The sequence below is a fragment of the Duganella sp. Dugasp56 genome (genome assembly GCF_047304105.1).
Taxonomy (GTDB): Bacteria; Pseudomonadota; Gammaproteobacteria; order Burkholderiales; family Burkholderiaceae_D; genus Rugamonas; species Rugamonas hordei.
The window spans coordinates 55,618-137,473 of the sequence record NZ_JBGLYQ010000019.1 but is presented as its reverse complement, the minus strand read 5'-3'; the positions used below and the strand labels follow the sequence as shown (position 1 = coordinate 137,473).

The window sequence follows — 81,856 nt, the reverse complement described above, 5'->3', positions numbered from 1 at the left end:
AAACCCCCCCCCCCCGCCCCCCCCCCGCGGGGGGTTCCACGGGGGGGGCGCGGGGGGGGCCAACGGCCCGGGCCGCGCGGGCGCGGTGGGGGGGGCGCCCGCGCCCGCGCCACCTGGCCCGGCTGCTGCGCTATCCGAGCCAGTGGAGGACCTGGCTCGGCCTGTTTCCCTTCGTGCTGTGGCATTACCTGCGCCACGGCAGCCAGCAGCTGCAGCCGGTCGCGCTGACGCGGCTGGACCAGCGGCCGCACGCCGGCCCGCTGTACTACGAACAGCGGCGCTTCTACACCTACGAGGAAATGCGCCGCAACATGGCTGACTGGCTGGCGCGGCCGCGCAGCGGATAGAATTGGTGAGTTTACGTCGCGCGTAAACTGTTAGGATGGCGCCCTTCTGTAACCAATAGCAAGTACACCTGCATGACCGACAATAAAAACAGCCTGAACTGGGTGCAATTGCTGCGCGGCGTAGCCGCCCTGCTGGTGGTGCTGACCCACGCCCGCTATGCGCTGCAGAACACCGCCGGCTATCCGATAGTGGACCAGATGCTGGCGCCGGGCGCGCTGGGCGTCGACCTGTTCTTCATCATCAGCGGCTTCATCATGTGCTACTCCACCGCCGACGCCGACGGCAGCCCGGCCTACGTGGCGCGCTTCGTCATCAAGCGCTTCGCGCGCGTGTGGCCGGCCTACGCGGCGGCGGTGCTGCTGGCGGTGTACGTCATCCACGACGGCGTCGGCTACTTCCATGCGGCCGACAACCGCCGCGCCTTCTGGCATACGCTGGGCATGCTGCCCTTCGATCCGCGCCACGCGCCGTATTTCGGGCTGACGCTGGTGATCGCCTGGACGCTGGAATTCGAAATGTATTTCTACCTGGTCTTTGCCGCCAGCCTGCTGTTCAGGCGCCTGCGCTGGCTGGCGCTGGCCGCGTGGGTGCTGCTGACGGTGATCGTGCTGCCGCTGGGCCGGCGCGGCTTCGACATGGACATCACGCGCGACCTCGGCTATTCGACCGGCTACCTGAGCATCGTCACCAGCCCGTTCGTGCTGGAGTTCGCCGCCGGCGTGCTGATCGGCTGGATCTATCAGCAGAAATGGGCCCGCATCCGCAGCGCGCCGGTGGCGCGGCATGTGATGTGGCTGGGCGCGGCCTTCGCGCTGTGGGCGATCTACAGCCACTTGATCGCCGACCATGGCCCGACCCGCTACGGCTGGCCGCTGGCCCTGATGATGCTGTGCGTGGCGCTGGGCAGCAAGACCGTCGAGCTCAGGGTGCCGGCGCTGTGCATGTGGCTGGGGTCGATTTCGTATTCGCTGTACCTGACCCATCTGATCACGCAAAACTTCATCATGAAGACGCTGGTGCGCGTGGGGCTGGAACCGCTGTTCGCGACTTGGAGCTATGTGTTCCTGTCGACCGCCTGCGCGCTGTCGTTCGCCGCGCTGTTCCACCACTATCTGGAGCGGGGCTTGTCCGATATCGTCCGCCACCGGCTGCTGGGCCTGGTGACCGCACGGCCGGCGGCGCCCGCGCTGCCGGCCGCCGGACAAATTGTCCGCAAGACCGGCTAATGCGTTGGCCGTCCGCCGGATATTGTTATATATTCAACCCTATTCCAACTGAGTGAACAGGGCGTTAAATGAATTGTCTCGTCTGCGCGCAGCAAACGATGCCGGGCCTGTCGGCCTGGCATCGCGTCTGCCCGGCCTGCCGCTATGAGAGCGCGGCGCTGGAACCCACCATCAATGACGCCCAAGTCCACGTGCAGGTGGACGAGGCGCAGCGCGAGGCGGGCCTGAAGGCCATCCGCCAGGAAAATTTCAAGACCATCATCGGGTATGCGACCGCGCAGGCGGCGCCGGGCGCGCGCCGCCTGCTGGACGTCGGCGCCGCGCACGGCTGGTTCCTCGAGGCGGCCAGCGGCCATTTCCAGGTGCTGGGCATGGAGCCGGACACGGCGGTGGCGCAACAGACGGCCGCCCGCGGCCTGCCCGTGCGCCAGGGCTTCTTTCCCGACGCGCTGGAGGCGGACGAACGCTTCGACGTGATCGTCTTCAACGACGTGATCGAGCACATCCCGGATATCCGCTCGGCGCTGGCCGCCTGCCATGAGCGCCTGACGCCCGGCGGCATCCTGGTGCTCAACCTGCCCAACAGCCGCGGCTTCTTTTACCGGCTGTCGAAGCTGTTTGCCCGCGCAGGCTGGCGCGCGCCGTTCGAGCGGCTATGGCAGAAAGGCTTGCCGTCGCCGCATGTGCATTATTTCCAGGCAGAGAACTTGAGCCGGCTGGTCGGCATGCAGGGATTGGAACTGAAGATGACGGCCGAGCTGCCGGCCGTGCGCGCGGCTGGCATGCTCGAACGGCTGCGCTGCGCCAGCCAGGGCAAGATGCTCGGCGTCTACGCGCAATATGCCGCCGTCATGCTGGCGCTGCCGCTGCTGCGGATGTTCCCCAGCGATATAGTGGTGTGCATCTACCGCAAGCCGTAGCAGCGCACCTGCCCGCCGCTCAGGGCTTGGGCGCGCCGCCCAGCAGGAAGGCGATCTTCTGCTTGGGCTTGGAGGCGGCCGCGCCGCCCAGCGTGGCCGACGGCGCCGGCGTGGCGGCCTTGGCCGGTTCGTAAGGCTTGAGGAACCACGGGTCGACCTTCTCGCGGCGCGAGCCGTACGAGGAGGCGCCGGCGGTGCGCGGCGCGGGACGATCGCCCCGGTCACCCCGGTCGGATGGACGACCGGCCGACGACGAGGCGCCGCGCGGCGCTTCGTCGCGGCGCGGGCGGCGTTCGCCGCGCTCGTCGCCGCCGTACGACGGCGCCGGGTTGAAGCCGTCCAGCTCGCCGCGGCGGATGGACTGCTTGATCAGTTTCTCGATGTCGGTCAGCAGGCGCTCGTCCTTGTCCGAATAGATCGAGATGGCGTCGCCGGAGGCGCCGGCGCGGCCGGTGCGGCCGATGCGGTGCACATAGTCTTCGGCGTTGTACGGCAGGTCGTAGTTGATCACGCACGGCAGGTCGGTGATGTCGAGGCCGCGCGCGGCGACGTCGGTGGCGACCAGGATGTCGATCTCGCCCTTCTTGAACGATTCCAGCGCGGCCATGCGCTCCTGCTGCGTCTTGTCGCCGTGGATGGCGACGGCCTTCATGCCTTCCTGCTCCAGTCCCTTGGCCAGGCGCGAGGCGCCGATCTTGGTGTTGGAGAAGATGATCACCTGCTTCAGCTCGCGCTGGCGCAGCAGGTGGGCGGTCAAGGCGTGCTTCTGGTTTTCCGGCACCTTGTACACCACCTGGGTGACCTTGTCGGCGGTCTGGTTGCTGCGCGCCACTTCGATCGTCACCGGGTTGCTGAGGAAGGTGTTGGCCAGCTTCTTGATCTCGGGCGAGAACGTGGCCGAGAACATCAGGTTCTGGCGCTTGGCCGGCAGCAGGTTGATGATGCGCTGCAGGTCCGGCAGGAAGCCCATGTCGAGCATGCGGTCGGCTTCGTCCATGACCAGCATCTGCACCTGGCCCAGGCTGATGTTCTTTTGTTCGACGTGGTCCAGCAGGCGGCCCGGGGTGGCGATGACGATCTCGACGCCGGCCTTCAGGATCACGGTCTGGCCCTTCATGTCCATGCCGCCGAACACCACGGTCGAGCGCAGCGGCGTGTGCTGGGCGTAGGCCTTGACGTTCTCGGCCACCTGCACCGCCAGTTCGCGGGTCGGGGTCAGGATCAGCGCGCGCACCGGGTGGCGCGCCGGCGAGGTGCTGCTGCTGGCGTGGGCCAGCAGCATCTGGATGATGGGCAGCGCGAAGCCGGCGGTCTTGCCGGTGCCGGTCTGGGCCGCGCCCATGACGTCGCGCCCCTGCAGCAGCACGGGAATCGCCTGCGCCTGGATCGGCGTCGGGTGCACATAGCCCTGGCCGGTCAGCGCGCGCAGGATGTCCGGCGACAGGCCGAAATCGGCAAAGCGGACTTGGGCGACGACTGGTTCGGCAGGCGCGGCGGCCACGGCAGGTTCGGCGGCAGGTTCGGCCACGGCTGGGGCTTCGGCGGCTGGCGCGGGAACGGACGGGGTGATGATCTCGGTTTCGGACATAATGTGTGCGGCGGCCCGCAGCGGACAGCCAAGCTTTCTTCAATTAACGACGTATTGTGCGCTGCCCGCCCGGACGGAGTTACAACTTGGAGGAAGTGCGGAAGGACTGACGGGGCGGCAGCGCGGCCACAGCAGGATACAATGAGCGCCGTAAACTATACCCTAAATCGGGGCAACTGCGCTAAAAACCAGCACTTATATACGGAATCAATTGCATCAATGGCATGTATAATAGCCATTCTGTACAGAAACTGCACGCCATCGGAAATCCCCACATGCCCCCGCTCTTGCCGGTTCTACGCCGCTTCCTGCCGCTATTCCTGTTGCTGATTTCGCTGTTCTCCCAGGCCACGCCGGCGCCGTCGCTGCGCTTCAAGAAGCTGGGACCGCTGGGCGGCGACGAGCCGTCGATGCTGTCGCTGATGCAGGACCGCAAAGGCTTCGTGTGGGTCGGCACCCACACCAACGGCCTGTACCGCTACAACGGCTACCAGGCGGTCAAGTACATCAACAATCCCAACGACCCGGCCAGCCTGCCGCACGACCGCGTGTCGGCCATCTACGAGGACAAGCAGGGCCGCATCTGGGCCGGCACCCAGAACGGCCTGGCCCGCTTCAACCCGGAGAGCAACAACTTCACGCTGTTCGCGCCGCCGGGCAAGGCGCCGAAGAACCACCGCATCATCAAGAACATCATTTCCGACGGCAAGGACGGCATGTGGGTCGGCAGCTGGGGCGGCCTGCAGCACTTCAATCCCAACACCGGCAAGTTCACCGTCTACGCCCACGACGAGGCCGATCCGGGCAGCCTGGCCAGCAACGACCTGAACGCGCTGGCGCTGGACGCCAGGGGCGGCGTCTGGATCGGCACCTGGCCCGGCGGGCTGGACTACCTGGCGCCCGGCGCCACCACATTCCAGCACCACCAGGTCGACCCGGCCACCAAGCCGGACGCGCGCGTCAACATCGTCCGCGCGCTGCAGTTCGACAACACCGGCGCGCTGTGGATAGGCACCGAGTCCGGCGTCATCCGCTGGGACGGCAAGAGCGACTGGGACGCGCGCAAGGCCGTGGCCTCGCCGTACAGCCGCATCACCAACTTCAACATCGACAACAAGGGCACCCTGTGGTGCACCACCCTGTCGGCCGGCCTGCTGCGCTGGAACGAATCGACCGGCGAGTTCGACCAGTTCGTGCACGCCGCAGACGACCCCTACAGCCTGCCCGGCGACAACCTGCGCGCCGTCATGCAGGACCGCGGCGGCATGCTGTGGATCGCCTCCTTCACCGACGGCATCAGCCTGGCCAACCTGTCGAGCGAAGGCTTCACCCGCCACGTGCCGTTCCGCATCGACAGCCGCTCGGCGCCGGCCAGCAACGCACTGCTGAGCCTGGCCCGCGCGCCGGGCGGCCGCGTCTGGCTCGGCGGCAACGTCGGCATGAGCTTGTACGACCCGGCCACCAGCACCGTGGTGCGCAGCTACCACGCCGACGACAAGACGCCCGGCAAGCTGAGCCATTCCATCGTCTACAGCATGTACCAGGACGACGAGGGCAAGGGCCCGCTGTGGCTGGGCACGTCGAACGGCCTGAACCGCCTGGACACGCCGGACAGCCCGTTCCAGGTGATCCACTTCGGCAATACCGCCAGCGACTATATCAACGCCATCGCGCCCGGCGCCGGCGGCGTGCTGTGGCTGGCCACCGGCAACAGCCTGATCCGCTACGAGATCAAGACCGACGCCCGCAAGATCTATTACAACGACGCCCAGGACCCGACCACGCGCAGCGTCAACGGCACCTCGGCCGTGCTGGAGGACCGCGCCGGCCGCGTCTGGGCCGGCTCGGAATGGAACGGCGGCGGCCTCGACCTGCTGGACCCGGCCAGCGGCAAGTTCCGCCATTTCCGCCACGCCGGCGACGATACGGCCAGCCTCAGCGACGACAACATCGCCAGCCTGCACGAGGATGGCCAGGGCCGGGTCTGGGTCGGCACCAGCAAGGGCCTGAACCTGGTGGTGTTCAAGCCGGACGGCACGGTCAGTTTCAAATCCTACGCGGCGGCCATGCGCGCGCCCAAGATCCTCGCCATCGAGCACGACCTCGACGGCAAGATCTGGTGCAGCACCATCGCCGGCCTGTACCGCCTCGACCCGGCCACCGGCCAGGTCAGCCATTTCTCCGCGTCGGACGGCCTGACCGAGGGCTTCACCGTCAACTCCTCGTCGATGGACGCCAAGGGCACCCTGTATTTCGGCGGCGTGCACGGCATGACGGCGGTGACGCCGGGCGCCGTGCGCTCGAGCTCGGTCGCGCCGCAGGTGGCGATCACCGACATCACCGTGTTCAACCACTCGCTGCAGGACGGCAAGCCGGGCGAGAACGTCAAGGCCGAGGGGCCGGTGACGTCGCCGACGGCGCTGACCTTGTCGTCGCAGGCGTCGGTGTTCTCGCTGGAATTCGCCGCGCTGCACTACACCGAGCCGGCCGAGAACCGCTATGCCTACCAGCTGCAGGGCTTCGACCGCGACTGGGTCGAGACCGACGCCGCGCACCGCAGCGCCAGCTACACCAACCTCAATCCCGGCCACTACGTGTTCCGGGTCAAGGCCGCCAACCACCTGGGCGTGTGGAATCCCGAGCCGGCCACCCTGCGCATCACGATCACGCCGCCGTTCTGGCAGCGCTGGTGGTTCCGCGCCGGCGCGGCCGCGCTGGTGCTCGGCTCGCTGCTGCTGGCCTACAAGATCCGCATCGCCCGCCTGACGCGCACCCAGGCCAAGCTGGAGCAGCTGGTGGCCGCGCGCACCGGCGAGCTGGAGGAATCGAACCGCAAGCTGGCCGCGCTGAGCACCACCGACGGCCTGACCGGCGTCAGCAACCGCCGCGGTTTCGACCTGGCGCTGGAAGCCGAATGGCGCCGCGCCGCGCGCACCGGCCAGGCGGTGGCGCTGCTGATGCTGGACGTCGACTACTTCAAGAAGTACAACGACCATTACGGCCACCAGGCCGGCGACGCGGCGCTGCGCACGGTGGCCGAACTGATCACCGCGCACGGCCGCCGCACCAGCGACCTGGTGGCGCGCTACGGCGGCGAGGAATTCGCGCTGCTGGCGGCGGCCACCGACACGGCCGACGCCTTCGGCATCGCCGAGGAAATCTGCGCCGAGCTGGCGCGCCGCAAGATGCCGCACCTGCAGTCGCCGTTCGGGCATCTGACGATCAGCGTCGGCGTGGCGGTGATGGTGCCGACCGAGGACAGCTCGCCGGAACTGCTGGTGCAGGCGGCCGACCGCGCCCTGTACCGCGCCAAGGAAAAGGGCCGCAACATGGCGCTGCTGGCCATCGCGGAGGAGTAGGCGGGAATGGACGGGCAGAGCACGCCGGCGGCCGACGATCCGATGCCGGTGCCGCCGCAGCCGCCGCAACCGGGCGACTGCTGCCACAGCGGCTGCACCTTCTGCGTCGAGGACATGTACCAGGATGAGCTGGAGCGCTACCACGCGGCGCTCAAGGCCTGGCGGGAGCGCCAGCCGGGCGGCGCCTAGAAGGTTTCCCAATCGTCGCCGGCCACGCTTTGCTTGACCGGGTTCTTCAGCGCGGGCCTGACCACGGCCGTCGCGGCGCGCGTGACAGCCTTCGCTGGCACAGCCGCCGGCTTGCGGCGCGGCGCGGATGGCGGCTGCGCCGTGCTGCTCGCCAGCAGCTTGAACACGCTGACCACCTCGCTCAGCCTGGCCGCCTGCTCCTGCATCGACTCGGCAGCCGCCGCGGCCTGCTCCACCAGCGCCGCGTTTTGCTGCGTCACCTGGTCCATCTGCACGATCGCGGTGTTGACCTGCTCGATGCCATGGCTCTGCTCCGTGCTGGCCGCCGTGATCTCGCTCATGATGTCGGTCACCCGGGTGATGCTGCTGACGATCTCGCCCATCGTCGCGCCCGCCTGGCCGACCAGCTGCGAGCCTGCATCCACCTTCTCGACCGAATCGCCGATCAGCTGCTTGATGTCCTTGGCCGCCGCCGCCGAGCGCTGGGCCAGGTTGCGCACCTCGCTGGCGACCACGGCGAATCCCCTGCCCTGCTCGCCCGCGCGCGCCGCCTCGACCGCCGCATTCAGCGCCAGGATATTGGTCTGGAACGCGATGCCGTCGATGACGGAAATGATGTCGACGATCTTGCGCGACGATTCGTTGATGGATGCCATCGTCACCACCACCCGCTCCACCACGTCGCCGCCCTTGACCGCGATGCCGGAGGCCGACTGCGCCAGCTGGTTGGCCTGGCGCGCGTTGTCGGCGTTTTGCTTGACGGTGCTGGTCAGCTCTTCCATCGACGACGCCGTTTCTTCAAGCGAACTGGCCTGTTCCTCGGTGCGCGACGACAGATCCTGGTTGCCGCTGGCGATCTGCGACGACGCCGTGGCGATGGTATCCGTGCCGCTGCGCACCTGGCTGACCAGGCCCTGCAGGTTGCTGGTCATGTCCTTCAGCGCCTGCATCAACTGCCCCGTTTCGCAGGCGGACCTGACGTCGATGCTGCGGGTCAGGTCGCCGTCGGCCACGCCGCGCGCCAGCGACACCGCCTCCCGCAACGGCGCCGAGACGATGCGCGCCACCCACATCGCCAGCGCCATGCCGATGCCGATGCTCAGCACAAGGAACACTATGGCCGTCGTGCGGGCGCTGTTGTAGGTGGTGGTGGCAAGCTCGCTGGCGGCGTTGCCGCCGTCGGTATTGAGTTTGACCAGCTTGTTGACGGCAGCCGTCATGTCGCTGAGGAACTTGGCCGACTGGCCGCTGGCCACGGCGCGCGCCTCGACTTTCTGGTTGGCGCGCGACAGCGTCATCATCTTGGCGTGCTCGGCCATGAACGAGGTCCAGCCGGCATCGAATTCGCCGGCCAGCGCTTTTTCCTGCGGGCTGGAGATCAGCTTTTCGTAGCCGGCGCGATGGGCCTTCAGCGTGGCCATGGTGTCGTCCATGCGCTTCTCGTAGCCGGCCATGCCTTTTTCATCGTCGTTGAGCAGGTGGGCCAGCTCCCAGCGGCGGTAGTCGCCGACGTCCGCGCGCAGCTCCAGCACGGCGCGCACGCTGGGCATCCAGTTTTCCGCCAGGTCGGTGGAGGACTGGTTGACGCGCGCCATCGAGACGATGCCGCTGATGCCCATCGCCAGCGTCAGCGCCAGGACCGCGCCAAAGGAAACGATCAGCTTGGTGGCGATTTTCAGGTCATAAAACCATTTCATGGCGATCTCCTCAACGCGGCACTGAGTCAATCAGTATGCAGCGTTGTGGAGCGCGGGGCAACAGTGTCAGCGACGGGCGTTGGAAAAGTCAAACAAATTCATCAAATCGCCGATGGCCGGACGGTTGACCGGCACGTACGGGTCGGCCTTGCCGTGCACCGGGTTGGGCAGGTTATCGCGGCTGCGCGGCGAGATCGGCGGCAGCGACCAGTTGCGCTCGATGAACTTGGCGATCGACGCGTGATCGTAGTAGGTGTGGTCGACCGCGCCTTTTTTGGCCCACGGCGAAATGGCGATCAGCGGGATGCGCGTGCCGTCGCCGAAGAAATCGATCGCCTGCACATAGCCGGAATCGTAGTAGCCGCCGCCCTCGTCGAAGGTGACCAGGATCGCCGTGCTCTTCCACAGCGCCGGATTGGCCTTGACCCGCTCCATCACGCCGGCCACCAGTTCGTCGAAGCTGGTTTCCATCGCATAGCCGGGATGGCCGGAGATGCTGTCGTACGGGGCGATCACCGCCACCGACGGGAAGCTGGCGGCGTCCTTGACGTCGACATAGAACTGCATCAGGTCGACCAGCTTGTCCTTGTCCGGTCCGTTCATCGTCGAGCTGAAGAAAGTCGGCGTGTCGCACATGCCGCAGTATTCCTTGTCGAGCTTCTTACCGTCGTTGCGGCCGCCGCTATACCACTTCCACGACACGCCGCCGGCCGTCATCGCGTCGCCGATGTGCGGCATCGACTGCGGCGGCAGCAGGAACTTGTCCGGGCCCAGCGGCAGCGGTTCGCCCGACGGCGCGTACGCCGGATCGAGGTTGTTGACCATGTAGTAGTGGCCGGGCGCGCAGTTGCCGTCGTTGAAGGCGCGGTAAGGCAGGCCGGCCAGCAGGGCGCGGATGCCGGCCACGCCGGGCTGTTCCGGGTCGGCGCAGTTGACGTAGGTGCCGCCGCGATAGCCGTCCTCGGTGTACCAGTTGTTGGTGCCGGGCTGGGCGTCGGGATTCTCGATCAGCTTGGCCGGCGGCACGGCGGCCTGGCCGTTTTCCGTGTAGTAGCCGACGTCGGCCGTCGCCAGCGCGAAGTAGTTGGCGGTGGTGCCGCCCATGATGGGCTGGTGGTAGTTGTCGGCGATCGCGTACTGGTCGGCCAGGCGCTTGAACAGCGGCGCGTCGCCGGTGGACATATTGTAGAAGCCCATCGCCACGCCGCCCTGCAGCGTCCTGCCCGGCGTCATCGGCGTCGGATAGGGATTGCTGGGGCCGGGACCGGTCTGGTCGGCCACCCAGACGAAGTAATCGTTCTTGCCGCCGTCGACCTGCTGCCACATCTGGAAGAAGCGGTGCGTCGGGTCGCCCGTGTGGGCGCCGTAGCTGACGTGGTGGGTGATCTGGAACGGACCATTGGGCAGGTTGGACGGGAAGCGCGCGTCCGGCACATCCTGGCGCTGGCCGAAGGCGCCGCCGGCCCACGGCTGCGGCAGGATGCCGTAGACGCCGTTGAATTCCGGCGTCGGCGTGTAGGCGCCGGCGGACAGGCCCAGCTTCTGGGCCGCGTCGGCAAAGCGCGGACCCGGCGTGCCGTCCTTGTTGACGATTTTCTTCGACAACAGGTTGGACACCGTCTGTCCCTTGCGCGGCTGGTACACGCCGTACAGGTTGTCAAACGTGCGGTTCTCGCCCACCAGCACGATGACGTGCTCGATAGGCGTTGTGCTCAGAGCGGAACTCGCACCGGCCGCTGCGGCGGCCGAGGATATCAGGGCACCGCAGCAGGCCAGCGCGAGGCGGCGCATTACAGCTTGCCGTTCAAGGTGACGAACAGCTGGCGCGGCGCGCCGGTCAGCAGCGTTTGCGCGGTGCCGGTCGGGTCGCTGGCCTGGAAGCCATTGGAACCGATGGTGCTGATGTACTGCTTGTCGAACAGGTTGGTGACGTTCACTTGCAGCGACAGGTCCTTCAGCGCGCCCAGGTTCTTCATCTTGTAGCCGGCCGACAGGTTGGCCAGCCAGAACGATGGCACGCCGCCGTCGTTCAGGTAGGTGTAGTAGCGCTTGCCGGTGTACTTGCCGCCGACGCGGGCGAACCAGGTGCCGCTTTCATACGACGCCTCGGTGTTGAACAGGTTGCGCGGCGCATCGACCACGGTCTTGCCGCTGACGGCCACCAGGGTGCTGCCGTCCATGTAGTTCGACTTGTACTTGGAATCGTTGAAGGTGTACGAGTTGAACCAGCTGATTTCGCGGTTGAACTTCCACACGGCGATCGCCTCGACGCCCTTGGTGTCGACCTTGCCGACGTTGACAAAGGTCGACGGGCAGCCGACGATGCCGGCGCAGGTGGCCACGCTCAGCTGGCGGTCGTCGAAGTTGGCGCTGTAGACGGCCAGCGAACCCTGGATGTCGGCGCGCTTGAAGCGGTAACCGAGGTCGACGTTGACCGAGGTTTCCGGCTTCAGGTTGGCCTTGCCGGCGTTGTAGGCGACCTGGGTCTGCGAGAACGGACCGGACACGCCCGGCTGGTGCGCGCGCATGTTTTTCGATGCGGAAGCGAACACTTCGTCGTCGGCGCTGATGGCGTAGTTGACGCCGGCCTGCGGCAGGAATTTCTTCTGCGCGTCCAGGTCGCCGGCGGCGCGGGTGCCGACGATGTTGGTGGCCTTGATGTCGACGTCCATCGCCTTGAAGCCGGCGTTGAACTTCAGCTTGCCGTCCATGGCGCTGACGGTGTCGGCCAGGTAGTACTGCGAGGTGGTGGTGATGAAGTTCTGCTTGAAGTCGGTGCGGAACGGATTGGCCAGGAAATACATGGTGTCGGCCGGACCGGTCACGCCGTAGTAGTTGCGGCTGACGGTGTGGTTGCTGCGCTCGCCCCAGACGCCGGCGGTGATGGTGTGGTTGCCCAGTTCCCAGCTCAGGTCGCTGGTGACGCCGTCGCGGCCGATCGAGTATTCGGTGGTGCGCAGCGAGATCGGATTGGCGGCGTCGGTCGCCACGTACGGGGTGTACCAGTGGCCCTGGCCGTCGTTGTCGTGGTGGTAGAGCGTGGTCTTCAGGTCGAGCGCCGGGGTCAGGTGCAGGTCCAGCGTCAGGCCGCCGATGGTGTCCTTGCGCAGGCCGCCGGCCGAGTAGTAGGCGTCGTCCAGGCTGTTGACGCCGCCGGTGTAGATGCCCTTGGCGGCATTGACCGCGCGCTGCCAGTCCGGCTGGTAGTTGTCCCAGCCGTAGCCCAGGCGGCGCACCATTTCCAGCGACACGTCCTGGTAGTCGACTTCGCGGCGGTCGGAGTAGTTGACGAAGCCGGTCAGGCTGTTTTCGCCGAAGTTGAACACGAAGCGCGAGTTCAGCTGGTCCTGGTCCTGGCCGCCGGCGCCCTTGGTCTTGTCGGTGCGCTGGCGGGTGCCGCTGATGAAGGCCTTGACCGCGCCGTTGATCAGGCCGGTATCGACGCGGGCGAAGGTGCGCGAGGTCGAATCGCTGCCGAAGGTTTGCGCGAAGGTCAGGCCGCGCTCGTCGGTCGGCGCCAGCGTGAAGAATTGCACGGTGCCGCCCAGGTTGCTGGTCGACGCGGTGCCGACCGAGCCGGCGCCCTGCGACACCGACACGCTGCCGATGTTTTCCGACGAGACGGCGCGGCTGATGTGCAGGCCGTTGTTGTTACCGTAGCTCATGTCGCCGAGCGGGATGCCGTCCAGTGTGAAGCCCAGCTGGTTCTGGTTGAAGCCGCGGATGCTGAAGCGGGTCGACCATTCATAGGCGCCGAACGGGTCGGAGGACTGGAAGTTCACGCCTGGCAGTTTTTCCAGCACCTTCAACGGGCTGGTGCCCGGCAGCGCTTCGGCCAGATCGGCCTTGTTGATGTTCTGCACCTGGCGCGACTGGCCGCGGCCGGTGATTTCCACCGTTTGCACCGGACCGACGATGGCGCCGGCGACCGAGCTGTCGTCGGCCGAGTCCGTTGCATAAGCGTGGAAAGCCAAGGTTTGCAGTACCACCAGGCACAAAGGTTTCAAAGGGAAGCGCTGTTGCATGATTGTTTTTCTTTCTTGCTGGTTAGTGGAAACTAGTCTGGAACTAAACTGGCAAGATTGTAGGAAGCGCATATGACGTTGCGATGACGGCGCTGTGACATATTGGTGACATGGCAACATGTGTTCATCCAGCGTACGCCAACGTACGGACTCTCCCATGGCGCCGACCTAGCATGGAACAAAGGAGAGCACTATGGATATGAGCACACCGTCACCGGCGCCGGCGGCAAAAGCGGGCTGGCTGAGCAAACTGGGCCCGGGCCTGATCACCGGCGCCGCCGACGACGACCCCAGCGGCATCGCCACCTATTCGCAGGCCGGCGCGCAGTTCGGCTACGGCATGCTGTGGACGGTGCTGCTGACGTATCCGCTGATGGTCGGCATCCAGGCGATCAGCGCGCACATCGGCCGGGTCAGCGGACACGGCCTGGCGACCAATATCCGCCGCCACTTTCCGGCGCCGCTGCTGTACGCCATCGTCGGCCTGCTGCTGGTGGCCAACACCATCAACATCGCCGCCGACATCGCCGCCATGGGCCAGGCGGTGCAGCTGCTGGCCGGCGGCGGCGCGCACTGGTATGCGGCGGGAGCCGGCCTGCTGTCGCTGGTGCTGCAGGTGACCTTGCCGTACAGCCGCTATGTGCGCGTGCTGAAGTGGCTGACGCTGAGCCTGCTGGCCTACGTCGGCACCGCGCTGCTGCTCAAGCTGCCGTGGCTGACGGTGCTGCACGATGCGCTGCTGCCCAAGCTGTCGTGGCAGCCGGTGTACATCACCATGGTGGTGGCGATCTTCGGCACCACCATCAGCCCGTATCTGTTCTTCTGGCAAGCCTCGCAGGAAGTGGAGGACTTGCGTGCCGATCCCAAGGCCAAGGCGCTCAAGCATGCGAGCGAACAGGCGCCGGCTCAACTCCGCCGCATCAAGATCGACACCGTGGTCGGCATGGGCTTTTCCAACCTGGTGGCGATGTTCATCATGCTGACCACCGCCGCCACGCTGGGCGCGCATGGCGTGACGCAGATCGAGTCGTCGGCACAGGCGGCGTCGGCGCTGCGGCCGATCGCCGGCGACTTTGCGTTCGCGCTGTTCAGCATGGGCATCATCGGCACCGGCCTGCTGGCGGTGCCGGTGTTGGCGGGCTCGGCCGCCTACGCCATCGCCGGCGCGATGAGCTGGAAGAACAGCCTGGAGCTGGAGATGTCGGGGGCGAAAAAATTCTACGGCATCATCATCGCCTCGACGGTGATCGGCACCGCGCTGTGCTTCACCCATGTCGATCCGATCAAGGCGCTGTACTGGAGCGCGGTGGTCAACGGCGTGATCTCGGTGCCCATCATGGCGGTGGTGATGCTGCTGGCGGCGCGGCCGTCGGTGATGGGCAAGCTGGTGATCTCGCGCCGCCTGACCGTGCTGGGCTGGCTGTGCACCGGCGTCATGGCGGCGGCCGTGCTGGCGATGTTCGCCACGATGGGAAAATAATCGGGTAAGCTTGGATTTTTCCCTCGGAGCTGTTCATGGCGCGACCTATTGCATCGATTGCATCGATTGCCTTGCTGCTGTCTGGCCTGCTGAGCCTGTCCGCGCTGGCCTTTGAACGTCCCTTCCCCGCCAACGCGCTGCGCGGCAAAATGACGCCCGGCTATTTTCCCGACGTGACCATCGACGGCAAGGTGCGCCAGCTGTCGCCGGCCGCGCGCATCTTCAACCAGGACAACATGATAGAAATGCCGGCCTCGCTGCGCGGCAGCGATATCGTGGTCAACTACACGGTGGACGGCAACGGCAATATCGACCGCATCTGGATACTGACGCGTGACGAGGCGGCGCAAAAGCTGCCGGACGCGGCAGCGGTGGCCGCAGGCGTCAAATAACGAAATTGTCGACCAGCGGCTGTGCCGGCAGCTTGTCGGCAAACACTTGCAACTCGTCCGGCGGGATCGGGCGCGAGATGTGATAGCCCTGCAGGTAGTGGCAGCCCATCTTTTCCAGGATCGCCGCCTGGCCGGCCGTTTCCACGCCTTCCGCCACCAGTTGCAGGCCCAGGCTGTGTCCCATGGCGATGATCGCGTGCACCAGATTGTTGCTGCGCTCGCTATGTTCGATGTCCATGACAAAGGCGCGGTCGATTTTCAGCGTGTTGAGCTGGAATTGCGTCAGGTAGCTGAGCGAGGAATAGCCAGTGCCGAAATCGTCCAGCGAAATACCGACGCCCAGCGTCCGCAGCTGCGCCAGCACCTCGCGCACCGTGCCGCCGTCGTCGATCAGCACGCGCTCGGTCAACTCCAATTCCAGCTGGCGGGCCGGCAAGTCATGGCGCTCCAGCGCCTGATGCACCAGGCCGACGAAGGCGGGATCGGCCAGCTGCCAGGCCGAGACATTGATGCTGAGTGTGATGTCGCCCAGCTCCCCCGGTTGCCAGCAGGCCACCTGCCTGCATGCTTCTTCCAGCACCCAGGTGCCAATTTCCACGATCATGCCGCTATCTTCCGCGACCGGGATAAAACGGTCCGGGGCCACGCGGCCCAATAAAGCGCTGTCCCAGCGCAGCAGCGCCTCCACCTTGGTCAGCTTGCCGGTGCGGGCATTGGTGATGGCCTGGTAGACCAGATGGAATTCTCCGGCCTCGATGGCGCCGCGCAGGGCGCCGTCGATCACCAGCGCGTCCTTGGCGGAGGCGTTCATCGCGTCGTTAAAGAAGCGCAGTTCGCCGCGTCCGCTCTTCTTGGCCTCGTACATGGCGATGTCGGCGTTGCGTACCAGCGTGTTGCTATCGCCGCCGTGCATTGGATAGCAGGCAACGCCGACGCTGGCCGATACGCCGATCATGTGGTGCGATACATTGAAGCAGGTGGCCATCGCCGCGATGACCTGGCCGGCGCAATCGGCCGCCATCTGCTCGGCAGCGCCGCGCGGCAGGCCGGGGATCAGAACAATGAATTCGTCGCCGCCAAAGCGGGCCATCACGTCCTGCGGCCGCAGCACGTCATGCAGGCGGCCGGCCGCCTGGCGCAGCAGCTCGTCGCCAGCCGCATGGCCGAAGGAATCGTTGACGCGCTTGAACTTGTCCAGGTCGATGAACAGCAGCGCGCATTCGCCCTCTGTGGCGGCGGCATTTTCCACCGCCTCCGCCAGCCGCTGCGACATCGCGTGGCGGTTGAAAAAGCCGGTGACCGGATCGATGCGGGCCGCCCGGTACAGCAGGTCGTCCTTTTTCTTGCGCTCGCTGATGTCCAGCAGTTGTACCAGGCAGTACAGCCGGCCGCGCTCCACGTACGGCGACGCCAGCATTTCGACGGGCAACTTGTGGCCGTTATGCAGCGTAAACATTGCCGTTTCCACCACGGGGTACTCGGCGCCTGGCGCCTCGAAACGGCGGAAATAATCGTCCGCCATTTGACGGGTCAGGCCGGGCAGCAACTCGCTGACATGGCGGCCGATCAGATCGGAAGGTTTATTACATCCCAATAAGCGGGCGCAGCGCTCGTTGGCCACGATGACATATCCACGGCGGTCGCGTATCAGGAAACCATTGCTCAGGCTATCGATGGTGCGCGCGTAACGCTGCTGGATTTCCTCTTGAACCGCATAAATCAAACCCAGCATGCTGAGGGTTTTCAATATGGTGGTGCCGACGAACCAGATTAAATACAATTCCGGCCCCAGCGTGACGGCGCTGAGCAGATTAAACCCACCACGCAAGACCAGCGTTAATCCCAGCAGCCGATAGCGATTTTTCCCGCTCATTAATCTCTGACCACACCACAGCATCACGGTGCCGAGTGCAAAGGCGCTGCCGGGTGCCAATATGGCGGGATTATTATGCCAGATTAGATAGAATATTCCGGTGATCAATACGCCTGCGGGAAATATCCAGCGTATTTGAGTTGGAGACAATTCACCAAGAAAGAATTTTGTGCCGCTCCAATAACCCAGCATGCCGACAGTAAGAAGGAATGCGCACAATGGGATACGCAGTGATTCGGATAATATGGTGTCGCCAATGAACCAGACGATGATTCCGCTCATCACGGATAGTTGGCCAATACCCCAGAACAGCGCATGTTTTTCCTTGCGCTGCATAAGCCAGAGAAAAACCAGCAATGAGCTCAGAATAGCGTCTGCCGCGAATGCGGCTGCTACTGCGGAGAGGTGGGCGTAATTACTGAGGTCCGTGCTCATATATATCTGCCGTTTCGGGACCAGGATCCTGGAGAGCGTATCAAAGTGACTATCTGTATTGTATGCCGAACGACAGCGGCAGCGGTATTCCATCCCGATTCCAGTGTTGCCTATTGGCACAATCAAGGCTTTGCCCCGGCTCCAGTGCTGCAAGCATGCTTTTTATGCTAAAAATTGGCACGTACTTGCCAGTTTTAAGCTTGGAGTGCTTGGGTGCCGGGCTGCGCACTGCGCCACGCAGCGAAGACAAACGCACTGCCATCATTAATGCCGCGCTTGTCGAATTTGCCGCACGCGGCGTTTGGTCGACACGTCCATTGGGGTGCGCAAAGCCCGGTGAAAATGAAAGTGCCGGGGAATTACGCCTGTCCGATCAGATTACCGAAGAAAGCCGGGCCGCCGGGTCGCCTCCTTTTCGGCTTTAATTGAATTAATGCAGAACAGCATCAACGATGAATTAATCCGGGATTATCCTGTAAATTTCATCGACGCCATGTTTAGCGTATTGGCTGAAACCACGATGGCTTATATAGAAAGTAGCAAAAAAGACGGCACAGATTATTGTGCCGCCGGCTTTGAAACTCTATGGCAAGGGTTGACGCTTTAACTGTTTTTCAGTCCCAGCACTTCTATCGCCTCTATCGTCGGCGCGCGCACGAACAATTCGTCCGCTTTCGCCATCAAGGCTTGAGCAATAGGCCCTTTCAAATGTGCCTGGCGGCCCGCTTCATTCTCGAACGCATCGAATACGCCAAATACGCTGTCGGACAACTGCAGGGCAAACCAGATCGGAGTTTGCGCCTCCTGGTTGGCCAGCGACAGGCCCAGTTCCAGGAATTGTTTAACGTCGGCTTCCTTGCCCGGCTTCGCTTCAAAACGGGCAAACAGTGCGTGCTTGATCATGCTGATCTCCTTAATGTTGCAATAAATCGCGGCTGCGATGGGATCCACTTTACAGAGGCCTCCACCGCTGCGATACTGGCACGATTGACATCTTTAGTATTGATCTTGCCGAAATCATGAACATCACCGTCCTGGCCCTGGAAGGCGTGTTTGACACCGGCCTGGCGACCGTCCTTGACGCTTTCGGCACCGCCAACGAGCTCGTCGCGCTGCAAAACGGGCCCTCGGTGCAGTTCAACGTGACGATAGTCGGCGTCCGCCCGACGGTACGCAGCGCGCTGGGATTCGGCGTGCCGGTGGTGGCTGCCGCCGGCATGCCGGTGCCGGACCTGGTGGTCGTGCCCGCGCTGGGCTACAAAATGCCTGCCACGCTACAGCCGGCACTGGCCCGCGACGACGTCACGGAAGCCATCGGTTTGCTGAAAAATTGGGCAAGCAGCGGAACACGCATCGCCGCTGCCTGCATCGGCACCTTCGTGCTGGCGGAAAGCGGACTGCTCGATGGACAGGAGGCCACCACCACCTGGTGGCTGACCGCCTACTTCCGCCAGCGCTATCCGAAAGTCAGACTGGACACCAGCCGCATGGTGGTCGGCTCCGGCCAGTTTGTGACCGGCGGCGCCGCGCTCAGCCATCTGGACATGACGCTGTGGCTGATACGCCAGGCCAGCCCCGAGCTGGCGGCGCTGGTGGCGAGCTATCTGGTGATCGACTCCCGGCCATCGCAATCGGCCTATGTGATTTCCGACCATCTGGCCAATGCCGATCCGCTTATCCAGCGCTTCGACCGCTGGATACGCGACCACATGGATCAAGGATTCAGCCTCGACGAGGCCGCCACCGAACTGGCCACCAGCAAACGCACGCTGGCGCGCCGGTTACAGGAGGTGCTGGGCAAAACACCGGTCAGCTATGTGCAGGACTTGCGCATCGAACAGGCGGTGCACCTGATTAAGACCAGCAGCCACAATATCGACCGTATCGCGGCCATGGTCGGCTATGCGGACGGCGTGACATTGCGCACGCTGCTGCGCCGCCGGCTCGGCAAGGGCATACGCGAAATCCGGGAAAGTTAGCGTCAAATGAACAAAGATACAGCCAGGATCCACATCACTAGCGCGATGATAGCGTCCAGTATCTGCCACGACCTCGGCCGGGCGAAGACCGGCGTCAAATACCTCGCTCCCAATCCCAGGCCGCTGAACCATATGATGGAAGCGAGCATGGCGCCCAGCGCGAAATACATCCGGCCATTACCTGGCTGCTGCCCGCCTATCGAGCCAAGCAGAACTACCGTGTCCAGATAAACATGCGGATTTAGCAGGCTGAAGGCCAGCATTGCCGCAATGACTGTGCCGCGGTCGCCGGCCGGCGCCCCATCGCCGGCCAGCATCGCGCCGGGATTCAGTGCGGATCGCGCCGCTCGCAGGCCGTACCAGAACAGGAAACCGGCGCCGGCAATCTTAATCCAGAACAGCAGTGCCGGCGCCTCGACGATCAACTGGCCCATGCCCGCGACGCCGGCGCCGATCAGCACGACGTCACAGGCGATGCAAATCGCGATGCAGGTCAGCACGAATTCGCGCTTGAGCGCCTGCCTCAACAGATAGGCGTTTTGCGACCCGATCGCGACGATCAGACTGCCGCCGAGTCCGATACCTTTCAAAAAAGCTGTGGCTTCCATTTTTTCTCTCCTGAACAATGGCGCCAGCTTAAATCCCGTGCGAAGATAAGTATAATTAATATTATTGAGTAAGTATTAGAGACTCTAATGAGACAAGTCGATTACCGGGGGCTGGCGGCACTGGATGCAGTGATCGATTACGGCAGCTTCGACAAGGCCGCCGCCGCGCTGTCGATTACGCAGTCCGCCGTCTCGCAACGGATACGGATGCTGGAAAACAGCGCCGGAGAGCTGCTGATCGTGCGCAGCCAGCCGCCCTCGCCTACCGAGGCTGGCCAACGCCTGATTGCCCACTATCGCCAGGTGCGTTTGCTGGAGGCGGCGCTGTTCGAACGGCCCGAGGTGGGCGAGGCAAAGCCGGAAATTGCCATCGCGGTCAATGCAGATAGCGCCGCGACATGGCTACAGGAGGCCGTCACGCCGTTGATGAGCAGCGGCGACTGCATGCTGCACATCCGCCTCGACGACCAGGACCATACTTTGACGATGTTGCGGGAAGGCCGTGTTTTCGGCTGCGTTACGAGCGAAACGGCGCAAGTTGCGGGAACTACGTCCACTCCGCTCGGCGTCATGCGCTACCTGTGCGTCGCCAGTCCGGCGTTTGCCGCGCGCTGGTTCCCGGACGGCATGACGTCAATGGCGGTGCAGCAGGCGCCGGTCCTGGAATTCGACCGCAAGGACATGCTGCAGGAACGCTTTATCGCCCAACGCACCGGCTACACCGCCCACTATCCGCATCACGCGTTTGCCAGCTCCGATGGATTTGTACGCTTCGTCGAAGCGGGCTTCGGCTACGGCATGCTGCCGATACTGCAGTGCGAACCGGCATTGAAGGCCGGAACCCTGGTCGACCTGACTCCCGGCGACTACCTGGACGTGCCGCTGATCTGGCATATGTGGGATATCCAGACGCCGTTTACCCGCCTATTGTCCGACAACGTGATCTCTACTGCACGTAAATGGCTGCTTTAAGCCTTGCCGTCCAAGGCTACCATATCCTGCCGGGCACGCTCTTCCCATGCGGCTGGGTCCGGCTCGTACGCGCCGCCGGTTTCCGCCAGCGGCGATGACTGCAACGGCCCAGTACGCTGGTAAAGCATGACGTTGGTCCACGCCACGGTACCGGCGGGGAAATAATGCAGCAGCTTGAATGCCGGATGTTTCAGCGGATAGGTGGTCGTACTCACCAGCGCGCCCTCCTGCATTTCGCGCGCCAGCTTGTCGCCCAAGGCATCCATCAGCGGGCCGAAGCATGTGCTGTACAGGAACACCAGGCTGGCGCCGCGCACATCCACCTTGAACATGTCCGCTTCGATGAAAGCGATGCGCGACTCCAGTTCAAGCAGATGGCGGCCGCTGGCCTGGGCGCCGAACGGCAGCTGCAGCGGTGCGTCCGGCAACAACGGCGCCGGCAAGGAGGCCAATCCCTGGCGCGCCAGGCCCAGCATGGTCTGCAGCCGCTGCACAGCCAGGCGATGACGGTAGCCCAGCAACTCCACGCCGATGCAGCGCTGAAAGGGAAACGCCAGCGCTGCGGACATCACCACCTTACCCAGCCCGCTGCCCAGATCGACCATGACGCCGCCGGGACGGATCAGCGGAGCGATCATGTCGAAATAATTTTCCAGTTCGTAGCGCTGCAGTTCGCCGTAGATAAGTCCCGCATCTTCGACCAGCCAGGCCCGCACTTCGGCATCGCTGATCTGCTCCAGCGAGCGGAAGCCGGCCGGAGCCGCGGTCCTCGGCAGCATGCCATGCGGCAGTATGCCGGCCGGCAGAGTCCCGACGATGACGCTTACATGGGGACGCAAGCGCTGCAGCAGATAGTCGCGGCGCGACCGGTCTTCCAGGCAGGCGCGCAGCGCGTAGCCCACTTCCATAAACTTGAGAAAAGGCGAATCCGGCACCAGTTCCAGCGGCGGCCGCGCATGCTTCTCGCCGCCCTGTATGCTTTGAAACAAGGCCTCGAACACATCGCCAGTCTGCTGGAAACTGACGACGGGCTGGGTTGGTCTGTCCCCGGTCCGCATGTCGCCAGCCTAGGCCTGCAAGGTCGCCAGCATTTGTTCGACGCCGTCGTGCGCGGCTTGCCAGCCGGAGGTGGCCAGCGCCGGCGCGCAGACCGGGCAGGCTTCGAAAGGATTGCAGTCATGCGGCAGTTCCATGTAGAACTTGCCGACGACCGATTTGCCGATGTACGAATCCACCGACAGCGGCTTGGCCTTGGGCGCCACCGACGCCTTGGCCGGCACGAAATCCGCGCCGCCCGGCGCCAGCCAGCGCTCGAACGGTTCGGTCGGCTTGCCGTCCGGGACATACCAGGCCTTGCGCTCGCCGTTCCAGCGCGCGCCCAGCGCCTTGGCTTCGTCTTTTTCCGCAAACGGAACTTTTAGAAACATCATCTTCGCTACTCCGCTAATGGAAGGCGCCATTTTACATGCGCGGCCGTTGACTGTACCGTACACCGTGGATATAGTTGCCAAATGTCCCAGTCCTCCCCCGTGATCCGCGCCACAGCCGCCCAGCTCGACGATGCACGGCATCTGCTGTACGAATATTTCGACGTCATCGGTGTGGTATTGCGCGATGACGACGACGCCATCCGCGCCTTCCTCAACGACGCCAGCTCGGCCATGTGGATCGCCTATGTCGACGGCGCGCCGGCAGCCTGCGTGGCCATGCGTCCGCTGGCGGAGGTGACCAACGCGACCGAATGCAAGCGCCTGTACGTGGCCGACAAATACCGTCGCCGAGGCCTGGCGGAAACATTGATGCAAGCGCTGGAAACCCACGCCTTGCAAGTCGGCTACAACGCCGTCTATCTCGACACCAAGGACGACCTGCACGCCGCCATCACGCTCTACGGACGGCTGGGCTACGAACGCTGCGAGCGCTACAACGACAACCCGCAGGCCACCATCTTCATGCGCAAATTCCTGCGCTGATCAAGCGGACAATAATGCCCACCATAGAACCTATCACCCTGACGCTGGCCGAACTGGCTGAGCGCTGGAACAAGACACCCAAGCAAGTACTGGAATCCGGACTGCCGATGTATTTTTATTTCGACGGCCTGGTATTCGATTTCAACGATAAATGGCACCGCGCCAACGGCGATGCCAACGAAGCGCAGGATCTGGAAGCGCATCAAGCGCGCCTCGCCACGATCGAGATCGACCTGCAGCGCCAAAGCCTGCACAAGCGCGGACTGCTGAAGCTGACGCAGTGGGAAGAAGCGCTGGGCGACGACGAACTGCGTCAGCTGCAGGCCGAGGTCGACCGCTTGAACGGTGAAATAGTCCGGCTGTCGGCGCGGCTCAAGCAGCGCATCGAAGATCGCCAGCGCCACGTGCGCAACGGCCTGCTGCGCGCGGCGCCGCGCACCTTGCGCGACATCGCCCAGCACGGCAACGCCATCTTCCCGCATTTCGCCTTCATGCCGCACACGCCGACAGGCAGTGTCGCCGACGCGCTGATCGCAGACGGCGCGGTGGTCGCGCTGGAAGACGGCTTCCCGTTGAAAGCCCTGCTGGAGCAGGCCGACCTGGTGATCTCGATGTTCGACGTCAAGATCGCCGAAGCGGCCGGCACGCACTAAGCCTTGAGAGCGATCCGCTTCTGCTCCCGCGCGGAGCGGTAGATCGCCTCGATGATGCGCATGTCGCGCAAGCCCTCTTCGCCGGCGACGATGGGTTCGCGATTGTCGATCACGCACCGCGCCATATGGTCCAGCTGGCCGGCCCATTGCGTTGCGCCGGGTCCCGGTGGCGGAGTGATTTCTTCGCTACGTCCGTTACCCACCCACAGCCGGTTGCCGTGATAGCCGGTGCCGGGTTCCAGCTCGATCCGCCCCTTGTCGCCCATCAGCAGGATGTGGTTCTGGTTGGCGCTGTACATCGACATGCAGGACGCGATCACGCCGGACGGGAATTCCAGTTCGAACTCGATCATGTCCTCGACCTCGCGGAAGCGCGGATCGGAACGGTCGGTGCGTTCATGCGCGTAGACGGCGATAGGTTCCTCGTTCGTCATGTAGCGCGCCGCCTGCAGCGCGTAGATGCCCATGTCCATCAGCGAGCCGCCGCCCGACATCGCCTTCTTGAGCCGCCATGCCGACGGATTGCCTTGGACGAAACCGTGCTCGGAACGGAAGTAGCGCAGCTTGCCGATCTCGCCGGCGCGCGCGCGTCGCCGGGCTTCCAGGTTGGTCGGCTCGAAGTGGCAGCGATAGCCGATCATCAGCTTCTTGCCGGCCTGTTTGCAGGCGGCGATCATGGACTCGCACTCCGTGCTCGACAGCGCCATCGGCTTCTCGCACAACACGTGCTTGCCGGCCTTCGCCGCGCGGATCGTGTATTCCGCATGCATGGACACCGGCAGGCAGACGTAGACGATATCGATGTCCGGGTTGTCCTTGATGCTGTCGTAGTTGTCGTAGTTATAGATGCTGCGCTCGGGGACGCCGTATTCGGAAGCCACGCGCTTCGCCTTCACCGGATCGCCGCTGACCAGCGCGACCAGCTTGCTGTGTTCGCAGTTTTTAAATTGCGGGATGATGACGCCCAAACCGTAGCCGCCAAGGCCGACAATCGCGTAGCCCAGTTTGCGTTGGGGAGTCGCGGCCCAGACAGGAGCGCCAACGGCATTTGCAGCGATGGCGCCACCAGCAGCGAGAACAAGACCACGTCGGTTCATATCTATCATTGCCAGTTCCTGTCGTTGAGATTGGAGCGGCAATTGTAGTATGAATACCAAGCGCGGGTTTGTCAGCTCGGCAATTTAGGGAAGCTCACTATCGGCATAAACAGCGTCAATGGATTGGAGACCAACGGAACGAACCCGTAACGCGCATACGCGGCAACCTGCGCGCAACCTCGACAGGTAGTTCGTCACGAGGCGTCATGGGCCGGATCGCCAGAGCGTGGTGCGGGGAAAAAGATAAATCCAGGCCGATATCGAGAGAGATCACGATGCGGGAAATTCGGCGGTCATAGCGGGCAGCCACAACGCTCGGGTAAGCAGCTTTTTTTGCCGCCCCACGGCGATTGGCGGCTTCAACGGTTTGGTCGTTAATAATGTCCATGAACTTCCTCCCACATCTTGCAGAGCAACTCGATGTTGACAGTCAGCTCGCTCGCGATGTGCTCCAAGGCTTTGTCCGCTTTAGCAGGACGACGATCGTCAGATAAATGACGACAACGGGCGAAAAAAAGGGCTGGCGCGAGGCCAACCCTCTGATTTCAAAGCTGAATAAATTGGTGGGCCTCCCGTGAGTCGAACACGGCACCAACGGATTATGAGACACATGCCTTACACGCACTACAACAAACCTCCGTATAGCCTCATTTGGCTTAACTGCATGACATCCACCTTCCATTAAATACCAAGAAACCCAAATTCAAGCTATCCAAAAGCAGCAACAAAATTCCCCATTCCGCTTACATGATTCGTGTCCTCAAATCTTTTTCGCACATGAAAAAAGAATCTTGCATGAGCAACATATCGAGGATCCGACTTATTATAAAAACTCCCTTTTTCCTTGCAGCATTCAGACAAATATTTAAACGCAAACTGCGCTTTATTGTAAATATCATCATCAATGCTAGGCATCTTCGAAGGATCCTCTCCTACCACATCATAAAATCTCAAATATTCGTTTAACAACTTGCTTTGCGGGTTTCTAGAAACATTTTTTCTATTACCCAAACACCAAGACTCAAAACAACACTCTTGCACTATGATCGAATAAGGCTTAAGCATACCAGCATCAAGAATTATATTCTCTATCTCAATATATTTCTCATCATAGCTCATATCTTCAGAATCAACGGAAATAACCAATCGATCAAAAACATCCATCATATTCACGTCAGCTACAGCGCGAATTATTTTTTCCTTATATTGAGGATAACCACGGCCGCTAACCATATAATACTTATTAGCATCAACCTCAGCCATACTAAAAGCCTGCTCTAAATTCGGATTAATTTCCTTTATCCACGCTGGGTAAACCTTAGGTTCTACAGAAACACCTTCCACGACCCAATAAATATTCATGGACGTCCTTCAAGATAAAAAGGATCATTAATAAGCTGCGTAAATACTTCCTGCTTAGATAAACCATAGCGCTCTTTTAACTCAGAGCCATACTTTACTGTAACGTTACCACCATGGCGGCCAAAAACAAACCAATCTTTAAGAGGTATATTATTAATCAAATAAGGATGATGTGAAGTAACAAAAAACTGAGTCCGCTCAAGATTTTCAAGCAGCAAATCAGGTAAAAAATCAATCGCATTTACACCTAACGAATTTTCATATTCATCAATCATATAAATTGAATCCGAAGGCAAACAAAGAATATCCGTTAATATTAGCAACACCTTTAACATCCCAGATGAGACATTTTTTAAAGGTATCCAATGCTCAACATTATTTTCCTTAATAGCCATGACAAGAGAGTCAAAACCAACGTTCAAGTTTTCGGGGATGTCTTTCGCCTTCTTACTCGATATAGATTTGACATTTGGAAAAATACCAATATACCTAGAAACAATTTCATCAAACTTATTTTTAAAGCATCTCTCAAGAAGAAGCAAGGAAAGATTAAGCGGGAGAGTAAAAAAATCCCAATCTATCTTATTTAACTTCTTATAATGTTGAATAAGCTCGACAGGAAGCTCCCCCAAAATTGGAGCTTTAAGCAATTCATCACCGTGAAAACTCCTGCGCGCAATAGATCTAAATCCAGCTATGATTGAAGACATAACCGGGTCCTCTCTAAAAACGCTAATGACTGAAGAAATTTTTGTCACTTTCGGCATTACCGCGCCTTTAAACACAGTAGAAATTTCGTCACGAAAAAAAATCTTCTCAATCGTGCTTCCATCTATGAGCTCCAGCGACTCCTCACTAATAAATCCAGTAGGATGATCAACGTCACATAAATTAGAAAAAATAAACCTGTATTTTTTTCCTGCATGTTCAAATAAAACATCCCAGCGGCCTGAAGTACCACAAGTTCCCTGAATAATATGACTCGCCAGATTAAAAATCGTATTAAGTAATCGCGTCTTACCAGAACCACTGGCACCAACAAATAAATTCAACCTTTTAAAACTCAAAGAGTTATAAGAATATAAATGCTCTGAATATTGATACGAAATGATTTTCATGATATCCCACTAAGCAACAATTTTATTAATGAAAAAAATCGCATAGAAATTAATAATAAGAAAAAATGGCAATAAAATTCAAGTATAACGCAATATAAGGAAATGGCTAATCATCAGCGGACAAAATCAATAGTGGTAATTTTGACACGTATGCCGCAAGATGCCCAGCAGAAAAATGAGCGTATCGACGAACCATCTGCGGACTTTCCCATCCGCCCAATTCCTGCAATACGTTAAGCGGAGTGCCATTCTGCACATGCCAACTTGCCCAGGTATGTCTAAGATCATGCCAACGGAAATCCTCAATACCGGCACGTTTTAGCGCCTTCTTCCAAGCAGCCGTACTGACCTTGACTATCGTCTCACCTTTAAAGGCAAACACATGGGTAGGATGTCTACCAACCTGCAAGGATAGAACGCGCATAGCATCCTGATTTAGCGGCACGGCGATAGCCTGCCTACTTTTCGATTGATCCGGATGGACCCATGCCATAGAACGCGAAAGATCTATTTGCGACCACTGCAAGCCTGTCACGTTTGACTTACGCAGACCTGTAGCCAAAGAGAAGGCCGCCATTCCGGCCAAGTGAGAAGGCAATTGTTCCAAGAGTCGCTGCGCCTGTGGCGCTGTCAGATAACGAACCCTTCGGGTTGGCTCCTTCAGAAGGCGAACCCTTGGAACGGAACTCATCCACTCCCAGTCAAACGCCGCCCGCCGCAGAACGGACCGCAACAGGGCAAGCATGCGATTCACCGTACCGTTTGCGACCCCGGTCCTTACCTTTTTCAACGTAATCATGTCTACTACGCGGCGGTCGATATCGGCCAAAGGGACTCCGGAGAGATACGGTTCAAGCCAACGCAAAATACATTTATCAGAATGCAAAGATGCCTTATCTGCCTTCTCTAACAACCAGCGGTCGATGGCATCATCCCATGTCTTCAGTACAACTGCCTCCGCAGCCAAGGCCAACTGCGCAAAACTGCTCATTCCCATAGCTAGATCTTTCAATATTTCTTCAAGTCAACTATATAACAAATCACAACAAACAGTTTATACAGGCAACTTTAGTTGAATGTCTCAAAAATCCTCACGTCACTCCGGAAACAGTCATAGCTGCGCAAAAGAAAATTCTTCTAGCTACGGCTAGAACGGACAATAATCGGGATCGACAAGCCCCGGCGCCGACGCTAAATAGACGATGCCGAGAGCGTTATTGCACCACGTATCCAAGCCTTCCATGCAATGCCCTTCAATCAGCCTAAAAGCCTCGTGGACGGCGCACAGCATGCATGTGCAGTTAGGCAACCGCCAATATTGAACCTCAGGTAAAACGATGCCTCGTGATCGAAAATAACGCTTGCCATTCAGCTCGCGACAATCCACATCCTTGCCACAGTACTTGGCGATGTAAGCGGCCAGCTTATGCCCCCCCTTAACGCCGAACCCCAGCCTGTGAGGATCGCGTACGTTGACTTGACCCATTTGCTCACCGCTTGAACCAAGGCCAACCACGCGCTGCCAGATCGAGCGCAGCAGCACATAGCTTTGCTTACCACGCACAGCCACATGAAAATGAAGCGCACCACGCTCTTGCTCTTCAATCACGGCCACGTAATGGAACTTCTTGACCTTGCCCAAGCGGCGGCAAAATGCCTTCCAATCCTTAAGCGCTTTGTCTCGATCTGTCATGTTGTCGCGGTACGTCAGCGTGACCATGCGGTCAGCGGAAATGGCTTTGCAGCAATCGCGGACCTTTTGCTTAGCGCGCTGGCCAGCATCCTCTTCGTTACGCTCACGTTCCTCAGATTCACCGCGCTTAGCCCTCAATTTAGTCTGCGCAGGTCCAAGGTAGTTTTTATCCTTCGTGACCGTCACAACACACTGGCCATCCGGGAAAACGCGCTTACGGGCGGTATAGTTATCCTGAAACGTCCCTTTGGTACCATCGTCATTCCACCAATCTGGCCTTGTGTAATCAGGATCGGCACCGACAGGGCCTAAATCATTTGACGAGACGACATTTTCATTATCTAATTCGTTCATTGGTAATCCTGTAACGGCAGGTTTATCAAGGGCCTCGTTCAGTTCCTAGCTGATCGAGGCCTTTTCTTTTGTGCTTCAAATTTCTTAAATTCACTATGACAACTAAGTGTTTTGGGTGTCTGTGTTCTTAAGTGTCCTCAATACAAGTTTAGGCGCTCGCTTCGCTCGCGTCGTCCTCGTTCCTGCGGGCGGCGCGCACTCATCGAACGCCAAGCACTGCAACCCCATCAGAACCGCCTACACGCCTCAAACGTCGCAAAGCGGTCTGTCAGTGGGGGCCGGTTGCCGACGTGCAGCAGCGAGGCGCAAAACAAGCTGACGGACTACCCGCTAAAACTTTGGAACCTAGTCGCTCCCGCTTCGTTGCGCACTGGCCCCAGCTAGAGCTACTTCAACATCAACCACCGGCACCAACTGGCCTCCAAAGATTTTGCCCTTCGGGCCGCTTGTGCCGCCAAACCGAAAATTCCGGCGATCACGAATTGGCCGAATATTGTTTCAACCAGGTTGCGCGAAAATCGCCTGCAGGAGCAAAAACTCTGCTGCGATCGCCAAACATTCCACGGTCAGCGCTTGCGCAAAAGAGTGCCTCGCAATATACGGTCGACCACATCGCCCTTCTTCACATCCTTGAACTTCACGAAGGCATCGAGAGCAGCGATCACATCGAGCGACACTTCTACCGTCAGCACTCCTTTCCCCTCGTCCTTCAACCGAAGCCGACGAGCAGCCTGACGTTCAGCATCAGTTGCAGCACCATCGACAGAATCAGGGCGGCCACGACGACGACGCCCAACAACTTCAAGCTCCAACTGCCGAGGATCATCACCATGCCGCATATTCGCCTCCACATTTTCCGTGACAAGTCACGAAAATAATTTATACCGTTTAGCTTTATCAGGGACCATTCCCGAATCATATTCTTGTGAGCTGCAAAATCAGCAGGATTTCAGAGCGGCTCGACTCGTTCGATTTGGCATGCAGGAAGGAAGGCAAGAAGGACAGGCCATTGCGCCCTGCACTGCTTTTATTTTCAGCCAGCCCACCCAATACGACGATATCGCCATCAGCCATACTGAGAGCCGTTTTAACCTCGCGCTTGATCAATGTCGGAGAACCATTGACGCCGGTGTCAGTCGCCACGAAGCTACTCACCTGCTGCATCACGGTCAGATCAACAACCGCCTCGCGCACCACTGGTTGAAGATCGAATATCACGCCGCTGGACCGATACTCAACCGACTGGACCGGCGCCTGTCCATTGCCCACGAACGTCAACGCACCGAGCACCGGCACCTCTTGACCGACAGAGAAGCGACCAGAGCCGCCAGAGCGAACCCGCAACGACGGAGAGCTAACCACCTTAAACCTGCTATCGAGCGACAAAGCCGACGCGACGGCATCGATAGTCACGTTCTTAAACCGTACAGAGTTTTCAAGGACAGTGGACGCGCCGCCAGTGAGTGAGAATTTACCGCCCAACAGATTCAGCGCCAATGAAAACGCCGAGCCGTCTTTGTCGCTGGAGCCAACCTCGTACACAACCCCACGCACCATCACCTCACCCTGTCTATCGTCCAGTTGCGTCAGCAGTTTTTCCAACTGGCGCACTTCGGCGGTCTGGCCATGAAACACGAGAGCGTCGCTATTCCTGTCGATTAATGCGGCCGCACTACCAGCAGGAGCCGCATCGGCATTTTTTGGCGGCACAGCCGATGCGGACGAAATCGTGCGGGTGATCGTAAAACGCCCCTTGAACAGCGGCCCGACCAACTCCGCCAGATACGACGCATCCCGATATCGCGGCCGATAGACAAACACGTCACTCGGTGCTTCCGCCTCAGATTTTTTGATCGAGACCACCGACAGCCCATTGCGTTTTATGACCGACAAGCCCAACGAGTCAAGTAGGTCTGCTGCATCAGCATCGAGGTGCTTCGAGAACTGAAACCTAAGCGAAATTTCGCGGTCATCCTTGAGCACTTCCGCGTCGATCAGGTAGGGCCGTTTAAGAACATCCCGGTAGACCACCTGCACCAGTTCTGCGACCCGCACGCGCGACAAATCGAAAGCCGCAGGGCTGGTCTCCAGTTCAGCGCCGCGAACGTCAGCCAGCATGCCCACGTACAGCCACAGCAACCATAGAGCGGCACAAACATACAATATCAACTTCCTCATTTCGCAAGACCTCCCTGTAACACTGGTCGCCGCGACGATCCAGAGTAGTACGTCACGCGACCACCGTCGATAGTCCCAACCAACTGCACACCGGCCAACGCAAACATACTCGGCGACTCATACCGCAAGCGGCCAGCATCATCTGAAATAACGATGTAGCGATCACCGCCTACAGTTGCCAGGCCCACGACGCGCCAAACATCCGAGAAGGCCGCAGGTGAATTTTTTCCCGCATTGCTAGGCAAGGAGGCAGACGACGAGCCGTTCGCCGCCCTATCGCCCTGCTGAGAAGCCTGTGGCGTATCCGACGCACCATTGGTCTTGGCATGCCGCCCACCACCGAAGAAAAAACGAATCCCATACGCCCCGCCGCAAAACATCACGATCACGGCTAGGACCAGCAGCCACAAGGCTTTGCTCCTCAAAATATTCTGACGTGAATCGACCTGCAATTCAGTTCCCTTGCCGCCGTCATAGGACGAATAGAGCGGAAATACCTCCGCGTCATACTTCTTATTCGCCACGGAAGAACGAAGGCGCGCTGTGAGCTTGTAGCCCTCCCACATCTCCACGCGATAAACCTTGGAGAGACCGAGCGACTTGATTTTGGTGGTGCGGAAGGTCAGCTCGACAACCACTTTCAATGTGCGATGCAAATCGCTGATGTCCTGCACCATCAGCACCAAGTCACAAGACACTTTGGTTTCAGGATCCACGTAATGCCGATGCTCGCGGAAGAACACCTTATGCTCAGCCAGCAGCTTGCAGTCCGTTCCCCAAAAGCGCCAAGCCTCGTCAATGCACACCAGATCCCCAGGACGACAGAAGGTATCGATGTCGATCCCATGCGGCAGAAAATTCGCCTTGCTGACATCATCGTTTTTGCAGTGGCGGACGGTCCCCAATTGATCGAGCGGCACATTGAATTTCTCATGGCAGTAGGCGCGGATCGCATCGCCGTCGATACCGTCAACATTGGTGACCACCATACGGCCAGCGGCGACAGCAGGCACTATCACCGACGACACGCACTCAAAGCTTTTACCTGACCCCATCAGACCAGTGTAGGCATTGATTGGCATGGTCAGCCTATCACCGGTATGCGACGGATCATGAAGCGCAGCACCCACGCCGACAGGATGGCCGGAAGGCCAATACTGAAGCCGAACAAATCGAAGAAGTACCAAATGCCCGGGCTGAGCGTACCCAGCGCCGGCGAGATCGAAGAGGCGTCAGGCAGGCGTGCCGCCAGATATTCAATAAAGCCGTTGGCGATAAAGAACAGCGCGAAGAAGGCGGCAAACTTGACCAATGCCGAACGCAGCAGGTACGCAAGTATCGACCCGGCTGCGGACATCAGAATTCCGAACATGACACCTCCTAAGCGGAAAGAGTGATACGCAATGCGACGAACGCCCACACGAAGGACATGACCGTCAACAAGATCGACCTCACGCCTTCCAGCAGATCGCAATGCGCGCTAAATGACTGTGTGTGACCGAACAGGTTCAATGTGCCAGTGGGACAGGTAGAAGAATGCTGCGGCACGGTGAAGGACCTCAACGACGGGAACAGGCTAAAAATCGGATCAAGAATCTGCGCCACCGTCGGCACGGCCTCCAACGTCGGCAAACCGATACCGGGATCAGGGCCAAGGTTAGTCAAAGGCTCGGTTGAAGGGTTAGTTGGGGTCGACGGTGCGGCATCGCCCCCAGTCCCGCTGTTCGGAAGCGAGAACGGAGCACCAACTCCACCACCTGAAGGAGCAACCTGCGGCGCGACAAAGTCAGCGACAGTCGGATACGAAGCCTGACTCTGCGCCTGATACGCGCTGACATCGGCCTGAGTCACAGGGTCCGCAGCATCGTAAGGAAGCCCCGCATAGCCGGGAGCAGCCGCAGCCTTCTGCCAAGCGGTATTTGCCAAACTCGCCAACAGCGCCGGATTCACAGGCTTACTAGGTTCATCCGCCGGTAACGACGCGACAGCGGCACTAACGTTGTTATATACGCTGTCTGCCTGCTTAGGAAAATTGGATGCAGGGCATAGCCCATTAACTGCACTCAAGCCGATTCCAGCACACCCCGTAGTTTGCGTGCTTCCAATATTACCGAAGTCGGATTCAAATGGTCCCTGCCCAGCGAACTGGCCCGAGACGTAGGAAAATCGATTGATGTAATGACACTCGCCATTGACCATCCGCGACAGTCGCTGACACGACATATCAGCGCTACCGCAGCCGCCTTGACCGCCGCCCCATGCTCCGCAAGCTGCATCCAGCGTAGGCGCAAGCACGTTTGAAACCTGAAACATCTTCATCGGCGCATATCCGCCGTTCACGTTGTAAGGACTATCAGCACCGGGCTTAGAAACCTTACCGTCACTGCCGAAGATCCACTTCACAACGCCATCAACCGCAAGCTGTACGGCGACACCCATACCAATGGCAATGCCTGTCGTAATCCACGCGGGGGCCGTAGCAGCTCCGACCGAAACCGTCACTGCGACGGCAGCAGCAGTGCCGAATGCCGCCCCCGAACTATTGAGCGTAGAGCCCCAGCGAGGATCATTCGCTGCAAACCCACGTGCAGCCATTTTCTTCTGAATGAGGCTGCTAATAGCCTGCTGCATACGCGATACCGCAGCAACCTGCGCAAACGATAACGAGCAAGCAACCAGCAGTACAACCATCATAGAAAATTTGCGCATGATCACCCCTTCAAACCTTGAACGACAGCCCAGCCGCAAACAATTCCCCAACCGAATACAAACAAATCCCAAAATTGTGCGGCACTCATAGCACCTCCCAAACGACTGAAAAAAAGGGGCGAAGTGTTAGCCCCGCCCCTCCCATACCTCACCGGCTGTTACCCCGATCAACCACCGCGGAGCATGCCCAGCGCGATCTTCGCCGCTTTGATCGTCGCGTAGATCGTTGCCAGCACAGCACCGATAGCCAGCACGCCGACCGTCACGTCAGCGGCAGTCACAGCACCGGTAATCGACGTCAGATCGATAGCTGCCTGCGCTGGCAGGATTGCGGCAAAAGCGACAGCACCACCGACAGCGCCAACCACACGTTTCATGATTTGTTTCATCAACTTCCCCTTAAAAATTCACCGGGAAACCGCCCGGCCGGATCACCCTCTACGGATTAATTCGATACATACACCTACAGCACGCGCAACCATGTAGCAGACCACCACCAGCGAGAAACCAGCGCCCCACACTTGCGCAACTTCTCCAGCGGACGGTAAAACTGACTGCACATCCGACGCAGGCAACGCGGCACCGCCAATTACGACTTGGTCATACATGGAAACCTCGACGAAAGTCACATAGCCTGTCGTCACGCCGTCAGCCAACAAACACGCATTCGCCGGACCGGTCATCTCAGTCTTGCCAAGAGGACCCGGTTGAACGGTGCACGTCGCGACGCGCATTAGTACCGGCTCCACGATCAAGCCTTGTCACTGATCGCCGGTAGCGCGTGGCTCGATTGCGTAGGGCCAGCAGCCTTAGATTCCGCTGCCTTTGCCCCCATAGCCTTGCCGCCAGCAACGCCGGGTTCCATGCCCACAGCAGGGCCAGCGACACCAGCAGGCTTAGCGCCTACAGCCTTCTTAGGAATCATCTGAGCGACGCGGCCACCGATACGCTTGTCTTGACCGATGGCGATTTCGAACTCAACGTCATAGAGTCCTGGCGCAATGTCTTTGAAGCGATCCGGCACCAGCAGTTCGCCAACAAGCAAGGCGAGTTCGCCCGTTTCGCGGTCCACCTTATGTACGAGGCAGTCGGCGAAACGCATGTCGTAATCCTTGAGCGACTTTTTGGAGAAGCCCGAGCGCGGAGTAACGCTCAACACTTCAACGGTGACGGTACGCGCAGGACCGTCCACAACGGAGCCATCCCACTGCTTGACGTCGGCGACCTCGGAAACGATGCGGCTGTTTTGACCAACGGCGGCGTCGAACTCGACCATATAAACCCCCTTTGGCAAATCCTTGTAGCGCGCCGGAAGCGACAGCACGCCGATCTTCGGTTTCACATCGCCGGTCGCTGGATCTACGTCCCGGACGACGCACTGTGCATTGCGGATGTCGTAATCGTTACCGGTCTTGCGGGACGTGCCGGCGACTTGAACAATGTGGACGATCTCGATTTTGGCTTGCATATGCTTCCTCTCAATGTTTGCCCTCTAGGGCGGATAAACGCTTATTTGCGTGACAATTGTTGAAAATTGTTAAAACACTTACGGGGTAAAATTTCCTAATGACAACGACCGGACAAACCCATGTACAAACTTGTATTCATAGCCCTAGTAATTGCAGCCGTAGCCGCCGTTCTTTCAAAGCTTCAGGCAAACAAAAAATCATTCACTCCGCCCAAGGCAAAGAGACTGCTAACAAAGAACGAACAGCCCATGTACTTCCGCTTAGCGGAGACATTCCCCGGACATGTGGTCTTAGCTCAGGTCTCACTCGGCGCGCTACTGCAAAGCCCAAACCGAGCAACAAGAAATCGATACGACCGGAAGATGGCCGACTTCGTGTTGTGCACAAAAGCCTTCGACGTAATTGCAATAGTCGAACTAGACGACTCCAGCCATAACGGCAAAGAAAATCGCGACGAAGCAAGGGACAAACTACTCAATGCGGCCGGGTATAAAACGCTGAGATACAAACGCGTCCCCGACATCGCAACGCTAAAAACAGACATCAGCCTTCCAACTGCTTGTTAGCTTTGTCTGACAGTGCAGTGAGCACGCGACGAGCAGCATTCAGAGAGGGTTGCCAGATCTCAGGCTGCGCATCCACACGTACACATCCTTCAAGCGACGCGATTTCAACCAGAAGCGCGGCTTTCAACACACGGATTTCGGCCGCATTTAAGGAGAGAGGCAATCGAAATTCAGACATCAAGGCACCTCGAATTAGCGTTACTTGTCACGTTAATTGGTACACACTGCGTACCACCTGTGCTATCGTTTACGGTATCCATACGGAGACAAAATATCTCCAAACGGATAAACGAAAGATATCTCCATTCGGAGACATTGACTAATTGAAAGTTGCTATGGATTACGCAGAATTGATAGATAAGGCATTGAGGGGGCGTTCAGTGCGCAAGACGGCACTGATGTGGGAAGTGCCGCCACCGACGCTGGATCGCTATATGCGGGGCGAACGAATCCCCGATGTGACAACCATCTTGAAAATCATCGAGGATTCAGGAGTAGCGGCCGAAGAGGCCTTGAAGGCGATAGCTGCGCAGGAGCAGCTAAAGAAAGATGGTGGGCCTCCCGTGAGTCGAACACGGCACCAACGGATTATGAGTCCGCTGCTCTAACCAAGCATGAGCTAGAGGCCCAGGGTATTGCTATGCGCTGGAAGCCTTGCCTGCCCCTCCTACGCGCGTCCGTTTATAAAACGAACTCGCGAGGATAAGGGCTAGCACAGCCACTAGTCAAGTCTTAGTTGCCTTCCAAGAAGCTTTTCAGCTTGTCGGAACGGCTAGGATGGCGCAGCTTGCGCAGGGCCTTGGCTTCGATCTGGCGTATGCGCTCGCGGGTGACGTCGAACTGCTTGCCGACCTCCTCCAGCGTGTGGTCGGTCGACATCTCGATACCGAAACGCATGCGCAGCACCTTGGCTTCGCGCGGCGTCAGCGAGTCGAGCACATCCTTGACCACGCCGCGCATCGACGCGTGCAGCGCCGCGTCGGACGGCGCCAAGGTGTTGTTGTCCTCGATGAAGTCACCCAGATGCGAATCGTCGTCGTCGCCGATCGGCGTCTCCATCGAAATCGGCTCCTTGGCGATCTTCATGATCTTGCGGATCTTGTCCTCGGGCATCTCCATCTTGATGGCCAGCGTGGCCGGGTCCGGCTCGGCGCCGGTTTCCTGCAGAATCTGGCGGGAAATCCGGTTCATCTTGTTGATGGTCTCGATCATGTGCACCGGAATACGGATGGTGCGCGCCTGGTCGGCGATCGAGCGCGTGATGGCCTGGCGGATCCACCACGTCGCGTAGGTCGAGAACTTGTAGCCGCGGCGGTATTCGAACTTGTCGACCGCCTTCATCAGGCCGATATTGCCTTCCTGGATCAGGTCGAGGAATTGCAGGCCGCGGTTGGTGTACTTCTTGGCGATCGAAATCACCAGGCGCAAGTTGGCCTCGGTCATTTCGCGCTTGGCCTTGCGCGCCTTCATTTCGCCGGCCGCCATCTGACGGTTGATGTTGCGCAGGTCCGGCAGCGGCAGCACGACGCGCGCCTGCAGGTCGATCAGGCGCTGCTGCAGTTCCTTGATGGTCGGAATGTTGCGGCCCAGGATGGCGCTGTACGCGTGGCCCGCGGCCACTTCGCCGTCCACCCATTCCAGGTTGGTTTCGTTGCCAGGGAAGACCTTGATGAAGTGGGCGCGCGGCATGCCGCACTTGTTCACGGCCACGTCGAGGATCTGCTTCTCGATGTGACGCACTTCATCGACCTGGCCGCGCAAGGTGTCGCACAGCTTCTCGACCACCTTGGCGGTGAAGCGGATGCCCAGCAGTTCGTACGAGATCGCTTCCTGCGCCTTGATGTAGGCCTTGGAATTGTAGCCTTCCTTCTCGAAGGCGCGGCGCATCTTGTCGAACTGCAGGGAGATGGTGTCGAATTTTTCCAGCGCGGCGTTTTTCAACGCTTCCAGCTGTTCGGCCGAGAAACCGGCGGCGCCCGAAGCGCTCGCTTCTTCCTCTTCCTCTTCTTCCTCTTCTTCCTCTTCCTCTTCTTCCTCGTCCTCTTCGGCCGGCGCGGCCGCTACCGGCGCGGCGACTTCTTCGCTGTCGTCGACCAGGCCGTCGACGATCTCGTCGATCTTGATTTCATCGGCGCGGATGCGGTCGGAGGCGGCGATGATCTCGGCGATCGTCACCGGGCAGGCGGAAATCGCCTGGATCATGTCTTTCAGGCCGTCTTCGATGCGCTTGGCGATTTCGATCTCGCCTTCGCGGGTCAGCAGCTCGACCGAGCCCATCTCGCGCATGTACATGCGCACCGGATCGGTGGTGCGGCCGAAATCGGAGTCGACGGTCGACAGCGCCGCTTCGGCGGCCGCTTCGGCTTCGTCGTCGCTGGTTACGGTGGCGACGTTGTCCGACAGCAGCAGGGTCTCGGCGTCCGGCGCGTGCTCGTAGACGGCGATGCCCATGTCGTTGAAGGTGCCGATGATGCCCTCGATCGCTTCCGGATCGACGATATTCTCGGGCAGGTGATCGTTGATCTCGGCGTACGTGAGGAAACCGCGTTCCTTGCCGAACTTGATCAGGGTCTTGAGTTTCTGGCGGCGGCGCTCGAGTTCCTCCTCGGTGGCTTCCGTGTCCGACGAGAAAGCGTCCTTCAGCAGCGCCTTTTCCTTGGCCTTGCGGTCCTTGGCCTTGGCCTTGTCGACGGCCTTCAGTTCGGCGCGTTCGACCGCATTCAGCGCGGCGACTTCATCGTTTTCGGGCTGGAATTCTTTTGGTTTGCGCCCGCGCCGGCCCGGCACTTTGACCGACGGCAGCACGTAGCCAGAGGTATCGATGGCGGCAAGCGTCGCCGCGTCCGTGGTCTGGCTGACCACAGGCGGGTTGCTGGCGACACGCGTTTCCGGCTTGTCCGCCGTTTTCGCGGATTTTGCGGTCACTTTGCTCGGCTTTGCAGCCGCTTTGGATTCAGGTTTCTTGATTGGCACAGGCGCTTTCGATTACACAACGACTTGCTTATTTAGGATAAAGTTTCTTGCGGCTCTTGCGAACCTACGTCTTCGAACTTGCCGACTGCACAAGTTCGACAATACTACGACTTACTTACACCCGGTCAGGCCGACCGATCTCAACAGAACTCCACCGCGATTGGCAGAAATTCTACTGCATCAGACACGTGCGTGGGGGCAAGAAACCATGACTAGGTTAGAAAGCAAACAGAACGTTTGCTAAACAGCGCAGCGCGCTGAACTAAACCAAAGCTGGCCCTGGCCGCCGACACCTGTCTTTCCGCGTCGATCAAGAGCCTAACTTACTGAAAACAAACACACTCTGAACTGGAAAACGATGCCAAAACATACAACACTTAGCGTTTTATTATAGCACGTCACTTTTCAATTTCCAGAGGCGGAAACCCCACTTCCCGCCCCGGAAGAATGACAGAAACATTACATCACAAAACGCCCGACAACTATTGCCACAACCTACCTGCTAGCCAACTCCGCCTGCGCCTCGCGCAGCAACTGGTCCTGCTGCGACGTCAGCTCGCGGTAGCGCACGCCGATCTCGTCGGACGACAGCCCCGCCGCAAACAGCTGGCTCAGCTCCTGCTTCAGCGCGTCGTTCTTGACCTGGCGGATCGCGCCGCGCAGGAACAACCGCACCGCATCGAAGTCCGACTCAGGCTCCTTGACGATCTCGGAGATGATGCCGTCGTACTCCTCGCCCTGCGACTTCAGATGTTGCGCAAAGGCCGCAAAACTGCCGTTCGGCCCCAGCGCCTGCGCCGCCCCGACCAGCTGCGCCAGCCGCTCGGCCGGTTCGGCGCCGAAATACTGGAACGCCGCCAATGCCGCCGCGTCGATGTCCAGCGCCAGCGGCGGATGCGCCACCAGCAGCCGCACGATCTGCAGCTCCAGCCCGACCGGCACCGGACGCCCGGTGCGGGGCGGCGCCTGGCGCGCCACGGCGACCGGCTTGGCCAGCTCGAACAGCACCTCGATCTCGGACGGCGTGCTCTGCGTCAACTGCGCCAGGCCGCGCACGATCTGCAGGCGCAGCGACGTCGGCGTCATCGACTGCAGCATCGGCTTGGCGTCGAACTGGGCACGGGCCCGGCCCTCCGGACTTTGCAAATCGTGCTCGCCGACCGCTTCCTTGATCAGGAACTGCGACAGCGGCATCGCCTCATGTATCTCCTGTTCGAACGCCTCGTTGCCGTAGGTGCGGACATAGCTGTCCGGGTCGTGCTCGGTCGGCAGGAACAGGAACTTGATGGTCTTGTTGTCCGTCACGTGCGGCAGACAGGCTTCCAGCGCGCGGCGCGCGGCGCGGCGGCCGGCCTTGTCGCCGTCGAAACTGAAAATCACCGTGTCGGTTTGACGCAACAATTTCTGTACGTGGTTGGTGGTGCAGGCCGTGCCCAGGGTTGCCACCGCTTGCGGGAAACCCATTTGCGCCAGCGCCACCACATCCATATAGCCTTCCGTCACCAGCACATAACCCGCATCGCGGATCGCCTGGCGCGCTTCGAACAAGCCATACAGCTCGAATCCCTTAGAAAATAAAGGCGTTTCGGGAGAATTCAAGTACTTCGGTTCACCGTGGTCGAGGACCCGGCCGCCAAAGGCGATGACCTGGCCCTTGGTGTTTTTAATCGGAAACATCACGCGCTCGCGGAAGCGGTCGTAACGTTTGCGGTTGCCGCCGTCCTCGTCCACCTTGTCGATCACCAGGCCGGCCTCGGCCAGCGCCACCGCCTCGTAGTCGGAGAAGATGGAGCGCAGGTTGTCCCAGCCGGCCGGCGCGTAGCCGAGGCCGAAACGGGCGGCGATTTCGCCGGTCAGGCCGCGGTTCTTCAAATAGGCGATGGCGTCGGTGGCGCCGCGCAACTGCGAGCGGTAAAAATCGCTGGCGCGCGTCATCGCCTCGGTCAGCGCCAGGCTTTGCGCGGCCATTTGCGCGCGCTGGGCCGGCGGTATCTTGTCATCCTGCTCGGGCACGACCATGCCGACGTTCTGCGCCAGGTCCTTGACGGCATCGACAAAACCCATGCCGGAATACTCGATCAGGAAACCGATCGAGGTGCCGTGGGCGCCGCAGCCGAAGCAATGGTAGAACTGCTTGGTCGGGCTCACCGTGAAACTGGGCGATTTTTCGCTGTGAAACGGGCACAGGCCCATGAAATTCGCGCCGCCTTTTTTCAGCTGCACATAACGACCGACAACGTCGACGATGTCGACGCGGTTCAGCAGATCGGAAATAAAGGATTGTGGTATCACTTGGCTATGCGGTCTTGTTATTGATCAGACTATACCGCCGCGCCGATCCGGCTTTGATGCGGATCAAGTCGCGGCAGAGCTAACGACAGAGCTGGGGCATTATGCCGGGGTCAGCGCTTTCTTGACCAGGGCCGACACGACGGTCATGTCGGCGCGGCCGGCCAGCTTGGGCTTGACGATGGCCATGACCTTGCCCATGTCCTGCGGACCGGCGGCGCCCGAGGCGGCGACGGCGGCGGCCACTTCGGCGGCCACTTCCTCGTCCGACAGGCCGGCAGGCATGTAGGCGGTCAGCACGGCCAGTTCGGCTTTTTCGATGTCGGCCAGGTCGGCGCGGCCACCGGCTTCGAACTGGGTGATCGAGTCCTTGCGCTGCTTGATCATTTTTTCAACGATGGCGACGGTCTGCGCGTCGTTGACTTCGATGCGCTCGTCGACTTCCTTGCGCTTGATTTCAGCGATGATCAGACGGATGGTGCTCAGTTTGCCCGCTTCCTTGGCGCGCATCGCGGCTTTCATGTCTTCGGTGATTTGTTCTCTCAAGCCCATGGCGTTTCTCTCAGAAAATTAGTGGAGTAAAAATGCGAAAACCCGCCGTGGCGAACCAGAGCGGGTATCTTCCAGATGCAACAAGATACAACCCGAGGCGTAAGCGCCGTACTGCCGGGTTGAATCTGCAAGAGCAGTCTTAGAACAGTTTTTTCGGCAGTTGCTGGCTGCGGATGCGCTTGTAGTGACGCTTCACGGCAGCTGCCAGCTTGCGCTTGCGCTCAGCCGTTGGTTTTTCGTAGAACTCGCGAGCGCGCAGTTCGGTCAGCAGGCCGGTTTTTTCGATGGTGCGTTTGAAGCGACGCATTGCGACTTCGAACGGCTCGTTTTCTTTAAGGCGAATAGTGGTCATGTAAAAATTCAAACCGTTTGAGGTTATAGGGAGAAAGAGACTATAGCAGGTTTTGCAGCAAAATGGAAGACGCTTGGCCATCTGGACGGCCATCGATGCGGCTTTCACTGCAAAAACAACGCGGCGTACTAGACAATCTTTCTACGCCGCTAACTTCCGGGAATCGAATTATATCAGACCGCCTGCCCGGCCGCCACACCCGATGCCCACGCCCACTGGAAGTTGTAGCCGCCCAGCCAGCCGGTCACGTCCACCGCCTCGCCGATGAAGTACAGGCCCGGCACCTTGTTGGCCATCATGCTCTGCTGCGACAGTTCGCGGGTGTCGATGCCGCCGCGCGTGACTTCGGCCTTCTTGTAGCCTTCCGAGCCGTTCGGCGTGATGGTCCACTGGTTGACCGCCGCGCCCAGCTTGCGCAGCTGCGCGTCCGGCAGGTCGGCCAGGCGCGCGTCCAGCGCGAAGCCGTGCGCCAGCAGCAGGCCCTCGGCCAGGCGCGCCGGCAGCCACTGCGACAGCACATTGCCCAGCTGCTTCTTGATCGCGCCCTTGCCCTCGATCAAGGTCGCCGCCAGGTCCAGCTCGGGTATCAGGTTGATGACGATGGGCGTGCCGGGCGTCCAGTACGAGGAGATCTGCAGGATCGCCGGGCCGGACAGGCCGCGGTGGGTGAACAGCAGGTCCTCGCGGAAGCGGCCGCCGGTCGGGTTGCGGCCCTTGAGGGAGCCGGTTTCCACGTCCACCTCCAGCGCGATGCCGGCCATTTCGACGAACGGCGCCCACTGCTGCGGGTCGAAGGTCAGCGGCACCAATGCCGGACGCGGCTCGACCATGCGCAACTCGAACTGCTGGGCGACGCGGTAGCCGAAGTCGCTGGCGCCGATCTTGGGTATCGACAGGCCGCCGCTGGCGATCACCACGCTGTCGGCCTCGATGTCGCCGCCGTCGGTCTGCAGCAGGAAACCACCTTCGGCCGCCTGTTGCAGGCTGGTGACCTTGCACGGCATGCGCCAATGCACGTCGCCGCCGGCGCATTCGTCTTTCAGCATGTCGATGATCTGCTCGGCGGAGTCGTCGCAGAACAGCTGGCCGCGATGCTTCTCGTGGTAGCCGATGCGGTGCTTCTTGACCAGCGCGACGAAGTCGGCCGGCGTGTAGCGCGACAACGCGCTCTTGCAGAAGTGCGGATTCTCGGACAGGAAGTTGGCCGGACCGGCGTTGATGTTGGTGAAGTTGCAGCGTCCGCCACCGGAGATGCGGATTTTCTCGGCCAGCTTGGTGGCGTGGTCGATCAGCACCACGCGCTTGCCGCGCTGGGCCGCCGTCGCCGCACACATCATGCCGGCCGCGCCGGCGCCGATTACCGCTACATCAAACTTTGCCATGTCAAATCCAATCGTCCAAAGGCGTATTGTACTTGACTGGTCGGCCTTACTCGATGGGCTCGCTGACCCGCTGGCGCGACTGCAGGGTGCGCGACACCAGCAGACACTGCGCCACCTGCTCGGCGATCGATGGCGGCACCGGCACCTCGCCCTTCAGCACGGACGCGATCCACGCCGCCGTGGTGGCCGCATCCTTGCCCTCGGGCAGCAGCGGCAGTTCGCCGACCTGCGTCTGCTTCGGCACCAAGGTCGTGCGCAGGCCGCCGTGGAACCAGTCGATCTGCTGCGCCTTGTTGGCGTTGGCCACCGTTTCGCCCTCGGTGCCGCGCATCAGGAAGGCGTCGCCGCGCTCGTGCAGGGCCGCGGTGGTGAAGTATTCGCCCAGCATTTCCAGATACTCGGGGTGCGTGTACGACACCAGCCGCAGCGCCGGCCCGGCGAACGGCTGCATGATCTTGACCAGCGTATGGGTGGAGTTGCGCACGCCCAGCCGGCGCCGCAGCGACAGCAGATACGCCAGCTTGGGCGCCAGCGCATCGATGGTGATGAAGGCCACATGGCCCTGCGCCATCGCCTCCTCCGCCTCGGCGCGGTGGCGCGCGGCCGGCACGCCCAGCGCCTCCAGCACCTCGGCGGTGGCGATGCGGCCCAGGTCGTGCGCGACGCCGTGCACCAGCACCGGCACGCCCTCGCGCGCCAGCAGCATCGCCAGCAGCGCGGTCAGGTTGGCCATCTTGCGGGCGCCGTTGTAGGTCGGGATGATGACCGGCGCGAACTGCCCCGGCGGCGCGGCCAGCGGTTCGAACGAGCCTTCGGCCGCGTCGAGGAAGCCGGCGATCTCCTCCACCGATTCGCCCTTGATGCGCATGGACAGCAAAATGCCGCCCAGCTCCAGGTCGGAAACGCGGCCGTCCAGCATGGCCTGGTAGAGGTCGTGGGCGTCGTCGCGGTTCATGCTGCGGGCGCCGTTTTTGCCGCGACCTATTTCTTTGATGAAACGTGCGGCGAGGAAGGGTTCGTGAGTTGATGTGGTCATGGCATCAGCTTAAACCACTACGCCACATTTCGGCTACACTATCCCTCCCCCGCAATAAATATACGTAGAGAATCATGATCTCCCCATATATCGAAAACATCAACGTCACCTCGTTCGGCCCGATGCCGTCGCCGGAAGCCTTGCACAGCAAGCTGCCGCTGACCGACAGCGCCTCGGACACGGTGATGAAGGGCCGCGAAGCCCTGCGCAACATCATCGACCGCCAGGACAAGCGCCTGTTCGTGGTCGTCGGTCCATGCTCGATCCACGATCCCGTGGCCGGCCTGGATTACGCCCGCCGCCTGAAAGCCCTGCAAGCCGAAGTGGCCGACACCATGCTGCTGGTGATGCGCGTGTATTTCGAAAAGCCGCGCACCACCACCGGCTGGAAGGGCTATATCAACGATCCGGACATGGACGATTCCTTCCGCGTCGACGCCGGCATGGAGAAGGCGCGCCAGTTCCTGCTGGACGTGTGCGAACTGGGCCTGCCGACCGCGACCGAGGCGCTGGATCCGATCTCGCCGCAATACCTGGGCGACCTGATCGCCTGGACCGCCATCGGCGCCCGCACCACCGAATCGCAGACCCACCGCGAGATGTCGTCCGGCCTGTCCACGCCGGTGGGCTTCAAGAACGGCACCGACGGCGACATCAGCATCGCCATCAACGCCATCCTGTCGTCGGCGCATCCGCACTCCTTCCTGGGGATTAATTCGCAGGGCAATGTGTCGATCGTGCGCACCCGCGGCAACGCCTACGGCCACGTGGTGCTGCGCGGCGGCGACGGCCGTCCGAACTACGATTCGGTGTCGATCGCGATTGCCGAGCAGGCGCTGGCCAAGGCCAAGCTGCCGGCCAACCTGGTGGTCGACTGCTCGCACGCCAACAGCTACAAGAAGCCGGAACTGCAACCGCTGGTGATGGCCGACGTCATCCACCAGATCGTGCAGGGCAACAAGTCGCTGGTGGGCGTGATGATCGAGTCCAACATCGTCGGCGGCAACCAGAAGATCCCGGCCGACCTGAGCCAGCTGAAGTACGGCTGCTCGGTGACCGACGGCTGCATCGACTGGGAAACCACCGAACAGATGCTGCGCGAGGCGCACAAGCAGCTGAAGAACCGGCCCTAAGCCACGTCATTCCCGCTTTCGCGGGAATGACGGTTGGTTCGCTAGCCGAACGCCATCACCCTGGTGGCGACACCAAACGACCCCGCCAGCGCCGCCTCGGCCTTGCTGGCAGGGGCGCTCAGCTCAGCGAGGTCCAGGTAGACCTTGCAATCCTCGACCTTGACCGAATAGCGGCGCGTCGTGCTCTCGCGCGGGTCGATGTCGCCGCACTCGAGCACCGCATGTACGTGCTCTTCGTCGGTACGGAACAGCGCCACGCCCGGCAATTCCTGCCAAGCCAGTCCGCGCGGCACAAGGCGCGCGCCGCTCATGGGCACATCCCTCACTTTGCAAATCAGCTTCCATTGTCCGGACATCGCCCGTCTCCCTAGTCAACTTCCTGCAGTTGTCTAAGCAAAACCGATGCCATAAAAAAGGCTGAAAATTCTGACCATTTGGCAAAATTTCGCACTGCGCGGGTGCGGGCCGGGGCCGCCGTGGTGCATGCTTGCACGCACTTTCCATTACAATGGCGGATTCCCCTTTTGATTTGTGCATTCTTCATGATCGTACTCGGCGTCGAATCCTCCTGTGACGAAACCGGCCTTGCGCTGTATGACACGCAACACGGCCTGCTGTCCCACGCCCTGTATTCGCAAGTGGCGATGCATGAAGAGTACGGCGGCGTGGTGCCGGAACTGGCCTCGCGCGACCATATCCGCCGCGCCATTCCGCTGCTGACGCAGACGCTGGAAGGTGCCGGCAAGTCGCTGGCCGACATCGACGCCATCGCCTACACCCAGGGTCCCGGCCTGGCCGGCGCGCTGCTGGTCGGCTCGTCGGTGGCCTGCAGCCTCGGCCTGGCGCTGGACAAGCCGGTGCTGGGCGTGCACCACCTGGAAGGCCACCTGCTGTCGCCGCTGCTGGCCTCGCAGCCGCCGGAATTCCCCTTCATCGCGCTGCTGGTGTCGGGCGGCCACACCCAGCTGATGCGGGTGGATGGCGTCGGCCAGTACACGCTGCTGGGCGAAACGCTGGACGACGCCGCCGGCGAAGCCTTCGACAAGTCGGCCAAGCTGCTGGGCCTGGGCTATCCGGGCGGACCGGCGATTTCGCGCCTGGCCGAATTCGGCGACCCGGCCGCCTACAAGCTGCCGCGCCCCATGCTGCACACCAAGGATTTCAATTTCAGCTTCTCCGGCCTGAAAACGGCGGTGCTGACGGTGGTGAAGAACCACAAAGAGAAGGTCATCGCCAATATCTGCGAGCAGGACAAGGCCAACATCGCGCGCGGCTTCGTTGACGCCATCGTCGACGTGCTGACCGCCAAATGCGTGTCGGCGCTGAAGCATACGGGCTTGAAACGGCTGGTGATTGCCGGCGGCGTGGGCGCCAACTCGCAGCTGCGGGCGTCGCTGAACGCGGCGGCAGCCAAGAAGAAGTTCAAGGTCTACTACCCTGAACTGGAATTTTGCACGGACAACGGCGCGATGATCGCCTTCGCCGGCGCCATGCGCCTGATGGTCAATCCCGACGCCGCGAAGAAGGACTACTCGTTCAACGTCCGGCCACGCTGGCCGCTGGACGACATCAAGGTCGTGTAATTAGCCTTGGGCGAAAGCCATCGAGGCCAGCACCGCCAGTCCGACCAGCGGTATCAGGTACTTGGCCTTGCCGGCGCCCAGGCGCACGCCGCGGGCGGCAATGCGCTCGCTGCGCAGACGGTGTTCATCGGCCGACGATTCGTGGGCCACGGTGCTTGCTTTTTGCTCAGTTGCGGTATTCATAACAGCCTCCATATCCGTTGATGATCTTCCTTTCTGGAAAGTAACGCAATTGTCGTGCCAACAAAATAGGCACAGATTGGCCTATACAGCTTGATTTCAGGCCCTTTTGTGGTGCACGCGCGACACGACGCCCTGTTGCGTGCCCAGCTTCTGCGCAGCCCGCTCCGAGATGAAATCAATGAAGTGACGCACCCGCAGCGGCATCTGGGTACGTTGCTGATAGTACATGAAGACCCCGTTATTGCACGTTACGGTTCCGGGAAGCAAAGGAATCAGCAGTCCCTCAGCCAGTTCGCGCTCGATCATGAAGACCGGCATCTGGCCGATGCCGGTGTCGTTCAGCACCGCCGTCAGCTCCCCCTCCACCGTATTGAAACTGGCCACCGCCGGCACGTCCTGGTAGACGGTGGCGCCGTCCACGTGCAGCTCCCACGGCAGCAGCCGGCCGGTATTCGGATGGCGGAAGCCGGTGCAGCGGTGGTTCGCCAGCTCCGCCACCGTCGTCGGCGTGCCATATTTCTGCAGATAGCCGGGGGTGGCGCAGACCAGCAGCAGCATCTCGCCCAGCTTGCGTGAAATCAGGTTGCGCTCGGGCGGGCTGCCGGCGCGGAAGCCGACGTCGATCTTGCTTTCCACCAGGTCGGTAAAGTGGTCGTCGAGCTGCATGTCGAAATGCGCGCCCGGATAGCGCTCCTGGAACTCGCGCAGCAGCGGCACGATGATGCCGTTGCCGATCGATAGGGGCGCCGCCACGCGGATCAGGCCGTCCACTTCCAGCCGGCTGTTCTGGATCTGGTCCAGCGCCTCGTCCAGCAGGCGCAGGCCGGGGTTGGCCAGCTCGAACAGGCGCGTGCCCTCTTCCGTCAGGCTCAGGCTGCGCGTGGTGCGGTGGAACAGCCGCACGCCCAGGTGATCCTCCAGCTGGCGTACCGCCTTGCTGACGGCCTGCGGCGTCAGGCCGGCCTCCACCGCCGCCTGGCTGAAACTCTTGGCGCGCACCACGCCGATGAACAGACTGATAACCCGGGCTTTATCCATATTAACAACCAGAAGATGATAATCAAACAGCTTTCCTATGGCTAGTGTAGCAGGTAACGACGGCCTACACTTGCCTCTACCAACTCACCCAACCTGAAGGAAACGATCATGACTGCCACTGCACAAAAAGTATGGTTCATCACCGGCGCATCCCGCGGCTTCGGCCTGCTGACGGCGAAAAAGGCGCTGGAACGGGGCGATTTCGTGGTCGCCACCGCTCGCGATCCGCAAACCGTCATCGCCGCCCTGGGCGAGCATCCGAATCTGCTGGCCGTGCGCCTGGATGTGAAGCTGGAAGCCCAGGCCATCACCGCCGCCCAGCAGGCGGTGGCGCGCTTCGGCCGCATCGACGTACTGGTCAACAACGCCGGCTACGGCCTGCTGGGCGCGGTGGAGGAAGCCAACGGCGAGGAAATCCGCGCGCTGTATGAGACCAACGTCTTCGGCCTGCTCAACGTCACCCGCGCGGTGCTGCCGGTGATGCGCAAGCAAGGCAGCGGCCATGTCATGAACATCTCGTCGGTCGGCGGCTACTCGGCCTACGCCGGCTGGGGCGTGTACAGCTCGACCAAGTTCGCCGTCGAAGGCCTGAGCGAAGCGATGTCGATGGAACTGGCGCCGCTGGGCATCAGCGTCACGGTGGTCGAGCCGGGATTCTTCCGCACCGACTTCCTTGACGCGTCGTCGCTGGTGGCCACCCGCGACCGCATCGCCGACTACGCCGCCACCGTCGGCGCGATGCGCGACTTTGCCGAAGGCGCCAACCACCAGCAGCCGGGCGATCCGCTCAAGCTGGCCGGCGCCCTGCTGCAACTGGCCGACAGCGAAAAGCCGCCGGTGCGCCTGCAACTGGGTTCCGACACGGTGGAACGCGTGCGCGCCAAGAACCTGTTCGTCGAAACCGAGATGGCGCAATGGCTGGAGCTCGCGGTATCGACCGACCACGCGGCTCCGCTCAAGCAAGCCGCTTAAGGCGACAGCAGGTCCGCTCGCGGATAGCCCCAGCCGGGCACGCCGTCGGGACATTTCAAGGCCTGCGAAAAATGCAGCGTCGTGAAATTCCCGCGCGGCGTGGCGGCGAAGCGGTAATCCGACAATTCGCCGGAGGCCAATGCCAGCAAGGGCGCGCGGCCAAACCGCAGCCACGCGTCGACCTGGCAGTTGGATTGCTTCAGCAGGCGCAGCGCCTGCAAGCCCGCCGACGCTGTGGCGAATTGCAGTACGCCGGGCGACAACGCTTGCGACGGCAGCTGTTCCACCAGCCCGGCCGGACAAGCCAGCGGTTCCAGCCACGTCGGCGCGATGCTGGCCACGCCGCGCCGCAAGCGGTAATTGCCCTGCGCCTCATTGCTCTCCACGCTGACAAAGGACCAGCACAGAGGCTGCGACGGAAACGCCGTCATCGCCACATCGAGCACGCGCGATGCAGGATCGATGCCCTGCAACGCCGCCGTGATCTGCTGCCGTCCCGCTTGCGAAGCCACGCCCTGCACCGCGATGAACCCAAGACCGACGCCCAGCGCCAGCAGCAATCCCGCGCGGCCGCGCGTGCCTGCACGCCACTGCGCCGCGCCGCACAGCGCGCCAATCAACAGCAGCGCAGCAAACGACGTCCACCCCAGGTAGCCCTTGACGGCAAACGCCACCAGCACCGCCAGCAAACCCGCCGGTCCCGCCATGCGCGCGAAACGCCAGCGCATGACGAGCGCCATCGGCACGCCGAACGCCACCCAGAACAGCGGTTCGACAATGAACACCATGTCGCCGTAGAGCCATCTTCCGTCGAACGGATACCACGGATGGACGCCGTAGGAATTGGTAAAGTCCAGCAGCAGGTGCAGCGCCAGGCCGGCGGCTATGCTGGCCGTCAGTCCCCAGCGCGCCGGCATGCTGGCCCTGAGCAGCGCCCGCGCGGAGGGCCAGCATAACCACAACAAGGCCGCCAGCAGCAAGGCCTGCGGCAACGCCATCAAGGCCGTATGCGTGTGGCCGCGATGATAAAGCAGATAGCCCAGCGGATCGGGCAAGCGCTTACCAAGGAACAGATCGAGATCGGGAAAATTACTGGCCAGCGCACACGACACCAGCAGAAGCCGATGCCGCACCCGCTGCGACTGAGTGTCCGCCTCGTCGGGCAGACTGCGATGCACTACTTCTCCAACGCCGAAACCGATGATGCTGTGGGTGATATTGTCCATGTACCTATTCAGGTTTGAGCAGCTGCTCCAGCCGCCGCGGGTAGTGATTCAGGAAGTCGCGCGTGACGGAGTAGTGTTCGGTGTCTTCGTAGGCCACTTCGGAGATGCCGGTGCCGTCGAACAGCAGGATCTTCGCGTTGGGATAAGCCAGCAGGATCGGCGAGTGCGTGGCGATGATGAATTGCGACTCTTCCTCCACCAGCTGATGGATCGCCGTCAGCGCAGCCAGTTGCCGGTTGGGCGACAGCGCGGCTTCCGGTTCGTCCAGCAGGTACAGGCCCCTGCCTTTGAACTTGTTCAACAGCACCGCCATGAAAGCCTCGCCATGGGAACGCGCGTGCAGCGACTCCGCGCTGGCGGAATCTCGCTCCCACAACTCATCCATGTGGGTGCTGACGTTGTGGAAGCTCTCGGCACGGAAGAAGTAGCCGTCGCGAGGCGTCCTGAAACTCCTGGAGAGCCGCAACGCATGCTGCAGCGGGGCTCTCTCGCTTGCGGTATTCAGGCTGATGTTCTTGTTGCCGCCGTCGATACCGAAGCCCAGCGCCAGCGCGATCGATTCGAGCACGGTCGATTTGCCGGCGCCGTTTTCGCCGATGAAGAACGTCACATCCGGATGAAAGCTGATCGACTCCAGGTTGCGCACTGCCGGCACGCTATACGGATGGCGCTCCCAGTCGACATCGTCGCCGAACAGCGCCGTGATCCTTTGCAGATACGGCTTGGCCTGTAAGCCCATCGCCTGGCGGCTAGCGCTGCACGTCCACGCCGCGCCAGAAGGCCACGTGATCCTTGATCTGGCTGGCCTTCTCGGACGGTTCCGGGTAGTACCAGGCGGCGTTCTCGTTGACCTTGCCGTTGACGTTCAGGCTGTAATAGCTGGCCAGGCCCTTCCACGGGCAGCGCGACGTGTGCGCGCTGGGCCGCAGGTACTCCGTCTTGACGCTGGCCGGCGGGAAGTACACATTGTTCTCGACGATCTCGACTTCGTCATCGCCGGCCTGCGCGATGACGACGCCGTTCCAGGTTGCTGTAGGCATCAGGTACTCCCTCTCTTGGTCAGACGGGGCCGCACTCCACGCGATTGCGGCCGGCATGCTTGGCGCGGTACAGCGCGGCGTCGGCCTGGCGCAGCAGGCTTTCGGCGTCCGCGATTTCCATATGGTCGAACGCGCCCACGCCGATGCTGGCCGTGACCGGCAGCAGGCGCGGGCCGGCATAATGCAGTTGCGCCTCGATCTTGCCGCGCAGGGTCTCGGCAAACTTGACGGCGCCTTCGAGCGGCGTATTCGGCAGGATCACGCACAGCTCCTCGCCGCCGTAGCGGCCCGGCACGTCGATCACGCGCACGCTCTCGCGCAGCAGGCGGCCGACGTTGGCCAGCACCTGGTCGCCGACCGCGTGGCCGTATTCGTCGTTGATGCGCTTGAAGTGATCGAGGTCGATCATCACCGCCGACAGCGGCGAGCGGAAACGCCTGGAGCGTGCCGTCTCGAACTTCAGCTTGTGCAGCAGCGAGCGGCGGTTGTGCAGGCCGGTCAGCTCGTCGGTGGTGGCCAGCTGCTCCAGCTCGCGCACCGTCGACTCCAGCGCTTTTTCATTCGAGCGCAATTCGATCAGCGCCATCACCTGGCGCGCCAGCTTGACCAGCATGACCCGCTGCGCCTCGCTCAAGCCGCCCGGCTTGGTGTCCATCACGCACAAGGTGCCGATGGCATGGCCATCCGACGAGGTCAGCGCCACGCTGCTGTACATGCGCATGTGCGGCTCGCCGACAGTCATCGCCATGTGGGCGGTGCGGTGGTCCTGCGTCAGGTCGGGAATTTCGGTGACGGCCTGGCCCAGCACGGCCAGCGAACAGTAGCTGTCGCCGCGCGGCAGCTCGCCCAGCTGCATGCCGGTGCAGGACTTGATCCACACCCGCTCGGCGTCGACCAGCGAAATGAAAGCGTAGGGAACTTCGCACACCTTGGCGGCCAGCTCGGTGAGGAAGCTGAAGTCTTCGCAGGCGGGGGTGTCGAGGATATGGTAACGGTGCAGCGCGGCCAGCCGGAACTGGTCGGCCTGCGGCCGGGCGGTGGAAAGTGTATGTACTTTTTCTGCGGCCAGCATAGGCCTCCCTGTGTAGCGACGGCGATCTTTTTTAGGGTCCCCGCGATGCGGCGGGTCCGAACTGTGGTGCTACCCGGTCAGTTTATCGCAAAACAGGGATGGCGGGAGCACTTGCCCCCGCCCGCGACCGCATTTTTTAAGCCTGCGCCATAATCTCGCGCAGCGCTTTTTCGAACACGGCGGCCGGCTGGCCGCCTGAGATCAGGTGGCGCTCGTTGATGATCACGGCCGGCACCGAGTTGATGCCGTGGCGCTGGAAGAATTGCTCGCGCTCGCGCACCTCGTCGGCGTACTGGTTCGACTGCAGCACCTCGCCGGCCACGCCGGTGTCCAGGCCGACCTGGCCGGCCACGCGCAGCAGCACGTCGTGCGAACTGGGATCCTCGCCCTGCGTGAAGTAGGCGGAGAACAGCGCCTCCTTCAACTCCCTCTGCTTGCCCTCCAGGTCCGCCCAATGCAGCAGCCGGTGCGCGTCGAAGGTGTTGTAGATGCGGTCGCGCTTACCCATCGCGAAATCGAAGCCGACTTCGGCGCCGCGGGCCCGTATCATCTCGCGCGCCTGTTCCTGCTGCGCCGCGGAAGAGCCGTATTTTTCGGTCAGGTGCTCGCCGATGTCCTGGCCCTCGGGGCCCATGTTGGGATTCAGTTCGAAAGGCTGGAAGTGCAAGCTCACCGCCGCGTCGTCGCCGATATTGTCCAGCGCTTTTTCCAGCGACTTGAGGCCGATGGCGCACCACGGGCAGGAAACGTCGGAGACGAAATCGATTTTCAGGGGAGTGGTCATGGCGCGCCTTTGCTAAAGTAATTTCCAGCATATGGCGACACCCGGCGCAAAATCAAGCGCCGGGCGCAGGGGACGAAACTACTTTTTTTTGCTTTTCGGCGCAGCCTGGGCGGCGTCCTTGCTCTTGCTGCCGATGCGGCTTTCCTTGCCGGCGATCAGGTTCGAAATGTTCTTGCTGTGACGGAAAGCCAACAGTGCGCTCATGACGAACACGGCCAGCAGCTGCGGCTCGAGGCCGAACAGCAGGCCATAGTAAAACGGCGCGAACAGCGCCGCCACCAGCGCCGCCAGCGACGAGTAGCGGAAGGCGAACGCCACCACCAGCCAGGTCACCAGGGTCGCCAGACCCAGCCAGGGATTCAGGCCCAGCAGCACGCCCAGCGCCGTCGCCACGCCCTTGCCGCCGACAAAGCGGAAGAACACCGGCCACAGATGGCCCAGGAACACGGCGATCGCCACCAGCGCGATGGTGGCGTCGCCGATCTGCAGCTGCTGCTGGTAGCGTATCGCCAGCCACACCGCCAGCCAGCCCTTGGCGCCGTCGCCGATCAGGGTCATGACGGCCGCGCCCTTATTTCCACTGCGCAACACATTGGTGGCGCCGGGGTTTTTCGAGCCGTACGTGCGCGGATCGGCGATGCCGAACACCTTGCTCATGACGACGGCAAATGAGATCGAGCCGATCAGGTAGGCGGCGACGGTCATCCAAACTGTATTCATTATTTCCTCAAAGTCGTATCAATTCCCCTGCGGGAGGGTGAATATACACTGCCGGCGCTCAGTCGGCCAGAGCGCAGTGCACCGGCTTGGCCTGCAATAAATCGACCAGCACCCGCGGCGCGATGCCGACCAGGTAGCCGCGCCTGCCACCATTGATATAAATCGTTTCCAGCGCAAGGATGCTATCCTCGACATACACCGGCATGGCTTTCTTGGTGCCGAACGGCGAGGTGCCGCCTATCATGTAGCCGCTGTGGCGCTGCGCCACCTCCGGCTTGCACGGTTCGACGGCCTTGCAGCCGATGCCGCGCGCCAGGTTCTTGGTGGAGACCTTGCAATCGCCGTGCATCAGCACAATTAAAGGTTTGGCGGCGTCGTCCTGCATCACCAGGGTCTTGACCACGTGATGTTCGTCGACGCCCAGTTCGCGTGCGGACACCGTGGTGCCGCCGTGTTCCTCGTAGTCGTAGGGGTGCTCCGTAAAGGCCACCTTGTGCTTGCGCAGCATTTGCGTTGCGGGGGTTTCGGAGATGTGCTCTTTTTTGGCCATGCGTGATACGCTGTTGATGAAGTCTGTTGATTCCGGGAGTTGCCCATTATGCAGCAGGAAATTCGCTTTGCCACTTTCAATGTTTGCAATCTTTCCCAACCTGGGGCGAAATTGTACGACAATCTGCCGCCGCTGACCCCGGCGGAATACGAAGCGAAAGTCGCCTGGACCGCGCAGCAGCTGGACCAGCTCGACGCCGACGTGATCGGCCTGCAGGAAATCTTCTCGATGGACGCGCTGCGCGACGTGCTGGCGCGCAGCCGCCGCTACCGCGAGGCCGCGCTGGCCGGCTTCGATGCCGCCCCTGATCCGGACACCGGCGCGCCGCGCCTGATGCCGCAGGTGGCGCTGATCTCGCGCCTGCCGCTGGCCGTGCCGGCCGCCGTCTACACCGACTTCCCCGACGGCGTGGCGCTGCCCGCCGGCAGCCGCGACGCCGGCCGCTTCGCCCGCGCTCCGCTGCATGCGCAGGTGGTGCTGCCGGACCGGCGCATCGCCGACGTCATCGTCATCCACCTCAAATCCAAGCGCCCCGACTACCGCAGCGGCGACGACTTCGCCGATCCGATGCAGTACGCGCAAGCCAACCTGCGCTCGCTGATACGGCGCGGCACCGAGGCGGTGGCGCTGCGCGCGCTGCTGAGCAGACTGGAGGACCAGGCCCGCCGCCCGCGCATCGTGCTCGGCGACTTCAACGACACGGCCGATGCCGTCACCACCGCCATCGTCATGGGCTCCGGCGCGGCCGGCCTGCCGGGCGAGGAACTGAGCGGCCGCATGTTCGACTGCAACCAGATCCAGCAGGGCCGCGACACCTTGCGCCACATCGGCTACACCAACATCCACGAGGGCCACTACATGACCATCGACCACGTGCTGGTGTCGGAGGAATTCAATCCGGCCTCGCGCTACGCGGTGGGCGAAGTGCTGGACGTGACCTATCTGAACGACCACCTGCTGCAGCACAAGCCGGAAGCGTCGGACCACGGCCAGGTGCTGGTGCGCCTGCGCCTGTACGGCGCGCGCGACCTGGCGGCGGCGATGTAATCCTCATGCGCCGTCCAGCAGGCCGTTGAGGCCGTCGAGCTGGCCGTCCTGCCGCGCATAGTGCCCCTGGTACTGGTCGCAGCCGTGCCGCCGCAGGAAATGCAGCTGCGCCTGCGTCTCCACGCCCTCGGCCAGCACCGTCAGACCCAGGCTGCGCGCCATCGCGATGATGGTCGTGACGGCCGGCGCCACGCCGTCGCCCTCGGGGATGCCATCGATGAAGGTCTGGTCTATCTTCAGCTTGTCGAACGGGTATTCGCGCAGATGGCCGACGCGCGTGTAGCCGGTGCCGAAATCGTCGATCGCCAGCCGCACGCCCAGCTCCCGCAAGGCCTGCAAGGTGGCCGGCGCGCTGGCGCTGTGCTTCATGATGACGGCCTCGGTCAGCTCCAGCTCCAGCCACTGCGGCGCCAGCCCGGACAATTCCAGCGCCTCGCGCACGCTATCGGCCAGGTTCTTTTGCAGGAACTGCGTCTGCGACAGGTTGACCGCCACCGTCAGCGCATGGCCGGCGTCGTGCCAGCGCCGGGCCTGCAGGCAGGCCTGCTCCAGCACCCAGCGCCCGATCGGCACCATCAGGCCGCAATCCTCGGCCACGCCGATGAAGCGCTCGGGGCGCAGCAGGCCCAGGGTCGGGTGGCGCCAGCGTATCAGCGCCTCGGCCGCCAGCGGGCGCGCGCTGGCGATGTCGATCTGCGCCTCGTATTCCAGCACGAACTGCTGCTCGCGCAGCGCGCGCCGCAGATCGTTCTCGAAGGCCACCCGCTCGACGATCTGCGCGTTCATCTCGGGACTGAAGAACTGGAAGCCGTTGCGGCCGCTTTCCTTGGCGTGGTACATCGCCAGGTCGGCGTTGCGTATCAGCGTGTCGATGTCGGCGCCGTCGTCCGGATAGATGCTGATGCCGATCGAGGTGCTGACGTGCAGCCGGTGCGGCTCCAGCACGAACTCCTGGCTGATCGCGTTGAGCACCGAGGCCGCCACGTGGGCCGCCTGGTCGACGCCGCCCAGCTCGGACAGGATGATGACGAATTCGTCGCCCCCCTGGCGGCTGACGGTGTCGACGCTGCGCACGCAGCGCACCAGCCGCGCCGCCACCTCCTGCAGCAGCATGTCGCCCACGTGGTGGCCCAGCGTGTCGTTGATGTTCTTGAAGCGGTCGAGATCGAGGAACAGGATCGCCAGCCGGGTGCGCTTGCGGCGCGCCGTCGCCAGCGCCAGGCTGAGCCGGTCAAGCAGCAGCACGCGGTTGGGCAGGTCGGTGAGGAAATCGTGCTCGGCCAGGTGGCGGGTGCGCTCCTCGGAACGGCGGCGCTCGCCCACGTCGCTCAGCAGGGCCAGCGACAGCGCCAGCTGGTCCTGCTTGCGGGCGGAAATATCGTGCATGGTCGCCACCACCAGGTCCGGCGCGAGGGCCGTCAGCAGCACCTCGGCCCAGAACGGGCTGCCGTTACAGCCGACGCAGCACCATTCGAAGCGGCAGTTGCCGTCGCGCCGGGCGGCGGCCATCAACTCGGCCAGCGCCCGCTCCGACAGCACGCCCTCGGCCTGCTGCAATGGTGACAAATCGGCAAGCCCAAGGCCGAACAGCCGCGCCACCCGGTCGCACTCGAACAGCGCCAGCGCCGCCGGGTTGGCCCCGCCTATGCGCCCGTTTTGCAACAGCAGCATCGCATCGCCGGTCTTTTCGTACCATGCGCGGAAATCGATCGCAGCGCCCTCATCCGCCCCCTCTTCCGCACCGTCATCCTGTTCGTCCACTTGGCCCTCTCTGGCGTACGCCTTTTCAGGCCTCCTTCATTCTTGCCGCCCTCAGGAATCGACCATTGACCTTGCGCAAACGCGCTTGATCCCGTTTTTCTGCAGTTCAGCCGTGTTTTCTGACCGCCCGTCGCATTCCGGTGGCCGCCGGCCTTGCATTTTCATAAAGTGCCAACATGCGCAATCCCCGCTGCGGCAACCCTAGACCAGAAGAACGATATGAAACTTGAAACCTTGCCCATGTCCCCACAGCCCGTCGTCCGCAGCAAGCGCTGGCGCAAGCCGGCCGCGGCCCTGATCGTCATCGCCCTCGCCGGCGGCGGCTGGACCGTGATGCAGGCGAAGAAGGCCGCGCCGCCGGCCGCCGCGCAGGCCGGCAAGGACGACAAGAAGAAACAGGAAGTCTTCGAACTGGCCAGCGGCGACGTCGCGGCCATCGATGCCCGGTCATTGGCGGTCAGCTTGCCCTTATCCGGCTCGCTGGCGCCCCTGAGTTCGGCCACCATCAAGTCCAAGATCTCGGGCGTGGTGGAGGTCACCACGGTGCAGGAAGGCATGGCCGTCAGCGCCGGCCAGGTGCTGGCCCGCATCGACCAGGCCGACCTGCGCGCGCGCCTGCAGCAACAGCAGGCCATGCTGGACGAGGCGCAGGCCAAGCTGTCGCTGGCGCTGAAGAACGAAGCCAACAGCCAGGCCCTGCTCAAGCAGAAATTCATCGCGCAGACCGCCTACGACACCACGCAGAACGCCGTCGACCTGGCGCGCGCCAACGTCAAGTCCACCGCCGCGATGGTGGAGATCGCCCGCCTGGCGCTGAACGACGGCATCATCAAGGCGCCGATCAGCGGCGTGGTCAGCAAGCGCCACGTGCAGGCCGGCGAGAAGCTGGCGCCGGACATGCCGGTCTACAGCATCGTCAACCTGTCCGAGCTGACCCTGGAGGCACAGGTGCCGGCGTCGGAAATCCCCCGCGTCAAGGTGGGCCAGGACGTCAAGTTCAAGGTCGACGGCTTCCAGCAGCGCGATTTCCACGGCAAGGTGGCGCGCATCAATCCGGCCACCGAAGCGGGCTCGCGCGCGATGCTGGTCTACATCTCGGTCAGGAACGAGGACAGCGCGCTGCGTGCCGGCATGTTCGCCAAGGGCAGCATCGTCACCGACCGGTCGGCCGTCGCGCCCATCGTGCCGCTGGCCGCCGTGCACGCCAACAAGAACCAGCAGATCGTCTACAAGGTCGAACAGGGCAAGCTGATCGCGCAGCCGGTCAAGCTGGGCCTGCGCAACGAGGACGAAGGCTATGCCGAAGTGGTGGAAGGCCTGCAGGCCGGCGCCAACGTCATCGTCTCGCGGCTGGACAGCCTCAAGCCCGGCGCCTCCGTCAAGCTGCCTGCCGGCGCGGGCGGCGCGCCCGCGGCCGAACAGGCCAAAGCAGCTGAACCAGCGAAAGGCTGATCATGTGGATTACCAAAATCAGTATCCGTAATCCGGTCTTCGCCACCATGGTGATGGTGGCGCTGATGGTGCTGGGCCTGTTCTCGTACAAGGGGTTGGGCCTGGAAGCCATGCCCAACATCGACATCCCCGGCGCGGCCATCGAGGTGCAGTATCCGGGCGCCTCGCCGGAAGCGGTGGAGAACGACATCACCCGCCCGATCGAGGAAGCGGTCAACACCGTCAGCGGCATCAAGAACCTGCGCGCCAATTCGTGGGAAGGCCGCGCCGGCGTCTACATCGAGTTCGAGCTGACCACCAATATGGACCGCGCGATGCAGGACATCCGCGACAAGGTGGCGCAGGTGCGGCCGCGCTTCCCGCGCGAGGCCAAGGACCCGTTCATCGTCCGCTTCGAGGGCGAGAACGCGCGCCCGATGGCGCAGATCGGCATCACCGCCACCAACACCTCGGTGCGCGACATGTCGACACTGGCCGACCAGGTCATCGCCAAGCGCTTCCAGGGCGTGGCCGGCGTCGGCCAGGTGCGCATCAACGGCATGACGGCGCGCCAGATCCTGATCAACCTGCGTCCCAACGACCTGAACGCGCAGGCGGTCGGCGTCGACGAAGTGCTGGCCGCGATCCAGAACACCAACGCCAACCTGCCGGCCGGCTCCATCAGCTACGGCGCCAGCGAGCGCCTGGTGCGGGTCGAAGGCAAGATGAAGGACCCGCGCGACTTCAACAAGATCATCGTGGCGCGCCGCGCCAACGGCCCGGTCTATCTGGAGCAGGTCGCCACGGTGGAGGACGGCGCGCAGGAAGAGCTGTCGATCTCGCGCATCAACGGCCAGCGCTCGGTCACGCTGGACATCATCAAGGTGCAGGACGCCAACGTGGTCGAAGTGGGCAAGCGCATCCAGAAAGTGGCGGCGGACCTGCAGAAGACGCTGTCCTCCGACATCAAGGTCGAAGTGCTGAACGACGAATCGCTGAAGGTGCAAAGCCAGCTCGACAACGTCAAGGAGACCATCATCGAAGGCGCGGTGCTGACCATGATCATCGTGTTCTTCTTCCTGCACTCGTGGCGCTCGACCATCATCACCGGCCTGACCCTGCCGATCGCGGTGATGGCCAGCTTCATCGCCATGAAGGCCTTCGGCTTCACGCTCAACTTCATGACCCTGATGGCGCTGTCGCTGTGCATCGGCCTGCTGATCGACGACGCCATCGTGGTGCGCGAGAACATCGTGCGCCACCTGGGCATGGGCAAGAATCACCACAAGGCGGCCGAGGACGGCACCAACGAAATCGGCCTGGCCGTCATGGCCACCACCTTCGCCATCGTCGCCGTGTTCGTGCCGGTGGCCTTCATGCAGGGCATCATCGGCCGCTTCTTCCTGCAGTTCGGCGTGACGGTGGCGGTGGCGGTGCTGGTGTCGCTGTTCGTCAGCTTCACGCTCGACCCGATGCTGTCGTCGGTGTGGCCGGATCCGGTGCAGGACCGCTTCAAGTACGTGCCGTGGCTGGGCCGCTTCATGCACTGGCTGGAAGGCGGCGTCGAAGCACTGCACAAGGTGTACGGCAAGGTGCTGGCGCTGGCGCTGCGCTGGAAGAAGCTGACGCTGGCCCTGGCCTTCTCGCTGTTCGCCGGTTCGCTGCTGCTGGTGCCGATGATAGGCGGCGAGATGATGCCCGACCAGGACAGCGGCTGGGTCAACCTGCTGATCAAGACCCCGGTCGGCTCCAGCCTGGAATACACCGACAACAAGGTGCACCAGGTCGAGGACGCGCTCAAGGCCTTCCCGGAAATCGCCAACGTCATCGCGGTGGTGGGCACGCAGGACGGCCGCAACACCGCGCAGATCGACATGAAACTGCTGGACCGCAAGCTGCACAAGCGCCGCTCGCAGAAGGAAATGGAAACGGCCATCCGCGCGCGCCTGGGCAAGATCGCCGGCATCACGCTGACGGTGGGCTGGAAGCCCATCTTCATCGCCATCCTGGGCACCGACGAGGCCAAGCTGGACGACGTGGCCCACCGCCTGATGGACAAGATGCGCAAGATCAAAGGCATCGCCGACATGGAATACAGCCAGGAGGGCGCCAACCCGTCCACCAACATCAAGATCAACAACGAGCTGGCCAGCGACCTGGGCCTGACCACGCAGCAGATCGGCGCCGCGCTGCGTCCGTTCGTGGCGGGCGACACGACCTCGCACTTCCTGGCGGCGGACGGCCAGAACTACGACGTCAACGTGCAGCTGCCGAAATCCGGCCGGCAGAAGGTGGCCGACCTGGCCGACCTGTCGCTGGCGTCGAGCAAGCTGGGGCCGGACGGCCGTCCGGTCATGGTGCCGCTGCGCCAGGTGGTCGAGTTCGTGCCGGCGTTCAGCCCGCAGGTGCTCAAGCGCCAGGCCCTGCAGCGCCGCGTGGCCGTGTATGCGGGCGTCGAAGGCCGTCCCGGCGGCGACGTCGACAGCGACGTCAAGAAGGCCATGAAGGAGATCGAGCTGCCGGCCGGCGTGCGCTTCGACGTCGGCGGCAACGCGCAGGACATGGAAGAGAGCATGGGCTCGGCCATGATCGCGCTGGGCATCGCCGTGATCTTCATCTACCTGGTGCTGGCGTCGCAGTTCGGCAGCTTCCTGCAGCCGGTGGCGATCATGATGTCGCTGCCGCTGTCGCTGATCGGCGTGCTGGTGGCGCTGCTGGTCACGGGCACCACCTTGAACATCTTCTCGGTGATCGGCTTCATCATGCTGATGGGCCTGGTGACCAAGAACGCGATCCTGCTGGTGGACTTCACCAACCACGCGCAGAAGGAAGGCATGAGCCAGCTGGAGGCGCTGATGTGCGCCGGCCAGGTACGGCTGCGCCCCATCCTGATGACCACGCTGGCCATGGTGTTCGGCATGCTGCCGATGGCGATCGGCATGGGCGACGGTGGCGAGACGCAGGCGCCGATGGGCCGCGCGGTGATCGGCGGCGTGCTGACCTCAACCCTGCTGACCTTAGTGGTGGTGCCGGTGGCCTACACCTACCTGGACAGCCTGGGCAAACGCTGCGCGCGCTTCTTCAAGGGCAAGCACGAAGAGGAACACAAGGATGACAGCGAGCACCTGCATCAGGTAAAGCAGGAAGCCGAAGTGGCTTAAGTTAACGACACAAACAAACACAAACCGGGCTGGCAGCCCGGTTTTTTTATTCCTCGGCAGGAGCGGCGTCGCCGGCTTCCTCGCCGTCGTCGTCCAGCTCACCAGGCTCAGCCAGCCCGGGATTCTGCTTCAGCTCGGCCTTGCGCCGGGCTTTCTCTTCCGCTTTTTTCTTCTTTTCCAACTCACGCTGCCGTTTTTCGTACGCGAAGTTTGTCTTTGCCATTTGCTACCTCTTTCAGAATTGCACTACGTAAGTCACATTATGACCGAAGTTGGTCATCCACGAGGATGATGTTGCGCATGCAAATGCTTCAGGCGCTCACGGGCGACGTGCGTGTAGATCTGGGTGGTGGAAATATCGGAGTGCCCTAACAGCAACTGTACCACCCGCAGGTCGGCGCCGTGATTCAATAAATGGGTGGCGAAGGCGTGGCGCAAGGTGTGCGGCGACAGCGGCGCCGTGATGCCGGCCTTCAAGGCATGTTTTTTAATCAACACCCAGAACATCTGCCGCGTCATCGCCCCGCCGCGTCCGGTGACAAACAGCGCGTCGTCGACCTGGCCGTTGAGGATCACGCCGCGCGCCTCCTTCAGGTAGCGCTCGATCCACACCCGCGCCTGCTGGCCGAACGGCACCAGCCGCGTCTTGGCGCCCTTGCCGGTGATGCGCAGCACGCCGTCGTTCAGACTCAGCTCCAGCATCTTCAGCGCCACCAGCTCCGACACGCGCAGGCCGCTGGCGTACATCAGCTCCAGCATGGTGCGCTCGCGCAGGCCCAGCGGCGTGGCCACGTCGGGCGCCGCCAGCAGCGCCTCCACTTGAATTTCGCTCAAGGTGTGGACGAAGCGCTGGGGCTGTTTGGCAGATACCAATTTCAGGCTGGGGTCGTCCGTGATGCGGCGCTGGCGCAGCAGCATCTGGTAGAAGCGCTTGATCACCGACAGCCGCCGGTTGGACGACGTGGCCTTCTTGCTGTCCTCGTGGCGGGCCGCGATGTAGCCCTCGATGTCGTGTGCGCCGGCGGCCGCCAGCCCGGCCACGCCGGGCCGCATCTTTTCCAGCCAGCGGGCGAACAGGCGCATGTCGCGGCGGTAGGCCTCCAGCGTGTTCTTCGACAGGCCGTCCTCCAGCCACAGGCTGTCGCAGAACTCGTCGATCAGAGCAAGGTTGTCTGTTGCCATGCGTATTCTTTGGAACCTTCGTGCGCCAGCAGCCAGCGCTTGATGCCCAGCAGGTAGCCGTTGGGGTCGTCGCTGTTGGCAAAGCCGCCCAGGCCGGAGGCCGAGGTCACCCGGTGGCAGGGCACGACCACCGGAAACCAGTTAGCGCCGCAGGCCTGGCCGACCGCGCGCGGCGCCGAACCGATGTACCGGGCCAGTTCGCCATAGGTGCGCACGCCGCCGCGCGGGATCGAGCTGATGGCGTCCCACACGGATTGCTGGAAGGCGGTGCCGGCGCGCTTGAGCGGCAGGTCGAACTTGAAATCGGCGTCGGCGCAGTAGCGCCCGATCTGCTCCATCGCCAGCTCGGCGGTGGCGTCCTGTGGCGATTTCGCATCAAAATGGGGCGGCAGGTAACACAGCTCAGTTATCAGACCACTTTCCGTACGAACACCGAGTTTCCCGAATGGGAACGCTACCACGGCGGAAAAAATTTCATGCAGCTGTTGTATTTTCATCACAGGGATTTGCACCAAAAGAGAGCTAAAGTTGTCGAAATGCACCACACCGTCGCATTCCCGCTACAGCATAAAAACCACAACATTCCGTGCCTTGGCCAGCATTGTAGAACGCCGGCCAAAAAAAAACGCACCTCGCGGTGCGTTTTCAAATCCTGCTTCACGTTCCCGGTCGTTTGCCTGTCCTCGTAGCGCGCTTGTGGCGGCTTGCAAGGGCTATAGCAACGACATTCTGTAAAACGTGTGTCTCCTCGATCTCGCCGGTATTCATTACCGTTTCTCTACACACTCCCCACCTACAATTCTTTGCTCTTGCTACCGGGCTGCATATCGATATGCATGGATCCCTGAGAGCGACGCAATCATAACGTATCTTTTTGGCTTTTTCCGCATTTTTTTCCGTACCGAGCCGCGCATGTTTTAAACATCAAACAAATTTGACGCGTATCAAGAAAGTTGTGGTATTAGCCTCGCTGTTGGCAACACTCTTGGCAAAACACCTAGTAGTACCCCTCATTGCCACGATGCCGGCAAAAATATAATTTATGGGCAAATGTCAGATTTCCTGGCATCAATAAAACCCATGAGACAACCTATGTTTACAAAAATACTGGATCATCTGGAGGAGTGGATCATCACCCTGCTGATGGCGGGGGCGACCCTGATCATCTTCCTGTCGGTGGCGCACCGCTACGGCACCGGCCTGCCCATCCCCGGCGTGCAGGACTACCTGCTGTCGCTGCACTTCGAATGGGCGCAGGAACTGGCCATCATCATGTTCGTGTGGATGGCCAAGTTCGGCGCCGCCTACGGCGTGCGCATGGGCGTGCACGTCGGCGTCGACGTGCTGGTGAGCCGGCTGCCGACCGCCTGGCGCCGCCGCGCCACCTATGTCGCGCTGATGTGCGGCATGCTGTTTACCGGCATCATCGGCACCCTGGGCCTGACCTTCGTCTGGGAAAACGGCATGCACTACGCCATCTTCAACAAGCTGGGCATGGACATGACCGACCTGACCGAAGGGCCGACCACGCCCGACCTGGAATGGCCGACCTGGTTCATCTACTCGGTGGTGCCGATGGGGTCCTACCTGATGTGCTTCCGCTTCATCCAGGTCTCGCTGATCTACTGGCGCACCGGCGAAATGCCGCACCATGACGAATCGCACGTCGAAGGACTCGACGATGCCGAAGACGACGACATGTTTGCCTCGGTCGCCCCAACCCCAGCCCACGGAGGTGCCAAATGAGCACATCGGCTATCGAACCAGGCAATGTCATGTCCAAGAAACGCGCCGCCACCTGGCTGATCGGCATCGCCGCCATCCTGCTGGCCGTGTGCGTCATCGGCGGCAAGGTCGGCATCGTGTTCGCGCTGCTGCTGGCGCTGATGCTGACCGGGATTCCCGTCTCCATCGCGCTCGGCCTGACGGTGCTGATGTTCATGTACCTGCTGACTCATGTGCCGGTCGAGGCGGTGGCGCTGAAGCTGTTCAGCGGCATCGAGAAGTTCGAGATCATGGCCATCCCGCTGTTCATTTTGGCGGGTAACTTCCTGACCCACGGCGGCGTGGCCAAGCGCATGATCAAGTTCGCCACCAGCCTGATCGGCCACTGGCACGGCGGCCTGGCGCTGGCCGGCATCATCGCCTGCGCCATGTTCGCGCTGGTGTGCGGCTCGTCCGTGGCCACCGTGGTGGCGATCGGCTCCATCATCCTGCCGGCCATGGTCAAGCAGGGCTATCCGAAGAAATTCGGCGCCGGCGTCATCATCACCGCAGGCTCGCTCGGCATCCTGATGCTGCCGTCGATCCCGAAAGTGATCTACGCGATCTCGACCAACACGTCGATCGGCGCGCTGTTCCTGGCCGGCCTGTTCCCCGGCATCCTGCTGACGGTGATGCTGTGCACCACCACCTGGGTGCTGGCCAAGAAAAACGGCTACCCGCGCATGCGCAAGGCCACCTGGGGCGAGCGCATCAAGGCGTTCAAGGACAGCGTATGGGGCCTGATGCTGGTCGTGATCATCATCGGCGGCATCACCAAGGGCATCTTCACGCCGACCGAAGCGGCGGCGATGAGCGCGGTGTACGCCTTCATCATCTCGGTGTTCGTCTACAAGGACATGCCGCTGAAGAAGACACCAGAAGTGCTGAAGAAATCGGCCAGCCTGAGCGCGATGCTGCTGTACATCATCACCAACGCCGTGCTGTTCTCCTTCCTGATGGCGCACGAGAACATCCCGCAGGCGATGGCGGACTGGATCCTGGCCAAGGACCTGGGCCAGGCCGGCTTCCTGTTCTTCACCAACATCCTGCTGCTGCTGGCCGGTAACGTGATGGAACCGTCGTCGATCATCCTGGTGATGGCGCCTATCCTGCACCCCGCCGCGATCCGCCTGGGCATCGACGCCGTCCACTTCGGCATCATGATCGACGCCAACATGGAAGTGGGCCTGTGCCACCCTCCGGTCGGCCTGAACCTGTACGTGGCCAGCGGCATCTCGAAGATGAGCATCTCCGAGCTGACCGTGGCGGTGATGCCGTGGCTGCTGACGATGCTGGTGTTCCTGGTGATCGTGACCTACTGGCCCGGGCTGTCGTTGTGGCTGCCGAAGGCGATGGGACTGATGTAGCAACGTCACGCGCCGCAAGTAGCACGGAAGGGCAGGCCATCGCGGCCTGCCCTTTTTTATTCGCCGTCCGGCGGCACGATGCGGATCGGGCGGGTGCCTATCTTCGCGCCGGTCGCCTCGTCGATCGCCACCGCCCTGATCTCCGTGCCGGCTTCCTCGTCGAAGAAGCGTATCAGCTTGCCGCCGCCGCGGTGCCGGCGCCCCCACTCCCCCATCACGAACAGCACCGGCAGGAAATCCTGCCCGGCCGCCGTCAGCACGTATTCCTCGCGCGGGGGGCGTTCCGAATACTGCCGTTTCTCCAGCATGCCCTCCTCCGTCAACGTCGCCAGCCGCCGCGTCAGGATGGTCGGCGCGATGCCCAGGCTTTTGCGGAACTGGTCGAAGCGCGTCAGGCCGGCATGGGCGTCGCGCAGGATCAGCATGCTCCACGCATCGCCCAGGAAAGCCACGCTGCGCGCGATCGGACAAGGATTTTCGTTGTTCATATCGTTTCGATAGTGATTTATTTTCAAATGAGTGGTACAGTCACTACGCAATCGATACTAACACCGATTACGTTGTCGCACAATCAACCACACGTGGAGAACCAACTATGAGCAAGAACGATATGGGCGTCGCCCTGGTGACGGGCGCCTCCTCCGGCATCGGGCGGGTCACGGCGCAGGCGTTGCAGGCGGCCGGCTACCGCGTCTTCGGCACCAGCCGCAAGGCGGCGCAAGCGGGCGACGGCATCACCATGCTGGTCTGCGACGTGACCGACGACGCCTCGGTGCGGAACGCGGTCGCCCAGGTGCTGGCGCAAGCGGGCCGCATCGACCTGCTGGTCAACAACGCCGGCATAGGCCTGCTGGGCGGCGCGGAAGAGTCCTCCGCCGCGCAGGCCCAGGCTTTGTTCGACGTGAACGTCTTCGGCCTGCTGCGCGTCACCAACGCCGTGCTGCCAGCGATGCGCCGCCAGCGCAAAGGCCGCATCGTCAACATGAGTTCCATCTTGGGACTGATCCCCTCCCCCTACAACGCGCTGTACGCCTCGACCAAGCACGCGGTGGAAGGCTATTCGGAATCGCTGGACCATGAATTGCGCGCGGCCGGCATCCGGGTCGTGCTGGTCGAGCCGGGCGTGACCCGCACGGCTTTCGAGGAAAACCTGACGCGGCCGGACCGGCAGCTGCCGCTCTACGATGCGGAGCGCAAGCGGATGGAGGAATTGATGCGCAGCTGGATAGAGGCGGGAGACGCGCCCGAAGTGGTCGCCTCGGCGGTGGTGAAGGCTGCGGCCGCGCGCACGCCGAGACTGCGCTATGCCGCCGGCAAGCAGGCCAGCCAGGTGAGTTGGCTGCGCCGTTTCATGCCCGAGTTCCTGGTGGATCGCAGCCTGAGGAAGTTCAACGGATTCCCCGCCTGAACGGCAGGGAATCCGGGATGGAGCCGACGCGTGATTACTTCGCCGCTTCCTTGTTGATCGCGGAGATCAGGTCCTTGCCGATACGGCCTTCCATATCCTTCTGCACCGGCAGCAGCGCCTTGCGCCACTCGGCCTGTTCTTTCACGCTAGGCGTATAGACCTCGGTCTTGCCGGTCTTCTTGATCGCTTCCAGCGCCAGGTCGTTGTCGCGCTGGGCGATGGCTTTTTCAAACGTCGTGGCCTCCTTCATCGCCTTGTCCAGCGCGGTGCGGATGTCCGGCGGCAGGCCGTCCCAGAACTTCTTGTTGACGATGACCGCATAGCCCAGGTAACCGTGGTTCGATACCGTCACGTGCTTCTGCACCTCGTGCATCTTCTGCGTGTACATATTCGACGGCGGGTTCTCGGTGCCGTCGACCACGCCGGTCTGCAGCGCCTGATACACCTCGGAGAAGGCCAGCACCTGCGGGTTGGCGCCCAGCGCGCGCATCTGCGCGTCCAGCACCTTGGACGACTGGATGCGCATCTTCAGGCCCTTGAAGTCTGCCACTGAGTGCAGCGGACGGTTGGCCGACATGACCTTGAAGCCGTTGTCCCAGAACGCCAGGCCGGTGATGCCCTTCGGTTCCAGCTTCTTCATCAGGCCCTTGCCGATTTCGCCCTCGGTCACGTTGTACAGCGCGGTCTTCGACGGGAAGATGTACGGCAGGTCGAAGGCTTCGAATTCCTTCACGCCCAGCGGGCCGAACTTGGCCAGCGACGGCGCCAGCATCTGCACGGCGCCCAGCTGCAGCGCCTCGAGTTCTTCCTTGTCCTTGTACAGCTGGCTGTTCGGGTACACCTCCACCTTGACGCGGCCGTTGGTGGCTTTCTCGGCAAGCTGCTTGAAACGCTCGGCGGCCTGGCCCTTCGGCGTGTCGGTGGCGACCACGTGGCTGAACTTGATGACGATGGGCGCTTGGGCGTAAACGTTGAAGCTCAGGGCGGCGCTCAGCACGAGCAGGACGGATTTCAGTTTCATGGAGTCTCCAGAGGGGTTTATAGTTACACTATTGTTTTATTCTGGAAGATTCTCACGAAACATCGGCCCGCTGGCAACTGTGGAAAACCACAATGCCCGCTCCCGGTGCCGATCGCGATACCCTGACGCCCCATGAGCAACCCGCCAGCCACGCCATCCGCCGCGCGCAGACCGTCCTCCAGCACGGCGCTGCGCTGGCTGCTGCCCATCATGCTGGTGTTGTTTTTCCTGGCGATTTTGATCTGGCTGCCGTGGCAGGCGCGCCAGATGGAAAGCAACGAGCGCCAGGAACAGCTGATCGCCGACACGCTGTGGGTCGAGCAAACCATCCGCTTCCAGCTGGGGCGCGACGAGGAAAGCCTGCGCGGCCTGGCCGCCGAGATCAGCGGCGGGCACCTGACGACGGCCCAGCTGCACGAGCGTCTGGCGCGGCTGCTGAAGAACGGCCACGAGCTGCTGCGCGTGGTGTGGCTGCACCCGGACGGCAAGCTGGCCGCCAGCAGCGACCCGCAGGCGGCGTCGGTGGAGCTGACGGCCGCCTCGCGCGCCACCATGGAGCTGGCCCGCAAGACCCGGCACGCCAGCTACACCCAGCCGGAGGCGCAGACGCCCGACCGGGCCGCGGCGCCGGCCGCCGTGCTGATGGACTACCACGTGCCGCTGTACCGCGGCGACGAATACCTGGGCGACCTGGTCGCCACCTACCAGACCGCCACCATGCTGGAGGAGATGGTGCCGTGGTGGTTCGCCCAGGACAACCAGGTCTCGCTGATCGACCGCGACGACAAGGTGCTGGCGCGGCGCGCGGCGGCCGGTCCCGGCCACGGCGTCTACACCCACAAGCGCGCGCTCGACCTGCCGGGCGCCTCGATCACGCTGGTGACGGACAGCGTCAAGAGCGAACCGCAGCTGCTGCCTAATTTACTGGTCGGCTCGGTGATCGTGCTGTCGCTGGGATTGTTATGGAGCCTGCTGGCCCTGTGGGGCCACATCTCGCGGCGGCTGGCGGCCGAGGGCGCGCTGCGCCAGCAGATGTCGTTCCGCACCGCGATGGAGAACTCGCTGGTGACCGGCCTGCGCGCGCGCGACCTCGAAGGCCGCATCACCTACGTCAACCCGGCGTTCTGCCAGATCGTCGGCTATCCGGCCGAGGAGATCGTCGGCAAGCTGCCGCCCATGCCCTACTGGGCGCCGGAAGCGATGGCCGAATACCAGACCCGCTTCGCCTCCGTCCTCGCCGGCAAGGTGACGCCGCAATTCGAAACCATCTTCCAGCGTCCCGACGGCGAACGCGTGCCGGTGCTGATTTTCGAAGCGCCGCTGGTCGACAAGGACGGCAAGCAGACCGGCTGGATGGGCTCCATCCTCGACATCTCCGACCGCAAGCGCATCGAAGAACTGAACCGTCAGCAGCACGAGAAGCTGCAGGCGTCCGCGCGCCTGGCGACGATGGGCGAACTCGCCTCGATGCTGGCGCATGAACTGAACCAGCCGCTGGCCGCCATTTCCAGCTACACCACCGGCGCGCTCAATGTGCTGGGCCGCGCCGGCAGCGACGGCACGCCGGTCGATTGCGATATCCTCAAGCCGGCGCTGGAACAGGCCAGCGCGCAGGCGCAGCGGGCCGGCCAGATCATCCGCAGCGTGCACGAATTCGTCAAGAAGCGCGAGCCGCTGCGGCAGGAGATCGCCATCGCCTCGCTGCTGGATGGCATCCGCGCGCTGATCGAGCTGCAGGCGCGGCAAGCCTACGTCTCGTTCCAGACCAACATCCCGGCCGACTTGCCGCCGGTGCGCGCCGACCGCGTGATGATCGAACAGGTGCTGCTGAACCTGACCCGCAACGCCATCGAGGCGATGGCGCACATCCCGCCGCAGCGGCGCATCCTCAACGTGGTGGCGGCGTATGATGCGGCCACGGCGCAGGTCAGCGTGGCGGTGATCGACCAGGGGCACGGCATACCGAAGGAAGTGGCGGAGCGTCTGTTCTCGCCGTTCTTCTCGACCAAGGCGGAAGGCATGGGCATGGGGCTCAATATCTGCCGCACCGCGATAGAATTCCACGGCGGCGCGCTGACCCACAGCGCCAATCCGCAAGGCGGAACCATATTTACGTTCGTGCTGCCGGCGGTGCTGGCGGCAACGGAACAGGAGACATAAAACAATGCTGCATATCGTCGATGATGAAGCGGTCGTGCGCGACTCCCTGACCTGGCTTGCCACTTCGCGCGGCATACCCTCGCGCGCCTACGACTCGGCGCCGCAGTTCCTCGCCCAGACCGAGGGCGGCCAGTTCGACGCCGACGGCGACTGCGTGCTGCTCGATGTGCGCATGCCGGACATGAACGGCGTGGCCGCGTTCGACCAGCTGTCCGCGCGCGGCCTGACGCAGCGCATGCCGGTGATCTTCCTGACCGGCCACGGCGACGTGCCGATGGCGGTCGATGCGCTCAAGCGCGGCGCCTTCGATTTCTTCGAGAAGCCGTTCAACGACAACCAGCTGATGGACCGCGTGCAGGAAGGCCTGGCCAACTCGCGCAAGGCCGGAGCGATGGCGGCGGTGCACGCGCGTCTGGCCACGCTGTCGGCGCGCGAACGCGAGGTGCTGGACCTGATCCTGGCCGGCAAGATGAACAAGGTGGTGGCCGACCAACTGGGCATCAGCATGCGCACAGTGGAAGTGCACCGCGCCCACATCTTCGACAAGATGCAGGTCAAGACCGCTGTTGAGCTGGCGGGGCTGCTCAAATAACCCACACCTCACGCCGCTTGATTCCCCTCAAGCGAACGCCTACTATGAAGTGACAAGATCGTCCCATGCTTACCTGGGACGAAAACAAGCGCAAGGATAACCTGAAGAGGCATGGCATCGACTTTGCCGAGTTGGAGTCGGTATTTGATTTGCCGATGTACACCAACGAAGACAAGTCGGCAGCGCATTCCGAAAAGCGTCTTCGTAGCTTCTGCTTGTTTAAAGGCAGAGTCGTAGTCTTAATCTGGACCTGTCAGGGTGAGCTTACGAGACTAATTTCTTGTCGATATGGTGATAGACGTGAAACGCGAACCTACTTCCAAAATTCCCCCTTTTAGCCGTGAGGAAATCGAGGCGATCATCGCTGCGGCACCTGAGCACGTGGATGATCCCGATTGCCCATACGACACTGACGACCCAGTTGCCTTTGAAGCATACTGGTCAAACGCAAAAATGATTTTGCCTGGCGAGCACGCTTTCCAAAAAGAAGAACGCAAATCCCATGCAAGGAAATCGATGTTGACCAAGGAACATCTGGAAGCGACCATCGCGGCCGCTCCAGAATATGTCGACGATCCGAACAACGAGGCTGAAGTGAAAGCATATTGGTCGAGAGCCAACATCACATTCCCAGGCGAACAGCCACACCCGAAGCCGTTCAGGAAATCCAAGGGGTGAAGCTCCAGTACCTGAGCCAGGCACTGCAGTCAACATCAACTAGTAACCCACAGTCGAGCTTCCAAGCCCTGCGCCGGCTTCGGCTTTAGGACCAGGCCACCGATAGCTCAATACACTCTTGACAGGGTAGTAGTGTTCCCGGACTTCTTCGAGCTGATTTCCTCCAAATAAAACAACAGAGTCCCCCTCTATCCGGAGGAAAAACCCTACGTGGCCCTTCCAGCTATTGGGATCATCCCTCGTCAATACGGCGATACACCCAGGCACGGGGCTTTCCAACGGAATACCCCATTCCAACCAAGAGCGAGCCAGTGCTGAACCGGTGCCTGCAATACCGACTTGGGCGAGACACCAATTCATAAAGGATGAACACCATGAAATCTTGTCGTCGTAACCCCGCAGGTTGGTATGGTAGTTGTACTCGACGATTCTAGGATTAGTCTGGCCAGCTGGGAACCGCCGTATACCGCGCTCTCCAAAAGCGGCGTTCATCCAAGGTACTGTGGTCTTATCGGATAATCTCAACACTATGTTTTTGACTTACAGTGGGCTAAATAGCATAGCAGGTATGGCGACCCCGATGTCTGGCCCCCGATGTCTATATATATCGACTCAATGCGTCAAGCTCTCGCGTCGGTATTAACCCGCCAATTTGGACAGAAAGCGCCTTATATGCGGGTCGCTTCGTTCGAAGGGTACTTCATCAAACGGAAACCACCGTATGGATTGAAATTCTTCTTCGTCATACTGAATCCGCTTTGTCCGGTCCGCATTGACCACATACCAGAGCGAGACATCGGTGTGGCCCGCGGTGAGCCCCACCGTTGTAGTGACGGTCAGCATCAGCGGGGCGCATATGGGATGCGAGGCCACCATGCCCAGTTCCTCCGCAAGTTCGCGCGTCACGGTATCGCGCGGATGCTCGCCAATGTCGACATGTCCGCCGGGAGGCAGCCAGAGTTGGGCATTCCGATGGTCGACCAACAGCACGTGTCCGCCATCCACCACCACGAAGTAAGACACGAGGTGTTTTGGTGGCGTGGCCGGTTTAACCAGCCGGTACAACTCTGCGCCTGAATCAATCCACTCAAGTGCATCGGCAATCTGGCATCGTTCCAGGTCGTCCAGGGGAACGATGGCGGACAATTCTTCGCGTATTTTATGACGCATCTGTGACTAGCCCGCCTTCTGTTTGGAGATCCACTCATCCACCATCTGCTCCAGCACCGGCAGCGGCACGTTGCCGGTCTCCAGCACCACGTTATGGAAGCCCTTGATGTTGAACTTGTCGCCCAGCGCCTTCTGCGCCTTGGCGCGCAGGTCGAGGATGCGCATCATGCCGATCTTGTAGGCGCAGGCCTGGCCCGGCATGGCGACGTAGCGGTCCACCTCCGCCGGCGGGATGCCGTAGTCGATGCCTTGCTGGCGCGTCCACTTCATCGCATGCAGGCCGGTGTCGACCACCAGGCGGCGCGCGCGGAACAGTTCAGCGTCCAACTGGCCCAGATGGCCGACGACATCGCTGCCGTACCAGTTATTCTCGGACGCCAGCTGCTCCGCATACAAGGCCCAGCCTTCGCCATACGCCGAGCCGACCGAGAACACGCGGTCGCGGCGATAACGCGGCAGTCCTTCATTCTCCTGCTGCAGCGCGACCTGGAAGTGATGGCCTGGCACGCCCTCGTGATACACCAGCGTGCGCATGCCGACGATGCGGAACTCAGGTCCCGGCATCGGCGCCCAGAAGATGCCGGGGCGCGTGCCGTCCTTGGCCGGCCCGGTGTAGTGAGCAGCGGCGGTCTTCTCGGTGAACGGCGGCTCGCGCTTGACCACCACCGGTGCTTTCGGCGTGACGTCGAACAGTTCTTTCGAACGCGCCTCGGCATCGCGCAGGATCTCGTCATAGCGGTTCAGCAGCGCCGGACGCGGATCGGCTTCCTTCGGCTGCGAATCGACTTCCAGCTTTTCCATGCGCTGCTTGATGGTGCCGTCCTTGTACCCCAGCGACACCAGCAAACCGTCCATCTCCTTTTCAATGCGCGCCACTTCCTGCAGACCGATATTGTGGATCTGCTGCGGCGTGTAGGTGGTGGAGGTCATCTGCTTCAGCAGCACGGCGTAGGCCTTGTCGCCTTTCGGCAGGCGCCACAGGCCGGCGTCGTTGGTGGTGCGCGGCAGCTGCTCCTGCAGCAGCGTGCGGGTACGCTGGAACACCGGGATGATCGAGTCCTTGACGATGCCGGTCGCCTCGGCGGCGAACTTGGCCTGCTGCTCCGGCGTCACGTCCTTCAAGCCGCCCATGCGCTGCACCAGCGTGGCGACGAACACGTTGTTCTCCGGCGCACCATCCAGGAAGCGATCCAGCTGTCCGATCGAGGCCTGCGTCAAAAAGGTCGGCATTAGGATGCCGCGTCCGGCGGCGCCGCGCGATTGCAGGATGCCGGTGTCCATCTTGCCGGAGACGGCCTTCAGGCGCTCCAGGTAGTTTTCGATATCGCGCTGATTGCGGATCGGGTGCGCCTGCGTCAGGAAGTTCACGATCTGCACATGCAGGCCGCCGAACTGGTTGAACACGAAGTTGTAGTCGGCGTATGGATAGGCGTCGACCGCGCCCTGCAGGCTCCAGGCGATGCTGGCGGCGCTGGCGCGCTGCTGCGGCGTCAGGTTTTTCTGGTCGATCTTCTTCAGCTGCGCCAGCGCGGCCTTGGCGTTGGCCACCTCGCCGGCGCGGAACACCACCGAGTTGGGCGTCAGCTTGCGGTCCAGCTGGTCCTGCTCACTGCCGCTGAAGTACTGCTTCTGCGTGGCCTGCTCCGGATCGTTGCGCACCTTGGCGTTGGCGACTTTGTCGGCCCAGTCGTCAAAGCTCACGGCATGTGCGGCGAGGGTAAAGGAAGCACCGGCAAGCAGCGCAATGAATCTGGTTGAAGTTTGCATGGGACGTGGGCCTTTTTAAAAAGAACCGCACGAGTGTAGCGCAGTTCAAGCGTGGCAGGCCAGCGCCCATTCGACATGCTCGCGCACCAGTTCCGACGGGTCGTCGCGCCGCGCCAGCAGCGCCGCGACGATGGCCGCGTCGCCCCTGGCGCCTGCCGCCGCCGCGTTGCCCAGGCCGACGGCGATATTGCGCAGCCAGCGTTCGTGGCCGATGCGGCGTATCGGACTGCCTTCCATCTTGCGGTTGAATTCTTCCTCGCTCCACGCAAACAGCTCCACCATCGAGGCGCTCCCCAGCCCATGGCGTTCGTCGAAGTCCGGCAGCACCGCGCGCTGGGCGAACTTGTTCCACGGGCAGGCGGTCTGGCAATCGTCGCAGCCGTAGATGCGGTTGCCGATCAAGGGCCGCATCTCCAGCGGTATCGCGCTTTTCAATTCGATGGTCAGGTAGGAGATGCAGCGCCGCGCATCGAGCCGCCCCGGCCCGAGGATGGCCTGGGTCGGGCAGACATCGATGCAGGCGCTGCACTGGCCACAGTGGGCGCCGGTCGGCTGGTCCACCGGCAGCGGCAGGTCGACCAGGAATTCGCCCATGAAGAACATCGAGCCGGCTGTGCGCGACAGCAGCAAGGTGTGCTTGCCGCGCCAGCCCAGGCCGGCCTTTTCCGCCAGCGGCAGTTCCATCACCGGCGCCGAATCGGTGAACACGCGGTAGCCGAAATCGCCGATCTCCGCCTTGACCTTGTCGGCCAGCTGCTGCAGGCGGGCGCGCAGCACCTTGTGGTAATCCCTGCCCCGGGCATAGACCGAGATGACGGCGGCGCCGGGGTCGGCCAGCCGCCGCTCCTCGCGCTCGCGCCAGTCATGTGCCCCACCCGTTTCCGTATCCCTCGGCAGGTAGTTCATGCGGGCGCTGATCACCCGCACCGTGCCCGGCACCAGCTCTGCCGGACGGGCGCGTTTCATGCCGTGGGCGGCCATGTAGTCCATTTCACCGTGCATGCCGGCGTCCAGCCACGCCTGCAGGCCGGCCTCGGCATGACTGAGGTCGATGTCGGTGATACGGATTTCGGCAAAGCCCAGCTCCACACCCCAGCGCTTGATGCTGGAGGCAAGTTCGGCTAAATTGGATACGGACAGGGACATCAGCGGTGTAGGGAGTGCGGTGGCGGTTACAATGGCTGGCGATCCAACCAACATGACATTCTAATTGATGCAGCACTTTACAGCCCATCTCCACGACGAAGCCGGCACCGCCGCCCTGGGCGCGGCGCTGGCGCGCGCGCTGGCACCCGGCCTGGCGATCTACCTGCACGGCGACCTCGGGGCCGGCAAAACCGCCCTCACCCGCGCCCTGCTGCACGCCGCCGGCCATGCCGGCACGGTCAAGAGCCCGACCTACACCCTGTCCGAGCCGTACGCCATCCAGCTGGATGGCCGCGCCGTCAACGTCATCCATTTCGACCTGTACCGCATGGGCGGTCCGGAGGAATTCCTCGACGCCGGCTTCCGCGAAGACTTCAACGGCGACAACATCTGCATCGTCGAATGGCCCGAAAAGGCCGACCGCGTGCTGCCGCCGGCCGACATCAACCTGTTTTTGACTGTGTCCGGCAACGGCCGTGATGTAGAATTGCAGGCATCCACCGCCCTGGGTAACTCATGCCTTCAACGCCTCAAATTCGCTCCCAACATGTGAGCGGCAAACCAGTCTCGCGCCGCACCGTCCTCAAGGCCGGCGCCACGCTGCTGCTGTCCGTGGTGGCGCCGATGCGCGCCATGGCGGCGCAAATCCTGGCGGTGCGGGTCTGGCCGGCGGAAGACTACACCCGCGTCACGCTGGAAAACGACGCCGCGCTCAAGGCCACCCACTTCATCGTCAAGGACCCGGAACGCATGGTGGTCGACATCGACGGGCTGGAACTGAACCCGACGCTGAAAAGCCTGGTCGCCAAGATCCAGTCCAACGACCCGTACATCAAGCAGGTGCGCGTAGGCCAGAACCGGCCGAACGTGGTGCGCCTGGTGTTCGACCTGAAGGAAGAAATCACGCCGCAGGTGTTCACGCTGCCGCCCGCCGGCAATTACAAGCACCGCCTGATCTTCGACCTGTACCCGGTCCAGCCGGTCGATCCGATTGCCGCGATGATTGAAAAAGGCGACTGGTCGAGCGACGGCAAGGACAAGGCCAGCACGGCCAAAACCGAGATGGCGCCGCTGAAGCCGGGCGAAGCCGACGTAGCCGCCGCCGCGCCGCAGCCGCCGAAAGAACAGCTTGAAGCGCTGAAGCCGGACACCAAGGCCGATCCGCGCGCCGAACTGAAAAACGAATTGAAGACGGCCGAAGCGCAGAGCAAGGCCAACGACAAAACCGGCAAGCTGGTACGCATGCTGACCGTGGTGCTGGACCCCGGCCACGGCGGCGAAGACCCCGGCGCCTCCGGCAAGAACGGCAGCCGCGAGAAGGACATCGTACTGGCCATCGCCAAGCGCCTGAAGGGCAAGATCGAGGAATTCCCCAACATGCGCGTGATGCTGACCCGCGACGGCGACTACTTCGTCCCGCTCGGCACGCGCGTCGAGAAGGCGCGCAAGGTGCAGGCCGACCTGTTCGTCTCCATCCACGCGGACGCGTTCGTGCAGGCGTCCGCGCGCGGCTCGTCGGTGTTCGTGCTGTCGGAAAAAGGCGCCAGTTCGACCGCCGCGCGCTGGCTGGCCGACAAGGAAAACCTGGCCGACACCATCGGCGGCGTCAACGTCAAGAACCACGACAAGCAGCTGGCCAGCGTGCTGTTCGATCTTTCCACCACCGCGCAGATCAACGATTCGCTCAAGCTGGGCAAATCGGTGCTGGGCGAGATCGGCGGCATCAACCGCCTGCACAAAGGTTCGGTCGAGCAGGCCGGCTTCGCGGTGCTGAAGGCGCCGGACATTCCGTCTATCCTGATCGAGACCGCCTTCATCTCCAATCCGGAAGAAGAAGCCAAGCTGCTCGACGACGGCTACCAGAACCAGATGGCCGACGCCATCGTCAAAGGCATCCGCCGCTATTTCGCGAAGAATCCACCGCTGGCCAAGAACCGGCTGACTTAGTTAAAACAGACATTGGAAGAGACATGGCCGTAGTAACAATGACCCAGTATGGCGCCCTGCCCGCAGTACAGATCACCGCCGCCGACGGTGCCGAAGCGACGGTGTCGCTGTTCGGCGCGCATCTGCTGTCGTGGAAGACCGGCGACGGCAAGGAGCGCCTGTTCGTCAGCTCGCAGACCCCGCTGGACGGCAGCAAGGCCATACGCGGCGGCGTGCCGGTCATCTTCCCGCAGTTTAATGTGCGCGGCCCGGGCCTGCGCCACGGCTTCGCGCGCGTCAGCACCTGGCGCCTGACCAACAGCGGCGGCGACGGCGGCAAGTCCTTCCTCGAATTCAGCCTGAACCGGAGCGACCTGGCGCCGGAACACGCGCAAGCCTGGCCGCACGCCTTCGAGCTGTCCTTGCGCTTCACGCTGCACGGCGACGCGCTGGAGTCCGACTTCAGGGTGCGCAACAGCGGCGAGCAGACCTTCCCCTTCGGCGTCGCGCTGCACACCTACTACGACGTCGGCCACCTGGCGGCCACCAGCATCAGCGGCCTGCAGCACCAGCGCTACACCGATCATCACCAGAACACGCTGACGCAGGAGCACCCCGCGCTGCACTTCACCGAGAAGCACGACCGCCTGTACCAATCGACGCCGGCGCTGACGCTGAACACGGCCAATGCCACGCTGCGCCTGGAACAGCAGGGTTACGACAACTGGGTGGTGTGGAATCCGGGACAGGCCGACGCGGCCGCGCTGGTGGACCTGGCCGATGACGAGTACCTGCGCTTCGTCTGCATAGAACCGGCCCGTATCGACCAGCAGCCGCTGGATGCGGGCGCCGTGTGGACCGGCACCCACCGCATCACGGCAGATTAATTCGCTTAGTTCGACTCTTTGATGATGCGGCCGCCGCCGGGCTGGATCGGCCGCGCATTCAACGGATACAGGCGGCTGAACAGCGCCAGCTGCGCCGGCGAGGCCTGCACCGGCTCCTTCATCACCAGCCACAGCACGCCCTCCGAGCACGGCGGCGTGGTCAACGAACCCATGAAGGTGAAGTAGTCGCGGCGCGCCGGGATCAGCTCCATCGGATCGAGCACCGTCGACGGCGCCAGCGTCTCGAGTTTTTCCAGCGGCAGGTTGTTCCACACCTGCTGGATCACCGGCTGCGGACGGCCGCGCTCCAGCAGCAGCGCCACCACGGCCAGGCGGCCTTCGCCATCCTTGTGCACCAGGTGCATCACCATCTCGTAACCCTTGCCGTTGACGCGCTCCTCCGACGGCCGGTGGAAGTGGAACTGCACCAGCTCATACATGCGGTTGTTGACCGTGATGAAATTCCCGCCGCTGACCATCACCTGCACCGTGTGGCCGTTGTCGGTCACGTTGAACGAGGACGGATGGTAGTCGAAATTGATCTGCTCCAGCTCCACCTTCATGCCGTCGCGGATGTCGATCGGCGACTGGCGGCTGCCGGTGCCGCACTTGGCCCATTCCGGATTGATCTTGCCCCAGTTGGCGGGACCGTTTTCGCCTTCATACGACCAGTGGTTGCTGTACACCTTGGGCGCCGGCGGCGCGGCGGCGGCAATCGCCGCGGCCTTCTTGGCCTTGGCGGCGGCGGCCGCACGCGCGGCCTGGTTGGCGCGCATGATCGCCAGGCGAGCCGCGATCTTGGCCGACAAGTCGGCTTCCGCCTCGGCCTCGCGTTCGCGTTCGGTCAGCTTGCGCGTCGGGCCGGAGGCAGACGACGCCGCCGAGGCGCTGCTAATGCCGGGACTGTTCGGACGGATCGACGAAATCGGGCCCGTGCCTCCCCCCACCGCTATTTTCGCCGACGGCGAAATGAGCGGATCGTTTGCAGCAGTGGCCATCGCGACGGCGCAGCAGCAGGCAATCAGGGTGAGCAGAGTACGCATGGGGATCCAGAAGTAAAAGAATTACATACTGGTTTACGGATGCATTTGGGCAAAACTTGAGAGGTGCGACCGAGGCGGGAAAGATTTATTTATAAAACGTCACACCGCGCGGGGAGCGCGGCGTGTTTTTTAAAACGGCGAAACGGCGGCTCAGCGGCCCAGCATGCGGCGCGACAGCTTCCACATGCCGCCCAGCGCCATCGGCACCACGGCCACGCCGACGCCGAACAGCACGATCTCGGTCAGGTGCTCGCGCACGATGGCGATGTTGCCGAAGAAGTAACCGGCGGTGGTCAGCAGCGCCACCCACAGCACGGCGCCGGTGATGTTGTACATCTGGAAGCGGGTATGGGTCATGTCCGACACGCCGGCCACGAACGGGGCGAAGGTGCGCACCACCGGCACGAAACGCGCCAGCACGATGGTCTTGCCGCCGTGCTTTTCAAAGAAATCGTGGGTGCGGCGCAGCGCATCCTTGTTGAGCCAGCGGTAATCGTGGGTGAACACGCGTTGCCCGATGGCCTCGCCTATCCAGTAATTGAGGGTGTTGCCGGTGACCGCCGCCGTAATCAGCAGCAACATCAGCAGGAACAGATTCATTTCGCCCAGCGCGCACAGGGCGCCGGCAATGAACAGCAGGGTGTCGCCCGGGAAGAAGAACAGCACCACCAGACCGGTTTCGCAGAAAATAATCGCGAACAGCACGGCGTAGACCAGGGTACCGTATTGCTGAATCAGAACTTCCAGTGTTTTGTCGACATGAAGGATCATGTCAAAAAATTGCATAAAATCCATATTCTTCCCATAAAGTGTGCGCCGGAATCATACACCACCCGTGGCGCCAAGGCGGAAGTTTCAAGCCCCTGTGTTCCGTCCATCTGATCCAGTTTACAATCCCCGCAGCGTCCGCAGCAAGCGGGCTCGACCAACCAAGGAGATAATGGATGTCCCTGACCCACCCGTTCCGCGCCCTTCCCCTCTCCGCCCTGGCGATCAGCCTGGCCACCCTGGCGCATGCCGCCGACCTGCCCATCAAGCCCAGCGTCGGCGACCTCGTCAAGAAATCCAGGCCGTCGGACTGGCGCCCGCTGGACCCGAACAACACCCTGTACATGGAGCTGCCCACCGGCCGCGTGGTGATCGAACTGGCGCCGGAGTTCGCGCCGCAGAACATCGCCAACATCAAGACCATGGTCA

Annotated in this window: 81 protein-coding genes, 1 tRNA gene and 1 pseudogene (1 of these 83 cut by a window edge); 30 read left to right on the top strand and 53 right to left on the bottom strand. The window is 62.0% G+C overall.

Features of this window, described 5'->3' with window-relative positions; all coding sequences use genetic code 11:
• The 3 genes and pseudogenes from ACCD07_RS15370 to ACCD07_RS15360 all read left to right on the top strand — a co-directional run.
• Window positions 1-347 (top strand): annotated as a pseudogene (locus ACCD07_RS15370) (hypothetical protein); the annotation flags it as partial.
• A 72-nt stretch (window positions 348-419) separates the two neighbouring features.
• On the top strand, window positions 420-1,574 hold the full coding sequence (locus ACCD07_RS15365; protein ID WP_413447845.1) for an acyltransferase family protein: 1,155 nt from the start codon (window positions 420-422) through the stop codon (window positions 1,572-1,574).
• A gap of 68 nt (window positions 1,575-1,642) precedes the next feature.
• Window positions 1,643-2,494 carry a methyltransferase domain-containing protein gene (locus tag ACCD07_RS15360; RefSeq protein ID WP_413447844.1) on the top strand — a complete coding sequence of 284 codons (852 nt, stop codon included), beginning with the start codon at window positions 1,643-1,645 and terminating at the stop codon, window positions 2,492-2,494.
• Window positions 2,495-2,513: 19 nt separating this feature from the next.
• Here the strand turns inward: ACCD07_RS15360 and ACCD07_RS15355 are convergent, their stop codons facing one another.
• On the bottom strand, window positions 2,514-4,082 hold the full coding sequence (locus ACCD07_RS15355; protein WP_413447843.1) for a DEAD/DEAH box helicase: 1,569 nt from the start codon (window positions 4,080-4,082) through the stop codon (window positions 2,514-2,516).
• 275 nt (window positions 4,083-4,357) lie between these two features.
• Between ACCD07_RS15355 and ACCD07_RS15350 the strand changes: the two genes are divergently transcribed.
• Window positions 4,358-7,441 carry a diguanylate cyclase gene (locus tag ACCD07_RS15350; RefSeq protein ID WP_413447842.1) on the top strand — a complete coding sequence of 1,028 codons (3,084 nt, stop codon included), beginning with the start codon at window positions 4,358-4,360 and terminating at the stop codon, window positions 7,439-7,441.
• Window positions 7,442-7,447: 6 nt separating this feature from the next.
• A complete protein-coding gene (locus tag ACCD07_RS15345) occupies window positions 7,448-7,630 on the top strand; it encodes an oxidoreductase-like domain-containing protein (RefSeq protein WP_413447841.1) in 183 nt (60 codons plus the stop codon).
• Here the strand turns inward: ACCD07_RS15345 and ACCD07_RS15340 are convergent.
• The 3 genes from ACCD07_RS15340 to ACCD07_RS15330 form a co-directional block, all read right to left on the bottom strand.
• The gene (locus ACCD07_RS15340; protein ID WP_353400742.1) at window positions 7,627-9,327 is read right to left on the bottom strand and encodes a methyl-accepting chemotaxis protein; all 1,701 of its coding nucleotides are present in this window, start codon (window positions 9,325-9,327) and stop codon (window positions 7,627-7,629) included. The genes ACCD07_RS15345 and ACCD07_RS15340 overlap by 4 nt on opposite strands.
• 66 nt (window positions 9,328-9,393) lie before the next feature.
• The gene (locus ACCD07_RS15335) at window positions 9,394-11,118 is read right to left on the bottom strand and encodes an alkaline phosphatase family protein (protein ID WP_413447840.1); all 1,725 of its coding nucleotides are present in this window, start codon (window positions 11,116-11,118) and stop codon (window positions 9,394-9,396) included.
• Window positions 11,118-13,352, bottom strand: coding sequence for a TonB-dependent receptor (locus ACCD07_RS15330; RefSeq protein ID WP_413447839.1), 2,235 nt, complete (start codon window positions 13,350-13,352; stop codon window positions 11,118-11,120). The genes ACCD07_RS15335 and ACCD07_RS15330 overlap by 1 nt, the downstream gene beginning before the upstream one ends.
• 193 nt (window positions 13,353-13,545) lie before the next feature.
• Here ACCD07_RS15330 and ACCD07_RS15325 point away from each other — a divergent pair, with 193 nt between their 5' ends.
• A complete protein-coding gene (locus ACCD07_RS15325) occupies window positions 13,546-14,832 on the top strand; it encodes an NRAMP family divalent metal transporter (protein WP_413447838.1) in 1,287 nt (428 codons plus the stop codon).
• A 35-nt stretch (window positions 14,833-14,867) separates the two neighbouring features.
• A complete protein-coding gene (locus tag ACCD07_RS15320; RefSeq protein WP_413447837.1) occupies window positions 14,868-15,224 on the top strand; it encodes a hypothetical protein in 357 nt (118 codons plus the stop codon).
• Here ACCD07_RS15320 and ACCD07_RS15315 read toward each other — a convergent pair.
• Window positions 15,217-17,097 carry a putative bifunctional diguanylate cyclase/phosphodiesterase gene (locus tag ACCD07_RS15315; protein ID WP_413447836.1) on the bottom strand — a complete coding sequence of 627 codons (1,881 nt, stop codon included), beginning with the start codon at window positions 17,095-17,097 and terminating at the stop codon, window positions 15,217-15,219. The genes ACCD07_RS15320 and ACCD07_RS15315 overlap by 8 nt on opposite strands.
• An 868-nt stretch (window positions 17,098-17,965) precedes the next feature.
• Here ACCD07_RS15315 and ACCD07_RS15310 point away from each other — a divergent pair.
• On the top strand, window positions 17,966-18,139 hold the full coding sequence (locus ACCD07_RS15310; RefSeq protein WP_413447835.1) for a hypothetical protein: 174 nt from the start codon (window positions 17,966-17,968) through the stop codon (window positions 18,137-18,139).
• Here ACCD07_RS15310 and ACCD07_RS15305 read toward each other — a convergent pair.
• On the bottom strand, window positions 18,136-18,435 hold the full coding sequence (locus ACCD07_RS15305; protein ID WP_176652876.1) for an antibiotic biosynthesis monooxygenase: 300 nt from the start codon (window positions 18,433-18,435) through the stop codon (window positions 18,136-18,138). The genes ACCD07_RS15310 and ACCD07_RS15305 overlap by 4 nt on opposite strands.
• 116 nt (window positions 18,436-18,551) lie before the next feature.
• On the opposite strand from ACCD07_RS15305, the gene ACCD07_RS15300 reads away from it, so the two are divergent.
• A complete protein-coding gene (locus ACCD07_RS15300) occupies window positions 18,552-19,511 on the top strand; it encodes a GlxA family transcriptional regulator (protein WP_413447834.1) in 960 nt (319 codons plus the stop codon).
• A gap of 2 nt (window positions 19,512-19,513) precedes the next feature.
• Here the strand turns inward: ACCD07_RS15300 and ACCD07_RS15295 are convergent, their stop codons facing one another.
• Window positions 19,514-20,119 (bottom strand): LysE/ArgO family amino acid transporter, encoded by a 606-nt coding sequence (locus ACCD07_RS15295; protein WP_353400760.1) that lies wholly within the window; start codon window positions 20,117-20,119, stop codon window positions 19,514-19,516.
• 87 nt (window positions 20,120-20,206) lie between these two features.
• Between ACCD07_RS15295 and ACCD07_RS15290 the strand changes: the two genes are divergently transcribed.
• Window positions 20,207-21,091 carry a LysR family transcriptional regulator ArgP gene (locus ACCD07_RS15290; RefSeq protein ID WP_413447833.1) on the top strand — a complete coding sequence of 295 codons (885 nt, stop codon included), beginning with the start codon at window positions 20,207-20,209 and terminating at the stop codon, window positions 21,089-21,091.
• Here ACCD07_RS15290 and ACCD07_RS15285 read toward each other — a convergent pair.
• On the bottom strand, window positions 21,088-22,149 hold the full coding sequence (locus ACCD07_RS15285; protein ID WP_413447832.1) for a histone methylation protein DOT1-like protein: 1,062 nt from the start codon (window positions 22,147-22,149) through the stop codon (window positions 21,088-21,090). The two genes, ACCD07_RS15290 and ACCD07_RS15285, sit on opposite strands and share 4 nt — an antisense overlap.
• A gap of 9 nt (window positions 22,150-22,158) precedes the next feature.
• A complete protein-coding gene (locus ACCD07_RS15280; RefSeq protein WP_413447831.1) occupies window positions 22,159-22,521 on the bottom strand; it encodes a DUF5710 domain-containing protein in 363 nt (120 codons plus the stop codon).
• 81 nt (window positions 22,522-22,602) lie between these two features.
• Between ACCD07_RS15280 and ACCD07_RS15275 the strand changes: the two genes are divergently transcribed.
• Complete coding sequence (locus ACCD07_RS15275; RefSeq protein ID WP_413447830.1) at window positions 22,603-23,064, top strand: GNAT family N-acetyltransferase; 462 nt, start codon at window positions 22,603-22,605, stop codon at window positions 23,062-23,064.
• Between the two features lie 14 nt (window positions 23,065-23,078).
• Window positions 23,079-23,717 carry a hypothetical protein gene (locus tag ACCD07_RS15270; RefSeq protein WP_413447829.1) on the top strand — a complete coding sequence of 213 codons (639 nt, stop codon included), beginning with the start codon at window positions 23,079-23,081 and terminating at the stop codon, window positions 23,715-23,717.
• On the opposite strand, the gene ACCD07_RS15265 is transcribed toward ACCD07_RS15270, so the two are convergent.
• The 14 genes from ACCD07_RS15265 to ACCD07_RS15200 form a co-directional block, all read right to left on the bottom strand.
• Entirely contained in the window at window positions 23,714-24,823 is a 1,110-nt protein-coding gene (locus tag ACCD07_RS15265; protein WP_413447828.1) for a Gfo/Idh/MocA family protein, read from the bottom strand. The two genes, ACCD07_RS15270 and ACCD07_RS15265, sit on opposite strands and share 4 nt — an antisense overlap.
• 106 nt (window positions 24,824-24,929) lie before the next feature.
• Window positions 24,930-25,202 carry a hypothetical protein gene (locus ACCD07_RS15260; protein WP_413447827.1) on the bottom strand — a complete coding sequence of 91 codons (273 nt, stop codon included), beginning with the start codon at window positions 25,200-25,202 and terminating at the stop codon, window positions 24,930-24,932.
• A 320-nt stretch (window positions 25,203-25,522) separates the two neighbouring features.
• Window positions 25,523-26,176, bottom strand: coding sequence for a hypothetical protein (locus ACCD07_RS15255; RefSeq protein ID WP_413447826.1), 654 nt, complete (start codon window positions 26,174-26,176; stop codon window positions 25,523-25,525).
• Window positions 26,173-27,294, bottom strand: a complete 1,122-nt coding sequence (locus tag ACCD07_RS15250) for an AAA family ATPase (RefSeq protein ID WP_413447825.1) — start codon at window positions 27,292-27,294, stop codon at window positions 26,173-26,175. The genes ACCD07_RS15255 and ACCD07_RS15250 overlap by 4 nt, the downstream gene beginning before the upstream one ends.
• Before the next feature lie 106 nt (window positions 27,295-27,400).
• Window positions 27,401-28,306 carry a tyrosine-type recombinase/integrase gene (locus tag ACCD07_RS15245; RefSeq protein ID WP_413447824.1) on the bottom strand — a complete coding sequence of 302 codons (906 nt, stop codon included), beginning with the start codon at window positions 28,304-28,306 and terminating at the stop codon, window positions 27,401-27,403.
• Between the two features lie 135 nt (window positions 28,307-28,441).
• Window positions 28,442-29,341 carry a hypothetical protein gene (locus ACCD07_RS15240; protein ID WP_413447823.1) on the bottom strand — a complete coding sequence of 300 codons (900 nt, stop codon included), beginning with the start codon at window positions 29,339-29,341 and terminating at the stop codon, window positions 28,442-28,444.
• 566 nt (window positions 29,342-29,907) lie between these two features.
• On the bottom strand, window positions 29,908-30,033 hold the full coding sequence (locus ACCD07_RS15235; RefSeq protein WP_413447822.1) for a hypothetical protein: 126 nt from the start codon (window positions 30,031-30,033) through the stop codon (window positions 29,908-29,910).
• A 17-nt stretch (window positions 30,034-30,050) separates the two neighbouring features.
• Window positions 30,051-30,173 carry a hypothetical protein gene (locus ACCD07_RS15230; protein WP_413447821.1) on the bottom strand — a complete coding sequence of 41 codons (123 nt, stop codon included), beginning with the start codon at window positions 30,171-30,173 and terminating at the stop codon, window positions 30,051-30,053.
• An 83-nt stretch (window positions 30,174-30,256) separates the two neighbouring features.
• Window positions 30,257-31,519: a type II secretion system protein GspD gene (locus ACCD07_RS15225; protein ID WP_413447820.1), complete on the bottom strand. Its 1,263-nt coding sequence runs from the start codon at window positions 31,517-31,519 to the stop codon at window positions 30,257-30,259.
• Window positions 31,516-32,601, bottom strand: coding sequence for a zonular occludens toxin domain-containing protein (locus tag ACCD07_RS15220; RefSeq protein ID WP_413447819.1), 1,086 nt, complete (start codon window positions 32,599-32,601; stop codon window positions 31,516-31,518). The genes ACCD07_RS15225 and ACCD07_RS15220 overlap by 4 nt, the downstream gene beginning before the upstream one ends.
• 2 nt (window positions 32,602-32,603) lie before the next feature.
• The gene (locus ACCD07_RS15215; protein WP_413447818.1) at window positions 32,604-32,891 is read right to left on the bottom strand and encodes a DUF2523 family protein; all 288 of its coding nucleotides are present in this window, start codon (window positions 32,889-32,891) and stop codon (window positions 32,604-32,606) included.
• Window positions 32,892-32,899: 8 nt separating this feature from the next.
• A complete protein-coding gene (locus tag ACCD07_RS15210) occupies window positions 32,900-34,228 on the bottom strand; it encodes a hypothetical protein (RefSeq protein ID WP_413447817.1) in 1,329 nt (442 codons plus the stop codon).
• 167 nt (window positions 34,229-34,395) lie between these two features.
• The gene (locus ACCD07_RS15205) at window positions 34,396-34,617 is read right to left on the bottom strand and encodes a hypothetical protein (RefSeq protein WP_413447816.1); all 222 of its coding nucleotides are present in this window, start codon (window positions 34,615-34,617) and stop codon (window positions 34,396-34,398) included.
• Window positions 34,618-34,979: 362 nt separating this feature from the next.
• Window positions 34,980-35,696 (bottom strand): hypothetical protein, encoded by a 717-nt coding sequence (locus tag ACCD07_RS15200; protein ID WP_413447815.1) that lies wholly within the window; start codon window positions 35,694-35,696, stop codon window positions 34,980-34,982.
• A 120-nt stretch (window positions 35,697-35,816) separates the two neighbouring features.
• On the opposite strand from ACCD07_RS15200, the gene ACCD07_RS15195 reads away from it, so the two are divergent.
• Window positions 35,817-36,263 (top strand): DUF2726 domain-containing protein, encoded by a 447-nt coding sequence (locus tag ACCD07_RS15195; RefSeq protein ID WP_413447814.1) that lies wholly within the window; start codon window positions 35,817-35,819, stop codon window positions 36,261-36,263.
• Here ACCD07_RS15195 and ACCD07_RS15190 read toward each other — a convergent pair.
• From ACCD07_RS15190 to ybiB, 8 genes are all read right to left on the bottom strand, one after another.
• Complete coding sequence (locus ACCD07_RS15190) at window positions 36,241-36,441, bottom strand: hypothetical protein (RefSeq protein WP_413447813.1); 201 nt, start codon at window positions 36,439-36,441, stop codon at window positions 36,241-36,243. The two genes, ACCD07_RS15195 and ACCD07_RS15190, sit on opposite strands and share 23 nt — an antisense overlap.
• Window positions 36,442-36,813: 372 nt before the next feature.
• Window positions 36,814-36,892: transfer RNA gene (locus ACCD07_RS15185), tRNA-Ile, on the bottom strand.
• Window positions 36,893-36,995: 103 nt separating this feature from the next.
• Window positions 36,996-39,236 (bottom strand): RNA polymerase sigma factor RpoD, encoded by a 2,241-nt coding sequence (gene rpoD, locus ACCD07_RS15180; RefSeq protein WP_176652590.1) that lies wholly within the window; start codon window positions 39,234-39,236, stop codon window positions 36,996-36,998.
• A gap of 495 nt (window positions 39,237-39,731) precedes the next feature.
• Window positions 39,732-41,528 (bottom strand): DNA primase, encoded by a 1,797-nt coding sequence (gene dnaG, locus ACCD07_RS15175; protein ID WP_413447812.1) that lies wholly within the window; start codon window positions 41,526-41,528, stop codon window positions 39,732-39,734.
• A 99-nt stretch (window positions 41,529-41,627) separates the two neighbouring features.
• Window positions 41,628-42,077, bottom strand: coding sequence for a GatB/YqeY domain-containing protein (locus ACCD07_RS15170; protein ID WP_176652588.1), 450 nt, complete (start codon window positions 42,075-42,077; stop codon window positions 41,628-41,630).
• Window positions 42,078-42,216: 139 nt separating this feature from the next.
• Window positions 42,217-42,429 carry a 30S ribosomal protein S21 gene (gene rpsU / locus ACCD07_RS15165; RefSeq protein WP_008451879.1) on the bottom strand — a complete coding sequence of 71 codons (213 nt, stop codon included), beginning with the start codon at window positions 42,427-42,429 and terminating at the stop codon, window positions 42,217-42,219.
• 173 nt (window positions 42,430-42,602) lie between these two features.
• Complete coding sequence (locus ACCD07_RS15160; RefSeq protein ID WP_413447811.1) at window positions 42,603-43,811, bottom strand: NAD(P)/FAD-dependent oxidoreductase; 1,209 nt, start codon at window positions 43,809-43,811, stop codon at window positions 42,603-42,605.
• Between the two features lie 46 nt (window positions 43,812-43,857).
• Entirely contained in the window at window positions 43,858-44,847 is a 990-nt protein-coding gene (gene ybiB, locus ACCD07_RS15155) for a DNA-binding protein YbiB (RefSeq protein ID WP_176652586.1), read from the bottom strand.
• Between the two features lie 74 nt (window positions 44,848-44,921).
• Here ybiB and ACCD07_RS15150 point away from each other — a divergent pair, with 74 nt between their 5' ends.
• Entirely contained in the window at window positions 44,922-45,980 is a 1,059-nt protein-coding gene (locus ACCD07_RS15150; protein ID WP_413447810.1) for a 3-deoxy-7-phosphoheptulonate synthase, read from the top strand.
• A gap of 41 nt (window positions 45,981-46,021) precedes the next feature.
• Here the strand turns inward: ACCD07_RS15150 and ACCD07_RS15145 are convergent, their stop codons facing one another.
• Window positions 46,022-46,336 (bottom strand): hypothetical protein, encoded by a 315-nt coding sequence (locus ACCD07_RS15145; RefSeq protein ID WP_176652584.1) that lies wholly within the window; start codon window positions 46,334-46,336, stop codon window positions 46,022-46,024.
• Window positions 46,337-46,522: 186 nt separating this feature from the next.
• On the opposite strand from ACCD07_RS15145, the gene tsaD reads away from it, so the two are divergent.
• Complete coding sequence (gene tsaD, locus ACCD07_RS15140) at window positions 46,523-47,563, top strand: tRNA (adenosine(37)-N6)-threonylcarbamoyltransferase complex transferase subunit TsaD (protein ID WP_413447809.1); 1,041 nt, start codon at window positions 46,523-46,525, stop codon at window positions 47,561-47,563.
• Here tsaD and ACCD07_RS15135 read toward each other — a convergent pair whose 3' ends face one another.
• On the bottom strand, window positions 47,564-47,746 hold the full coding sequence (locus tag ACCD07_RS15135; protein WP_353400777.1) for a hypothetical protein: 183 nt from the start codon (window positions 47,744-47,746) through the stop codon (window positions 47,564-47,566).
• Between the two features lie 96 nt (window positions 47,747-47,842).
• A complete protein-coding gene (locus ACCD07_RS15130) occupies window positions 47,843-48,784 on the bottom strand; it encodes a LysR family transcriptional regulator (RefSeq protein WP_176652581.1) in 942 nt (313 codons plus the stop codon).
• Between the two features lie 108 nt (window positions 48,785-48,892).
• On the opposite strand from ACCD07_RS15130, the gene ACCD07_RS15125 reads away from it, so the two are divergent.
• A complete protein-coding gene (locus ACCD07_RS15125; protein ID WP_413447808.1) occupies window positions 48,893-49,756 on the top strand; it encodes an oxidoreductase in 864 nt (287 codons plus the stop codon).
• Here the strand turns inward: ACCD07_RS15125 and ACCD07_RS15120 are convergent.
• The 7 genes from ACCD07_RS15120 to ybaK all read right to left on the bottom strand — a co-directional run bounded on the left by ACCD07_RS15120 (window position 49,753) and on the right by ybaK (window position 55,148).
• Window positions 49,753-50,982 (bottom strand): metal-dependent hydrolase, encoded by a 1,230-nt coding sequence (locus ACCD07_RS15120; protein WP_413447807.1) that lies wholly within the window; start codon window positions 50,980-50,982, stop codon window positions 49,753-49,755. The genes ACCD07_RS15125 and ACCD07_RS15120 overlap by 4 nt on opposite strands.
• A 4-nt stretch (window positions 50,983-50,986) precedes the next feature.
• The gene (locus ACCD07_RS15115) at window positions 50,987-51,721 is read right to left on the bottom strand and encodes an AAA family ATPase (RefSeq protein WP_413447806.1); all 735 of its coding nucleotides are present in this window, start codon (window positions 51,719-51,721) and stop codon (window positions 50,987-50,989) included.
• A gap of 10 nt (window positions 51,722-51,731) precedes the next feature.
• A complete protein-coding gene (locus ACCD07_RS15110; protein ID WP_413447805.1) occupies window positions 51,732-52,022 on the bottom strand; it encodes a DUF427 domain-containing protein in 291 nt (96 codons plus the stop codon).
• A gap of 19 nt (window positions 52,023-52,041) precedes the next feature.
• Window positions 52,042-53,094: a diguanylate cyclase gene (locus ACCD07_RS15105; RefSeq protein ID WP_176652576.1), complete on the bottom strand. Its 1,053-nt coding sequence runs from the start codon at window positions 53,092-53,094 to the stop codon at window positions 52,042-52,044.
• A gap of 136 nt (window positions 53,095-53,230) precedes the next feature.
• Window positions 53,231-53,878 (bottom strand): DsbA family oxidoreductase, encoded by a 648-nt coding sequence (locus tag ACCD07_RS15100; RefSeq protein WP_353400788.1) that lies wholly within the window; start codon window positions 53,876-53,878, stop codon window positions 53,231-53,233.
• 78 nt (window positions 53,879-53,956) lie between these two features.
• Window positions 53,957-54,598 carry a glycerol-3-phosphate 1-O-acyltransferase PlsY gene (plsY, locus tag ACCD07_RS15095; protein ID WP_176652574.1) on the bottom strand — a complete coding sequence of 214 codons (642 nt, stop codon included), beginning with the start codon at window positions 54,596-54,598 and terminating at the stop codon, window positions 53,957-53,959.
• Between the two features lie 58 nt (window positions 54,599-54,656).
• Entirely contained in the window at window positions 54,657-55,148 is a 492-nt protein-coding gene (ybaK, locus tag ACCD07_RS15090; RefSeq protein ID WP_353400790.1) for a Cys-tRNA(Pro) deacylase, read from the bottom strand.
• Window positions 55,149-55,196: 48 nt separating this feature from the next.
• Between ybaK and ACCD07_RS15085 the strand changes: the two genes are divergently transcribed.
• Window positions 55,197-56,195, top strand: a complete 999-nt coding sequence (locus ACCD07_RS15085; protein WP_413447804.1) for an endonuclease/exonuclease/phosphatase family protein — start codon at window positions 55,197-55,199, stop codon at window positions 56,193-56,195.
• Window positions 56,196-56,198: 3 nt separating this feature from the next.
• Here ACCD07_RS15085 and ACCD07_RS15080 read toward each other — a convergent pair whose 3' ends face one another.
• On the bottom strand, window positions 56,199-57,956 hold the full coding sequence (locus tag ACCD07_RS15080) for an EAL domain-containing protein (protein ID WP_413447803.1): 1,758 nt from the start codon (window positions 57,954-57,956) through the stop codon (window positions 56,199-56,201).
• 240 nt (window positions 57,957-58,196) lie between these two features.
• Between ACCD07_RS15080 and ACCD07_RS15075 the strand changes: the two genes are divergently transcribed.
• Together ACCD07_RS15075 and ACCD07_RS15070 are read left to right on the top strand one after the other, a co-directional pair.
• The gene (locus tag ACCD07_RS15075) at window positions 58,197-59,408 is read left to right on the top strand and encodes an efflux RND transporter periplasmic adaptor subunit (protein WP_413447802.1); all 1,212 of its coding nucleotides are present in this window, start codon (window positions 58,197-58,199) and stop codon (window positions 59,406-59,408) included.
• Between the two features lie 2 nt (window positions 59,409-59,410).
• On the top strand, window positions 59,411-62,548 hold the full coding sequence (locus tag ACCD07_RS15070) for an efflux RND transporter permease subunit (protein WP_413447801.1): 3,138 nt from the start codon (window positions 59,411-59,413) through the stop codon (window positions 62,546-62,548).
• Between the two features lie 46 nt (window positions 62,549-62,594).
• Here the strand turns inward: ACCD07_RS15070 and ACCD07_RS15065 are convergent, their stop codons facing one another.
• From ACCD07_RS15065 to ACCD07_RS15055, 3 genes are read right to left on the bottom strand one after another with little or no spacing between them, the layout of a single operon-like run.
• On the bottom strand, window positions 62,595-62,771 hold the full coding sequence (locus tag ACCD07_RS15065; protein WP_176652569.1) for a hypothetical protein: 177 nt from the start codon (window positions 62,769-62,771) through the stop codon (window positions 62,595-62,597).
• 53 nt (window positions 62,772-62,824) lie between these two features.
• Window positions 62,825-63,730, bottom strand: coding sequence for a site-specific tyrosine recombinase XerD (xerD, locus tag ACCD07_RS15060; RefSeq protein WP_176652568.1), 906 nt, complete (start codon window positions 63,728-63,730; stop codon window positions 62,825-62,827).
• The gene (locus ACCD07_RS15055) at window positions 63,706-64,227 is read right to left on the bottom strand and encodes a methylated-DNA--[protein]-cysteine S-methyltransferase (RefSeq protein ID WP_413447849.1); all 522 of its coding nucleotides are present in this window, start codon (window positions 64,225-64,227) and stop codon (window positions 63,706-63,708) included. The genes xerD and ACCD07_RS15055 overlap by 25 nt, the downstream gene beginning before the upstream one ends.
• A 595-nt stretch (window positions 64,228-64,822) precedes the next feature.
• Here ACCD07_RS15055 and ACCD07_RS15050 point away from each other — a divergent pair.
• Window positions 64,823-65,476, top strand: coding sequence for a TRAP transporter small permease (locus ACCD07_RS15050; protein WP_176652567.1), 654 nt, complete (start codon window positions 64,823-64,825; stop codon window positions 65,474-65,476).
• Window positions 65,477-65,505: 29 nt separating this feature from the next.
• Window positions 65,506-66,861, top strand: coding sequence for a TRAP transporter large permease (locus ACCD07_RS15045; RefSeq protein WP_413447800.1), 1,356 nt, complete (start codon window positions 65,506-65,508; stop codon window positions 66,859-66,861).
• Between the two features lie 56 nt (window positions 66,862-66,917).
• Here ACCD07_RS15045 and ACCD07_RS15040 read toward each other — a convergent pair whose 3' ends face one another.
• On the bottom strand, window positions 66,918-67,349 hold the full coding sequence (locus tag ACCD07_RS15040) for a winged helix-turn-helix transcriptional regulator (RefSeq protein WP_353400801.1): 432 nt from the start codon (window positions 67,347-67,349) through the stop codon (window positions 66,918-66,920).
• A 107-nt stretch (window positions 67,350-67,456) separates the two neighbouring features.
• On the opposite strand from ACCD07_RS15040, the gene ACCD07_RS15035 reads away from it, so the two are divergent.
• Complete coding sequence (locus ACCD07_RS15035) at window positions 67,457-68,269, top strand: oxidoreductase (protein WP_413447799.1); 813 nt, start codon at window positions 67,457-67,459, stop codon at window positions 68,267-68,269.
• 34 nt (window positions 68,270-68,303) lie between these two features.
• Here the strand turns inward: ACCD07_RS15035 and ACCD07_RS15030 are convergent, their stop codons facing one another.
• Window positions 68,304-69,290 (bottom strand): TRAP transporter substrate-binding protein, encoded by a 987-nt coding sequence (locus ACCD07_RS15030; RefSeq protein ID WP_176652563.1) that lies wholly within the window; start codon window positions 69,288-69,290, stop codon window positions 68,304-68,306.
• A gap of 132 nt (window positions 69,291-69,422) precedes the next feature.
• On the opposite strand from ACCD07_RS15030, the gene ACCD07_RS15025 reads away from it, so the two are divergent.
• The 4 genes from ACCD07_RS15025 to ACCD07_RS15010 all read left to right on the top strand — a co-directional run bounded on the left by ACCD07_RS15025 (window position 69,423) and on the right by ACCD07_RS15010 (window position 72,720).
• Window positions 69,423-71,450, top strand: coding sequence for a two-component system sensor histidine kinase NtrB (locus ACCD07_RS15025; RefSeq protein WP_413447798.1), 2,028 nt, complete (start codon window positions 69,423-69,425; stop codon window positions 71,448-71,450).
• A gap of 4 nt (window positions 71,451-71,454) precedes the next feature.
• A complete protein-coding gene (locus ACCD07_RS15020; protein ID WP_176652561.1) occupies window positions 71,455-72,042 on the top strand; it encodes a response regulator transcription factor in 588 nt (195 codons plus the stop codon).
• A 65-nt stretch (window positions 72,043-72,107) separates the two neighbouring features.
• A complete protein-coding gene (locus ACCD07_RS15015; RefSeq protein ID WP_176652560.1) occupies window positions 72,108-72,380 on the top strand; it encodes a BrnT family toxin in 273 nt (90 codons plus the stop codon).
• Window positions 72,343-72,720, top strand: a complete 378-nt coding sequence (locus tag ACCD07_RS15010) for a hypothetical protein (protein WP_176652559.1) — start codon at window positions 72,343-72,345, stop codon at window positions 72,718-72,720. The genes ACCD07_RS15015 and ACCD07_RS15010 overlap by 38 nt, the downstream gene beginning before the upstream one ends.
• Window positions 72,721-72,759: 39 nt before the next feature.
• On the opposite strand, the gene ACCD07_RS15005 is transcribed toward ACCD07_RS15010, so the two are convergent.
• From ACCD07_RS15005 to queG, 4 genes are all read right to left on the bottom strand, one after another.
• A complete protein-coding gene (locus ACCD07_RS15005; RefSeq protein ID WP_176652558.1) occupies window positions 72,760-73,212 on the bottom strand; it encodes a TIGR02594 family protein in 453 nt (150 codons plus the stop codon).
• A gap of 147 nt (window positions 73,213-73,359) precedes the next feature.
• Window positions 73,360-73,890, bottom strand: coding sequence for an NUDIX hydrolase (locus tag ACCD07_RS15000; protein ID WP_413447797.1), 531 nt, complete (start codon window positions 73,888-73,890; stop codon window positions 73,360-73,362).
• Between the two features lie 6 nt (window positions 73,891-73,896).
• Window positions 73,897-75,591, bottom strand: a complete 1,695-nt coding sequence (locus ACCD07_RS14995) for a DUF885 domain-containing protein (protein ID WP_413447796.1) — start codon at window positions 75,589-75,591, stop codon at window positions 73,897-73,899.
• A gap of 111 nt (window positions 75,592-75,702) precedes the next feature.
• Window positions 75,703-76,803, bottom strand: coding sequence for a tRNA epoxyqueuosine(34) reductase QueG (queG, locus tag ACCD07_RS14990; protein ID WP_413447795.1), 1,101 nt, complete (start codon window positions 76,801-76,803; stop codon window positions 75,703-75,705).
• A gap of 67 nt (window positions 76,804-76,870) precedes the next feature.
• Here queG and tsaE point away from each other — a divergent pair, with 67 nt between their 5' ends.
• Genes tsaE through ACCD07_RS14975 form a run of 3 tightly spaced genes read left to right on the top strand, consistent with a single transcriptional unit; the run spans window position 76,871 to window position 79,616 of the window.
• Window positions 76,871-77,356, top strand: a complete 486-nt coding sequence (tsaE, locus tag ACCD07_RS14985; protein WP_413447794.1) for a tRNA (adenosine(37)-N6)-threonylcarbamoyltransferase complex ATPase subunit type 1 TsaE — start codon at window positions 76,871-76,873, stop codon at window positions 77,354-77,356.
• Window positions 77,320-78,750 carry an N-acetylmuramoyl-L-alanine amidase gene (locus tag ACCD07_RS14980; RefSeq protein WP_413447793.1) on the top strand — a complete coding sequence of 477 codons (1,431 nt, stop codon included), beginning with the start codon at window positions 77,320-77,322 and terminating at the stop codon, window positions 78,748-78,750. Before tsaE ends, ACCD07_RS14980 begins: the two co-directional genes overlap by 37 nt.
• 23 nt (window positions 78,751-78,773) lie before the next feature.
• A complete protein-coding gene (locus ACCD07_RS14975) occupies window positions 78,774-79,616 on the top strand; it encodes a D-hexose-6-phosphate mutarotase (RefSeq protein WP_413447792.1) in 843 nt (280 codons plus the stop codon).
• 5 nt (window positions 79,617-79,621) lie between these two features.
• Here the strand turns inward: ACCD07_RS14975 and ACCD07_RS14970 are convergent, their stop codons facing one another.
• Together ACCD07_RS14970 and ACCD07_RS14965 are read right to left on the bottom strand one after the other, a co-directional pair.
• The gene (locus ACCD07_RS14970; protein ID WP_413447791.1) at window positions 79,622-80,659 is read right to left on the bottom strand and encodes a carbonic anhydrase; all 1,038 of its coding nucleotides are present in this window, start codon (window positions 80,657-80,659) and stop codon (window positions 79,622-79,624) included.
• 150 nt (window positions 80,660-80,809) lie between these two features.
• Window positions 80,810-81,454: a VTT domain-containing protein gene (locus ACCD07_RS14965; RefSeq protein WP_116991549.1), complete on the bottom strand. Its 645-nt coding sequence runs from the start codon at window positions 81,452-81,454 to the stop codon at window positions 80,810-80,812.
• 149 nt (window positions 81,455-81,603) lie between these two features.
• On the opposite strand from ACCD07_RS14965, the gene ACCD07_RS14960 reads away from it, so the two are divergent.
• Window positions 81,604-81,856 carry the 5' end (the start) of a peptidylprolyl isomerase gene (locus tag ACCD07_RS14960; protein ID WP_176652550.1) on the top strand. It continues 671 nt past the right edge of the window, so 253 of the gene's 924 nt are visible here — the first part of the coding sequence; it begins with the start codon at window positions 81,604-81,606; its stop codon lies off the right edge, out of view.

Bases quoted from the DNA above. Each gene is read 5' to 3' on its own strand.
- ACCD07_RS15365 (WP_413447845.1), top strand. From the start codon at position 420: ATGACCGACAATAAAAACAGCCTGAACTGGGTGCAATTGCTGCGCGGC.
- ACCD07_RS15360 (WP_413447844.1), top strand. From the start codon at position 1,643: ATGAATTGTCTCGTCTGCGCGCAGCAAACGATGCCGGGCCTGTCGGCC.
- ACCD07_RS15355 (WP_413447843.1), bottom strand. From the start codon at position 4,082: ATGTCCGAAACCGAGATCATCACCCCGTCCGTTCCCGCGCCAGCCGCC.
- ACCD07_RS15350 (WP_413447842.1), top strand. From the start codon at position 4,358: ATGCCCCCGCTCTTGCCGGTTCTACGCCGCTTCCTGCCGCTATTCCTG.
- ACCD07_RS15345 (WP_413447841.1), top strand. From the start codon at position 7,448: ATGGACGGGCAGAGCACGCCGGCGGCCGACGATCCGATGCCGGTGCCG.
- ACCD07_RS15340 (WP_353400742.1), bottom strand. From the start codon at position 9,327: ATGAAATGGTTTTATGACCTGAAAATCGCCACCAAGCTGATCGTTTCC.
- ACCD07_RS15335 (WP_413447840.1), bottom strand. From the start codon at position 11,118: ATGCGCCGCCTCGCGCTGGCCTGCTGCGGTGCCCTGATATCCTCGGCC.
- ACCD07_RS15330 (WP_413447839.1), bottom strand. From the start codon at position 13,352: ATGCAACAGCGCTTCCCTTTGAAACCTTTGTGCCTGGTGGTACTGCAA.
- ACCD07_RS15325 (WP_413447838.1), top strand. From the start codon at position 13,546: ATGGATATGAGCACACCGTCACCGGCGCCGGCGGCAAAAGCGGGCTGG.
- ACCD07_RS15320 (WP_413447837.1), top strand. From the start codon at position 14,868: ATGGCGCGACCTATTGCATCGATTGCATCGATTGCCTTGCTGCTGTCT.
- ACCD07_RS15315 (WP_413447836.1), bottom strand. From the start codon at position 17,097: ATGAGCGGGAAAAATCGCTATCGGCTGCTGGGATTAACGCTGGTCTTG.
- ACCD07_RS15310 (WP_413447835.1), top strand. From the start codon at position 17,966: ATGCAGAACAGCATCAACGATGAATTAATCCGGGATTATCCTGTAAAT.
- ACCD07_RS15305 (WP_176652876.1), bottom strand. From the start codon at position 18,435: ATGATCAAGCACGCACTGTTTGCCCGTTTTGAAGCGAAGCCGGGCAAG.
- ACCD07_RS15300 (WP_413447834.1), top strand. From the start codon at position 18,552: ATGAACATCACCGTCCTGGCCCTGGAAGGCGTGTTTGACACCGGCCTG.
- ACCD07_RS15295 (WP_353400760.1), bottom strand. From the start codon at position 20,119: ATGGAAGCCACAGCTTTTTTGAAAGGTATCGGACTCGGCGGCAGTCTG.
- ACCD07_RS15290 (WP_413447833.1), top strand. From the start codon at position 20,207: ATGAGACAAGTCGATTACCGGGGGCTGGCGGCACTGGATGCAGTGATC.
- ACCD07_RS15285 (WP_413447832.1), bottom strand. From the start codon at position 22,149: ATGCGGACCGGGGACAGACCAACCCAGCCCGTCGTCAGTTTCCAGCAG.
- ACCD07_RS15280 (WP_413447831.1), bottom strand. From the start codon at position 22,521: ATGATGTTTCTAAAAGTTCCGTTTGCGGAAAAAGACGAAGCCAAGGCG.
- ACCD07_RS15275 (WP_413447830.1), top strand. From the start codon at position 22,603: ATGTCCCAGTCCTCCCCCGTGATCCGCGCCACAGCCGCCCAGCTCGAC.
- ACCD07_RS15270 (WP_413447829.1), top strand. From the start codon at position 23,079: ATGCCCACCATAGAACCTATCACCCTGACGCTGGCCGAACTGGCTGAG.
- ACCD07_RS15265 (WP_413447828.1), bottom strand. From the start codon at position 24,823: ATGATAGATATGAACCGACGTGGTCTTGTTCTCGCTGCTGGTGGCGCC.
- ACCD07_RS15260 (WP_413447827.1), bottom strand. From the start codon at position 25,202: ATGGACATTATTAACGACCAAACCGTTGAAGCCGCCAATCGCCGTGGG.
- ACCD07_RS15255 (WP_413447826.1), bottom strand. From the start codon at position 26,176: ATGAATATTTATTGGGTCGTGGAAGGTGTTTCTGTAGAACCTAAGGTT.
- ACCD07_RS15250 (WP_413447825.1), bottom strand. From the start codon at position 27,294: ATGAAAATCATTTCGTATCAATATTCAGAGCATTTATATTCTTATAAC.
- ACCD07_RS15240 (WP_413447823.1), bottom strand. From the start codon at position 29,341: ATGAACGAATTAGATAATGAAAATGTCGTCTCGTCAAATGATTTAGGC.
- ACCD07_RS15230 (WP_413447821.1), bottom strand. From the start codon at position 30,173: ATGGTGATGATCCTCGGCAGTTGGAGCTTGAAGTTGTTGGGCGTCGTC.
- ACCD07_RS15225 (WP_413447820.1), bottom strand. From the start codon at position 31,519: ATGAGGAAGTTGATATTGTATGTTTGTGCCGCTCTATGGTTGCTGTGG.
- ACCD07_RS15220 (WP_413447819.1), bottom strand. From the start codon at position 32,601: ATGCCAATCAATGCCTACACTGGTCTGATGGGGTCAGGTAAAAGCTTT.
- ACCD07_RS15215 (WP_413447818.1), bottom strand. From the start codon at position 32,891: ATGTTCGGAATTCTGATGTCCGCAGCCGGGTCGATACTTGCGTACCTG.
- ACCD07_RS15210 (WP_413447817.1), bottom strand. From the start codon at position 34,228: ATGCGCAAATTTTCTATGATGGTTGTACTGCTGGTTGCTTGCTCGTTA.
- ACCD07_RS15205 (WP_413447816.1), bottom strand. From the start codon at position 34,617: ATGAAACAAATCATGAAACGTGTGGTTGGCGCTGTCGGTGGTGCTGTC.
- ACCD07_RS15200 (WP_413447815.1), bottom strand. From the start codon at position 35,696: ATGCAAGCCAAAATCGAGATCGTCCACATTGTTCAAGTCGCCGGCACG.
- ACCD07_RS15195 (WP_413447814.1), top strand. From the start codon at position 35,817: ATGTACAAACTTGTATTCATAGCCCTAGTAATTGCAGCCGTAGCCGCC.
- ACCD07_RS15190 (WP_413447813.1), bottom strand. From the start codon at position 36,441: ATGTCTGAATTTCGATTGCCTCTCTCCTTAAATGCGGCCGAAATCCGT.
- ACCD07_RS15170 (WP_176652588.1), bottom strand. From the start codon at position 42,077: ATGGGCTTGAGAGAACAAATCACCGAAGACATGAAAGCCGCGATGCGC.
- rpsU (WP_008451879.1), bottom strand. From the start codon at position 42,429: ATGACCACTATTCGCCTTAAAGAAAACGAGCCGTTCGAAGTCGCAATG.
- ACCD07_RS15160 (WP_413447811.1), bottom strand. From the start codon at position 43,811: ATGGCAAAGTTTGATGTAGCGGTAATCGGCGCCGGCGCGGCCGGCATG.
- ybiB (WP_176652586.1), bottom strand. From the start codon at position 44,847: ATGACCACATCAACTCACGAACCCTTCCTCGCCGCACGTTTCATCAAA.
- ACCD07_RS15150 (WP_413447810.1), top strand. From the start codon at position 44,922: ATGATCTCCCCATATATCGAAAACATCAACGTCACCTCGTTCGGCCCG.
- ACCD07_RS15145 (WP_176652584.1), bottom strand. From the start codon at position 46,336: ATGTCCGGACAATGGAAGCTGATTTGCAAAGTGAGGGATGTGCCCATG.
- tsaD (WP_413447809.1), top strand. From the start codon at position 46,523: ATGATCGTACTCGGCGTCGAATCCTCCTGTGACGAAACCGGCCTTGCG.
- ACCD07_RS15135 (WP_353400777.1), bottom strand. From the start codon at position 47,746: ATGAATACCGCAACTGAGCAAAAAGCAAGCACCGTGGCCCACGAATCG.
- ACCD07_RS15130 (WP_176652581.1), bottom strand. From the start codon at position 48,784: ATGGATAAAGCCCGGGTTATCAGTCTGTTCATCGGCGTGGTGCGCGCC.
- ACCD07_RS15125 (WP_413447808.1), top strand. From the start codon at position 48,893: ATGACTGCCACTGCACAAAAAGTATGGTTCATCACCGGCGCATCCCGC.
- ACCD07_RS15120 (WP_413447807.1), bottom strand. From the start codon at position 50,982: ATGGACAATATCACCCACAGCATCATCGGTTTCGGCGTTGGAGAAGTA.
- ACCD07_RS15115 (WP_413447806.1), bottom strand. From the start codon at position 51,721: ATGGGCTTACAGGCCAAGCCGTATCTGCAAAGGATCACGGCGCTGTTC.
- ACCD07_RS15110 (WP_413447805.1), bottom strand. From the start codon at position 52,022: ATGCCTACAGCAACCTGGAACGGCGTCGTCATCGCGCAGGCCGGCGAT.
- ACCD07_RS15105 (WP_176652576.1), bottom strand. From the start codon at position 53,094: ATGCTGGCCGCAGAAAAAGTACATACACTTTCCACCGCCCGGCCGCAG.
- ACCD07_RS15100 (WP_353400788.1), bottom strand. From the start codon at position 53,878: ATGACCACTCCCCTGAAAATCGATTTCGTCTCCGACGTTTCCTGCCCG.
- plsY (WP_176652574.1), bottom strand. From the start codon at position 54,598: ATGAATACAGTTTGGATGACCGTCGCCGCCTACCTGATCGGCTCGATC.
- ybaK (WP_353400790.1), bottom strand. From the start codon at position 55,148: ATGGCCAAAAAAGAGCACATCTCCGAAACCCCCGCAACGCAAATGCTG.
- ACCD07_RS15085 (WP_413447804.1), top strand. From the start codon at position 55,197: ATGCAGCAGGAAATTCGCTTTGCCACTTTCAATGTTTGCAATCTTTCC.
- ACCD07_RS15075 (WP_413447802.1), top strand. From the start codon at position 58,197: ATGTCCCCACAGCCCGTCGTCCGCAGCAAGCGCTGGCGCAAGCCGGCC.
- ACCD07_RS15070 (WP_413447801.1), top strand. From the start codon at position 59,411: ATGTGGATTACCAAAATCAGTATCCGTAATCCGGTCTTCGCCACCATG.
- ACCD07_RS15065 (WP_176652569.1), bottom strand. From the start codon at position 62,771: ATGGCAAAGACAAACTTCGCGTACGAAAAACGGCAGCGTGAGTTGGAA.
- xerD (WP_176652568.1), bottom strand. From the start codon at position 63,730: ATGGCAACAGACAACCTTGCTCTGATCGACGAGTTCTGCGACAGCCTG.
- ACCD07_RS15055 (WP_413447849.1), bottom strand. From the start codon at position 64,227: ATGAAAATACAACAGCTGCATGAAATTTTTTCCGCCGTGGTAGCGTTC.
- ACCD07_RS15050 (WP_176652567.1), top strand. From the start codon at position 64,823: ATGTTTACAAAAATACTGGATCATCTGGAGGAGTGGATCATCACCCTG.
- ACCD07_RS15045 (WP_413447800.1), top strand. From the start codon at position 65,506: ATGTCCAAGAAACGCGCCGCCACCTGGCTGATCGGCATCGCCGCCATC.
- ACCD07_RS15040 (WP_353400801.1), bottom strand. From the start codon at position 67,349: ATGAACAACGAAAATCCTTGTCCGATCGCGCGCAGCGTGGCTTTCCTG.
- ACCD07_RS15035 (WP_413447799.1), top strand. From the start codon at position 67,457: ATGAGCAAGAACGATATGGGCGTCGCCCTGGTGACGGGCGCCTCCTCC.
- ACCD07_RS15030 (WP_176652563.1), bottom strand. From the start codon at position 69,290: ATGAAACTGAAATCCGTCCTGCTCGTGCTGAGCGCCGCCCTGAGCTTC.
- ACCD07_RS15025 (WP_413447798.1), top strand. From the start codon at position 69,423: ATGAGCAACCCGCCAGCCACGCCATCCGCCGCGCGCAGACCGTCCTCC.
- ACCD07_RS15020 (WP_176652561.1), top strand. From the start codon at position 71,455: ATGCTGCATATCGTCGATGATGAAGCGGTCGTGCGCGACTCCCTGACC.
- ACCD07_RS15015 (WP_176652560.1), top strand. From the start codon at position 72,108: ATGCTTACCTGGGACGAAAACAAGCGCAAGGATAACCTGAAGAGGCAT.
- ACCD07_RS15005 (WP_176652558.1), bottom strand. From the start codon at position 73,212: ATGAACGCCGCTTTTGGAGAGCGCGGTATACGGCGGTTCCCAGCTGGC.
- ACCD07_RS15000 (WP_413447797.1), bottom strand. From the start codon at position 73,890: ATGCGTCATAAAATACGCGAAGAATTGTCCGCCATCGTTCCCCTGGAC.
- queG (WP_413447795.1), bottom strand. From the start codon at position 76,803: ATGTCCCTGTCCGTATCCAATTTAGCCGAACTTGCCTCCAGCATCAAG.
- tsaE (WP_413447794.1), top strand. From the start codon at position 76,871: ATGCAGCACTTTACAGCCCATCTCCACGACGAAGCCGGCACCGCCGCC.
- ACCD07_RS14980 (WP_413447793.1), top strand. From the start codon at position 77,320: ATGCCTTCAACGCCTCAAATTCGCTCCCAACATGTGAGCGGCAAACCA.
- ACCD07_RS14975 (WP_413447792.1), top strand. From the start codon at position 78,774: ATGGCCGTAGTAACAATGACCCAGTATGGCGCCCTGCCCGCAGTACAG.
- ACCD07_RS14970 (WP_413447791.1), bottom strand. From the start codon at position 80,659: ATGCGTACTCTGCTCACCCTGATTGCCTGCTGCTGCGCCGTCGCGATG.
- ACCD07_RS14965 (WP_116991549.1), bottom strand. From the start codon at position 81,454: ATGGATTTTATGCAATTTTTTGACATGATCCTTCATGTCGACAAAACA.